Annotated in this window: 101 protein-coding genes and 1 tRNA gene (1 of these 102 cut by a window edge); 79 read left to right on the plus strand and 23 right to left on the minus strand. The window is 42.7% G+C overall.

The features are described from left to right. The 3 genes from I3249_RS05100 to queF form a co-directional block, all read left to right on the plus strand. On the plus strand, positions 1 to 394 hold the 3' portion of the coding sequence (locus I3249_RS05100; RefSeq protein WP_101204942.1) for an ABC transporter ATP-binding protein. Its footprint begins 569 nt before the window's first position; 394 of the gene's 963 nt are visible here — the last part of the coding sequence; its start codon lies beyond the left edge, outside the window; the stop codon is at positions 392 to 394. 29 nt (positions 395 to 423) lie between these two features. Then, entirely contained in the window at positions 424 to 1197 is a 774-nt protein-coding gene (locus tag I3249_RS05105; protein WP_057762348.1) for an ABC transporter permease, read from the plus strand. A 65-nt stretch (positions 1198 to 1262) separates the two neighbouring features. Then, entirely contained in the window at positions 1263 to 2150 is an 888-nt protein-coding gene (gene queF, locus I3249_RS05110; protein WP_238068965.1) for an NADPH-dependent 7-cyano-7-deazaguanine reductase QueF, read from the plus strand. Between the two features lie 123 nt (positions 2151 to 2273). Here the strand turns inward: queF and I3249_RS05115 are convergent, their stop codons facing one another. After that, complete coding sequence (locus tag I3249_RS05115; RefSeq protein ID WP_238068967.1) at positions 2274 to 3992, minus strand: proline--tRNA ligase; 1719 nt, start codon at positions 3990 to 3992, stop codon at positions 2274 to 2276. Between the two features lie 614 nt (positions 3993 to 4606). Here I3249_RS05115 and I3249_RS05120 point away from each other — a divergent pair. Then, complete coding sequence (locus I3249_RS05120) at positions 4607 to 5347, plus strand: DUF4230 domain-containing protein (protein ID WP_238068969.1); 741 nt, start codon at positions 4607 to 4609, stop codon at positions 5345 to 5347. A 21-nt stretch (positions 5348 to 5368) separates the two neighbouring features. Here I3249_RS05120 and I3249_RS05125 read toward each other — a convergent pair whose 3' ends face one another. Continuing rightward, positions 5369 to 6985: an FAD-binding domain-containing protein gene (locus tag I3249_RS05125; RefSeq protein WP_238068971.1), complete on the minus strand. Its 1617-nt coding sequence runs from the start codon at positions 6983 to 6985 to the stop codon at positions 5369 to 5371. Between the two features lie 171 nt (positions 6986 to 7156). Here I3249_RS05125 and I3249_RS05130 point away from each other — a divergent pair, with 171 nt between their 5' ends. From I3249_RS05130 to I3249_RS05160, 7 genes are all read left to right on the plus strand, one after another. Further along, complete coding sequence (locus I3249_RS05130; RefSeq protein ID WP_346268578.1) at positions 7157 to 7858, plus strand: phosphoribosylanthranilate isomerase; 702 nt, start codon at positions 7157 to 7159, stop codon at positions 7856 to 7858. Between the two features lie 160 nt (positions 7859 to 8018). Beyond that, positions 8019 to 9293: a tryptophan synthase subunit beta gene (trpB, locus tag I3249_RS05135; protein WP_238068973.1), complete on the plus strand. Its 1275-nt coding sequence runs from the start codon at positions 8019 to 8021 to the stop codon at positions 9291 to 9293. A 142-nt stretch (positions 9294 to 9435) separates the two neighbouring features. After that, positions 9436 to 10260 carry a tryptophan synthase subunit alpha gene (trpA, locus tag I3249_RS05140; protein WP_238068974.1) on the plus strand — a complete coding sequence of 275 codons (825 nt, stop codon included), beginning with the start codon at positions 9436 to 9438 and terminating at the stop codon, positions 10258 to 10260. Between the two features lie 397 nt (positions 10261 to 10657). Further along, complete coding sequence (gene accD, locus I3249_RS05145; RefSeq protein WP_201556172.1) at positions 10658 to 11605, plus strand: acetyl-CoA carboxylase, carboxyltransferase subunit beta; 948 nt, start codon at positions 10658 to 10660, stop codon at positions 11603 to 11605. 199 nt (positions 11606 to 11804) lie between these two features. Continuing rightward, positions 11805 to 13178 carry a bifunctional tetrahydrofolate synthase/dihydrofolate synthase gene (folC, locus tag I3249_RS05150; RefSeq protein WP_238068975.1) on the plus strand — a complete coding sequence of 458 codons (1374 nt, stop codon included), beginning with the start codon at positions 11805 to 11807 and terminating at the stop codon, positions 13176 to 13178. Positions 13179 to 13436: 258 nt separating this feature from the next. Beyond that, on the plus strand, positions 13437 to 14642 hold the full coding sequence (locus I3249_RS05155; RefSeq protein WP_238068976.1) for a LysM peptidoglycan-binding domain-containing protein: 1206 nt from the start codon (positions 13437 to 13439) through the stop codon (positions 14640 to 14642). 251 nt (positions 14643 to 14893) lie between these two features. Then, the gene (locus I3249_RS05160; protein ID WP_238068977.1) at positions 14894 to 15436 is read left to right on the plus strand and encodes a DUF2726 domain-containing protein; all 543 of its coding nucleotides are present in this window, start codon (positions 14894 to 14896) and stop codon (positions 15434 to 15436) included. Positions 15437 to 15517: 81 nt separating this feature from the next. On the opposite strand, the gene I3249_RS05165 is transcribed toward I3249_RS05160, so the two are convergent. The 7 genes from I3249_RS05165 to gatC all read right to left on the minus strand — a co-directional run bounded on the left by I3249_RS05165 (position 15518) and on the right by gatC (position 21498). Further along, positions 15518 to 16495 carry a DUF1853 family protein gene (locus tag I3249_RS05165; RefSeq protein WP_238068978.1) on the minus strand — a complete coding sequence of 326 codons (978 nt, stop codon included), beginning with the start codon at positions 16493 to 16495 and terminating at the stop codon, positions 15518 to 15520. A 101-nt stretch (positions 16496 to 16596) separates the two neighbouring features. Beyond that, the gene (locus I3249_RS05170) at positions 16597 to 16776 is read right to left on the minus strand and encodes a hypothetical protein (RefSeq protein ID WP_238068979.1); all 180 of its coding nucleotides are present in this window, start codon (positions 16774 to 16776) and stop codon (positions 16597 to 16599) included. 116 nt (positions 16777 to 16892) lie between these two features. Then, positions 16893 to 17858, minus strand: a complete 966-nt coding sequence (locus I3249_RS05175; protein WP_238068980.1) for a hypothetical protein — start codon at positions 17856 to 17858, stop codon at positions 16893 to 16895. 30 nt (positions 17859 to 17888) lie between these two features. Next, positions 17889 to 17965 (minus strand) — tRNA-Pro (locus I3249_RS05180). A 114-nt stretch (positions 17966 to 18079) separates the two neighbouring features. Further along, the gene (gene gatB / locus I3249_RS05185; RefSeq protein WP_238069012.1) at positions 18080 to 19609 is read right to left on the minus strand and encodes an Asp-tRNA(Asn)/Glu-tRNA(Gln) amidotransferase subunit GatB; all 1530 of its coding nucleotides are present in this window, start codon (positions 19607 to 19609) and stop codon (positions 18080 to 18082) included. Next, positions 19606 to 21102, minus strand: a complete 1497-nt coding sequence (gene gatA / locus I3249_RS05190; RefSeq protein ID WP_238068981.1) for an Asp-tRNA(Asn)/Glu-tRNA(Gln) amidotransferase subunit GatA — start codon at positions 21100 to 21102, stop codon at positions 19606 to 19608. Before gatA ends, gatB begins: the two co-directional genes overlap by 4 nt. Before the next feature lie 81 nt (positions 21103 to 21183). Then, positions 21184 to 21498 carry an Asp-tRNA(Asn)/Glu-tRNA(Gln) amidotransferase subunit GatC gene (gene gatC, locus I3249_RS05195; RefSeq protein ID WP_238068983.1) on the minus strand — a complete coding sequence of 105 codons (315 nt, stop codon included), beginning with the start codon at positions 21496 to 21498 and terminating at the stop codon, positions 21184 to 21186. A gap of 690 nt (positions 21499 to 22188) precedes the next feature. On the opposite strand from gatC, the gene I3249_RS05200 reads away from it, so the two are divergent. The 33 genes from I3249_RS05200 (at position 22189) to rplQ (ending at position 42044) form a co-directional block, all read left to right on the plus strand. Further along, a complete protein-coding gene (locus I3249_RS05200; RefSeq protein ID WP_082624553.1) occupies positions 22189 to 23217 on the plus strand; it encodes a rod shape-determining protein in 1029 nt (342 codons plus the stop codon). Between the two features lie 313 nt (positions 23218 to 23530). Continuing rightward, complete coding sequence (mreC, locus tag I3249_RS05205) at positions 23531 to 24391, plus strand: rod shape-determining protein MreC (protein ID WP_102077941.1); 861 nt, start codon at positions 23531 to 23533, stop codon at positions 24389 to 24391. Between the two features lie 143 nt (positions 24392 to 24534). Further along, positions 24535 to 25020, plus strand: a complete 486-nt coding sequence (mreD, locus tag I3249_RS05210; protein ID WP_057758689.1) for a rod shape-determining protein MreD — start codon at positions 24535 to 24537, stop codon at positions 25018 to 25020. Between the two features lie 105 nt (positions 25021 to 25125). Beyond that, positions 25126 to 25809: a Maf family protein gene (locus tag I3249_RS05215; protein ID WP_238068985.1), complete on the plus strand. Its 684-nt coding sequence runs from the start codon at positions 25126 to 25128 to the stop codon at positions 25807 to 25809. A 119-nt stretch (positions 25810 to 25928) separates the two neighbouring features. Then, on the plus strand, positions 25929 to 27530 hold the full coding sequence (locus I3249_RS05220) for an Rne/Rng family ribonuclease (RefSeq protein WP_238068986.1): 1602 nt from the start codon (positions 25929 to 25931) through the stop codon (positions 27528 to 27530). Positions 27531 to 27940: 410 nt separating this feature from the next. After that, on the plus strand, positions 27941 to 28252 hold the full coding sequence (gene rpsJ / locus I3249_RS05225; protein ID WP_010196670.1) for a 30S ribosomal protein S10: 312 nt from the start codon (positions 27941 to 27943) through the stop codon (positions 28250 to 28252). A 49-nt stretch (positions 28253 to 28301) separates the two neighbouring features. Continuing rightward, complete coding sequence (gene rplC, locus I3249_RS05230) at positions 28302 to 28940, plus strand: 50S ribosomal protein L3 (protein WP_057758696.1); 639 nt, start codon at positions 28302 to 28304, stop codon at positions 28938 to 28940. Between the two features lie 14 nt (positions 28941 to 28954). After that, the gene (gene rplD, locus I3249_RS05235; RefSeq protein ID WP_057758698.1) at positions 28955 to 29557 is read left to right on the plus strand and encodes a 50S ribosomal protein L4; all 603 of its coding nucleotides are present in this window, start codon (positions 28955 to 28957) and stop codon (positions 29555 to 29557) included. Further along, positions 29554 to 29904 (plus strand): 50S ribosomal protein L23, encoded by a 351-nt coding sequence (rplW, locus tag I3249_RS05240; RefSeq protein WP_057758700.1) that lies wholly within the window; start codon positions 29554 to 29556, stop codon positions 29902 to 29904. Before rplD ends, rplW begins: the two co-directional genes overlap by 4 nt. A gap of 11 nt (positions 29905 to 29915) precedes the next feature. Further along, positions 29916 to 30743 (plus strand): 50S ribosomal protein L2, encoded by an 828-nt coding sequence (gene rplB, locus I3249_RS05245; protein ID WP_057758702.1) that lies wholly within the window; start codon positions 29916 to 29918, stop codon positions 30741 to 30743. Between the two features lie 12 nt (positions 30744 to 30755). After that, on the plus strand, positions 30756 to 31031 hold the full coding sequence (rpsS, locus tag I3249_RS05250; RefSeq protein ID WP_010196682.1) for a 30S ribosomal protein S19: 276 nt from the start codon (positions 30756 to 30758) through the stop codon (positions 31029 to 31031). Between the two features lie 10 nt (positions 31032 to 31041). Continuing rightward, complete coding sequence (rplV, locus tag I3249_RS05255) at positions 31042 to 31371, plus strand: 50S ribosomal protein L22 (RefSeq protein WP_021813373.1); 330 nt, start codon at positions 31042 to 31044, stop codon at positions 31369 to 31371. A 3-nt stretch (positions 31372 to 31374) separates the two neighbouring features. After that, a complete protein-coding gene (gene rpsC / locus I3249_RS05260; protein WP_057758704.1) occupies positions 31375 to 32097 on the plus strand; it encodes a 30S ribosomal protein S3 in 723 nt (240 codons plus the stop codon). Between the two features lie 3 nt (positions 32098 to 32100). Next, on the plus strand, positions 32101 to 32514 hold the full coding sequence (gene rplP / locus I3249_RS05265; protein WP_010196693.1) for a 50S ribosomal protein L16: 414 nt from the start codon (positions 32101 to 32103) through the stop codon (positions 32512 to 32514). After that, positions 32514 to 32711 (plus strand): 50S ribosomal protein L29, encoded by a 198-nt coding sequence (gene rpmC, locus I3249_RS05270; protein ID WP_110923946.1) that lies wholly within the window; start codon positions 32514 to 32516, stop codon positions 32709 to 32711. The genes rplP and rpmC overlap by 1 nt, the downstream gene beginning before the upstream one ends. Beyond that, entirely contained in the window at positions 32708 to 32980 is a 273-nt protein-coding gene (rpsQ, locus tag I3249_RS05275; protein WP_010196699.1) for a 30S ribosomal protein S17, read from the plus strand. The genes rpmC and rpsQ overlap by 4 nt, the downstream gene beginning before the upstream one ends. 183 nt (positions 32981 to 33163) lie before the next feature. Then, on the plus strand, positions 33164 to 33532 hold the full coding sequence (rplN, locus tag I3249_RS05280) for a 50S ribosomal protein L14 (RefSeq protein ID WP_010196702.1): 369 nt from the start codon (positions 33164 to 33166) through the stop codon (positions 33530 to 33532). Between the two features lie 8 nt (positions 33533 to 33540). Further along, entirely contained in the window at positions 33541 to 33858 is a 318-nt protein-coding gene (gene rplX / locus I3249_RS05285; protein WP_101204866.1) for a 50S ribosomal protein L24, read from the plus strand. Positions 33859 to 33879: 21 nt separating this feature from the next. Continuing rightward, a complete protein-coding gene (rplE, locus tag I3249_RS05290; RefSeq protein WP_101204865.1) occupies positions 33880 to 34416 on the plus strand; it encodes a 50S ribosomal protein L5 in 537 nt (178 codons plus the stop codon). Between the two features lie 12 nt (positions 34417 to 34428). After that, positions 34429 to 34734, plus strand: a complete 306-nt coding sequence (gene rpsN / locus I3249_RS05295; protein ID WP_010196705.1) for a 30S ribosomal protein S14 — start codon at positions 34429 to 34431, stop codon at positions 34732 to 34734. Between the two features lie 11 nt (positions 34735 to 34745). Continuing rightward, the gene (gene rpsH / locus I3249_RS05300; protein ID WP_101204864.1) at positions 34746 to 35144 is read left to right on the plus strand and encodes a 30S ribosomal protein S8; all 399 of its coding nucleotides are present in this window, start codon (positions 34746 to 34748) and stop codon (positions 35142 to 35144) included. Between the two features lie 176 nt (positions 35145 to 35320). After that, complete coding sequence (gene rplF / locus I3249_RS05305) at positions 35321 to 35854, plus strand: 50S ribosomal protein L6 (RefSeq protein WP_057758710.1); 534 nt, start codon at positions 35321 to 35323, stop codon at positions 35852 to 35854. An 11-nt stretch (positions 35855 to 35865) separates the two neighbouring features. Beyond that, positions 35866 to 36216, plus strand: a complete 351-nt coding sequence (rplR, locus tag I3249_RS05310) for a 50S ribosomal protein L18 (protein WP_057758713.1) — start codon at positions 35866 to 35868, stop codon at positions 36214 to 36216. 2 nt (positions 36217 to 36218) lie between these two features. Then, positions 36219 to 36734: a 30S ribosomal protein S5 gene (rpsE, locus tag I3249_RS05315; protein ID WP_057758716.1), complete on the plus strand. Its 516-nt coding sequence runs from the start codon at positions 36219 to 36221 to the stop codon at positions 36732 to 36734. A gap of 20 nt (positions 36735 to 36754) precedes the next feature. Beyond that, complete coding sequence (gene rpmD / locus I3249_RS05320) at positions 36755 to 36934, plus strand: 50S ribosomal protein L30 (RefSeq protein ID WP_057758718.1); 180 nt, start codon at positions 36755 to 36757, stop codon at positions 36932 to 36934. Further along, on the plus strand, positions 36934 to 37374 hold the full coding sequence (gene rplO / locus I3249_RS05325) for a 50S ribosomal protein L15 (RefSeq protein WP_057758719.1): 441 nt from the start codon (positions 36934 to 36936) through the stop codon (positions 37372 to 37374). The genes rpmD and rplO overlap by 1 nt, the downstream gene beginning before the upstream one ends. Before the next feature lie 19 nt (positions 37375 to 37393). Then, positions 37394 to 38725, plus strand: coding sequence for a preprotein translocase subunit SecY (gene secY, locus I3249_RS05330; protein ID WP_166739245.1), 1332 nt, complete (start codon positions 37394 to 37396; stop codon positions 38723 to 38725). 31 nt (positions 38726 to 38756) lie between these two features. Then, positions 38757 to 38873 carry a 50S ribosomal protein L36 gene (gene rpmJ, locus I3249_RS05335; RefSeq protein WP_010196721.1) on the plus strand — a complete coding sequence of 39 codons (117 nt, stop codon included), beginning with the start codon at positions 38757 to 38759 and terminating at the stop codon, positions 38871 to 38873. Positions 38874 to 39120: 247 nt separating this feature from the next. Beyond that, positions 39121 to 39477, plus strand: a complete 357-nt coding sequence (rpsM, locus tag I3249_RS05340) for a 30S ribosomal protein S13 (RefSeq protein ID WP_238068987.1) — start codon at positions 39121 to 39123, stop codon at positions 39475 to 39477. Between the two features lie 20 nt (positions 39478 to 39497). Continuing rightward, entirely contained in the window at positions 39498 to 39887 is a 390-nt protein-coding gene (gene rpsK / locus I3249_RS05345) for a 30S ribosomal protein S11 (RefSeq protein WP_010196728.1), read from the plus strand. 48 nt (positions 39888 to 39935) lie between these two features. Continuing rightward, complete coding sequence (gene rpsD, locus I3249_RS05350) at positions 39936 to 40577, plus strand: 30S ribosomal protein S4 (RefSeq protein WP_057758723.1); 642 nt, start codon at positions 39936 to 39938, stop codon at positions 40575 to 40577. A gap of 80 nt (positions 40578 to 40657) precedes the next feature. Next, on the plus strand, positions 40658 to 41665 hold the full coding sequence (gene rpoA, locus I3249_RS05355) for a DNA-directed RNA polymerase subunit alpha (RefSeq protein WP_021813386.1): 1008 nt from the start codon (positions 40658 to 40660) through the stop codon (positions 41663 to 41665). Positions 41666 to 41684: 19 nt separating this feature from the next. Then, entirely contained in the window at positions 41685 to 42044 is a 360-nt protein-coding gene (gene rplQ / locus I3249_RS05360) for a 50S ribosomal protein L17 (RefSeq protein WP_021813387.1), read from the plus strand. A gap of 110 nt (positions 42045 to 42154) precedes the next feature. Here rplQ and I3249_RS05365 read toward each other — a convergent pair whose 3' ends face one another. Continuing rightward, positions 42155 to 42775 (minus strand): L-threonylcarbamoyladenylate synthase, encoded by a 621-nt coding sequence (locus I3249_RS05365; RefSeq protein ID WP_179799533.1) that lies wholly within the window; start codon positions 42773 to 42775, stop codon positions 42155 to 42157. 232 nt (positions 42776 to 43007) lie between these two features. Further along, positions 43008 to 43730, minus strand: coding sequence for an elongation factor P hydroxylase (locus I3249_RS05370; RefSeq protein ID WP_238068988.1), 723 nt, complete (start codon positions 43728 to 43730; stop codon positions 43008 to 43010). A 203-nt stretch (positions 43731 to 43933) separates the two neighbouring features. On the opposite strand from I3249_RS05370, the gene I3249_RS05375 reads away from it, so the two are divergent. From I3249_RS05375 to lysM, 6 genes are all read left to right on the plus strand, one after another. Continuing rightward, the gene (locus tag I3249_RS05375) at positions 43934 to 44527 is read left to right on the plus strand and encodes a YceD family protein (RefSeq protein WP_238068989.1); all 594 of its coding nucleotides are present in this window, start codon (positions 43934 to 43936) and stop codon (positions 44525 to 44527) included. 318 nt (positions 44528 to 44845) lie between these two features. Beyond that, the gene (rpmF, locus tag I3249_RS05380) at positions 44846 to 45028 is read left to right on the plus strand and encodes a 50S ribosomal protein L32 (RefSeq protein ID WP_057758809.1); all 183 of its coding nucleotides are present in this window, start codon (positions 44846 to 44848) and stop codon (positions 45026 to 45028) included. A gap of 425 nt (positions 45029 to 45453) precedes the next feature. Then, the gene (fabD, locus tag I3249_RS05385; RefSeq protein WP_201572270.1) at positions 45454 to 46422 is read left to right on the plus strand and encodes an ACP S-malonyltransferase; all 969 of its coding nucleotides are present in this window, start codon (positions 45454 to 45456) and stop codon (positions 46420 to 46422) included. Further along, positions 46419 to 47147: a 3-oxoacyl-ACP reductase FabG gene (gene fabG, locus I3249_RS05390; RefSeq protein WP_057758813.1), complete on the plus strand. Its 729-nt coding sequence runs from the start codon at positions 46419 to 46421 to the stop codon at positions 47145 to 47147. Before fabD ends, fabG begins: the two co-directional genes overlap by 4 nt. Before the next feature lie 271 nt (positions 47148 to 47418). Further along, complete coding sequence (gene acpP, locus I3249_RS05395) at positions 47419 to 47655, plus strand: acyl carrier protein (protein WP_057758815.1); 237 nt, start codon at positions 47419 to 47421, stop codon at positions 47653 to 47655. A gap of 282 nt (positions 47656 to 47937) precedes the next feature. After that, positions 47938 to 48447, plus strand: a complete 510-nt coding sequence (gene lysM / locus I3249_RS05400; protein ID WP_057758817.1) for a peptidoglycan-binding protein LysM — start codon at positions 47938 to 47940, stop codon at positions 48445 to 48447. 146 nt (positions 48448 to 48593) lie between these two features. On the opposite strand, the gene queG is transcribed toward lysM, so the two are convergent. Further along, positions 48594 to 49751 carry a tRNA epoxyqueuosine(34) reductase QueG gene (gene queG / locus I3249_RS05405; protein WP_238068990.1) on the minus strand — a complete coding sequence of 386 codons (1158 nt, stop codon included), beginning with the start codon at positions 49749 to 49751 and terminating at the stop codon, positions 48594 to 48596. Positions 49752 to 49996: 245 nt separating this feature from the next. On the opposite strand from queG, the gene I3249_RS05410 reads away from it, so the two are divergent. Next, on the plus strand, positions 49997 to 51820 hold the full coding sequence (locus I3249_RS05410; RefSeq protein WP_238068991.1) for an NAD(P)H-hydrate dehydratase: 1824 nt from the start codon (positions 49997 to 49999) through the stop codon (positions 51818 to 51820). A 22-nt stretch (positions 51821 to 51842) separates the two neighbouring features. Here the strand turns inward: I3249_RS05410 and I3249_RS05415 are convergent, their stop codons facing one another. Continuing rightward, positions 51843 to 52340, minus strand: a complete 498-nt coding sequence (locus I3249_RS05415) for a DUF4124 domain-containing protein (RefSeq protein WP_101204858.1) — start codon at positions 52338 to 52340, stop codon at positions 51843 to 51845. Between the two features lie 988 nt (positions 52341 to 53328). On the opposite strand from I3249_RS05415, the gene I3249_RS05420 reads away from it, so the two are divergent. The 8 genes from I3249_RS05420 (at position 53329) to I3249_RS05455 (ending at position 61115) form a co-directional block, all read left to right on the plus strand. After that, positions 53329 to 55041 carry an acetolactate synthase 3 large subunit gene (locus I3249_RS05420; RefSeq protein ID WP_197411831.1) on the plus strand — a complete coding sequence of 571 codons (1713 nt, stop codon included), beginning with the start codon at positions 53329 to 53331 and terminating at the stop codon, positions 55039 to 55041. Next, a complete protein-coding gene (ilvN, locus tag I3249_RS05425; protein WP_057758828.1) occupies positions 55041 to 55538 on the plus strand; it encodes an acetolactate synthase small subunit in 498 nt (165 codons plus the stop codon). The genes I3249_RS05420 and ilvN overlap by 1 nt, the downstream gene beginning before the upstream one ends. Positions 55539 to 55672: 134 nt before the next feature. Continuing rightward, the gene (gene ilvC / locus I3249_RS05430) at positions 55673 to 56689 is read left to right on the plus strand and encodes a ketol-acid reductoisomerase (RefSeq protein ID WP_101204856.1); all 1017 of its coding nucleotides are present in this window, start codon (positions 55673 to 55675) and stop codon (positions 56687 to 56689) included. A 297-nt stretch (positions 56690 to 56986) separates the two neighbouring features. Then, complete coding sequence (locus tag I3249_RS05435) at positions 56987 to 57418, plus strand: hypothetical protein (RefSeq protein ID WP_160022586.1); 432 nt, start codon at positions 56987 to 56989, stop codon at positions 57416 to 57418. 363 nt (positions 57419 to 57781) lie between these two features. Then, complete coding sequence (locus tag I3249_RS05440) at positions 57782 to 57994, plus strand: cold-shock protein (RefSeq protein WP_057758834.1); 213 nt, start codon at positions 57782 to 57784, stop codon at positions 57992 to 57994. 267 nt (positions 57995 to 58261) lie between these two features. After that, positions 58262 to 58831 (plus strand): YetF domain-containing protein, encoded by a 570-nt coding sequence (locus I3249_RS05445; RefSeq protein ID WP_238068992.1) that lies wholly within the window; start codon positions 58262 to 58264, stop codon positions 58829 to 58831. Positions 58832 to 59280: 449 nt separating this feature from the next. Next, the gene (locus I3249_RS05450; protein ID WP_057758837.1) at positions 59281 to 60030 is read left to right on the plus strand and encodes an electron transfer flavoprotein subunit beta/FixA family protein; all 750 of its coding nucleotides are present in this window, start codon (positions 59281 to 59283) and stop codon (positions 60028 to 60030) included. Between the two features lie 152 nt (positions 60031 to 60182). Continuing rightward, a complete protein-coding gene (locus tag I3249_RS05455) occupies positions 60183 to 61115 on the plus strand; it encodes an FAD-binding protein (protein ID WP_057758839.1) in 933 nt (310 codons plus the stop codon). Positions 61116 to 61321: 206 nt separating this feature from the next. On the opposite strand, the gene I3249_RS05460 is transcribed toward I3249_RS05455, so the two are convergent. Together I3249_RS05460 and I3249_RS05465 are read right to left on the minus strand one after the other, a co-directional pair. Further along, entirely contained in the window at positions 61322 to 62116 is a 795-nt protein-coding gene (locus I3249_RS05460) for an RNA methyltransferase (protein ID WP_238068993.1), read from the minus strand. 105 nt (positions 62117 to 62221) lie between these two features. Continuing rightward, positions 62222 to 63205, minus strand: coding sequence for a class 1 fructose-bisphosphatase (locus I3249_RS05465; RefSeq protein WP_238068995.1), 984 nt, complete (start codon positions 63203 to 63205; stop codon positions 62222 to 62224). 389 nt (positions 63206 to 63594) lie between these two features. On the opposite strand from I3249_RS05465, the gene I3249_RS05470 reads away from it, so the two are divergent. From I3249_RS05470 to I3249_RS05480, 3 genes are all read left to right on the plus strand, one after another. Next, entirely contained in the window at positions 63595 to 64668 is a 1074-nt protein-coding gene (locus I3249_RS05470; protein ID WP_102093277.1) for an aspartate carbamoyltransferase catalytic subunit, read from the plus strand. 175 nt (positions 64669 to 64843) lie between these two features. Next, entirely contained in the window at positions 64844 to 65938 is a 1095-nt protein-coding gene (locus I3249_RS05475) for a dihydroorotase (RefSeq protein ID WP_227679411.1), read from the plus strand. Beyond that, the gene (locus tag I3249_RS05480; protein ID WP_238068996.1) at positions 65931 to 66479 is read left to right on the plus strand and encodes a DUF2127 domain-containing protein; all 549 of its coding nucleotides are present in this window, start codon (positions 65931 to 65933) and stop codon (positions 66477 to 66479) included. The genes I3249_RS05475 and I3249_RS05480 overlap by 8 nt, the downstream gene beginning before the upstream one ends. Positions 66480 to 66557: 78 nt before the next feature. On the opposite strand, the gene I3249_RS05485 is transcribed toward I3249_RS05480, so the two are convergent. The 3 genes from I3249_RS05485 to I3249_RS05495 all read right to left on the minus strand — a co-directional run bounded on the left by I3249_RS05485 (position 66558) and on the right by I3249_RS05495 (position 71179). Then, positions 66558 to 67832 (minus strand): sodium:proton antiporter, encoded by a 1275-nt coding sequence (locus I3249_RS05485; protein ID WP_238068997.1) that lies wholly within the window; start codon positions 67830 to 67832, stop codon positions 66558 to 66560. 154 nt (positions 67833 to 67986) lie between these two features. Further along, positions 67987 to 69603, minus strand: a complete 1617-nt coding sequence (locus tag I3249_RS05490; protein ID WP_238068998.1) for a DUF2254 domain-containing protein — start codon at positions 69601 to 69603, stop codon at positions 67987 to 67989. Beyond that, positions 69596 to 71179: a YhjD/YihY/BrkB family envelope integrity protein gene (locus I3249_RS05495; protein ID WP_238068999.1), complete on the minus strand. Its 1584-nt coding sequence runs from the start codon at positions 71177 to 71179 to the stop codon at positions 69596 to 69598. The genes I3249_RS05490 and I3249_RS05495 overlap by 8 nt, the downstream gene beginning before the upstream one ends. 256 nt (positions 71180 to 71435) lie before the next feature. Here I3249_RS05495 and wrbA point away from each other — a divergent pair, with 256 nt between their 5' ends. Next, entirely contained in the window at positions 71436 to 72053 is a 618-nt protein-coding gene (wrbA, locus tag I3249_RS05500) for an NAD(P)H:quinone oxidoreductase (protein ID WP_101204845.1), read from the plus strand. Positions 72054 to 72207: 154 nt separating this feature from the next. Beyond that, positions 72208 to 72657 carry a hypothetical protein gene (locus I3249_RS05505; protein WP_238069000.1) on the plus strand — a complete coding sequence of 150 codons (450 nt, stop codon included), beginning with the start codon at positions 72208 to 72210 and terminating at the stop codon, positions 72655 to 72657. A 110-nt stretch (positions 72658 to 72767) separates the two neighbouring features. On the opposite strand, the gene I3249_RS05510 is transcribed toward I3249_RS05505, so the two are convergent. Beyond that, positions 72768 to 73547 (minus strand): DUF3108 domain-containing protein, encoded by a 780-nt coding sequence (locus I3249_RS05510; protein WP_238069001.1) that lies wholly within the window; start codon positions 73545 to 73547, stop codon positions 72768 to 72770. Positions 73548 to 74025: 478 nt separating this feature from the next. Here I3249_RS05510 and groES point away from each other — a divergent pair, with 478 nt between their 5' ends. From groES to I3249_RS05525, 3 genes are all read left to right on the plus strand, one after another. Continuing rightward, positions 74026 to 74316 (plus strand): co-chaperone GroES, encoded by a 291-nt coding sequence (gene groES / locus I3249_RS05515; protein WP_057758860.1) that lies wholly within the window; start codon positions 74026 to 74028, stop codon positions 74314 to 74316. 123 nt (positions 74317 to 74439) lie between these two features. Then, positions 74440 to 76089, plus strand: a complete 1650-nt coding sequence (gene groL / locus I3249_RS05520) for a chaperonin GroEL (protein WP_101204842.1) — start codon at positions 74440 to 74442, stop codon at positions 76087 to 76089. A gap of 387 nt (positions 76090 to 76476) precedes the next feature. After that, positions 76477 to 76989 carry a hypothetical protein gene (locus I3249_RS05525; RefSeq protein ID WP_238069002.1) on the plus strand — a complete coding sequence of 171 codons (513 nt, stop codon included), beginning with the start codon at positions 76477 to 76479 and terminating at the stop codon, positions 76987 to 76989. Between the two features lie 295 nt (positions 76990 to 77284). On the opposite strand, the gene I3249_RS05530 is transcribed toward I3249_RS05525, so the two are convergent. Further along, positions 77285 to 77740 (minus strand): Lrp/AsnC family transcriptional regulator, encoded by a 456-nt coding sequence (locus I3249_RS05530; RefSeq protein WP_165598234.1) that lies wholly within the window; start codon positions 77738 to 77740, stop codon positions 77285 to 77287. A gap of 147 nt (positions 77741 to 77887) precedes the next feature. On the opposite strand from I3249_RS05530, the gene I3249_RS05535 reads away from it, so the two are divergent. From I3249_RS05535 to I3249_RS05550, 4 genes are all read left to right on the plus strand, one after another. Then, a complete protein-coding gene (locus I3249_RS05535) occupies positions 77888 to 78805 on the plus strand; it encodes a DMT family transporter (RefSeq protein ID WP_238069003.1) in 918 nt (305 codons plus the stop codon). A gap of 18 nt (positions 78806 to 78823) precedes the next feature. Then, positions 78824 to 80002, plus strand: a complete 1179-nt coding sequence (locus I3249_RS05540; protein ID WP_238069005.1) for an aromatic amino acid transaminase — start codon at positions 78824 to 78826, stop codon at positions 80000 to 80002. Positions 80003 to 80027: 25 nt separating this feature from the next. Beyond that, complete coding sequence (locus tag I3249_RS05545; protein ID WP_269137217.1) at positions 80028 to 80696, plus strand: glutathione S-transferase family protein; 669 nt, start codon at positions 80028 to 80030, stop codon at positions 80694 to 80696. A 490-nt stretch (positions 80697 to 81186) separates the two neighbouring features. Next, on the plus strand, positions 81187 to 82791 hold the full coding sequence (locus I3249_RS05550; RefSeq protein ID WP_238069007.1) for a glycoside hydrolase family 68 protein: 1605 nt from the start codon (positions 81187 to 81189) through the stop codon (positions 82789 to 82791). A gap of 94 nt (positions 82792 to 82885) precedes the next feature. On the opposite strand, the gene yaaA is transcribed toward I3249_RS05550, so the two are convergent. Continuing rightward, on the minus strand, positions 82886 to 83698 hold the full coding sequence (gene yaaA, locus I3249_RS05555) for a peroxide stress protein YaaA (RefSeq protein WP_238069008.1): 813 nt from the start codon (positions 83696 to 83698) through the stop codon (positions 82886 to 82888). 497 nt (positions 83699 to 84195) lie between these two features. Between yaaA and I3249_RS05560 the strand changes: the two genes are divergently transcribed. From I3249_RS05560 to I3249_RS05585, 6 genes are all read left to right on the plus strand, one after another. Then, entirely contained in the window at positions 84196 to 85347 is a 1152-nt protein-coding gene (locus tag I3249_RS05560) for a Re/Si-specific NAD(P)(+) transhydrogenase subunit alpha (protein WP_201580463.1), read from the plus strand. Between the two features lie 115 nt (positions 85348 to 85462). Further along, positions 85463 to 85801: a proton-translocating transhydrogenase family protein gene (locus I3249_RS05565; RefSeq protein ID WP_197707696.1), complete on the plus strand. Its 339-nt coding sequence runs from the start codon at positions 85463 to 85465 to the stop codon at positions 85799 to 85801. 14 nt (positions 85802 to 85815) lie between these two features. Next, positions 85816 to 87198 (plus strand): NAD(P)(+) transhydrogenase (Re/Si-specific) subunit beta, encoded by a 1383-nt coding sequence (locus I3249_RS05570; RefSeq protein ID WP_179799564.1) that lies wholly within the window; start codon positions 85816 to 85818, stop codon positions 87196 to 87198. A 278-nt stretch (positions 87199 to 87476) separates the two neighbouring features. Beyond that, a complete protein-coding gene (locus I3249_RS05575) occupies positions 87477 to 88013 on the plus strand; it encodes an acyl-CoA thioesterase (RefSeq protein WP_165596761.1) in 537 nt (178 codons plus the stop codon). Positions 88014 to 88189: 176 nt separating this feature from the next. Further along, the gene (gene iscX, locus I3249_RS05580; protein ID WP_021812734.1) at positions 88190 to 88399 is read left to right on the plus strand and encodes a Fe-S cluster assembly protein IscX; all 210 of its coding nucleotides are present in this window, start codon (positions 88190 to 88192) and stop codon (positions 88397 to 88399) included. Positions 88400 to 88464: 65 nt separating this feature from the next. After that, on the plus strand, positions 88465 to 88968 hold the full coding sequence (locus tag I3249_RS05585; RefSeq protein WP_238069009.1) for a GyrI-like domain-containing protein: 504 nt from the start codon (positions 88465 to 88467) through the stop codon (positions 88966 to 88968). 142 nt (positions 88969 to 89110) lie between these two features. Here the strand turns inward: I3249_RS05585 and dapE are convergent, their stop codons facing one another. Together dapE and I3249_RS05595 are read right to left on the minus strand one after the other, a co-directional pair. Then, complete coding sequence (gene dapE, locus I3249_RS05590; RefSeq protein WP_238069010.1) at positions 89111 to 90328, minus strand: succinyl-diaminopimelate desuccinylase; 1218 nt, start codon at positions 90326 to 90328, stop codon at positions 89111 to 89113. Positions 90329 to 90390: 62 nt separating this feature from the next. After that, on the minus strand, positions 90391 to 91146 hold the full coding sequence (locus tag I3249_RS05595) for a 2OG-Fe(II) oxygenase (protein ID WP_238069011.1): 756 nt from the start codon (positions 91144 to 91146) through the stop codon (positions 90391 to 90393). A 141-nt stretch (positions 91147 to 91287) separates the two neighbouring features. On the opposite strand from I3249_RS05595, the gene rlmJ reads away from it, so the two are divergent. Both rlmJ and pssA read left to right on the plus strand, forming a co-directional pair. Then, on the plus strand, positions 91288 to 92175 hold the full coding sequence (rlmJ, locus tag I3249_RS05600; protein ID WP_057758888.1) for a 23S rRNA (adenine(2030)-N(6))-methyltransferase RlmJ: 888 nt from the start codon (positions 91288 to 91290) through the stop codon (positions 92173 to 92175). A gap of 26 nt (positions 92176 to 92201) precedes the next feature. Continuing rightward, positions 92202 to 93116 (plus strand): CDP-diacylglycerol--serine O-phosphatidyltransferase, encoded by a 915-nt coding sequence (pssA, locus tag I3249_RS05605; RefSeq protein ID WP_227511196.1) that lies wholly within the window; start codon positions 92202 to 92204, stop codon positions 93114 to 93116. The last annotated feature ends 409 nt before the right edge of the window (positions 93117 to 93525 follow it).

Here is a 93525-nt window from a genome sequence, read left to right on the forward strand (position 1 = left end):
CACTATTATTCTGACGACTCATTATCTCGAAGAAGCTGAACAATTATGTAAACGCATTGCGATCTTGGATCATGGTGAGATTCGAATCAATACAGAAATGAAGGAGCTACTGGCGCAGTTGTCGGTAGAGACGTTTGTATTTGATTTGGATACGCCGCTCACTGAGCAGTTGGCTTTGACGGGAGTGACAGGGGTCTCGCAGCCAGATGAGCAAACGCTAGAAGTTACCTTGACAGAAGGTGAGTCACTAAACGGTGTCTTTGATCAGTTGTCTGATAAAGGTATCAGTGTGGCGAGTATGCGCAATAAAGCTAACCGACTAGAAGAGTTGTTTATGCGCTTAGTAGACAAAAATATTCAGAGTGCAGATAGCATGAAGGAGGCGGGATTATGAGTCAGGAACTAATCGATCATAATAAAACAATGTCATTAAGTAAGAAGTGGATTGCGTTTCGTACTATTTGGTTCAAAGAAGTGCGCCGTATTTTACGTATCTGGCCGCAGACATTACTACCACCAGTTATCACAATGAGTCTGTATTTTGTCATCTTCGGTAAAATGATTGGCTCGCGCGTGGGTGAGATGGGCGGCGTACCTTATATGCAGTTTATCGTGCCTGGTTTGATCATGATGTCGATCATTACCAACAGTTACTCTAACGTCGTCTCAAGCTTCTTTAGTGCCAAGTTCACGTCTAGTATCGAAGAGCTTTTGGTCTCGCCAGTATCCAAGCATGCTATTTTGATGGGTTATATCAGTGGTGGTATCTTCCGTGGACTGGCTATCGGTGTGATTGTCTCGATAGTGGCGCTGTTCTTTACCGATCTTGGTATCGAGCATTTATTTGTGACTGTATTTACGGTACTTGGCACGTCTATCTTGTTTTCATTAGGCGGCTTTATCAATGCGGTATTTGCACGCTCATTTGATGATATCTCTATCATCCCAAGCTTTGTATTGACGCCATTGACCTATCTTGGCGGTGTGTTTTATTCGATGGAGAATTTATCGCCATTTTGGCAGAATATCTCACTACTGAACCCTATCGTCTATATGGTCAACTCATTCCGTTACGGTATTCTTGGATATTCTGATGTCAACGTTTGGTATTCGATGGCGGCGATTTTTGTATTTTGTGCAATATTTTATACCATTGCTTATCGCTTGCTCAGTAACGGTTCACGTGTACGTTTGTAGTGTGTATTATTCGCTAAGCATATTATTTAGAGTAAATTTTAAACGGTTTAATATTAGGAAGACAGATGAGTATTCACGGTATCTTGGGTGAGCAAACCACAGACTATCCAACTGAGTATAGCCCAGAGACGCTATATCCGATTGCGCGTAGCATGGGACGTGATGCGATTGGTTGGCAAGACGATAAACTAACCGTTGGTGTCGATTGGTGGCAAGCTTTTGAAATATCTTGGTTAAATCCGCAAGGTATTTCGCAAGTAGCGATTGCACGCTTTAGTATCCCTGCTAGCTCACCGTTTATCGTAGAATCAAAATCGCTTAAGCTATATTTGAATAGCATTAATTTTACCGAGTTTGCCAGTTGGAATGACGTACAATCATTGATTGCGAAAGACCTGTCAGCTTGCTTGCAAGCAGATGTACAGGTAGCGTTATTTGGTCTAAACGATGATCTAAATGGTGATGAAACAGCGTTATTGATTGCTCAGCCTGAGGGTGTTTGTATTGATGAAGCATTAGCAGATAGCACGGATAAAGTTGCGTTAACGGAACATCCTGATGCATCATTGTTAAGTGCTAGCGAAGAAGTAGAGGCGAGTAGTAAAAGCATGGCAAGTGATGGTACGCAGCCGTATACCTTTTATTCCAATCTACTGCGTAGTAATTGCCCAGTGACTAATCAACCAGATTGGGGTACGTTGGCCGTATCGATTAAGACTGATAAGCCTTTTGATAATGCAAATATGCTGCGCTATATATTGAGCTTCCGTCAGCATAATGGTTTTCATGAGCAGTGTGTTGAGCAGATATTTGCTGATTTAAGCCAATACTATCAGCCAAGCGAGCTAATGGTACGGGCATGGTATACGCGCCGCGGTGGTATCGATATCAATCCATGCCGTGTTAGTGATATACGTTTATTGCCTAAGCCAAGCCGTTTGATCCGCCAGTAAGTTCTTGCTAAAAATACGATGTTCATAAAAATACAATGTTAAATAGTTTTTAAGCCAATAAAAAAGCGCCTATCTCACGTGATGAGATAGGCGCTTTTTGTTATATAGTCTTTACTCGTAAAGCTATTTACCGCTTACTTTTGCCATGACTTCTTCACGGCTCAGCATTTGCTTTTCAGCTTCACGGCGATTGACGTACTCGTACTTGTCTTCAGCTAAGTTACGATCAGAGACGACGATACGATGCGGTATACCAATCAATTCAAGATCAGCAAACTTAACGCCTGGGCGCTCGTTACGATCGTCCAGTAGCACGTTGATGCCTTGAGCTTTTAACTCTTCATACAGGGCGGTTGCCGTCTGCATGACCGTCTCTTCTTTAGATTTCATCGGGATGATGGCGACTTCAAAAGGAGCGATTGAATCATCAACCGTTGGCGTTTTTGGCCACATGATGCCGTTTTCATCATTGTTCTGCTCGATAGCAGCGGCAATGATACGGCTAACGCCAATACCATAACAGCCCATCATCAAGGTAACAGGTTTGCCATCTTCACCAGAAACCGTACAGTTCATCGCTTGTGAGTATTTATCACCCAACTGAAAGATATGACCGACTTCGATACCACGTTTGATTTTCAGGCTGCCTTTACCATCAGGAGACGGGTCGCCTTCTTGTACATTGCGCACATCAACGATGCGAGTAATGCGAGTATCACGTGCCCAGTTCATACCGATAGTATGTTTGTTCACTTCATTGGCACCGCAAACAAAATCTGACAACGCAGCTGCTGAACGATCAACGAATACAGGCATATCTAAATTAACACCGATATAACCTTTATGTAGGCCTGCCGCTTTTAGCTCTTCGTCAGACGCTAACGTCAATGGTACGTTGGCTTCTTCGATTTTCTCAGCCTTGATAGTATTGAGCTGATGATCGCCGCGCAAGACTATAGCAATCAGTTGTGGTTCATCATTCTCAGTATGACCATGAACGATCAAAGTTTTAACCGTCGTTTCTAACGGGATATCCAAGTGTTCAGCAACCATTTTACAGCTGGTCATACCTTCGGTTAGAACGTCTTCACGCTCCATTTTTGGTGGTTGACGCTCAGCGGTGCTGACAGACTCTGCTAGCTCTACGTTGGCTGCATAGTCAGATGAGTCCGAAAACGCAATATCGTCTTCGCCGCTATCTGCCAATACATGGAACTCATGTGAAGCAAAACCACCGATAGAGCCTGTATCTGCTTGTACCGCACGGAAATCTAAGCCCAAGCGGGTAAAGATGCGTGAATAAGCGTCATACATATCATGGTAAGTTTTGGCCAATGAGGCTTGATCCACATGGAAAGAGTAAGCATCTTTCATGGTGAATTCACGGGCGCGCATCACACCGAAGCGTGGACGAATCTCGTCACGGAATTTACCTTGAATCTGAAAGAAGGTAATCGGTAGTTGTTTATAACTACGCAGCTCACCTTGTGCTAGATTGGTGATGACTTCTTCGTGTGTTGGACCAAGTACAAAGTCGCGATCATGACGGTCTTTGAAGCGCAATAGCTCAGGACCATAATCATCAAAACGTCCGGTCGTCTGCCAAAGTTCAGCAGGCTGAGTCATCGGCATTAGCACTTCTTGTGCACCAACGTTTTGCATCTCTTCACGAACAATGCGTTCGACCTTTTGCAAGACACGCAGACCCATAGGCAACCAAATATACAATCCAGAAGCAATCTTGCGGATAAGACCAGCACGCACCATCAATTGGCTTGAGGCGATGTCGGCGTCACTTGGGGTTTCTTTTAGTGTGGCAAATAAAAATTGACTGGCTTTCATAAATAAAGCGTAACCTTATCAACGATAAAAAAATAAGAAATAGTAGGATGTTGAGCGTATGGCTAATCGTTTCATTGCCGCCGCAAGCTTACCTTTATCACTTAGCAATAATCTAGGGTATTTCCTAGTTACCAACCTGCTTATATACAAAGCACATCAGTAAAAACCACTCTCATAAAAGAGAGGCAAATTTGATTTGATGTATCAATATGCCAAAAATGCAATATATTCAGGTCAAAACCCTGATAAATGCTTTAAGACTGACATTTTATTCATACAATCTGACTATGTTAGGTAAAGTTCGCCTAAGACGCAATGACTTTTTGTCTTTTCAGACCGAACGTGACACAAAGGCTTCAATAAGGGATAAATAATTGAGCTATTCATATGATTTTATAGCGAAAGCACTGCTTATTTTAGAGACAGTTTATTAAGATGATTGCGTAGAGGTTTATGCATAAAGTTATGTAGAGGAATGGTAGCTATTACTTGAAGTCGCTGCACAATAGTCGTATTTATAGTTTAAGCATCTGTTTTGGTTTCACAGTAATATTTTTACAATGCTATTAGTCTTATAAAGATGATGCAACATTATAATTATAAAGGTAGCCTCTATGGATAATCCTAATATGAATAACGCTAATGCCACTCAAAAGCCTGCGAAACGTCCTATTGCTAAAATGTCGTGGGTGATATTACTGATCGGTCTAGCAGCGATTGCCTTTGCTATTTATAATGCGCAAAGCAAACCAGAAGAAGCGCCAATAGAAACGATTACTCGCGAAGGGGTGGTTACGCAAATTCAGCAGTTAAATCGCTTACATACCGTCGCATTTAGTGTTGATACGGTGATTACGAGTGAGCGTCCGGGGAGTTGGATGAAGCTGTGGCAAGATGAGCAAAAGGCCTTGTTCATCGCTCATGGTCGCGTAGAGGCAGGCGTTGATCTGAGTGCGTTGACGCCTGAGATGGTACAAGTAGTGCAACCTGCTCAAGCTAATGCAGACGAAGAGCAAGTAGCTAATGCCAACTCACCAGCTGCCACTATGCCGCAAATCAATATTACTTTGCCGCCTACAGAGATATTTTCAGTATATCTAGATGATATCGAGATTTATGACTGGCAGACAGGGGCTTTTGGTATGATGCAAGTCGATCCTGAGATACTGGCACAAGCACAGACTATGGCAAAAAAAGAAGTACTTGAGCGTGCCTGCCGAGGTGATGTCATGAATATGGCACTGCAAAATGCACAAACCCAATTGCAGCAGCTGTTTGCACTCACGGGAGCGGTAGTGACGGTTACCACTCAGGGCGCAGGCGCGTGCCAGTTGCCAGTCACTACCAATGGCTAGTCTGCTAGTTACTTTCTAAAACTAAGCCTCTTTTTTAAACTCAGCAATAGCTAGCTTGCGTGCCGATTTATGCTCAACCATCGGCGCAGGGTAGTCGACATCGGCAAACTTACCACCTTTTGCCAGCTCTTTACGCATCTTGTCTTCGTTGTGCAAGATACTGTTAGGAATATCTTTTAACTCTGGTAGCCAAGTTTTAATAAACAGAGCTTTAGGATCGTGCGTATTGGCTTGGCTAAAGGGGTTCATAATACGGAAGTAGGGCGCTGAGTCAGTACCTGTCGACGCGCTCCATTGCCAGCCACCGTTATTGGAGGCAAAATCCCCATCTATCAGTTGCTGCATAAAGTAGCGCTCACCCAAGCGCCAATCAATCAGCAAGTCTTTGGTCAAAAACATTGCTGTGACCATTCGTAGGCGATTATGCATAAACCCTGTCGCATTTAGGCAACGCATTGCGGCATCGACCAATGGCACGCCTGTTTTTCCAGCGCACCATGTCTCAAAATCATCGTTGTCATATGACCAATTGATCTTAGTGTCAGTCTCTTCTTTATAGGCTTTATGACGGATCAGGTTTGGTTTTTCGACCAGTACATGACGATAAAAGTCTCGCCACGCAAGCTCGCTTATCCAGCGATTGATGTCTTCATTATCACCATCATTGCCGTGTAGCTTCTCTTGTGCTTTGATCGCCTGTAGATAGCAGAATCTAGGACTGATAGAGCCTATGGTGAGGTAAGCCGATAGCTGACTGGTTGCGTGCAAGTGGGGGACATCACGGCTTACATCGTAATCATTGATATCATCATCGACGAATGCTTCTAGACGCTGGCAAGCGGCAGACTCACCTGCAGGATAAGCATCTCTTGCTTGGTCAAGCTGAGCTGTCATATCGATATGTTGCAAGGAGTCGTTCTTCTCTAATGTCTGCTGATAGTCACTGAGCATTTTTTCACTTAGTGCTTCGATATCGTCGATTGTATTGGCAAACGTTTGCGATGATGGTAGTTTGATTTTATAATCGCTATCCACTGCGGGTGCTTCATGCATTTGAATGCTGCTGACGTCCAACGTATGTCGCCATTTTTTATAAAATGGGGTGAAGACCTTATACATACTATCGCCATCATTGGTCGTGATGCTTTGCGGTGGCAAAATGCATTGGTCATGCCAGCGGACAAACTCGATATCGTCTTTTGCAAGTTGTTTACTTAATTGTTCATCACGATCAATCTCATTGCCCTCGTACTCGTGATTGGTCATGACGCAGCTTACTTCATTATCATTGCATAAAGTCGTGAGCGCCTCTATACAGTCAGCAAAGCCTGAGCAGAGCTGTACTGTTAAAGTGATGTTCAGTTGCGATTGCAAATCCTTTGCTAAAATAGGTAGCGTGCGAGCAATGTGATCAACTTGTACAAGAGACGTATCGTGCGCTTGCCACTGCTCAGGGGTTAAAAAGTATACGGCAGACACTGAAGCGTTGTCTTCCTTTGCACGTTCACAAAGCGCTGCTAAAGCAGTATTGTCATGAATGCGTAGGTCACGACGAAACCACATCAAGTAATGCGGTGGATTTTTGCTAGTAACATTGTCGTCAGTATCAGTAGCGGCTGTCTGTGCAGTCTTAGACATCAAAGTATCCCTATATTAATCAATCGCAATCATAAACAAAACTAAGGATAAAAGTATGCTAGGATAAGTTTTTGGATGCAATGGCTTTGCCGTTTGGTTAACAAAACCTCATCACATCTAACGATTTATCTTTAGCTTGAAACTATCTGATGCCGCTATAATCGGTTTCATATTCAGTACCATGAAACGCAAGGTCACAAAATGCACGTTAAGTTTTGCGGGTTTACTCAGCTTAGTGATATACAGACTGCAGCACAGTTAGGTGCAGATGCAGTGGGTTTGGTGTTTTATCCACCAAGTCCACGTGCGGTCACGATAGAGCAGGCGCAAACCCTGAGCGCTGCCGTACCTGCTTTTGTCAGTGTGGTGGCATTGGTAGTTAATATGCCTGAAGATGAGCTGATTAAGTTAGCAAACAACGTCTCTTTTGATATTATTCAGTTCCATGGTGATGAAACGCCTGAGCAATGCCAACAGCTGGCAGGTATGGTCAATAAACGCTGGATCAAAGCATTACGTATCAATACAGAGCAAGACACCCTCGATAGCGTTCGTGCCCAAATTAATAGATTTGCGACTGCAGGTGCCAGTAGTATTTTGCTGGATGCTTATCATCAAGATGCATACGGCGGTACAGGGCAGCGTTTTGACTGGAGTCTCATTCCACATGACAGCGCACTACCGATCGTTTTGGCTGGTGGACTCGATGCCGATAATGTTGCCGCTACATTAGATTTGCCGATTTATGGCGCCGATGTGAGTGGTGGTATTGAGGTTGATAAAGGTAAAAAAGACGCTGCCAAAATGCGTGCCTTTATGAAAGCGGTCAAGCGCGATCGATGGCAAAACGCTACGGTCACTGGCGCCATCTAAATGGGTTTGTATCAAGCTATTTGCGATACGTAATCTGCTTAGTTGATCGTTATTCCGATTTTTCTGCTTAAATCTGATTAGATTATTATCCTTTTTATTATTTTCTCTCTATTTATCTAAAGTTATCTAAAAAATACCACTTATTACAGTAGGAATTATCATGAGTCATGTCGCGAACAAAGATTTATCTGCTACCGCACAATCGGTTAATACTTTTACCAATCCTGAAAATGTACAGGACTTTAACCAGTATCCTGATGCGCGCGGTCATTTTGGTGTGCATGGGGGGCGTTTCGTCTCTGAGACGCTAATGGCTGCTCTAGAAGAGCTAGAAACGCTTTATACCAAAGTAAAAGCAGACCCAGCATTCTGGGAAGAGTATCACAATGATTTGGTCAATTATGTCGGTCGTCCAACGCCACTGTATCATGCTAAGCGTTTGAGCGATGAGATTGGCGGTGCGCAAATTTACTTCAAACGTGAAGATCTAAACCATACAGGCGCGCATAAAGTAAATAACACCATTGGTCAGGCATTGCTTGCCAAGATGTGCGGCAAAAAACGTATCATCGCTGAGACTGGTGCAGGACAGCATGGCGTAGCGACGGCAACAATTGCGGCACGCTTAGGTCTAGAATGTATCGTCTATATGGGTGCTGACGATGTCGAGCGTCAAAAAATGAACGTCTATCGTATGCGCTTGCTTGGTGCGACAGTTGTGCCTGTCACTTCTGGCTCACGCACGCTCAAAGACGCAATGAACGAAGCCATGCGTGACTGGGTGACCAATGTCGATAGCACCTATTACATTATCGGTACTGTGGCAGGCCCGCATCCTTACCCGCTATTGGTTCGTGATTTCCAAGCGATTATCGGTAAAGAAGCACGCATTCAGCATCTAGAAAAAACAGGCAAAATGCCTGATGCATTGGTTGCCTGTGTCGGTGGCGGCTCAAACGCTATTGGTTTGTTCTTTGACTTCTTGAACGATACTGAAGTTAAGATGTATGGCGTCGAGGCAACAGGCGATGGTATCGAGTCAGGTCGTCACTCAGCACCGTTGGCGGCTGGTCGTATCGGCGTGCTACATGGTAACCGTACTTACCTAATGGCAGATGATGATGGCCAGATTCAAGAGACGCATTCTATCTCAGCGGGTCTTGACTATCCTGGTGTCGGTCCAGAGCATAGCTTCCTAAAAGACATGAAGCGTGTTGAGTATGTTGGTTGTACGGACAAAGAAGCGTTAGAAGGCTTCCATGAAGCAACGCGCAAAGAAGGCATCATTCCTGCGCTTGAAACTGCTCATGCTGTCGCTTATGCATTGAAACTGGCTAAAACCATGACGCCTGATCAGACGATTATCGTTAATATGTCAGGACGCGGTGACAAGGATCTGCATTCAGTGATGAAAGCAGAAGGGATTGAGTTGTAGTAACGAATATCTTTATAAGTTATCAAATTTATAAGTTACTAGATTCTTCTTTATAAGAAAAATTGTTTGACCTTTTATTGTTCAATATACATGATTAGACAAAAGGTCAAACAAGCCAGTTTATAACAATTAAGAGACCACTATGACCAGAATTGAAAGTACCTTTGAAACCTTAAAATCACAAAATAAAAAAGCCTTGATTCCTTATGTAATGGCAGGCGATCCTAATCCGACCACCACCGTAGGCCTATTGCATGACTTAGTGAAACACGGCGCCGATATGATCGAAGTCGGTTTACCATTCTCTGATCCAATGGCAGATGGTCCAACTGTAGCGTTGGCTGGCGAGCGTGCATTAGCAGCAGGTACGAGTACTCGTGATGCACTAAAAATGGTCGCAGAATTCCGTCAAACAGATACGCAAACGCCAATTATCCTAATGGGCTATCTTAATCCTGTTGAAATCATCGGCTATGACAACTTTGTCGCGCTATGTGAGCAGTCAGGCGTTGATGGTTTATTGATGGTAGATTTGCCACCAGCAGAAGCGGGTAGCTTCACTCAGCATTTGACAGATCATTCGATGAATGAGATTTTCTTGCTATCGCCCACGACGTTGCCTGAGCGCCGTGAGCAAGTATTGACTCATTGTGGCGGCTATATTTATTATGTATCACTAAAAGGTGTGACTGGTTCAGCCACGCTAGATACTGACGATGTAGCAACTCAAGTTCAAGCAATCAAAGCAGAAACAGACCTACCAGTATGCGTCGGCTTCGGTATCCGTGATGGAGCTTCTGCAAAAGCGATCGGTATTCATGCAGATGGCGTTATCGTCGGTAGTGCCTTGGTACAGAACTTTGCCGATATTGATGCCAACGATACTGCTGCGGTTGTAAATGCACAGCAAAACATCATGGCAAAAATGGATGAGCTACGTGAAGCGTTAGATAGCTTAAGCGCTTAATAGCTATTGCTTTCATATTGTTGTTACTTGAAGAGATAGTTATTTGAAGAAGTAGTTATTTGAAATGGCAAAGTCAAATCGAAGCTATTGTTTACCTAAGACTTTACTTAAAAGCTTTACGTGAAGACAATACTAAATGACTTTGCTAAAATTAGTTTACGAGTGTAAACTAACATCACTATTATATGGTGTCTGATAGTGGTAGTTTGTGAGTCATTTTGATTGGCAAATACATTATCTATCAACAAGCGCATAATCAAATGACCGACATACGAGATTTATTTATCAGTATGTCGCATGACTGCTCATGTTATGACTGTATTAGACGCTTTGTTTAGACAACCATTAAACTCTCAATGACAAGCGAATGAGCAAACTTGTCAATAAGCCTTTTATGATGGCAAATAATATGACTGATACAATAACAAAACCCGATAACAATACTGCTAAAGCCGCGCCAAACAGCAATACGGATAGGCAGTCATGGTTTAACCGTCCTATACCAGGTATCAAGCAGCATTTGACTGCACCACTGTCTGCGGTAGAGACTGAACCGTCAACTAAGTGTAGTAATTGTCATTCGATGATTACCAACACGGCGCTAATTTTTAACTGTTATGTTTGCCCGCATTGTGATCATCATTTACCGATGAGTGCTCGTGAACGCTTGAACTGGTTACTTGATCAAGTAGACGGTGAGACAGGACAGGAGTTTACGGCAAAAGATCCATTGAGCTTTGTGGATAGTAAGCCATATCCTGCGCGTATGAGTGAAGCACAAGAAAAAACAGGTGAGACTGAGGCGTTGGTTGCTATGTATGGCAAACTGCGTAACCTTGATATCGTCGCCTGTGCTTTCGATTTCCGCTTTATGGGTGGGTCAATGGGTTCAGTCGTTGGTGATCGTTTCGTTCAAGCAGCTGAAAAAGCGCTAGAGCAAAAAGTACCTTTGGTTTGCTTTGCTGCTTCTGGCGGTGCACGTATGCAAGAAGGCTTATTGTCATTGATGCAAATGGCTCGCACGGCAGCAGCGATTGAGCGTCTAAGAATCGCTGGGATTCCTTACATTGTAGTATTGACCAATCCTGTGTACGGCGGCGTAACTGCATCACTGGCGATGCTGGGTGATATTCATCTAGCAGAACCAAAAGCGATGATTGGCTTTGCTGGTAAGCGCGTGATTGAGCAGACTGTACGCGAGACGTTAGAAGAGCCATTCCAACGCGCTGAGTTCTTATTAGAGCATGGCGTAGTGGATGAAGTGGTACATCGTCATCAGCTAATCGATACGATCTATCGTCTACTTGCAAAACTATGCCGCGTACCAAATGTAGATGCTCAGTAAAATGAGATGCTCGATAAGGTAAATGACTCAGTATAATGAATCATTTATTGAGTGCATAATGACTTAGCTGCGTGCTAACATCTACTACATATGCAAGACCCCTAATAGCATTTATCGTCATTGCACGGTAAGTGCTATTTTTGGTTTTAGCTAGCACATATATTTCTATCTCTTATTAAATTTTATATAGGTTCTATTCATGTCTGACCTTTTAGCCTCTGACCTTCGCAGCCCCAACACCCATAGTCCTAATGAAAGTGCTAGCTTAACTGAGTGGCTCGATTATATGCAGCAGATTCATGTGTCTGCAATCGATATGGGATTGTCACGTGTATTGCCTGTCGCAGAAGCGTTAGGCGTGGTGCAGTCAGCTAAAGATGACGCTTATGTATTTACTGTAGCAGGTACCAATGGCAAAGGTTCTACAACTGCTGTCATCGCCGAAATGTGTAAAGCCGCAGGGTACAAGACGGCGCTATACCAGTCGCCACATCTTAGTGCCTTCAACGAGCGTGTACGTATCAATGGCGAGATGGTCAGCGACCAGATGCTGATTGAGGCTTTTAGCAAAGTAGAGGCAGCGCGTTTACAGTGTGATTTGACGTTGTCTTTCTTTGAGATGACCACACTGGCAGCGCTATTGATATTCGCTGAGGCAGATTGTGACGTGTGGGTATTAGAAGTAGGATTGGGTGGACGCCTAGATGTGGTCAATATCATTGATCCTGACATGGCAGTTATTACCAATATCGGTATCGATCACATTGACTGGTTGGGTGATAATGTCGAGGATATTGGCCGCGAAAAAGCAGGTATTTTGCGCAAAGGCATTCCTCTGATTTACGGTGCTACTGAGATGCCAGATAGCGTGAAGCAATCCATCGATACCCAGCAGGCAACTTGCTATCAAATAGGACAAGATTTTAGCTACCGCGACATTGATTCAACGACTTGGCAATACAGTAATGCGGCGGTTACCTTGCAGTTACCACGTCCTGCGCTATCGTTAACTAACACGGCCAATGCACTATCAGCAGTATTAGCAAGTCCATTAGATGTGGATATCAATGCTATTGAGCAAGCACTACAAACTGTCAAATTAGCTGGTCGCTTCGATTATCGTGAGAGCCATAGCCGTCATTGGTTATTTGATGTGGCGCATAATGAGCAAGGCGTTGAGTTCTTATTAGCGCAGCTATTACCATTTTGGCAGCAGCATGTAGCCAAGCAAACTAATCAAGATAGCTTAGCGAATATCCCTACACCAAAGATAAAAATGCTATTTTCTATGTTAGGTGATAAAGATATTGATAAGGTGGTACAGCGCTTAACTCAAGCAGGCTTACCGATTAGTGACTGGTTTATCGCTGAGATTGATTACCCTCGTGCTGCGACTACTGAGCAGCTGCAAGGTGTGTTGGTTAAATATATCGATAGCACCAATATATATGAGTTTGATGGTTTGCATACAGCGACCCATGCAGTGATAGAGGCGAGCCAACCGCAAGACCTTATCGTCGTATGCGGTTCGTTTCATACGATTGGGGAAGCATTAATTGCCCTTAGCGTATGATAATTTAAGTTAAAGTAGTGCCTGTTTAATGTTAATCTTAGTCATAGCCTGATAGCAGACAGCATGAAAAATATGCTTTATAATCAAAATGATTTGCCAGACCAGTAGAAGATGGTCGGCACAAATTTTGAACCCTGATGGCATTAACTGACAGTAACTGGCGGTAAGAGATCATGATTAAAGCGATTGGATATACTGCTTTGAGATAGTCGCTGCGCCGCTCAATCAACCTTATTACCAACTAAGAGACGTAAACGGATGAACTTTTCGAGACAAGCCTTATTGGGCATTGGGATGATTATCGGCGGTAGCGTGATGCTATACGCCATGGTGCAACAGATTGGTGATAGCGATCAACCAGAGCCGATGTCAGCGATGGTCGATAAATCAAGCTCGGAGCAAGAGTCTCCGCAGCCGCTCACAACTGATATCGAAACAGAAAAACGTATCCTTGCGCAAAAGCAAAAAGAACGTGCAGCCCGCGTTGCAGAGCAAGAAAAACGTGCAAAAGAGTTTTTGACAGAGCAGGAAGTTGCTGAAGCAGAAGCATTGGCAAAGGCACGTGCTGAGAGCCAGCAATATGTTGACAATAGTGCGCCAGCTACTGATGAAATCAGCAGTACAGAGGCTACAAAAGACGTTACTACAGATCTGACCGTTCAGCCTCGTACGGAGAGTCAGTCTACTACTGATACTACAAAGTCTAGCGAAGCCGAGAAGCAAAAAGCGGCTCAAGAGCAACAAGAAGCCCAAAGGCAAGCGGCTATCAAAGAGCAAGCGGCTGCTAAAAAACTTGCCGAGAGCAAAAAAAAAGCGGAGGCAGAGAAACTAGCCGAAGCAAAAAAGCAGGCGGAAGCCCAAGCAGCGGCTGAGAGAAAAAGAGAAGCAGCTGAAGCGGCTAAAAACGAGCCACCAAAATCGCCTTCTGAATACCAAATTAAGAAAGGTGATGGACTCATCAAACTGGCAAGACAATATAATATGCCTGTAGAAGTATTGGCTCAAGCCAACAACTTATCACCATCGGCAGCGCTACAACTAGGTCAAAGTATCACCATCCCATCGAGCAAACAGGTACAACGTTTAGAACGTGAAGCGGCTGCCGCTGAACAAGCGCGTGAGAAGAAGCGCCAACAAGAAGAAGCGCTAGCGAAGAAATCTGCCGATGCAAAACGTGAAGCGCAGCAAAAATTGAGTGAAGCGCGTAAAGAAGTCAAAGAAACAGACGCTAAAGGTAGCTTTGGAGTGCAAGTAGCGCTAGCAAATGATCAAGCCAAAGCGGATGAATTAGCGAAAAAATTCCGAGCAGCAGGTTATCAAGTCAAGACCAGTGCGACCAGTCGCGGTGTCCGTGTCGTGGTTGGGCCTGAACGTGGTAAAGTCGCAGCATTGGCATTAAAAGATAAAATTAATAGTGACCCTAAAGTAAATACGACCAGCGCTTGGGTACTTTACTGGCGTTAAGCTAGAGTATTGCTAACGGTCTGGATTCGGCTTTTATCTACTTTATATAAAAACACGACAAATACTGTCGTGTTTTTTGTTTTATAGATTGCTGATTGGCGCCGCCTTAGTTAAGATGAGCGCCATTTTCATAATCCGTTGTTGTATAACCTGTCAGCCTATATAGGTTGCCTTGTCGTGATCGGCGCATTATTGATTGTTATTAATAATGACAAGTAGCCCATCACTCTCATATTGTATAAGGTAGAACCATGTCGTTTGGTGTTATATTTTTAATATTGGCCGTTGGGTTTTTGGGGCTGATTACGTTACCGAAGCTGCTACCAACACTACTGACGAAGCGCCCTGTCGTTGAGCCAGATCCAAAACCTGTGCGCGGGGATGAATTGGCTATTTGGCCATTTGCGCCGATGCCGATTATGACCGATACGGAAGTGATATTTTTTAATAAGTTAAAAAATGCGCTGCCGGAGTATCATATATTTGTCCAAGTACAGCTGTCACGGATCATTGAAGCCAATAGTAGTGAGACATCAGAGCGTAGCTTTTGGTTCAATCGTATCTGCCGTCAGAGCGTTGACTATGTGATTGTGGATATCGATGCTCAGACTACCTTGGTCGCTATCGAGCTTGATGACTGGACGCATAGTAGCAAAGCCCGCCAAAAAGCGGATGATAAAAAAGATAAGGCACTTGCTAGTGCAGGTATTGCGATGGTGCGCTTCCATGCTGAGCGTATGCCGAGTGCCGATATGCTTAGATATGAGCTAATGCAAGTGATTGAGAGCTATTAAGCATTCTATGAAAGCTGTTCGATTGTTAAGGCTAAAACATTATCCAAGCAGTTTCATCTTAAAAATTTAGGTTAGCTAAATTTATTCATCGAGCTGGTCTGATTGCCTTGGGTAAATAACGATTGGTCGTTTACCTTCAAAATACAGACCTGTTTTAGGTAGCTCGCTATCTGACCAAAATATCGGCTGCTGCCGACCATCATAAGCAGTTCGCCCATCATAAAAGTCGCGCTTGGTGAACCATTCAATATAATGCGCGGCTCGCAAATCTGTATTGTCAATCGTTGCAAGACCTGCCATGTCCCTTTTATCGCACCACTCATGTATTGGAAAACTCGGCGTTAGCCAATATGGCCAATCATAATCGCCGCAATTAGCTGTGTTAATCGGTAAAAAGAATCGGCCTTTGATCACACCATAACGCTTATCGATTTTTACCTGTCCGTGGTTTTCTGTATCTACCCACACCGCTCGAAACTGCTTGGTTTGCATGTGCGTCATTTTACGCTGTAGATTGTCATTGGAATTGATTCCAACCCAGTTCACGGGCTCAAAAGGTGCTGACCCCATAAAAAACTTAATGGCTAGCTCCCAATGTTCAACCAGCTGTTCTGCATGGTTATACAAAATCAAATCAAGCTCACCAGTCGTCTGCTTACCATTATAGAGCTGCACATTGCTAGCCAGTGTTTCATACGGATGCAGCTTGCGTGCAAATCCATCCTCTAACCAAAATGACAGTAAACCTTCAAAATGAAAACCCAGCCGATTGGGACTGGGGCGTTTGAGCAAATAGCGAGTCAGTTCTTGATAGGCGGCAGTGGTGTCTAGCTCTGTTAATCGCTTCTCATACGCCTCAAACTGCGTCTGCCAAAATTGTGCGCTATGCACGGCAACGGTATGTGTATTTTGATGCGGAGCAAAGTCTAGCCACTGTGTCAAAACATTGGGACACGACAGTACATAAGCCAAATCGCGCACATAAGGTCGGCGGTAACGTTCCCAAGGTGCATTATCTATGAGGTGATTAAATGTGGGCTGATTGACAGGCTCGGACATAGTATAAACCAGTGTGAAGGTGTAGCATTTACCCTAACGGCTCGCTCTATAAAAGTCTATAGATGACAAGTATCCGCTAGGGCAGTGCTCAGTTTTTTGGCTCAAAACAGGATATTAATGTGATGGATATGAATGCTGATATCAGGCGGTGATAGTAAGTAAGGCAATAGAATGCTAAGTACCGTTTTTAGTATTGGCAGTAGCCGTTTTGATAAGTTGCTAGTCACGTTATGCGGTGGCTGTTGTTCTAGATTAAGTGGGGTGTGATCTTTCTGGGTCATTGTCTAGCTCCATATTTACCGTAACTTGATTGATACGGCTGGTATGGATCAGACTAAGTTAAAGAATAGTATTTGTCGTTTCTATAGAACTTTTGATAATTTCTAATAGCTATTTATTAGGGCGTAAGCCTTTGTTGTAAATAGACTTTGGCTTCTGAATATTTCTTTTTTAAAGTGCTTTCTGATATGCCACTAATACCTTTGTACTTAGTTAAAATAGTTCGCGTCAGTAGTTCTTGAGTATAGTTCTTTTTAGCAGCATCTTTTATACAATGCATGACTGCTCCTAGTATCAACAAGCTATCGCCTTGCCCTTCTTTGTTGCTAATATTGATTGGAGTGCGCGCTTGTTCTAATTGATTTTTAAGAGAAACTATCTCTTGTTCTTGCTGTTCAATAGTAGCTCTAGCAGCGTCAAGCTTCTGGTAAGTCTCAGCATCTCTCTCAGGATTATCTTTTATTATGTTTGGAACACCCATTGAGTTAGTGTTGTTTGATATATTACTATTAGTTGATATAACTTCTTGAAATAAATTATCTAATTCTATTTTTGGAATTCGAATATCTCTTGAAGAAAGAAGAATACTACTATGTAAGTAATAATGTATTTCATGATTCTGAGGGTTAGATACAGTGTCACCATACTTTGAAATATAACGATCTATTTCAACTTGTTCTTCATTTATAAGTATTTTTTTCAAAAATTTTGTATTTACATGATAATGATCATTAGTATGAATATTATGAACTTCTCGGTATATTGGAACTCTCACTGGTTCATTAGTATAAAGGTCCTCATCGTACTCGACTTCCTCTATTTCTTCTTGCAACATCCCATAATAATGGAATAAAACTGCCACATTATTTTGAGTGTTCAAGTCATAGATTTTAGAATATAACCTTCTATATTCGTGCTGTTTTTCCAAATTGTATTTGTATCCGTATTCTTCCAAATATATAGCTACGTCTTCAATAGACAGAAAAACCTCAGCCAAAATATTCATCACTTCAATCTCAAAAATAGCTATATAGCTTTTTATTTTAACTGATATCAACAAAAAAAAGCCAACCATTGAAAACAATGATTGGCTTTTCTCTATTACTGCTATGTTTGGTCGGAACGGCAGGATTTGAACCTGCGACCACTACACCCCCAGTGTAGTGCGCTACCAGACTGCGCTACGCCCCGAGTGACTGACTATTTTACGCAAAATTATGTATATTGCAAGGGCTATTTCTAGCAGCCAAAATCTACAATATTATTCTGCCTAGCATAGTCAGTATAATCGCTTAGCAGTCAATGTTAACCCAATAATTCTTTTAGAATTTGGTTCACTTGCTGTGGGTTAGCACTACCGCGACTGGCTTTCATGACCTGACCGACTAGACCGTTAAAGGCTTTTTCCTTACCGCCGCGATACTCTTCTACCATCGCTTCATTTTTTGCGATGACTTCTTCGACCATCGCTTTGATAGCGCCAGTATCGGTTTCTTGCTTGAGGCCTTTGTCTTTGATGATTTTATCTGCTGCATCATCGCCATCGCCGCCTTCGCGCTCATATAGGGCACTAAAGACTTTTTTGGCCAATTTGCCAGATAGCGTGTCATCTTTGATACGCTTGAGCATGCCAGCCAATTGTTTGGCGCTGATAGGAGAGTCGATGATGTCAGTGTCATCTTTGTTCAGTGCGCCGAGTAAGTCGCCCATGACCCAGTTGCCAGCCATTTTGGCATCTTGCTGTCCGATTTCAGCCACTACATCTTCGAAATAGTCAGCAATTTGACGACTACCAGTTAAGATACGAGCGTCATATTCTGATAGACCCAGCGCTTCTTCAAAGCGTGCACGGCGAGCGACAGGTAGCTCTGGCATGGCTGCTTTGATCGCGTCAACGGTATGCTGCTCAATTCGGACAGGTAGCAAGTCAGGATCAGGGAAGTAGCGATAGTCGTTGGCGTCTTCTTTGGTACGCATGGTGCGTGTTTCATCACGCTCTGGATCATATAGCATGGTTGCTTGTACGACTTTGCCGCCATCTTCCAAGATATCGATTTGACGTTCGATTTCACGATTGATAGCACGTTCGATAAAGCGGAACGAGTTTAGGTTTTTTAGCTCAGTACGCGTACCGAGATCAGCGCCTGGCTTGCGCACAGAGACGTTACAGTCACAGCGGAATGAGCCTTCGGCCATCACTGCGTCTGAGATACCTAGCCAAGTAACTAGCTGATGGATGGCTTTGATGTAGGCAAGTGCTTCGTGAGCTGAGCGCATGTCTGGCTCAGAGACGATTTCGATTAGTGGCGTACCAGCACGGTTCAAATCCACACCAGTCATACCGTCGACTGCGTCATGGACAGATTTACCTGCATCTTCTTCTAGATGCGCGCGGGTGATACCCATACGTTTAGGGTATTCGTTCTTTTCGCCTTCATTGACCACGACATCGATATAGCCTTCACCCACGATAGGATTAGCCATCTGAGTGATTTGATAGCCTTTAGGCAGGTCAGGGTAGAAGTAGTTTTTACGGTCAAACGTATTAAACAGACCTAGCTCAGCATTGACACCGATACCGAATTTTAGCGCACGATCGACCACACCAGCATTTAACACTGGTAATACGCCAGGCAAACCTAGATCGACGATACTTGCTTGACTGTTTGGCTCATGACCAAAGTCAGTCGGCGCACTTGAGAAGATCTTACTTTCCGTATTTAGCTGGCAGTGAATCTCGATACCGATGACCACTTCATAGCCATCGACAAATAGCTCTTTACGCACGGAGTGTTCACGGACGGCATTGTTATCAGTAGTAACTGTACTCATTATACCGTCTCCTTTGCGATGGTAGAGTGTTGTAGGTGATGATCAGTATGCTGCTGGAACAGATGCGCAGTCGTGAGCAGTTGACTCTCTTGCCAGTGCTTACCGATTAATTGCAAGCCAATAGGTAGGCCTTCAGTCGTCAAACCAACTGGCTGACTGAGGGCAGGTAGACCTGCTAGGTTGACCGCGATGGTATAAACGTCACCTAAATACATCGTTGCAGGATCTAGGTTGTCAGTAAGCTTGTAAGCTGCCGTCGGTGCAGTTGGGCTAGCAATCACATCACAGCTAGCAAATGCTTCATCAAAGTCTTTGACGATTAAGCGGCGAATCTTCTGTGCTTTGGTATAGTAAGCATCGAAATAACCAGCTGATAGCGCATACGTTCCTGTCAAGATACGGCGTTGTACTTCAGGGCCAAAGCCTTCAGAACGTGAGCGCGTGTATAGGTCGATAAGGTCGGTTGGGTTCTCACAGCGATAGCCAAAACGTACGCCATCGAAGCGTGATAGGTTTGATGATGCTTCAGCAGGCGCTAGCATGTAGTAAGTGGCAAGCGTGATCTCAGGATCAGTGATGTTCACTTCTACAATCGTTGCGCCCAGCTCTTCGTACTTCTTTAAAGCGGCACGTGCTGCTTGCTCGACTTCGCTATCAAGTCCTGTGCCGAAGTATTCTTTGGCCACACCAATACGCAAGCCAGCAAATGGTTTGTCACCAGCAGCGGCTTCTGCATCGTTGATGTCTTGTACATAGTCAGGCATGTCATATTTGATAGAAGTCGCATCGCGTGGATCGTGACCAATCATTGGCTGGAGTAGGTAGGCGCAATCTTTAGCGCTGCGTCCCATGCTACCCGCTTGATCCAGACTTGAGGCGTAGGCAATCATACCAAAGCGTGACACACGGCCATAAGTAGGTTTGATACCTGTTAGGCCACAAAATGAAGCAGGCTGACGAATAGAGCCACCCGTATCACTACCGGTAGCAACAGGGACAAAACCAGCGGCAACGGCGGCAGCACTACCACCTGACGAGCCACCAGGGACGCGCTCTAGGTTCCAAGGGTTCTGTACGGTGCCGTAGTAAGAGCTACTGTTGTCTGAGCCCATCGCAAACTCGTCCATATTGAGCTTACCTAAGCTGATCATGCCAGCTTTATCGATGTTAGAAACGATAGTCGCGTCATATGGTGAGACAAAGTTATGTAGCATCTTTGAGCCACAAGTGGTCAGTACGCCTTGGGTACAAAAGATATCTTTGTGCGCCATTGGTACGCCAAGTAGTGGACGTTGGTCGCCCTGTGCACGCATCTCGTCTGCCGCTTTTGCTTGTGCGCGTGCTGTCTCAGAAGTATGGGTGATAAAGCTGTTAATCTTGCTGTCTAGCGCGTCGATACGCTTAATGTAGTGTTCGGTTAATTCTGCGCTGCTAAATTGTTTGTTTTGCAAGCCAGTAATGAGCTGCTCGGTACTTAATAAATGAAGTTCAGACATAAGGTGTCGTCCGTCAAAATGTTAATAGCATAAAATAAAATAGGATAATGGCAAATGCGTAATTGTGTTATTCAGCCACTATTATTCAATCACCTGAGGCACTAGATATAAGCCTTCTTCTACGGCAGGCGCAACTGACTGATTACGCTCACGATTGATATCGTGTTTTGCCACATCAGCACGCAGCTCTTGGCAAGCTTCATGGATATTAGCTAGTGGCTTGATGTCTGTCGTATCAACGTTAGATAGCGTATTCATCAGTTTTAATACTTTACTGATATCATCAGCATAGCTATCGGCTGTACTTTCATCGACACCTAAGCGGGCAAGGTTGGCAACTTCTAGGATTTCTTCACGGCTGACGTTGCTGTCAGACGTTGCTGGCTGATGAGACATAGTTTCTCCAGTTAAGGACAGTTTTTGTTAGAGTAGTTGATTACGAAAAGGAAAATACGTAAGCGTTAAAATAGAAACAATTAAAATATAAACAAATAGTAAGTGGGCTTATTATAAAGCATCTGACTCAAGTTTACAGAGCATGACGCTTGATTGATGCACAATCTCAACCAACAGGCTGAATTGATAAAGACGTAATATTAAATAAGATATGGTGTCAGACAAGCCATAATGCCAATTAAGACACAATGATTTACAGAGAATTGCAAAACTGACCCCCTAATTCATCATTGTTCCTCAATTGCTCTCCAATTAGCTTCTAAAATACGTTACAGTATGCATCTGCTATTAAGCAAAACATTCATCTGCCTGTAGAGCCTTGTTAGTTATCAGATTAAATGATGTTTCATTGAGTTGAATGATATTCACTACTATTTCAAACTTTGTAACAACTTTTGGCGTCTAAGACAAAAATCCTTACTTACTGATGCAAATATCTATGTTTTTTTGAGCTAAATCGGTATAATTTAGCTCAGTTTTTTCATTTCATCATTATTGTTTGAATTTTGACTTGTTGGGATGATTAACTGTTGCCACAAGTAATGTTTAACGACGACCTGCTCAACACTGACGAGTAACACCTCAGTCAATCTCATTCGCCTCATTCGTAAGACGCTGGATATATTAGTCATGAACCTGTTTGGATTTTTATCAAATAATATCGCTATCGACCTCGGTACTGCGAACACCCTAATCTTTATTCCTAATAAAGGCGTCGTGCTTGACGAGCCTACGGTGGTCGCGTTACGAAGCAATCGTACTCAGAACCCGACCGTCGCCGCTGTTGGTATCGATGCCAAGCAGATGCTAGGTCGTACGCCTGCGAACATCACAGCGATTCGCCCGTTAAAAGACGGTGTGATTGCTGATTTTGAAGTGACGCAAAAAATGCTTAAGCACTTTATCGCTAAAGTAAAAGCCAAGCGTTTTATGGCACAGCCTAACGTCGTGGTTTGTGTACCATGTAAGTCTACTCTAGTTGAGCGCAAGGCGATTCGTGAGGCAGTATCATCAGCAGGTGCAAGCAAAGTACTATTGCTAGAAGAGCCAATGGCTGCGGCTATCGGTGCTGGTATGCCAGTTCATGAAGCCAGTGGTTCTATGGTTGTGGATATCGGTGGTGGTACAACTGAGATTGCTGTTATCGCCCTGTCTGGTTGCGTATATGCTGAGTCGATTCGTATCGGTGGTGATATGTTTGATGAAGCGATCATCACTCATGTACGCCGTACGCATGGTTGTGTCATCGGTGAGACGACTGCTGAGCGTATCAAAAAAGAAGTCGGTTCTGCATTGAATGAAGACAGCCAACTAGAAGTAGAAGTTCGTGGTCGTAGCATGGCAGAAGGTGTGCCAAAGACCTTTACTGTCAATTCAGAAGAAGTGCAAAAAGCGTTGACTGATCCATTGAGCGGTATTGTTAGCGCTGTAAAAGTAGCACTTGAGCAGACTCCGCCAGAGCTATCATCAGATATCGCTGAGCGTGGCATTGTATTGACAGGTGGCGGCGCACTATTACGTGACTTAGACAAACTTATCTCACAAGAGACCGGTTTGCCAGTGACGGTAGCAGAAGATCCATTAACCTGCGTTAGCCGTGGTGGTGGTATCGCGCTTGATTTCATCAATAACAAAAGTTTAAACATGATTTTTGTTTAAGTCATCTTTATCCTTAATTGCTATATAGTCTTGGCAATATATGATGATGTATGTGAATGATGAAACTATAAGTATAGTCGGTTCAAGATAATTTGGATACAGAAAAGCCGAGCGAAAGTACTACAAGTATTAGGCTGAGCGTGACTGACACTGTATCCAATTTATAGAAAATTGACTATATATAAAATTAAAGGTAGCCGATTGTGCTACCTTTAATTGCATTCATTTGTGCTAGAACCCCATATCCTCGATAAACACTCATGCTGTAAATAAGTGCTATTGTTCATTTTAGAATCCTTAAATCAGACGACTTATGACTCCAAGTATTTTTGCGCGCCAGCCGTTATCACTTCGTAAGACTGTTATCGTATTGATAGCAGCCTTAATCTTGATGTGGTTTGATAGCAAAAACTCTGATTGGTTCAAGCCAGTACGTAGCACCAGTCATGCCGCCATGCAGCCAATCTATGAGCTGTCTCTATTACCAAGCTATGCCAAGCATTGGGCTGGTGGTAGTCTGCAATCAAAAGAAGCATTGCGTCGCGAAAACATGCAGCTAAAGTCGCAATTGATACACGCGCATGCCAAGCTACAACAGCAAGATTATATTTTGGCGCAGAACGCACGCCTGCAAGGTATCTTATCTACCACTAAGCCCGAGCAGTTCGATCTTAATTTGGCGCAAGTCATCGGCACAGATACCAACTTGCTCAGACAGATTGTCGTACTTAATAAAGGTGAGCAGGACGGTGTGCAAGTTGGGCAAACGGTCATCGATGAAGACGGTGTATTAGGACAGATTATCAATGTCTATCCGAATACTAGCCGTTTGTTGTTGATTACAGATGAGCAGCAGTCAGTTGCGGTTACTGTTAAGCGTACTGGTCAGCGCGCCATCGTTACAGGCCAAGGTATCCCATCTTCATTGAGTCTCAATTACGTCTTCAAAACATCGGATGTGCGGGTAGGTGATGAGCTAGTGTCGTCAGGATTGGGCGGACGTATTCCGGCAGGTTATCGAGTAGGGCGTATCGCGCATGTCAAAGACGAGCAAACCGATAACTTTAGAACGATCGAAGTTACTCCAGCAGCCAACTTTATCGACAATGCCTATGTTTTAATACTTCAAGACAAGCTGCTAAACGAGAACAATGCTGCTGCTATTGCTCCGTAGATAACGACGTAAGCCAAGGTATTGACGGCTAACTAGCTGGTTTATTAATGTTTTAAAGCTCTGTCCACTTATGGTATTCACCTTGCCAATATCCAATCGACAATATAACCGCAACCATCAAACACTCGCTAAGGTAAGTACCCATGTCGTATCCTGATTCTGAGAATGCCACGGTACTATTGATAGTTGTGATTGTTCTGAGTTTCATCGCTGCATCATCACTCAATGTCTATCCACTAAGCCCAAGCATGGCCACACTGCGTCCCATGGTCATGATCATGGTGCTGATCTATTGGTTATTGTTTCAGCCGCGCTATGTCGGTATTTTTACCGCATTTACAGTTGGGCTAATTGCTGATTTATTGATGGATACCCATTTAGGGCAGCAAGCGTTCGCCGCTGTTGTGGTTGCACTGGTTATCAAAATTACCAGTATCTATGTCAGACAGCTGAATACCGTTAGTGCGTGGCTGATTGCTAGTCTAGGGCTGATTGTCTTTCAGTTAAATCTATGGATACTACAGATGTTTATTCAAAACGTCTTTGTTGCTCAGTCTGCTTTGTCATTGTTTATGAGTATCATTAGCTGGCCACTCGTACTGTTTGCTTTACGCAAGTTTTCACGTTGATAAATTATCAGTTATCAAGATTACTTTGTTTAACAGCTTAGCTTGCTCTGTATACAATACTGTACAACCACACACATCATAAATTTATAAATGAAGAGAAGATTGATGGATATCGTTTTGGCGTCTGGCTCTCCGCGTCGTCGTGAGCTACTAGAAAGAGCGCAACTAGACTTTACTATCTTAAGTGTAGATATCGACGAGACGCCGTTAGATAATGAGTCGCCAACAGACTATATAGAACGCATGATTGCAACCAAAGCTGATGCCGCGATACAACAGTTAAGTGACACGTCTCAAGCAAATCACGAGAGCCCTACATCACCGTTTATTATTTTGACTTCTGATACCATCGGTGTACTGTCGGATGGTAAGACAGTATTGGTCAAACCCGTCGATCGCGAGCACGCATATAGTATGTGGCAGCGTATGTCTGATAACGTCCACGAAGTATGGACTGCCGTTCAAGCGACTCAAGTACAGCTATTGCCCAAAGTAGAACGAAGCCCCTCAGAACCTACACAGTGCTTGCAAATTATCAACCAACAGCGAATTACTGAGCGTACGGAAGTGACTTTTATACCTCTGACGACACAGATGATGAGCGACTATTGGGACAGTGGCGAACCCGCTGATAAAGCTGGTGGATATGGCATTCAAGGACTGGGTGCGGCGTGGGTCAGTCGTATCAACGGTAGCTACACCAATGTTGTTGGTCTGCCACTGGCACAAACACTGGCACTAATCAAAGACATGACAGAAGGCAGTATGGACACAGTCAACCCGTCATAATGGGATATGCACATAATGACACGGTAGGGTAATGGGCAAGAGCAAGTCGCATTTGTTACACTGTCAATCTAATAGGCGATGACCGTCTAATAAGAAAGCTGAGAGATAAGAGAAAAACTATGTCCGAAGAGCTGCTGATTAATATTAGTCCAATGGAATCCCGTGTTGCGGTTTTAGACAATGGTATTTTGGGCGAGATTTATATTGAACGACATCACAAACTGGGGTTGGTCGGCAATATCTATCTGGGGACGGTCGTACGCGTCCTTCCTGGTATGCAGGCAGCCTTCGTAGATATTGGTCAATCACGGACCGCATTTCTACATGTCAACGATATGCAGCGTGAACCACGACCCGTTGTAGAAAAAAACAAAGCGGCTAAGGCCACTAAGCACGAGATAAATGAGGACGATGCAACTACCAACGCTGCTGCTGATAGCTTGGCTGTGACACCGCCTGTTGTCAGTGCGCAAAGCACAGAAATAGTACCAGCGTCTAAAACATTGATTCAGCATCGCCTACATGAAAGTCAGCGTATTTTGGTACAGGTAACCAAAGATCAGTTAGGGAGCAAAGGTGCTCGTCTAACGACCAACATCTCACTACCATCACGTTATCTAGTATATTTACCATCGAGTGATCATATTGGTATATCGCAGCGTATCGATGGTGAAGAAGAGCGTAGCCGATTAAAGACCGAACTTAGTAGCCTAATGCAGACGGTCAATCTAAAAGGTGGACTGATTGCCCGTACCGCTGCTGAGCGTGTGCCTGTCGATAAGCTAGAAGAGGACATCTATTATCTATTGCAGCTATGGCGTACTATCTGTGCTCGTCGCCAAGAGATTAATCATCATCAGAGCTCAGAGCTGATCTATCAAGAACTGTCATTACCATTACGTTCTATCCGTGACTTGGTTCACGCTGATACCGAAAAAGTCATCATTGATAATACGCAGATTTATGAGCAAGTCAGATATTTTGCCAAAGAGTTTGTTCCATTCGTCTATGACCGAATCGTGCACTACACCGCTGAGCAGTCGCTATTTGATGTACACCGTGTTGAGGATGACTTACGTGATGCACTAAAGCGCCGTGTCGATCTCAAGTCTGGTGGTTATCTGATTATCGATCAGACCGAAGCTATGACCACGATCGATGTCAATACAGGTTCTTTTGTGGGTGGTCGCTCATTAGAGGATACGGTTTACAAGACTAATCTAGAAGCCACACATGCTATCGCTCGTCAACTGCGACTACGTAATCTAGGCGGCATTATCATTCTAGATTTTATCGATATGCTTGAGCAACAGCATAAAGATGACGTGCTTGAGAGCTTACAGGCGCAGCTTACCCAAGATTATGCAAAGACCAAGATTACGCAGGTTAGTGAGCTTGGCTTAGTAGAGATGACACGCAAACGCACTCGTGAATCACTGGGTCAGCAGCTTTGCGAGCCGTGCTCAACTTGTCAAGGACGCGGGTTTGTCAAAACCGCAGAGACCGTTTGCTTTGAGATTTTCCGTGAGATTATGCGCTGCGCCCGCACTTATAATTCTCCTAAAAAGTTCACAGTGGTGGCTCATGCGGCAGTCATTGACTTACTGCTTACAACAGAGTCAGACACAGTGGCCGATTTAGAGTATCTACTGGGTAGGGTGATTACTTTTGATGTAGAGAACCTATATACCCAAGAGCAGTATGATATTGTTTTAGATTAATATTATTCAAAACAAATGATAATTTTAGATGAAAATATTTGTTTGGTTAATGGCCAGTATAAGAAGGAGCATCTCTAATGATACTAGAGATTGCTCTTGCAATACCTAAAATACTATGTATAATATACACCACTGAATTATATATGCGCAGCTGAATAAAAAAAGCTGGCGCTATGACAGCTAGAGCATCGTTTCTAGCACTATTTCATTATGCCTTTGCTACTTTCCATTTAATAGGAGGGTTGGCGGGGCTTTAAACTATTTTGCTTTTGGCACGCTATAAGTTCGGATAAAGAACTCATTCTGGTTAAGAACAGAAGGCCGCTTTAAGTGAATATTTAACCAAACTGCTTTTGATCATGGTCTTGCGACGCAAGAATGACAAAGGCACATATTAGGAGCTTGCTGGCATGGCTAACCAGAGAATCCGTATCCGTCTTAAGTCTTTTGATCATCGTCTGATTGATCAATCTGCACAAGAGATTGTTGATACTGCAAAGCGCACCGGTGCGCAAGTTTGTGGTCCTGTACCGTTGCCGACTCGCATTGAGCGCTTCAACGTTCTAACCTCACCACACGTTAACAAAGACGCTCGTGACCAGTACGAAATCCGTACTCATAAGCGTATGGTTGATATCGTTCAGCCAACTGACAAAACTGTGGATGCGCTAATGAAATTAGATTTAGCGGCGGGTGTTGACGTTCAAATTGCTTTGGGTTAATGCACATTAAACACCCAACCCATTAATATAAGATATAAAGAGGTCTAAAATGGCGATCGGTTTAGTCGGTAAAAAGTGCGGCATGACCCGTGTCTTCACTGAAACAGGCGCATCTATCCCTGTAACAGTTGTTGAGGTCGATGCAAACCGCATTACTCAAGTAAAAAATACTGATGTAGATGGTTATCAAGCCATCCAAATTACCACAGGTACTCGTCGTGACAGCCGCGTAACAGCTGCACAAAAGGGTCACTTCGCTAAAGCTGGTGTTAAAGCTGGCCGTGGTGTTTGGGAATTCCGTGCCAACGAAAGCGATCTTGAAGGTCGTGAGATTGGCGGCGAGATTCTAGCTGACTTGTTCGAACAAGGTCAGATGGTTGATGTGACAGGACAGAGCAAAGGTAAAGGTTTCCAAGGCCCTGTTAAGCGTCACAACTTTAGTATGCAAGATGCTACTCATGGTAACTCAGTGTCTCATCGTGCGCATGGTTCAACTGGTCAAAACCAGTCACCAGGTAAAGTATTCAAAGGCAAGAAGATGGCGGGTCAGATGGGTAACAAACGTGTTACCGTTCAGGGCCTAGAAGTGATTTCGGTTGATGCCGAAAAAGGGTTACTTGTCATCAAGGGTGCTATCCCAGGTGCCACCGGTGGCGATGTTATCGTACGTCCGTCAGTCAAAGCCTAAGCAAGGGGATTAACGTGGATTTAAAAACAGTTACAGGTGCGGCGGTTGAGCTTTCTGATACGGCATTTGGTCGTGAATTCAACGAAGCACTAGTGCATCAAGTCGTCACCGCTTATTTAGCTGGTGCTCGCCAAGGTACACGCGCACAAAAAACACGTGCCGAAGTTTCTGGCGGTGGTATTAAGCCATGGCGCCAAAAAGGTACTGGTCGCGCTCGTGCGGGTTCTATTCGTAGCCCAATCTGGCGTTCAGGTGGTCGTGCATTCGCTGCAAAACCACAAGATTGGTCACAGAAAGTAAACCGTAAAATGTATCGCGGTGCGATGCAGTGCATCCTAGCAGAATTGATTCGTCAAGAGCGTCTGATTTTGGTAGAAGAGTTGAGCGTTTCTGGGCCGAAAACCAAAGAACTGATTGCTAAGTTAAACGATTTGAATGCACCTCGTGCACTAATCGTTACTAAAGAAGTTGATGAAAACTTATACTTAGCTGCTCGCAACATTCCACACGTCAATGTACTTGGTACAAATGAAGTGGACCCAGTGAGCTTGATCGCATTTGATAAAGTGATCATGTCAGTTGAAGCTGCGAAACAATTTGAGGAAGCACTAGCATGAATAACGCAAGACTTTATCAGGTCTTAAGAGGGCCTGTATTCTCAGAAAAATCTCAAATGCTTGGCGACTCACTTGGTGTGCAGGTATTTAAAATTGATTCTAATGCTACTAAGCTTGAAGTCAAGAAAGCAGTTGAGTTGATGTTTGAAGGTGTTGAAGTTACTAAAGTAAACACTTTGAATGTTAAAGGTAAGACAAAGCGTTTTGGTAAAAGCATTGGCCGTCGTAACGACTACAAAAAAGCCTATGTTACCTTAAAAGCTGGTCAAGATGTACAAATGGCTGATGCTGGTGAAGAAGTAGCGAATACTACTGATTCTACTAGTGAAACAGCGAATAACGAATAAGGATTACACTCATGCCTATCGTAAGAGCAAAGCCAACATCACCAGGCCGTCGTTTTGTTGAAAAAGTAGTGCATCCACACCTGTACAAAGGTCGTCCGTTTGCAGCACTTCTAGAATCAAAAAGCAAGTCAGGTGGTCGTAACAATAATGGCCGCATTACTACTCGTCACATTGGCGGTGGTCATAAGCAACATTATCGCATTATCGATTTCAAACGTACTAAAGACAATATCCCAGCAACGGTAGAGCGTATTGAATACGATCCTAACCGTACTGCTCATATTGCTCTACTTAAGTATGCTGATGGCGAACGTCGTTACATTATCGCTGCTAAGAAACAAGTAGTTGGTGATACAGTAATGTCAGGCGAGACTTCTCCAATTCGTCCAGGTAACTGCTTACCGCTAAAAAACATCCCATTGGGTACTGTGATTCACAATATCGAACTTAAAATCGGTAAAGGTGCACAGATGGCTCGTTCTGCGGGTGCTAGCGTTCAGTTACTAGGTCGTGACGGTGTTTATGCTATTCTACGTATGCGTTCTGGCGAAACTCGCCGTGTACACGTAAATTGCCGCGCTGTTATTGGTGAAGTTTCTAACACTGAAAACAACTTGAAATCACTTGGTAAAGCCGGTGCTTCACGTTGGCGTGGTGTTCGTCCTTCTGTTCGTGGTGTCGCTATGAACCCGGTTGATCACCCACACGGTGGTGGTGAAGGTCGTAACAAAGGTCGCCATCCAACCAGCCCTTGGGGTCAGAAGTCTAAAGGACTTAAAACGCGTCACAATAAGCGTACTGACAACATGATCATCCGCCGTCGCGCCAAGAAGAAATAAAGGAAGAATTTCATGCCTCGTTCATTGAAAAAAGGTCCATTCATAGACGCGCACTTGTTTGCTAAAGTTGAGAATGCATTAGACACCAACTCACGCAAGCCAATTAAGACTTGGTCGCGCCGCTCGATGATTCTGCCACAAATGGTTGGCCTAACTTTATCTGTTCACAACGGCCGTACTCATGTACCGGTTATCGTGAGCGAGCAGATGGTTGGTCATAAACTAGGTGAATTTGCCCCGACTCGTACGTATCGTGGTCACGGCATTGACAAAAAAGCTAAGAGATAAGGTGCTTACCATGGAAGTAACTGCAAAATTACGCGGTGCCGCCATATCGGCACAAAAAGTTAGACTCGTTGCTGATGAAGTTCGTGGCAAATCTATTGAGCGTGCTTTGGATATCCTAACGTATAGCAATAAAAAAGGCGCTGTGTTTGTTAAGAAATGCCTTAACTCAGCCATCGCCAATGCCGAACATAATCACGGCTTAGATATTGACGACCTAAAAGTCGCTACTATCTATGTTGATGAAGGCATTACGCTAAAACGTATCCTACCACGTGCCAAAGGCCGTGCTGATCGTATCAGCAAGCGTACTTGTCACATCACTATAAAGGTAGGAGAATAAGTTATGGGTCAAAAAGTACATCCAATCGGAATTCGTCTTGGTGTTGTAAAAAAGCATAACGCAAACTGGTATGCTAACCCTAAACAATACTCAGAATACCTAATCAACGACATTCAAGTTCGTGAATATCTACGCAAAAAGCTAGATAACGCTATGATCAGCAACATCATGATCGAGCGTCCTACTGGCGCTGCTAAGATTACCATCGCCACTGCGCGTCCTGGTATTGTTATCGGTAAGAAAGGCGAAGATATCGAAAGACTTCAAAAAGAATTGACCAAAATTATGGGCGTACCTGCTCAGGTCAACATTGAAGAAATCACGTCACCTGACCTTGATGCACGTTTGGTAGCAGACGGCATCGGTAGCCAGCTTGAGCGTCGTGTTATGTTCCGTCGTGCGATGAAACGCGCAGTACAGAACAGCATGCGTTCTGGTGCTAAAGGTATCAAGGTTGAGCTGTCTGGCCGTCTAGGCGGTGCTGAGATTGCTCGTAGTGAATGGTACCGTGAAGGTCGTGTGCCATTGCATACACTCCGTGCTGATATTGACTACTCGTCAATTCGTGCAGAGACAACTTACGGCACCATCGGTGTTAAAGTTTGGATTTTCCGTGGCGAAATCCTTGACGGTATGAACAGTGTATATAATCCCGTCAAAGAAGAGCAGACTCGTGCGCCAAAACGCCGTGGTCGTGGAAACCGTCGAAACTCAGACAGAGGTTAAACTATGTTACAGCCAAAACGTACCAAGTTTCGTAAAATGCACAAAGGTCGTAACACTGGGCTAGCTCATCGTGGAAGCACCGTTGCATTCGGACAAATTGGTCTAAAATCATTGACGCGTGGTCGTATGACAGCTCGTCAAATCGAAGCAGCACGTCGTACCATCACTCGTAAAATTAAGCGTGGCGGTAAGATTTGGATTCGTGTATTCCCAGACAAGCCTATTACCAACAAACCATTAGAAGTACGTATGGGTAAAGGTAAAGGTCCAGTCGAGTATTGGGTATGCGAAATCAAGCCTGGTAAAGTGCTATATGAAATTGAAGGGGTGCCAGAAGAGCTTGCACGTGAAGCTTTCACGCTTGCTGCAGCAAAACTGCCCTTTAAAACTACCATTGTTAAGCGGACGATAATGTAATGAAGATCAGTGAATTACGTGATAAATCATTAGAAGAACTGACCCAGTTACTTGATGAAAAGCAACTTGATGCTTTCCGTATTCGTATGGCTAAAGCAACTGGTCAGTTGGGTAATACCCATGAAGTCAGAGGCAATCGTCGCACGATTGCTCAGCTTCAGACTTTGATCAACGAGAAACAACGAGGCGACTCATGAGCGATAACAATCAAACAGCTAATGCTAGCGTATTGACAGGACGAGTTGTCAGCGACAAGATGGACAAGTCCATCACAGTTTTGATTGAGCGTCTGGTTCGTCATCCTTTGTATGGCAAACAGCTTCGTCGTTCTACTAAAATCAAAGCACATGATGAGAACAACGTTTGCCAACAAGGCGACCTTGTCCGTATCAAAGAAACGCGTCCAATCTCAAAAACTAAGTCTTGGACTTTAGTTGATGTGGTTGAAAAAGTAGAAAAAATCTAAGTAAATTGCATTAAAAGCCAGAAGCTGTTAAAATAGCCGCCTTTTTAAGGATGCTGATTGCGCCGAGCGTATATCACTCACATTAAGAGTAAGTCGCGGTTATTTATATTAAAATGCCGTCCTACTCATTCTGTGCTAGCGGCAGCAACTGGTTTTTATTGCTCATACGTGTGGAGTAACGCTATGATTCAGGTTGAGTCAATGCTGGAAGTTGCAGACAATAGCGGTGCAAGGCGAGTTCAGTGCATTAAAGTACTGGGTGGTTCTCATCGTCGTTATGCATCAGTTGGCGACATTATTAAAGTAACGGTTAAAGAAGCCATTCCTCGTGGTCGTGTTAAAAAAGGCGACGTGATGAATGCAGTAGTTGTACGTACCAAAAAAGGCGTTCGTCGTCCAGATGGTTCTGTGTTACGTTTTGATGACAATGCTGCGGTATTGTTGAACCAAAACAAAGCGCCGATTGCAACTCGTATTTTTGGACCGGTAACTCGTGAACTACGTGGTGATCAGTTTATGAAAATTGTATCACTAGCACCAGAAGTATTGTGAGGTAATCCATGTCAAAATTACGTAAAGGCGATACAGTTATCGTGATTGCTGGGAAAGACAAAGGCAAGCAAGGTACTGTACAAGCTGTAAAAAACGATCGTATTAAAGTTGAAGGCATTAATATTGTTACTAAACATCAGAAGCCAAATCAGGCAACTGGCGTTGAAGGTGGCATTCTTAAGCAAGAAGCTTTTCTGCATATCTCAAATGTCGCAATCTTAAATGCGCAAACCCAAAAAGCAGACCGTATTACTTATCAGTTTGGCGAAGACGGCAAGAAACAACGCGTCTATCGTTCAAGCGGTGAAGTAGTGGCGACTGCGTAAGACACTAAGGGTGTAATGGTAATGGCAAGATTAAAATCTTTATATAACGATGAACTAAAGCAGCAAATCAAAGAAGAGCTTGGTTTGGCAAATGTGATGCAAGTGCCTAAAATCACTAAAATCACACTTAACATGGGTGTAGGCGGCGCGTCTCAAGACAAGAAATTGTTGGAAGGTGCTGTAGCTGATATGACCGCGATTGCTGGTCAAAAACCTGTTGTCACCAAAGCGCGTAAATCAGTTGCTGGCTTTAAGATTCGTGAAGAATGGCCAATTGGCTGTAAAGTAACGCTACGCGGTGAGCAAATGTACGAATTTTTAGATCGTCTCGTTGCCATTGCAATTCCTCGTATTCGTGATTTCCGCGGTTTTTCACCTAAAGCCTTTGACGGACGTGGTAACTACTCATTGGGTATCAAAGAACAAATCGTATTCCCAGAAGTAGATTTTGACAAGATTGATCGTATCCGTGGTATGGATGTGACAATCACCACGTCAGCTCAATCTGATGAAGAAGGTCGTGCGTTGCTTAAAGCATTCGGCTTCCCATTTAAATAAGGTAAAGACGTTATGGCAAAGAAGAGCATGATTAACCGCGAATTAAAGCGCGAAAAAATGGTTGCTAAATATGCTGAAAAGCGTATCAAGCTAAAAGAAACTATCAGTGATATGACTGCAAGTGACGAAACTCGTATGGAAGCGATGTTAGAGCTACAAGCTCTTCCACGTAACTCATCACCAGTACGTCTGCGTAATCGTTGTGCTATCACCGGTCGTCCTCACGGTTACTTCCGCAAGTTTGGCTTGTCACGCAATATGCTGCGTGAGCGTGTCATGCAAGGCGATGTGCCTGGTGTTCGTAAAGCAAGCTGGTAAGGAGTAACTATATGAGTATGCAAGATACCGTTGGGGATATGCTAACCCGTATCCGTAACGCACAAATGGCTAACAAAGTATCGGTAGCAATGCCGAGCTCTAAATTACGTAAATCAATTGCTGATTTACTAGTTAGCGAAGGTTATGTGGCTAGCGCTGTTGTTGCTGAAGAAGAAAACAACAAAGCAACCCTTACTATTGAATTGAAATATTTCGAAGGCCGTGCTGTCATCGAGACTATCCAACGTTATAGCCGTCCTGGTTTACGCCAGTTCCGCGGTAAAGACGCTATCCCTACTGTTAAGCAAGGTATGGGTGTTGCTATCGTATCTACTAGCCAAGGTATCATGAGCGATCGTGCTGCACGCGCTGCTGGTATCGGTGGTGAAATCGTCGCATTTGTAGCGTAAGCTATACGACGATGAAGTCTATTTGATGGTTGTTAGGCTTCTATTGTTTGAGTAATATTAAATTATTTCGAATTGATAGATGTCTAACACAGTCAACTATGCTAAACTAACACGCTTTTTAGCCTGTTAGTTTTTTCGCTAATATAAAGAAGTTAAATTTTTTAAGGAATATTCCTATGTCTCGTGTGGCTAAAGCCCCAGTGACGCTGCCAAACGGCGTAAGCGTTACTTTGAACGATCGGCAGGTCGAAGTTAAAGGCAAGAACGGTTCTATGTCTTTACGCCTGCATGAATTGGTCGAGCTGAAACAGGAAGATGATGCTATCATTTTCTCACCTACAGTCGATTCAAAAGAAGCTATGATGCACACTGGCACCATGCGCGCTCTTGTTAACAACTATGTTACTGGCGTGAACGAAGGCTTTGAAAGACGTCTTCAGTTAATTGGTGTTGGTTATCGCGCGCAAGTTACTGGTAACAAGGTAACCTTGAACGTTGGTTATTCTCATCCAGTAGAGTATACGTTACCTGAAGGTGTATCAGCTGAAACGCCAACGCAAACTGAAATTGTTTTGAAATCAAACAATAAACAGCAGCTTGGTCAAGCAGCCGCCAACATCCGTGGTTTCCGCCCACCTGAGCCTTACAAAGGTAAAGGTATTCGTTATAGTGACGAGCATGTGATTCGCAAAGAAGCTAAGAAAAAATAAGGTGAGTTGAAATGTTTGATAAAAAAGCAGCTCGTCTGCGTCGAGCTAAGAAAACACGCGCGCATATCCGTTTCTTAGGCGTTCATCGCTTAACGGTTAACCGCACGTCAAAACATATTTATGCCCAGATTATCTCTCCAAATGGTGGTGAAGTGATTGCTCAGGCATCTACCTTAGACAGCAGCTTGCGTTCAGGCGCGACTGGTAATGCTGATTCAGCAACGTCTGTAGGCCAAATGATCGCAGAACGCGCAAAAGCAGCTGGCATTACTAAAGTTGCCTTTGACCGTAGTGGTTTCAAATATCATGGTCGAGTTAAAGCTTTAGCAGAAGCTGCTCGCGAAAACGGATTGGAGTTTTAATCATGGCTAGAAATGATAAAAATGATAAAAATGAACAGACTGACGGTCTAGTAGAACGCTTAGTTACCGTTGATCGCGTAGCGAAAGTTGTTAAAGGTGGTCGTATTTTCTCTTTCACTGCATTGACTGTAGTGGGCGATGGCAATGGTCGTGTAGGTTTTGGTCGCGGTAAAGCACGTGAAGTGCCAGCTGCTATCCAAAAAGCACTAGAAGCTGCCAAACGTAATATGATTACTGTTGAGCTAAATGATGCAACTTTGCATCATCCAATCAAAGCACGTCATGGTGCTAGTAAAGTCTATATGCAACCTGCATCTGAAGGTACTGGCGTAATCGCTGGTGGCGCAATGCGTGCTGTATTAGAAGTTGCTGGTGTCAAAGATGTTTTGACTAAATGTTATGGTTCTACCAATACTGCTAACGTTGTTCGCGCAACGTTTAACGGTTTACGTGATATGTCAACTCCAGAGAAGATGGCAGCTAAACGTGGTAAATCTGTAGACGAAATCTTGGGTTAACTTAGACTAGGTGAGTTACGATGAAAAAAATGAAAGTCACTCAATTTAAATCGGGTGCCCATCGCCTAAAGAGCCACAAAGCGAGCTTGAAAGGATTGGGTTTACGCCGTATTAATCATACTGTAGTAGTAGAAGATACTCCTTCGACTCGTGGTATGGTCAATCGCGTTAACTACATGGTAAAAGTGGAGGAAGCGTAATGGGTCTTAGATTAAATGAATTATCACCAGGTGTTGGCGCAAAGAAAACTGCCCAACGTCGTGGTCGTGGTATCGGTTCAGGTCTTGGTAAGACTGGTGGTCGTGGTGTAAAAGGTCAGAAATCTCGTTCAGGTTCTAGCATTCGCTCAGGATTTGAAGGTGGTCAGATGCCTTTATATCGTCGTCTACCAAAATTTGGTTTTACCAGTAAACTGGCTATGAAGACTGCTGAAGTACGTCTTTCTGAACTGAATAAAATTGAAGGCGATGTAGTTAGCCTTGAAACACTTAAAGCTGCTAACCTTATCCGTCACGATATGAAACGTGCTCGTGTAATGCTATCAGGCGAAGTCACTAAAGCTTATACTTTCAAAGGTATTAAAGTGACTAAAGGTGCTAAGCAAGCTATCGAAGCTGCTGGTGGTAGCATCGAGGAGTAGTAACGTGTCAAAACAATCAATGTCATCGGCTGGTATACCGCTTAATCCATTCGCATTTATACGTAAGTATGATGAGCTATGGACGCGTTTATTATTTTTAATCGGCGCATTGATTGTTTATCGTTTAGGGTCACATATTCCAGTTCCGGGTATCAACCCAGTTAACTTGGCTGATCTGTTTTCGCGCAACGAAAACACCATTCTGAGCATGTTTAATATGTTCTCAGGTGGTGCGCTAGAGCGTATGTCTATCATGGCACTTGGCATTATGCCATATATCTCAGCATCGATTATCGTACAGATGATGTCTGCAGTATTGCCATCGCTTGAAGCCCTCAAAAAAGAAGGTGAAGCGGGACGACGCAAGCTAAACAAGTATACCCGTCAGGGAACGCTTGCTTTAGCTCTAGTACAGTCATTAGGAATGTGTGCCGGCTTAATCAGCCAAAACCTTACTTTATCTACTGGTCTTACCTTTTATATTCCAGCTGTCACTTCTTTAGTAGCAGGCGCAATGTTCTTAATGTGGCTTGGTGAGCAGATTACAGAACGCGGCGTAGGTAATGGTATTTCAATGCTCATTTTCGCGAGTATTGTGGCTGGTACGCCAGGTATGATTTCGCAGTCTATTGAACAGGTCAATCAAGGTCAGATGAACTTGATTGTGCTATTTATTTTTGTACTGTTAGGTATCGCGGTTACTGCGGGTATCGTTTATATTGAACGTGCTCAACGCCGTGTTCCTGTGAACTATGCACAAAAACAGCAACAAGGTCGCAAAATTTATGCTCAGCAGCAATCACATTTGCCGCTTAAGCTAAATATGGCAGGGGTTATCCCAGCTATTTTTGCCAGTTCTTTGTTATTGTTTCCTGCAAGTTTAGGGCAGTGGGTTGGTCAATCGACTGATCCTACCTTTGTACAGAAAATACTTCAAAATATGGCATTGGTGTTGTCCCCAGGACAGCCGCTATACTTAGTACTGTTTGGCGCAATGATTATTTTCTTCTGTTATTTTTATACGGCATTGGTATTTAGTCCGCGTGAAGTAGCAGAGAACCTTAAACGTAGTGGTGCGTATATTCCAGGTATTCGCCCAGGACAACAAACTCAGCGTTACCTCGATCATGTATTAAACCGACTGACCTTTATTGGCGCGATGTATATGACGGTTATTTGTTTAATGCCAATGGTCGTCCAGTCATCGTTTGGTGTGCCGTTTCAACTCGGTGGTACGTCTTTACTGATTATGGTGGTTGTGGTAATGGACTTCATCTCGCAGATTCAAGCGCATTTGATGACCCATCAATATCATGATCAGACGTTAATTCAATCGCCCACTCAACCTTAAATGAGCGGTACGATATTTCAAGGAGCATGCTATGAAAGTTCAAGCATCAGTTAAAAAGATTTGTGGTAGCTGTAAAGTTGTGCGCCGTAAAGGCCGTGTACATATTATTTGTACAGCAGAACCTCGCCACAAGCAACGTCAAGGTTAATAATTAGTATCAGAAAACATCTAGTTTTCGCTGCTAATTAAATTAATACTTGAAAAATAACGGCGGATGCGATATCATCCGCCACTTGCCGTGTTTATACAAAATCTTTTATAATAGAATCGATGAGCAGACTTATAGTCAAAACATCGATAATGACTATAAAAGCTCTAGTATTAACAGCAACAAATCTGAAGAGTAAAGCCTTATCGCTAGATAACGCTTATTTTTCTTTAATGGAGAGAAATCAATGGCTCGTATTGCCGGCGTAAACATTCCGGATAATAAGCATGCTGTTATTTCACTAACTTACATCTTTGGTGTAGGTCGTACCACTGCTGAGAAAATCTTAGAAGCAGTTGGCATCGCCCCTACTACTAAAGTCAGTCAGTTAGATGATACACAGTTAGATGCTATCCGTGCACAAGTTGCAAACTACATGACTGAAGGTGACCTTCGTCGTGAAGTTTCAATGAACATCAAGCGTTTAGTTGATCTTGGTTGTTACCGTGGCATCCGTCATCGTCGTAACCTACCAGTTAGAGGTCAGAACACCAAGAACAACGCTCGTACTCGTAAGGGTCCGACACGCCCTCTCAAAAGATAATTAACTTAGGAAGCTAAAAGATGGCAAAAGACACTCGCAGTCGCAAAAAGGTGGCTCGTCGTTCAGTATCGGAGGGCATTGCCCATATCCATGCGTCTTTTAATAACACCATTGTTACGATTACCGATCGTCAAGGTAATGCATTGGCTTGGGCCACTTCAGGTGGACAAGGCTTCCGTGGTTCACGTAAATCTACACCATTTGCAGCTCAGGTTGCAGCTGAAGTCGCTGGTAAAGCGGCCCAAGAATATGGTGTTAAGAATATCGATGTTTTGGTCAAAGGACCAGGACCGGGTCGTGAGTCTGCGGTAAGAGCACTAGGTGCATTGGGTTATAAAGTTAACAGCATCTCTGATGTAACCCCAATCCCACACAATGGTTGCCGTGCGCCGAAAAAGCGCCGCGTCTAATATTAAAGACGAAGCTTTTTATACTAAAAGCTTATAGGAGACATAACAATGGCCCGCTATATTGGACCAAAACTGAAATTATCACGTCGTGAAGGTACGGATTTAGGCCTTAAGTCTGGCGTTAAACCGTATGACGTAAAAACGAAGAAAGCTGGTCGTCCACCAGGTCAGCATGGCGTAAGCCGTAACAAGACCTCAGAATATGCTCTACAGTTGCGTGAAAAGCAAAAAGTTAAGCGTATTTATGGTGTACTAGAGCGTCAATTCGCGAACTACTATAAAGAAGCTGCTCGTAAGCGTGGCGCTACTGGTGAAAACCTACTAGCAATGCTTGAGAGCCGTCTAGATAACGTTGTATATCGCATGGGCTTTGGCTCAACTCGCGCAGAAGCACGTCAGCTAGTCAGTCATCGTACTGTTATGGTAAAAAAAGCTGGCCGTGATGAGTTTGTTCGTGTGAACATTCCTTCAATTCAGCTTCAAGATGGTGATGTCATCGCTATCCAAGAGAAATCTCGCGAACAGCTACGTATTAAAAACGCTATCGAATTAGCGACACAACGTGGTATTCCAGAATGGCTTGATGTTGACCACAGCAAACTACAAGGCACGTTTAAACATGCGCCTGATCGTATTGATCTACCTGCTGAAATCAACGAAAGCTTGATCGTTGAGCTATACTCTAAGTAATGACGTAATGCTCAATGTTATGAAAATGGCATTGAGCAATTAACGTTAATTAAACCAGTTTAATAAATCGAGGTGACATCATGATGCTAAATGCAACTGAGTTTCTAACGCCGAATGCCATTAATGTGGATACGGTTAACGAAACGATTGCGAAAGTCACGCTCGAACCGTTAGAACGCGGCTTTGGGCATACCCTAGGTAATGCTCTGCGTCGCATCTTGTTATCTTCATTACCTGGTGCTGCAGTCATTGAAGCTGAGATTGATGGTGTTGACCATGAATACTCAACGCTTGAAGGCCTGCAAGAAGACGTACTTGATTTGCTTTTGAACTTAAAAGGCTTAGCAATTACGCTTCATGACCAAAATGAAGTATTTTTGACCTTGGATAAACAAGGTCCAGGCACTATTACTGCTGCAGACATCGCGTTGCCGCACAATGTTGACATCATCAATCCAGAATTGGTCTTGGGTACATTGAGCGACCGTGGTCATCTTAAGATGCGTTTGCGTGTAGTGATGGGTCGTGGATATGAGCCAGCAAACCAGCGCCGTGAAGATGGTGATACTAAAGCAATTGGACGCTTAAAGCTTGATGCAAGTTTTAGTCCTGTGCTTCGTGTTGCTTATCAGGTTGAGAACGCTCGTGTAGAGCAGCGTACTGATCTTGATCGTCTTATCATTGAGCTTGAAACTAATGGCACTATAGATCCAGAAGAAGCAATTCGTAAAGCAGCCACTATTTTACAACAACAGATTTCTATCTTTGTTGACCTAGAAGCTGAAGAAGCGCCTGAGCCTGTGAAAGAGAAAGAAGAGGTTGATCCGGTGCTATTACGCCCTGTGGACGATCTTGAACTAACGGTTCGCTCAGCCAACTGCTTGAAAGCTGAAAACATTTACTATATCGGTGATTTGGTACAGCGTTCAGAGACTGAACTTCTAAAAACCCCAAATCTTGGTAAGAAATCATTGACAGAAATCAAGGACGTATTAGCGTCTAAAGATTTAGAGCTCGGTATGCGCCTAGATAACTGGCCACCAGCTGATTTACGTGTTGATGATCGCTTTTCTTATCGTAGCCGTTAAACTTTAAGGATTTTTGACTATGCGCCATCGTAAGAGTGGAGTCAAGCTGGGTCGTACCGGCAGTCATCGTAAGGCAATGTTTCAGAACATGACTAACTCATTATTTGAGCATGAACTGATTAAAACAACTTTACCAAAAGCTAAAGAACTACGTCGCGTTGCCGAGCCATTGATCACTATGGCTAAAGAAGACAGCGTTGCTAACCGTCGTTTAGCATTCAGCCGTATGCGTAGCAAAGCTATGGTAGGCAAATTATTTGGCACGTTAGGTCCTCGTTACCAGACGCGTCCAGGTGGTTATTTGCGTATCGTAAAATGCGGTTACCGTGATGGTGACAATGCGCCAATGGCTTATGTAGAATTGGTTGATCGCGACTAGTTTTGCACCTAAGACATATTCCATAAAAAAGCTCCAATGCAATTGGAGCTTTTTTTTGTCTTAAATTTGACTAAATATACTATTAGTTGTTTAAAGCAATAATTAGCTGCTTAGAGTAATAACGAATCGACATTGGCCGCACCTTGCCTGATAACTTCAGGAACGCTGCTAGTCATATCTACGATAGTAGTAAGCTTGGTCGTCTTTATACCTGCATTGATCAGTCCATCGATTTGATTGCCTAGCAAATCTTCAATCTCAAATGGGTCATCCAAAATATCGTCTCGATTAGGCAAAATCAGTGAGCTGGTTAAAATAGGTTCATCCATCGCTTCTAATAATGCTTGAGCAATGGGGTTACTAGGTACACGGATACCAATGGTTTTTTTCTTTGCATGCGCCAGTTTTTTCGGTACGTCTTTGGTGGCAGTAAGAATAAAAGTAATTGGGGCAGGGGTATGGGCTTTCAGCTGTTTAAATTGTACATTATCAACTGTTGCATAGTTGGCAATTTCGCTCAAGTCGCGGCATAGCAAGGTAAATTGATGCTTATCATCGAGTTCACGGATTTGCTTAAGCTTCGTTAGAGCATCCTTTGCTCCTAAACGGCAACCAAAAGCATAACTGGTATCAGTTGGGTAAATAATTAATTGATCTCTGCGCAATAGGTCAGCGGCTTGCTCAATGAGACGTGGCTGCGGATTATCGGGATGAATATAGAAGACTTCCATAGTGGTTCCTTATTTTATAATTATTGGTTTTTAATTGAGACAAATTTTTCATTAGTTAGATATGGTTCAATCACTGGATATATTAGAAGAACTATTCTAGAACTAAAGCAGATCGATATCTTTAAAATACCACTTCAGTTATCAGTATAGCTCAAAGTAGATATAAGTTTAGTGGTAAGGCGTTACCAACCGTAGAAAATCGTTAATAAGTAGGGAAGCTTAGTAATTTAAACTAAGCGCTGGTTTCAGATGAAGAGGTGCAAGCGCTAAGTAACGCAGTCAGCAAAGTCTTAGCGTCACGCGGCAGAGTATGAGGTTTGGCTATGTAGCTTTGGACTTGCTGATAGACATCAATAGCAAAGGTGCTACTACTGGTGTCGAAGTCGGCAAACAAGTTATCTTGGGAGATTTGGAAATTTCGTCCACACGCCAAGGTGAATAAACACTCTAATGCTTGAGGTTTGATTTCTACACGCTCAAATGCCTGCTGCTGAGCCGCTGAGCGTCCATCTGGCGCATACCAGTAGCCAAAGTCAGATAGTTGTCTACGAGCGTCACCAGCTACGCACCAATGACTGATTTCATGCAGAGCACTAGCAAAAAAGCCATGAGCGAATTCAATTCTGGCAGGCTTATCATTTTGAGCTGGAAAATATTCGGGTTCATCATTGCTACGAACCAATATAACTTGCTGATCAGCGAATAAAGTATTAAATAACTGTATGAGCCAATCGGTAGCTAATCGTTCGCTATCAACTATCGATTCTGCTGAGTAGGTATTGTCAGATTGAGTACTATACAGCCTTTGCCACTGACTTCTGCATTCGTTTAAATACTCATCTTTATCAAGATTCAGTTTGTTGTTGGCTGAATTTTCAGTATGACTCCCTAACTGAGTAAGCTGTTGCAGCAACGAACTTGCTTCAGTAGGAGAAAGTAAATCAGAAAAATTCATTTTATTATCGGATAGATTCATAGAGAAGACATTGACTTAATAAATACTAAAGACAAAAAACTTTAGGTAAAAAGGTAAGTAATAAAAGAGCTTAAACAAATTTACTATCAAAAAATCTTAACATACTAGCGCTAGCAGAATATGGCACTTTCCGTTAGTATGGCAGGCAATATTATACACCGTTTTTATGAATGAGGCCGCGCATGTCAAGCACTCCAGAAACTAAACCGTCAGCATCTCACGCTGACAACAAAAAAGTGCCTGTATCTACTGGCATGCCTGAGCACATCTCCTTAGATAAATGGGCAGATACTGGTTATGAATGGTCAGGAGAGGTCAAACCAAGCTCGTTTGATCGTCTTGCTACTACTTTGAGTACTGAACATGAGCAGTCAGATATACAGCTCAACGCTAACTTATATCGTCGTAACAACGTCTTGCATCTAGCATTTACTTTGACAGGTGATGTTTGGCTAACTTGTCAGCGCTGTTTACAACCAATCGCGATAGACTTGTCTGATGATTATGACATCGCGCTACTCGAAAACGACAGTCAGGTTCGTTTAGTTAAAGATGAACAAGATTATTTATTACTGGATGAAATCGTTACCGAGCAATCTCCAGAGCGTCTGTTACCATTTAAGAAATTGGTAGAAGACGAAATCTTGCTCAAAACACCAATGGCACCAAAGCATGACGATTGTGAAATGTCTGTTGAGCAGTTTGGTGAAATACCAGAAGAAGAGGAAGGTGAAAATCCTTTCGCTGCTTTAGCCTCGCTAAAAGGCAAACTATAAGCGTCAAAATTATCTACTCAATGCATTTAAAAAGCCTTTTATCAGCTTTGTACAGAAGAGTGCAAGGCAGGGCTTTATTAATTTAATAAACATGCGTATAATGTCCGGTTTATTGCATTCGAGCAACCTGTTGCTTGCTGATAGAAACTGACTGGGTAAATTTTTTATAAAATTCAGCCTTGGTCAGTGCTTTATGTGAGTGGCAATCTATTTAACTAATGATGCTTAAGACTTAGGTTGTTGTGATTATATAGCCTCTGTCAGTATCGACTTAAGCTGAATTTCAAGCTTATCCCTTTTAAGTATAGGAGCTATATCATGGCTGTTCAAAAAAGTCGTAAAAGCCGTTCTCGTCGTGACATGCGCCGTTCACATCACCGTATGGAAATTGCTGAACTAAGCGTAGATGCTACTACTGGTGAAAAACATCGTCGTCATCACATGACTAAAGATGGTTTCTACCGTGGTCGTCAACTGTTCAAAGTCAGCCAAGACGCCTAAGACATTGGCTCTACGATAGCTTAGGCGAAGATAGTAATAGTACTGGTGACTATTATTGTTTTTGCCTAGTTATTATTAGTCAATAAGCTTTGAGCTAAAAAAAGCCAAGTTATTTCGCTATCATATATTATGTGGCTGGATAACTTGGCTTTTTGTTATTTATAGCTAGACTCATTGCTTAATTCGCTTGTTATTTTTAGTAGATTTAAAAATGTGCTGATATAATCTGCTCCTTTAGTTTGAGCAGCGTTACTCTTGCTGTTTGGTTTGCATCCGCTATGATAATCGTGTCTGTCAGTGTATAGTTTACTGACAATCCGTTTTCTTGCATAAATACTTGAAGTAGCGGCTTTGTATAACATCTAATAATATAATACACCCCATTGTTTTTAGGGATATTTCTAATCAGATAAGGAATATTGGTTATGGCTTCTGTACCCGATATGGTAAAAAAGCAACCCGCTCGTATCGCGGTCATTTTTCCTGGACAAGGATCTCAAGCAGTCGCAATGACGAGCGAGCTTGCTGAAATCTATCCAGAGATACGTGATACATTTACCGAAGCGAGTGATGCGCTTGGTGAGGATTTGTGGGCAATCTGTCAGGACGAAGAAAAACTCAATCAAACCCAATATACTCAGCCTGCGCTTTTGACAGCTAGTATTGCTATTTGGCGTGTTCTACAACAAAAAATAGAAGATACGCCTTGTTATTTAGCTGGTCACTCTTTGGGCGAGTACAGTGCCCTGTGTGCTGCCAATGTGATATCGCTGGGTGATGCAGTCACTTTAGTACATAAGCGCGGTCAGTTGATGCAAGAGGCCGTTGTAGGTGTTGATACTGCTATGGCTGCAGTATTAGGACTAGAAGATAACCGAGTCGAAAACTTGTGTGAGCAAGCAACCGAACATGTCGAAGATGCAGTAGTCGGTGCAGCCAACTTTAATAGTCCAGGACAAGTGGTTATCTCGGGTAACGCTGCTGGTGTCAATGCTGTTATTGATAAAGTCAAAAATACTGGCAAAAAATCTGTTCCTCTAAAAGTGAGTGTGCCGTCTCATTGCGCACTTATGGAACCTGCCAGCAATGCATTGGCTGAAATACTAGCGGGTATCAAGTTTGATCAGGCAACCATTCCTGTTATACAAAATCGTTATGCACGCGTTGAAACCAGTGCGGTCGGTATCAAGCAAGCATTGACCGAACAGCTGAGCGAGCCAGTACTGTGGTCAAAAACCATGCAAGAGTTAGCTGACAAGCAAATTAATATCTTAATCGAATGTGGCAGTGGTAATGTACTGAGCAATTTGGCGAAGCGTCAGGCGCAGCCAATCGCAAGCTATCCTACTGACAAGCCTGCCCGTCTAGAAAAATTATTAGAGGTGTTATCATGAGCCGTACGATTACATTAGTGACTGGCGCTAGCCGAGGTATTGGCAAAGCAGTGGCCAAACGTTTTGCTAAAGAAGGACATTTTGTCATTGGAACCGCGACCACTGAAAAGGGCGCTGAGCTTATCGATGACTACCTTCATGATACTGGTGGTATTGGTCGTGTTTTAGACGTACGTGATACTGCTCAAATTGACAAACTGTTTGAAGAGATTGAAAGCGTTTATGGCGCGGTACAAGTATTGGTTAACAATGCCGGTATTACCCAAGATGGTCTACTGATGCGCATGAAAGATGAAGATTGGGAAAATGTCATCGACACCAATTTGACATCGGTATATCGCATGAGCAAACGTGCTGTACGCGGTATGATGAAAGCACGCCGTGGCCGTATTATTAATATCACCTCTGTAGTCGCTCAAATGGGCAATGCAGGCCAATCTAACTATGCGGCGACCAAAGCTGGCGTAGAAGGGTTTAGCCGTACGCTTGCACGTGAGATTGGTTCACGCCAAGTGACCATCAACTGTGTGGCACCAGGCTTGATCGAAACGGATATGACAGATGAGCTTGATGAGCGCCTATTGAACTCTATGTTAGATGCTGTACCTATCAGCCGTCTTGGTCAGCCAGAAGACATCGCTGCAGCGGTACATTTCTTGGCTAGCGACGAAGCCAGCTATATTACAGGTGCTGTTATTCCTGTCAATGGCGGTATGTATATGTAGTCAATATATGAGCGTTACATAGTTATAATAAAAAACTGTGTGAACGAGTGTAAACTATAATAAAGGGTGCTATAATGACGGATACTTTTGAGTCAAAGCCCTGTATGATAACAGGGCTTTATTAGACATCAGACAAACTGTATAACATGTCATAGAGTACTCAGACAGCATTGCTAGTCTGGCAAACGCATTTTATATACCATGCTATAGCGTTTAAATAAGGCGATATAGCAGTTTATTAAAAATAATAGATGATAACGGAGTGATCTACATGAGTAATGATATCGAGCTAAGAGTAAAAGCAGCAGTAGCTGAGCAACTAGGTATGAATGTTGAAGACATCAACAACGATGCTTCATTCATGGAAGACCTAGGTGCAGATTCTTTAGACCTAGTTGAATTGGTTATGTCATTTGAAAGTGATTTTGGTATCACTATTCCTGATGAAGATTCTGCAGAATTGACTACTGTTCAAAAAGCAATCGATTACGTACAAGCCCAACTATAATTTGCTACTTACTTAGCAGATTTACAATGCCGCTTATCTGATTAGATAGGCGGTTTTTTTATGGGTGTATGACTGATATTTTTAAACGTAGCAATCGAATTTAACATTGACTACGTCAATTCAACATTATTCAACATACTATTACTATCTACATCGACTCTTTTTATCTATACTCCTAATAGTAAGTTGTACAAAAAGATGCCAGTTAGACATTTAAAATATTGTTTGATTGCGCATTTCATTAAAAGAATGACAAATAATAATATTTCAAGGAGTAGATATATGGGTATGTTTAGCTTTGCAAAAGATATCGGTGACAAGATTTTTAACCGTGATGACGAAAAGCATGATGCTAAGACAGAAACGAAAGCAGATGCCAATACACCAGTACAAAGTAGTGAGCCAAGTGCACAATCAGTGGCTAACATCTTGTTGCGCCGTATTCAGCAGCAGAACCTCAATATCAGTAATCTAAAAATTAAATATAATGGTTCTACAGATACGGCAGAAATAAGTGGTAATGCTAAAACTCAAGCTGATCGTGAAAAAGCAATTATCGCTATCGGTAATGTGCAAAACGTTGCAAAAGTTATTGATAACATCGATATCGAAGAAGATGCACCTGAATCTACAATGTATACGGTAAAATCTGGTGACAGTTTGTCTAAGATTGCTAAAGAAGTTTATGGTTCATCTGGCGATTACATGAAGATATTCGAAGCAAACAAACCAATGTTATCTGATCCAGATAAAATCTATCCAGGTCAAGTACTACGCATTCCTAAGCCATAATTCTAGAAGAAGCGTCTAGAAAAATAGTATTTTAAATATGACATTCTAATAAAAAAAGCCTCTTATCATTAAGAGGCTTTTTTTATTTTGTACACTTCAAATAAACACTTTATCTCAGGGATATTTGATAATCATAAAATAATTGGTTAATTAGTCGAGTCTAGCTTGTTGTGCTGCTCAGCTAGAGCCCATTGGATATGCTCATCTAGCATGTCATTATGTATGGTTAATTTAGATTTTAACTGTTCGACTACTTCTAAGCTGGCATTAGCGTTGCCAAGTCCGATAGCGATATTACGTAAAAAATTCACATAGCCGGTACGTCTAAGCGGGCTACCTTGAGTGTTCTTCATAAAGTCGGCTTCTTGCCACTGCCATAGTTCAAGCAAGCTACTATTGTCTAATCCATGCCTTGGTGCGAAGTCATCAACAGTCGTAAGGTTGGCATAACGATTCCATGGACAGATTAACTGGCAATCATCACAGCCAAAGACCCGGTTACCAATTGCGCGTCGATATTTGGTATCGATGACGCCATCATGTTCGATAGTCAAATAAGAGATACAAGCAGAAGCGTTGAGCTCATGGGGCGCTACAATTGCTTGAGTAGGGCATATGTCAATACAAGCGCTACAACTACCGCAATGCTCCTTGACTGGTTTATCGTCGGGTAGCTCAAGGCTCAAAAATAGCTCACCGAGTACAAAAAATGAGCCAGCTTGCTTATTTATAAGTAGTGTATGTTTACCTGTCCAACCGAGACCTGCAGCATCTGCAATCGGCCGCTCAAAGATAGGCGCCGAATCACTAAAAGGTCTAAACACAAATTCTTTTTCTGAACCGATATCCAAATGTTGCCATTCAGGAAGCATTGCTTCTATCTTCAAAGCCAATTGCTTTAAACGGCTACGCATCGTTTTATGGTAGTCACGCCCTCTTGCATAACGCGCGATGATGCCTTTATTGGGATGATCGTTATCAGTGACAGCACGCGGTGTGGGTGCTTGAGTTAGATAGTCCATACGTACGCTGATGATGGTCTTTGCGCCTTCGACTAGCTGATCAGGATGAGCGCGCAGATCATGGTTGTTGTGCATAAACTGCAGCTGGCCCTCATAGCCTTTATCTAGCCACTTCTGTAGTTGTTCAATCTGCTGAGTAAACAAAGGATGATGCACAGATAAAAAACCACAATCAGCAAATCCTAATGCCTGTGCTTGTGCTGTAATCCACTGCTTAACATCAGCTGTGGTTGTAAATACAGTTGGATTGGTAATGGCGATTTTGTTTTTATCAGTAGGCATAGAGAGTAGGTGCTTATTAGATGGTTTTCTCGTTTGTTTTAATCAGATTATTCATATCTGACAATCAGAGATAATGTAAATACGGCTATGATAAGCCAGTGAGCAATGAGTGCAAGTATAAAAGAAAATAAACTCACATTCATATTGATACATAAGTCGAGGTAAGCTTTTGCTAAGCTGATATGAGAAATGAGCAACCAAATTTAAATAGAATAAAAAATGAGTAGAAACACCAAGGATAAGTTATGAGAAATAATACCAATTTGTCACCTATAAAAAATACAAAACCTATCGCGCTATATAGTAGTGAGCAGGTTTATGCGATGGAACAGGCTTGGTTTTCACAAGGATACGACAGTTTTGGTTTGATGAAACAAGCGGCTTGGCAAATGACACAGCAAATAGAGCAGATTTATGAGCAAAGAAACGTCAGTACTAGCCATTCTGCCAATACTAACGTTTATCACCGTAGTGCTCATCCGCGTCGAGCAAGTATTTGGGTAGGGAAAGGTAACAATGGTGGTGATGGTTGGCTTATCGCTCATTATTTACAGCAATCTGGCTGGCAAGTAGAAGTAATAACGGTTGGCTTTAGCGAAAATGATTTTGATATCCATGATCAATCAGTAACTTCTAAAAATTCTAACAATGGAGACAGCGATAGTAGCAATATTACTGACGCGACAAGGGCATTACAAGTAGCTTTAGCTAGCAGCTGTCACTATAAATGCTTTGAAGACATTATTAGTCACCATGATGCGGATAAAGGAAACTTGCCAGCTGATGTTTATATTGATGCATTATTTGGTATTGGCTTAGATCGTGCACCAGAAGGTATTTATGAATTAGCTATCAATACCTTCAATAGTCTTACTCAGCAAAATAACACACTAGCAATAGCAGTTGATATTCCAAGTGGTTTAGTGGCTTCTACTGGTGAAGTGTTCGAGCGCATAGCAATACAAGCTGACGTGACTCTATGTTTGATTGCGCGTAAGTTTGGTCTGCATACTAAAGATGGTACAGATTATAGCGGAGACGTAATCGATATACCGTTGGTACCTTATCAAAAAGCATGCCAGCAAACAGCTAGCCATCATACGATAGCTGAGAAAAATGCCAGTCAAGCATTTGAGCCAGTTGCTATGCTGCTGACGGCTGCACATAGTATGAATCTGCGTCGCCAAAACAGCTACAAAGGCAGCTATGGTCATGTATTAGTCATTGGCGGAAATCGCGTCGATGGCTCTCAGGGTATGGGTGGTGCTGCCATACTGTCTGCAGCCAGTACGATGGCGACAGGTGCTGGTAAAATAACAGTTGCCTGTCATGAGGCTTTTCATGGGTCGTTACTGACTTCATTGCCAGATGCGATGACTATTAATCTACATGACGCAAGCGGCGTAAAAGGTCTGATTAAGCAGGCTAGTGTCGTTGCTATTGGGATGGGGCTTGGCCGTGACGAAAAAGCCAAATCATTATTTATTGATTATGTACAGGCTGCTATAGATAATGAAAAATCAATTGTTATCGATGCTGATGGACTTTACCACTTGGCATCACTGCACATGGGTAATCATGAGCTAATAACAGAGCTACGAGAATATAGTACTAATCATCGGGTTTGCTTAACGCCACATAGTGGGGAAGCAGCTAGATTACTTGATCAAAAGATAAGTAAGATTGAGTCCAATAGACTACAAGCTATAAAACAGTGCGCTGCAACATATGGTGGTGACTGGGTATTAAAAGGGGCAGGATCGCTAGTGCTAGAACAAGAAGAGAGAAAAGAGCAAGTATACGTCTGTGATGTAGGGAATGCTGGCATGGCAACCGCTGGCATGGGTGATGTGTTATCTGGGGTGACCGCTGGACTATTAGCACAGCAAGACTTATCAGCAGGGGCACGGAGCTTACATCAAGCGGTTCTTATACATGGGTTTGCAGGAGATGTATTAGTCAATCAAGCGAATAGCAACACCAATACATTGCTAGTAGGGCAACGAGGGCTACAAGCTCAAGATATGCCAGCAGCCATTCGTCACGTAATGCAGCTTATGATAATTTGATATTTGCTTTCAGTAGGTCTGACTAGGTAGAAGGGTTGGAGCAATACTGAGTAATCGCTTGCTGAACGCGCTCGCGCTTAAGCTCAATCTCACGACCATCTAGATACTGACGTTTACCGTTAGCATCCATCTCATAGATACGGCCGCCTACATTTAGGTTGGTCAAGTTATTACGTAATGATTGGCAGCGCTGAGCATTAGCCTGAGCTTCTTGTTCTTTAATACGTGCTTCAAGTGCTGCTACTCGTTGTTCTTCTGCCGTTTGAGCATTGCTGCTTTGGTTAGGATCTGTTTTCCCTGCCATTTGTCCTGCGTTGTTCTGTCTACCGTCACTACGAAACTCAATCAGTTCAATATTTTTACCGACTTGGGGCGCATGTTGGCTATATTTTACTTCACCATGTGCACCAATAGATTTATAAACTTGAATGGCCTGACTGGCATTCATGGACAGCATTAGCATACACGCGGTACTCATCAACAGTTTGGCAGCAGTATATATCTTAGACGCATATGCCATAGTAGCAATCCTCTTATTTAATAAAAATCAAATGTATATGGGTGTAAATATAACACTTGAACGTTTTATTGGTAGTAATAATGTATCGACTATCGATTCTAGCAAATAATACTTATCAATGTGTATTATTTAATAACTATTAGTTTGGGATAGGCTTTAGAAGTTTTTCTTGACAATAACTCGTAAACCATCGAATATAATAGCAGTTGATTGGTCAGTGAGCGGCTTTTACGATGTTGCCGTGGCACTTGAGAAAGAAAACGACGAGTTACTTATCGGTAGCTTATGCAGTTTTATTTCCTTTGTGATAATGATATAGCAAGCATAGTGGCATAACGACCACTATTGGTAGCGATACATTGTCTCCGGACTTATCTGTCTACAATGACTAAGATAAACTTATTATTTGAAATGTGCTAAAGGTGTTTTTAGCAGTTGTATCAAACGCGATATAGTACGCGGTTAAGAGATTTCCCCGAAGCCTATTGTAAGTTCTAAAGATCTTATAATTTGGCATTGGTTATGAAGTTTTTTCTTGTGTATATCGATGCATCTGTACAAATAAAGTCACACGAATAAAGTCACAATAGGTACTTGTTAGTATCGAACCTCAATAATAAGCGCCTTCTTTCATAGATGCACTCGCATCTTGTCACTGTATATCGATAAACATCCATCACAAAGCTGACCTAAAATACACTGCTGCGTTTGATTAGTATTGTCCTATGAGACAGTTTTGATTAAACCTATTAGGCAGATATTCTTGATATGGACAAGAATTAGCGATCATTCAGTAAGTAAAAATAATGACGGTAAGTAATTATTTTTACTCATAGAATCCCGCAAATTCTCGCCGCAAAAAAAGGTGATGACAGTGACGCAAACCACGCAAAGTCCGAACATGACGGGACATACCCAAACGGGTAATGCCGCCAAAAATTTTGAACAAAAGCAACAACGTCTTGCAGAAGGTAGTGCACAGCCTGTGATGCTATCGGGTGCTGAAATGCTGGTGCAAGCACTGACTGACGAAGGTGTCGAATACATCTTTGGCTATCCAGGTGGCGCGGTCTTACACATTTATGATGCGCTGTTTCAGCAAGAAAATATTGAGCACATCTTAGTACGTCATGAGCAAGCAGCGGGCCACATGGCCGATGCTTATTCGCGAGTGACTGGTAATACTGGTGTCGTGTTGGCCACATCAGGCCCTGGTGCGACCAATACCGTGACAGCTATTGCTACTGCCTTTATGGATTCTGTACCAATGGTTGTAATCGCAGGTCAGGTACCAAGCAGCCTAATCGGTGAAGATGCTTTCCAAGAAACAGATATGGTAGGTGTATCACGTCCTATCGTTAAGCATAGCTTTCAAGTACGCCATGCTAGCGAAATTCCAATGATTGTGAAAAAGGCATTTTATATTGCCCAGACTGGTCGCCCAGGCCCTGTCGTCATTGATGTGCCAAAAGACATGACTGCGCCTAGCGAAAAGTTTGCTTATGAATATCCAGAAGAAGTATTTATACGCTCGTATCAGCCTTCACTCAAAGGTCATAGTGGTCAAATCAAAAAAGCCATTGAAACGCTATTAGCAGCGCAGCGTCCAGTTGTATATGCAGGCGGCGGTGTGATTTGGAGCAATGCGCACGAAGAATTAACAGATCTTGCACATCGTCTGAATTTACCAGTGACCAATACCTTGATGGGTCTTGGTACGTTCCCTGGCTCTGATCGTCAGTTCTTAGGTATGCTTGGCATGCACGGTACTTACGAAGCCAATATGAGTATGCACCATGCTGATGTGATTTTGGCCGTCGGCGCGCGTTTCGATGATCGTGTGACCAACAACGTTAAAAAATTCTGCCCTAACGCAACCATCATTCATATCGATATCGATCCTGCTTCGATCTCAAAAACGATTCTTGCGCACATTCCTATCGTAGGCGATGTGAAGTCAGTCTTAACGGACATGCTAGAGATTGTTGGTCAAGACAAGCAGTTAGAGCAGCACGCATTGCTCGATTGGTGGTCACAAATTAATGAGTGGCGTAAGCGTCATGGCTTACGTTATGACACCAGCACAGATAATGGTATTAAGCCACAAAGTGTCGTACAAGCTCTAGATAAAGTGACTAACAGCAACGCTATTATCACAAGTGACGTTGGTCAGCATCAGATGTTTGCGGCACTTTACTATACTTACAATGAGCCACGTCAATGGCTGAATTCAGGTGGTCTTGGTACCATGGGGGTTGGTCTGCCGTATGCAATGGCTGCCAAACTTGCCAATCCTGAGCGTGATGTGGTTTGTATCACGGGTGAAGGCTCTATTCAGATGAATATCCAAGAGCTATCGACCTGCTTACAGTATAACTTACCAGTTAAAATTCTGAACATTAACAATGCGCAGCTTGGTATGGTGAAGCAGTGGCAAGATATGCTGTATGAAGGTCGTCATGCCCAGTCTTATATGAACTCCTTACCAGATTTTGTCAAATTGGCTGAAAGCTATGGTCATGTTGGTATCAAAATTACTGACCCTGCGACTATGGAAGCACAATTGGCTGAAGCAATGGCTATGAAAGACAAACTGGTATTTATCGATGTTTACGTCGATCGTAATGAGCATGTATATCCAATGCAAATCGCTGGACAGGCCATGCGTGATATGTGGTTAACAAAAGGGGAGCGTACCTAATGCAACAACAACATCTGATTTCGGTATTGATGGAAAACGAAGCGGGTTCGTTGTCGCGGTTAGTCGGCTTGTTCTCACAACGTGGCTACAATATCGAAACTTTGAACGTCGCACCTACTGATGACCCAAGTATCTCACGTCTAACGGTTACGACCATTACTTCACCAGAAAGAATTGAGCAAATCACCAAACAATTGCATAAATTGATTGAAGTGGTTAAAGTGCTTAATCTGACAGAGAACGTACACGTTGAGCGTGAATTGATGCTCATTAAAGTCCGTGCAACAGGCGGTGTTCGTGAAGAGATTAAACGTAGCGCAGATATTTTCCGCGCACAAATCGTCGATGTAAATTCGAATTTATATACGATTCAAATCGTGGGTGACAAAGCCAAACTTGATGGTTTTATCGATGTGATTGGCCGTGAGCGCATTATGGAAGTGGTTCGCTCAGGTGTGATTGGTATTGCCCGCGGTGAAAAAACCCTAAGCATTTAATTGTTTATCAAAACCAGTTTAAACCAATATTTATTTATCTAATCAACAAAGCGCTTATCTTAGTTATTATATTGACTACAGCATAAGCGCTTACTATCCATGGCAAGCCATGATTGAGAACAAGGACTCTATTTATGAACGTTTATTATGACAAAGATTGTGACCTATCTATTATCCAAGGTAAAAAAGTTGCCATTATCGGTTACGGTTCACAAGGCCATGCACACGCGCTCAACCTACAAGATTCAGACGTCGATGTAACTGTTGGTCTACGTGCAAACTCAAGCTCATGGAAAAAAGCTGAAAATGCTGGCCTAAAAGTTGCTGAAGTAGAAGAAGCGGTAAAAGCTGCTGACGTTATCATGATTTTGACGCCTGATGAGTTCCAAAAAGAGCTTTATAATGATGTAATCGAGCCAAACATCAAAGAAGGCGCTACACTAGCCTTTGCTCACGGTTTTGCAATCCATTACAACCAAGTGGTACCACGTGGTGATCTTGATGTCATCATGGTTGCACCAAAAGCACCAGGTCATACTGTACGTTCAGAGTTCGCTAAAGGCGGCGGTATCCCTGATCTTATCGCTATCTATCAAGACGCTTCTGGTCAAGCCAAACAGTTAGCATTATCGTATGCTGCAGGCGTTGGTGGTGGTCGTTCAGGCATCATCGAAACAACGTTCAAAGATGAGACTGAAACGGATCTATTCGGTGAGCAAGCGGTTCTTTGTGGTGGCGCAGTAGAGCTAGTTAAAATGGGCTTTGAGACACTAACAGAAGCGGGCTATGCACCAGAAATGGCTTATTTCGAATGTCTACATGAGCTAAAGCTTATCGTTGACTTGATGTATGAAGGCGGCATCGCTGACATGAACTACTCAATCAGTAACAACGCTGAATACGGCGAATATGTTACTGGCCCTGAAGTTATCAATGAGCAGTCACGTGAAGCTATGCGTAATGCACTAAAACGCATCCAGTCTGGTGAATACGCGAAGATGTTCATCTCTGAAGGCGCAACCAACTATCCATCAATGACTGCGCGTCGTCGTAACAACGCTGATCATCAAATCGAAATCACTGGTGCTAAGCTACGTGGCATGATGCCGTGGATTGGTGGTAACAAAATCATCGATAAAGACAAAAACTAAGTTTTATACAAATGAAAATCTTATTCAGATAAAAATCTGATTTAGATGAAGTAGCCCGTGTTATCACTTGATAGCATGGGTTTTTTTATGCAAAGTATTTGATAGATACTTTTCGCTTTGATTTGAATCTGGGTTATCAGTTGAAAACCATTAATTGCTGCCCAATATAAGCAGGCACCTTAACATTGGCCAAAGCGCCTTTGCGATTAACATTCATCATTGTTCTTACCCGTTTCTAAGTATTCGAAGCGGGCGGATGCTTCATTCTCACTTTCTATAGATAATAGGTTGTATGCTGTGCAAATATCTTATGCAGACTGGCTAACGCCGCAATTCGTATATATTACTCTTAGCGCTGTGGTAGCAGTTTTAATTTGGATAGAAGGGGAGATGCTCAAACAGACCGATGGTAAACTGCCTCAATCTAAATTCTTCAAAGTCAGTTCATTGTTAGATACTCTATGGTTCTTCATATCAGTGGTGATTTTATACGTTATTGATTTGACCCCATTAGCTATCGCAGTGCCTGCTGCATATGGCATATACACGACCTTTGGCTGGATATATGGTACCAAGCTACTGAAGCGTAAAGGTATCCCTGACTCTCCTAAAGACTTGGTCATTCCAGCCAAGTATATTGCCTATAGTCAGTCATTTTCATTGGTGTTTTTTGCGTTATGTTTGCTTGTATTGAGTTCAGCATGGCTACCAACATCACCATTGCAGTGATTGATATTCCAACCTACTATCATCTATGTCGACTTATTTAATTAGTGGTTTACTAATGAAGTTGTAGTACATCTATAAATAAAAACTATTTTATATCAATAAGATATAGAGCTGATTGCTATCGATGTTCGCTTGCAACAATGGTTAGTATTTATTTACAAAAATCAGCAATTTAGACTGTTCCTACCATAGAAAACTGTTATAATCAGACTGTACTCAAAATATTTGAGGCAAAAAATGCAAATTTTCTTTAAGAACATTTAGCATTTTTGGCCGCCGCATTTAGCAGAAAATATTAGGGTATATATCAATTAATCGGTGATGACACAAGTCTCGCCAACAGTTAAAGAGTCAGGAAAATTTATGTCAGATAAAGTTGAAGGCACTGTAAAGTGGTTTAATGAAGCTAAAGGTTTTGGTTTTATCGCTCAAGACAACGGCGGACAAGACGTATTCGCTCACTACAGCGCTATCCAAGGTAACGGTTTCAAAACTCTAGCCGAAGGCCAAAAAGTGTCTTTCATCTTAGGTGATGGCAAAAAAGGCCCACAAGCTGAGCAAATCGAAGCTATCTAATCTCATTTATTATTAGGTTAACTGCTTGTCAGTAAACTTAATGACAATAAGATTATCAATATGCATTGATTACTTTGTTTGTTAAAACAATAAAAATACTGTATCGACTTTAAAAAGAAGCAACCTCTTATCAGGTTGCTTTTTTTATGGGACTTTTTTGGTATGACAAAGTGTTGTCAATGTAAATTGCTATTGATTTTGATAGTCAACATCATCAGGTAATAACGAACAATAATTTAATAAAGATGTAATAGATAAGGTTATATTATGAAGTGGGAAAACTGGCTTTCAATTGACTGGCAACAGGTGCTCGGGATTTCTTTATCCGCTATAGGCTTTTATGTAGGGCTGATGTTGTTTACTCGATTGATGGGTTTACGCAGTTTTTCTAAGTTATCAAGCCATGATTTTGCGATGACGGTTGGTATTGGTAGTATATTGGCGTCGACGGTATTGTCAGATAAGCCCTCTCTATTTCAAGGATTGTTTGCTGTTGCGGTATTATTCTTAATTCAGGGCGTTATTTCAGTTATCAGACGCAAAATAAAACCGCTAAAAGCTTTGATAGATAATCAAGCTATTATCCTAATGGCTCATGGCGAGTATTTAGATGATAATTTAAAAGAGGCCAATCTTAGTACCAGCGATGTGCAGGAAGTGCTACGCAAAAATGGTATCAAAGCGAAAACAGAAGTGTTTGCAGTGATTATGGAGACGACAGGTGATATGAGTGTTATCAAGAATAATGATGTTGAACCTGACTGGTCTTTATTTGACGATATACGTGATAGTGAATTATTGCTTGGTGCTAGTAAGAATAGTAATTCGCAGATCTGACTCGATTAACTATTCTTATCCGTTAACTTTAAAGAGATAAATAATAACAAAATATTAAGTAAAGCTAAGGCTTAGAATGCTATAAAGGTACAAGCATTTTGAGCTGTTGAACAATGAAAATCTTGAAACGATGTGCTTATAGACTATTTATTATAGAGTGTTGACAAATTTATGACGCATTATTCACGGCGTTGTCTTGACCTTATCTGCCTGCTGACGCAAGATACATAGGTCTGATAATAACGGTTGGCTTAGCTTTAGCAGATTTCATTAGTAAGAGATACAATGCTAATATGCTCTTAGATATTGGCTCATCTTTCTTAGTTAACTATATTCTGTTGATGTAGTAATAACCTTGAGCAGTATTTTGAACGACAATTTGAACCACAACGAACCTTTGGTTCTTAACTGACAATTTTTAACTCATAACATTAATAAACGAGGAACGTATGAAAGCATTAGTAGCGGTCAAGCGTGTCATTGATTATAACGTAAAAGTTCGTGTAAAAGCCGACAACTCTGGCGTTGACTTATCAAACACTAAAATGTCAATCAACCCTTTTGATGAAATCGCAGTAGAAGAAGCGGTGCGTTTAAAAGAAGCTGGCGTCATTGATGAGATCATTGTTGCTTCAATCGGACCAAAAGAGTCACAAGAGCAGATTCGTGCAGCCCTAGCGCTAGGTGCTGACCGTGGTGTGTTAGTAGTAAGTGACGAAAAACCATATCCACTACAAGTTGCTAAGATTCTAAAAAGTATCGCCGAAGCTGAAAGCACTGATATTATTTTATTAGGTAAGCAAGCGATTGATGATGACAACAACCAAACTGGTCAGATGCTAGCAGCATTGATGGGTATCGGTCAGGGTACGTTTGCATCAGAAGTGAAAGTTGAAGGCGACAAAGTAAACGTAACGCGCGAAATCGATGGTGGCCTACAAACTGTTGCACTTGATTTGCCAGCGGTCATCACGACTGATCTACGTTTGAATGAGCCACGTTATGCTAAATTGCCTAACATCATGAAAGCGAAGAAAAAGCCACTTGATGAGAAAACGCCAGCAGATTTCGGTGTTGATATGACATCTAAGCAAGAAATTATTAAAGTCGTGCCACCTGCTGACCGTAAAGCTGGTATTACAGTAGGGTCAGTTGATGAGTTGGTCGATAAGCTAAGAAACGAAGCAAAAGTCATTTAATGTTTTAATGATTGGATACTTCGCTACGGCATATCCTGTACAAGGCTATGAATTTGACTGCTTTATCTTAGATTAAATGATAGTTGCTCAAATAGCTTTGTACACAAACAACCGCATGAATAGATAATACGAATATATAAAGGACTAAAACCATGGCAATTTTGGTATATGCAGAACATGACAATGCCAGTCTAAAAAAGGCAACTTTAAACACGATCGCTGCTGCTAAACAAATGGGTGATGATATCCATGTATTGGTTGCTGGTAGTGGTAGCCAAGCTGTAGCTGATGAAGCGGCAAAAGCAGAAGGCGTGACTAAAGTACTATTGGCTGACAATGCTGCTTATGAGCATCAATTGGCAGGTAACGTGGCACTATTGGTTGCTGATATCGCTGGTGATTACAGCCATATCCTAGCGGCTGCGACCACGACTGGTAAAAACTTTATGCCACGCGTTGCTGCGTTACTTGACGTCAGCATGTTGTCTGAAATCTCAGGTGTAGTAGATGCGCAAACGTTTGAGCGTCCTATCTACGCAGGTAATGCAACGGCAACAGTAAAAACAACAGAAGACAAAGTGGTACTAACAGTACGTACTACTGCGTTTGACCCAGTGGCAAGCGAAGGTGGTTCAGCTACTGTTGAAACTATCGACAACGTACAAGAAACTGGTAAAGCTAGCTTCGTTAACGAAGAAATGGCCAAATCTGATCGTCCAGAATTGACCTCAGCTGGTATTGTTGTTTCTGGTGGTCGTGCATTGGCAAACGGTGAAAACTTCACCAAGTACATTGAGCCATTGGCTGACAAGCTAGGCGCTGCTGTTGGTGCATCACGTGCCGCTGTTGACGCAGGCTATGTACCAAATGATATGCAGGTCGGTCAAACGGGTAAAATCGTTGCACCGCAGCTATATATCGCAGCTGGTATCTCAGGCGCGATTCAGCATTTGGCTGGTATGAAAGATTCTAAAGTCATCGTTGCTATCAACAATGACCCAGAAGCACCTATTGCTAGCGTTGCTGATTACTTCTTAGAAGCTGATCTATTCGAAGCACTACCTGAGCTTACTAGCAAGGTTTAATATATAGTCACAGAACTACTAAACGGCTACGGCGTTACTCTCCTTAGATGTACTACTTGTACAATCTGCAGTTCGCTGCCTTGTATTCGTTTTAGACTTCTTTGACTATATCAGTAGTAGACAGATGATAAAAAACCCACTATCAATTGGTAGTGGGTTTTTTTATGCTTAATAAATTAGGCTTTAATAACAGTTATAAATGCATGCTAAGAGTATTGTCTTTGGCGTAAGGTCTCATACAGACATAAAGACCCTGCAATCGCTACATTTAAGCTCTCTTGACCATTTGGCTGCGGTAAAGCGATAGGCGTGGCACATTGCATCAAATCGTCGCTAACGCCTTGGCCTTCGTGACCCATAATCCATGCCACAGGCGCAGATAAATCGTGCTCGTAAATGATAGTATCTGTATGTGAGCTAGTCGCCAAAAGCGGCATTTGTACGTGATCTAAAATATCTTGCGTACTCAAGCCCTCATAGATAGTCAGGGCAAACTGTGCACCCATACCTGCTCGTAGCGTTTTGGGAGACCACGCTTGAGCAGTCGCAATGGTACATAAGATATTGCGGATACCAACGGCTGCAGCTGTGCGTAGTAGCGTACCAACATTCCCACTATCCTGCACGTCGTTCAAGATTAAGCAGTCCTCATCGATCATCGATAGGCTAGGCGTTGGTACTTTGATTATCGCCATGATATCGATGCCAGTACCCAAGCTACGAATACTCTCATAAAGTGCGTCTGACAAAGTAAGAATAGGCGTATAAGTGGGCAGGCGAGTCAATACCTGCTGAACTTCAGGGTGACTACGCGCTGACTCAGACAGTAGTATCTGGACGAAAGGATAGTCACTACGCAGCGCAGCATCTATCAAATGGACGCCTTCTATGACTGTCTGACCGTTCTTTTTACGCTGGCGTGCTTGGGACAACAGTGCTTTTACAAGTTTCACTGTTGTATTTTTATCTGAAGTAATCAGCTCGGTGGGATTTAATACCATAGTGGATCGCTTAGAGAAGGGTAAAGGAGTCGTTTAGATAACCAGTAAAATGTCTATTATTGATTTAGCATTCTGCTGGCTGTTCTTAACAGGCGTGCAAATCAATTATTTTTCAGAATAATTGACGTGTAAATCTTTCACGTAATTGACTTCGTTTTTGCTACCGAGCACCACAGGAACACGCTGATGGATATCAGTCGGTTCGATATCTAGGATACGATTGACGGCGTCTGTCGCACCGCCACCCGCGCGTTCAATCAATAAGCTCATTGGATTGGCTTCATACATCAAGCGTAGTTTACCCGCTTTATGAGCGTATTTGGTATCAAACGGATAAGTGAAGAGACCACCGCGGCATAAGATACGATGGACGTCACCAACCATAGCGGCGACCCAACGCGTATTAAAATCGCGTCCACGTACCCCAGTCTCGCCAGCGATTAACTCATCGATGTACTGTTGCATCGGTGCACGCCAGTAGCGATAATTTGAGCTATTGATCGCATATTCGCTCGTATCGGCATCGATTTGCACGTTGTCTTCTATTAGCACATAGTCTTCAGTTTCTGGATCTAGGCTAAACATCACGACCTTATCTGCGATGGTCAACGCCAGTACCGTAGAGGTGCCATATAACAAGTACCCTGCTGCTAGCTGTTTGTTACCTACCTGTAGATAGTCGCTGTTTTCACTGGTTTGACCTTGACGCTCGTACGGTAAAACAGAAAAAATCGTACCTACTGCCATATTGATATCGATATTTGATGAGCCATCTAGTGGGTCAAATAAAACCAATAAACTACCGTCATCATTAGCAGGGGTGGCATCATCGAGCTCTTCTGAAGCAACGCCTGCACAGTGCGTGTTTTTTGCCAATGCATCTAGCAATAAGTCATTGGCCAGTACGTCTAGTTTTTTCTGATCTTCGCCTTGGACGTTTTGATTACCCGCTTCGCCCAAAATGTCTGCTAAAGCGCCTTTTCTGAGCAACTGTGAAATCGTCTTACCGACATCAGTGACAGTGGTAATCACGTCGTTAAGTGCAGGGCTAGTGGCATGTTGGTTTAGATAGTCTGCTAAGGTCGTCATAAGGCTTCCTAATAAATGGTATGGAAAGTAAAAGAACGGATAGGTGTCAAAGTAAAGAAATGGGTGGCGTTTCGCACACCTGAAATAGGTAAATTCTTAAATAGCTAATACGGCATCTTTGTCCCGACCACAAAATCGGCTACACTATATCTATTGTTATTCATTTATAGTTTTGTCAGAATTATTCTCTATGAGAATACAGCATGTCTACTCACGCTTTCTGATTGTCTGCTGAGGCTATTTTTCGGTCGAATTTGATTACGGTAAATTGTAGCAAATAAGCGTCAAAATGTCCTTTGTATCTATGCCTATCAGTGATAAATGATCGAACAAAGATGAATAAGTGATTACTATAGACTCATATAAACCCACAATAAAGACTCGCCATTATGTCAAATCCTATCGATAGTAGCGCTACACAACCAGTCTCACCGACTGATTATGCAAAATTTGATCCCAGTACGATTCATCAAAGGCTCAATACCTCATTGAGTCGTCCGCAGCTCAACACCGATGGCAGTATTAGGCATTTCTTAGGTGTTGAAGGGCTTAATAAAGCACAGCTCAAAGCTATTATCGCAAAAGCAGAGACTTTTTTTGATGAAAACGGACAGCTAATCAATCGTCCTGAGTTAGACGGCTATACGGTCATGAATTTGTTTTTTGAACCATCGACACGTACGCGGACGACTTTCGAGGTCGCAGAAAAACGCTTGGGTGCCAATGTACTCAATATCGATATCGAACGTTCTAGTACCAAAAAAGGCGAGAGTCTGCGCGATACATTGTGGAATTTACAGGCAATGACCGCGGATATCTTTGTAGTACGCCATTCAGCATCAGGTGCCGCGCATTTTATGGCGACAGAAGTGACGCCTGATATCGCTATCATTAATGGTGGTGATGGCTGGCATGCGCATCCTACTCAGGGAATGCTCGACATGTTGACTATTCACCGTGAAGCGCCGCGCCCATTTGAAGAGCTGTCTATCGCAATCGTTGGTGATATTAAGCACTCACGCGTGGCACGCTCTGATATCAGTGCACTGCAAACGCTAGGTGTGACAGACATTCGTGTTTGTGCGCCGCGCACTCTACTGCCAAAAGGTATTGAGCGTTTCGGTGTACAAGTATATGAAAACATGGACGAGTGTGTCACCGACTGTGATGTGATCATGGGATTAAGAATACAAAATGAGCGTATTGGTTCGCCGCTATTGGCATCCTCAAGTGAATATTATAAGCATTATGGGATCACGCCAGAGCGCGTAGCTCTTGCCAAGCCAGATGCATTAGTGATGCATCCGGGGCCGATGAACCGCGGTGTTGAAATTGCCTCTAGTGTGGCTGATGGCGCGCAATCCGTTATCTTAAAGCAGGTAAATAACGGTATTGCCATTCGTATGGCGGTCTTATCACTTGCGATGGAAGGTCAGCGTGCTCATCAAGCGGCTGGCAAGTAACAGGCTGCCGCGCGATCTATTCTCATTTATTTAATTTTATTGATACGGTAATAACGTTATGTCTACCATGCTTAATACTGATGCACCCATTCTTGACCATTTACCAAAAGCATTTAAAGATGCATTGCCACAAGCTGCAATAGAAAAACTGTCTACACTCGATTCTAACCGTGAGATGTGGTTATTACCACCACTAGTAGATCTATGCGCGCGCTTGCGTGAGCCAGGCCAGCAGCAACACGGTACGCTAAAATCAGAAGGCAGCGCTGCTCGTGGTAATGGGTTCTTGCATGTGGTGACGCCGCCTGATACCAATCCTATTTTAGAAAATGGCTCACTCTTAAAAGGTTTACGTGAGCGTGCCTTGAGTGATGGCGGGATTTACTTGCATATTTTGGGTGCATTGACCACAGGGTTAGAGGGCGAACGACCGTCTAACATTGCAGGGCTTAAAAAGGGCGGCTGTATCGCAGTATCTAATGCGCGTAGACCTTTTCGCAATGATTTAGTATTGCTACGTACACTAGAGTACGCGGCGACTTTTGGTATGAAAGTATTCTTTTATCCTGATGAGCCAAGTCTGTCTGGAGACGGTGTGGCACATGAGGGCTATATTGCTTCTTATCATGGTCTGCAAGGGATTCCTTGGATTGCAGAAACTGTTGCATTGTCTACGCAGCTATTGATGGTGGAAGAGACCGGAATCGCTGCTCATTTTAGCCAGTTATCATGTAAATCCTCTATTGAGCTTATGCGCTGGGCAAAAGATAAAGGTCTGCCGGTTACGTGTGATGTTGCGATGCATCAGCTGTATTTAACTGATGACAATCTTGAAGGCTTTAATGCTCAGGCATATGTGTTGCCACCGCTACGTAGCAATACTGACCAACAGGCAATCCGCCGCGGACTAAAAGATGGCACTATTGATGCTATCTGTAGTCATCACGAGCCACTGAATAGTACCGCCAAAAAAGCACCATTTGCTGAAAGTACGCCAGGTATCTCAAACTTCGATACGTTTATGGCGTTGGCTTGTCAGCTGGTAAATGACGATGTCTTAACACTCTCGCAACTGGTAGATAAAATCTGCCTGAATCCTGCAAAAATCGCAGGTATTAGTGAGCAGTATGAAGCTATCGGCGGTGCAGTATTGGTCGATCCTAACCTTGAGTGGCAAGTAACCGCGCAATCGATGCTATCAAGTGGTAAAAACACGCCGTTTTTCAATCAGCAGTTGCAAGGACGTGTTGTGGAGACATTCTTTGGCTAATTTGCCCCGACAGGATGACCGTCTGCCGCCATCCTCGAAGGATAAAGGGGTTGCTATGAATGGTCAGCAAGAAAAATCGCGCAGTACGGCGAGTGAGTCTATTAAAGCGGTGGCCATTTATGAGGTAGTCAAAGGTGTTGGTGCGTTACTAGGAGCAGGGGCATTATGGTGGTGGCATACTAATCTTGAGCATTGGCTAACGACCGCAACGGTTACTTGGCAGCGCAGTTTCGGCCATATGCTTGCCCCGCAAATCGATAGTGCCGTACGTATTGCTCAGCAAGCAAGTAAAAACTGGCCGATGTTTTTATTATTGATATTTGCTTACGCCAGTTTGCGCTTCCTCGAAGCCTATGGCTTATGGCATGACAAAACATGGGCGTATTGGTTTGGGGTATTAGGCTACGGGGTATTTATTCCTATAGAAATCTACTATCTGATCGTTAGCCCATTTGACTGGTTTAAGCTTGGAATATTGGTTTCTAATCTGCTCATTATTATTGTGGTTTATCGTAATATGAAACGAAAGGGCTTGATATAACGTTTAAATTTAAGTCAAAAAATCCAGCATAAGACAAGTATCTGATGCTGGATTTTTTGTGCCTGCTATATTTTTAGTCTATACGTCTACTGTGTTTTCATCCGTACGAATGCTTTTAGCGACTTTACCGACGCTTAGACCTTGTACCAAGATAGAAAAGATCACGACCGCATAAGTGAGTGCCAATAAAATCTCTCGCTCAGCCCCAATTGGTAGCTGCAATACTAGCGCGACTGAGATACCACCGCGTAAGCCGCCCCACGTCAGAACTTTCCACGCGCCCGTAGGCAAATCAAGCTGACGATGAAAGGTTTTTGTCGTCATACCTACCACGATAAATCGAGCAATCAGCGCAATCAAAATCGTCAAACCGCTCGCGATAAATAAATTGCCTGAATAAGCAATCATCACCACTTCTAGACCGATGAGTACAAACAAAATGGCGTTTAAAATCTCATCAATCAATTCCCAGAACAAATCAATATAGTGCCGTGTCTTATCACTCATGGCTAGCTCGCGACCACGATTACCGACCATCAGACCCATCATCACCATGGCGAGTGGCCCTGATAAGTGCCAATGACTGGCCAGCGCATAGCCACCGATGACGCCTGCTAATGTTAATAGCACTTCTTCTTGATAGCTATCAATGCTTTTGAGTAAGTAATACAAAATCGCACCAAGTACCAGTCCGAATACAACGCCGCCACCAGCTTCAACCGCTAATGTATGTGCGACATAGTTGGCAGTAGGAATATCACCGCTAGATAAAATCCCTAGTAATAAGACAAAAATAACCACGCCGATACCATCGTTGAATAATGACTCGCCAGCGATCACAGTCTCAATGCTCTTTGGAGCGCCTGCTGACGACAGGATACCCATGACGGCAATAGGATCGGTAGGGGAGATAAGCGCACCAAACAACAGACACCAGAGAAACGGTAGGCCAAAACCGAAGAGCGGCAACATAAAGTAAATCGCGGTCGCAATGAGCATCGCAGATATGATCGTACCAAGTCCGGCAAGGATGCCTATAGGTAGCTTGTAGCGTCTTAAATCACCAATATTGACGTGTAATGCGCCTGCGAATAGCAACATTGATAGCATACCGTCTAAGAGTACTTCAGTAAAATCAAGTTGCTCCAATAAACTGACTTCGTAATCAATCAGCTGATCAAACCCTAAGAAGCCTAAAAATATCGCACCGATTGACAGTAAGATAGAGATGACCATGACACCGATAGTGGTCGGCAGACCAATAAAACGGTGATTAATATAAGTTAATGAAGCGGTAATCGACAAAAATATGGCGCTGATTTCTAGGATGGTGAGGCTGGTTGCAGATGCCATAAAAAGTAGGTCTCATATAAATATAAAAAGTATCCAAAGCGCAGGGCTTATAGGGACGTTATAAGTGTTTTTAGCTATCGGTTTTGTGATTATAAGTAAAGTGCTTATAAGGGCTGATACCGCCATCTATCTAAACAGTTCATTGGTTATATCATTAACTAGACTGTGTCTGTAACGCTTGACGAATATCCGCTTCAAACTCACTAACATAATTAAAATGCTTGTGCTGCGCATCGTTATCAAGGATAAATTGCTTGGCTTGTTCGCACATAGCGACCAAGTCATCGACCAGTTCTTGATAATTTAAATTCTCTTCACCAGCTCGCTGAATTAGATGCAATTCATGTAATAGCGTTTGCTGCTGTGCGCTGTTTACCCGTGCATAGTTCAAATTGACCATTGCCTGACACAATGCTTTTAAGACCATTAGGTCAGCAGCTGCATAACGACGTATCTCACCGAGTGATACATTGATAAAATCAGAAATCTTTGGGATATGAGTGACTAGTGCCAATATGGCCACTCGATTCTGTTTGATAGTAGTTTTAGAGCTATCGTTAGTGTCTGATTGTGGTATGTGAAAATGATAAGGGCTCGGTGGCTGACGACGCATCATGATACTCAGGCAGCTGGTTAGAGACTGGACGCAATTGACCGCAGTCTTTGGATCGTTGATACCAGGGGATAATGCGCGTACAGCAATTTCCGTCATTTGACCTAAGCTATAGGCGATGTCGTTAGAGTGCGCCAATCGTTGCTCAAGCCGCAGGCAACCTGCAAGACGTTGCCAAAACAGTCCATCAGGCGCTCTCGGTATTACTGCCAGATGCGGTGTTGCTGTCCTTTGGCGATTATTTGGATGAGATGCAGGTCGCTGATAAAAGTAACCAATGACGTTTTTGTCAGTGACGTAATTACCGAGGTTGACATGCATCTGTACCACTCCACCATAATCTTGTGACAGCGCAATCAATGACTCAAGATAAATCTGCTGTAGATAACCTGAATTTGGTGAATAAATCGGCATAGCAGGCCAGTTTTGGAACTGCTCGATATCATGGTGCTCAGCATCGCGTTGATGTTGGATATCACAACGATCGTTATACCAATAGTAAATGTTTGCAATCGCATCGTTGCTAGCATTTTGAATGACGTGTGACGCTTGAATGGCATGCACCATATGCTGTACAAAATAAACCAAGAGCAGCGCACAGATAATTGCCATGATAATGGCAAAAGTTACTGCCAATTGCGGCACACCAAAAGCCACGTCAGACTTATGGATAGACTTTAGTACCAGTAAGCTATAGCTAAATGTGCCGATAAAAGCGCCAAGGACAAACTGATTTGGAGTGTCGGTCAAAAAGTTACGTAGCAGTCTTGGACCAAACTGTGAGGATGCCATCGACAGGACGGCGATTGTAATCGAAAACGTCGTACCGGCTACGCCCAATACCGCCCCAGCAATGGCGGTCATAATCGCGCGCGCCGCCTCGTCATCACCAGTAAAGGCAAAAGAGATCTCTTTTACCGTTTCACGATCAAAGTTTTGGTCAATCGCGACTAGCAAAGGAGCAAGCAAAATACCCACGATGACACAAGCGGTTGGGATAAACCAATAAGAGCCAATCAGCCACTGCCACAAATTATTTAAGCGATCAGGCAAGTCGGTCAGCGTTTGTATCGACCACAACTTAGTGAACTGCTTAAGCCTGTTTTGACCTGCGTTGATCGTACGTGTCCAGACACTGTCTCCATCATTTTTATTCACTGTAATGAGCCTTAGGGTTATCTGCTTCTGTAATAATAGCGTTTTTATGCGCACGTTTGGTCATATCTGTTTCAGCATGACTATCACTGGTCCCTAGAGGTATGATGGCTTCATTGTCGTGATCGTCATATTCAATAGGGCTGTCTTTGTCGTAAGCCATCGGTTCTAGATGCGGTGAGGCTTCTAGATGTGGACCATTACCGTTGTAAGCACTCTCATTATGTCTATCTAGATTATCATGTCGTTGTACGTTTTCAGTGGCGGCAGAGGTTTTTCTAAATAATTTACGGTCATCGCCATGCTTACTATTAGATTGTTTACGAGGCTCACTATTGGCAAAGATAGCATTTAGCGGCAGATGCAGTTGCTGTTTGGCGTACGCTTCAGTATTCTCAAAACGTTTGACCAATAAACTTAGCCAAGGTTTTTGACCTTCCAATTTCATCTCATCCAACTCGTCCTTGATAGGAAGTGGATAGGGCAAGGTACGATAAAAGTCCCATAACGTCATCCTACTCAGGTCTCTTTTGAGCACATAGTCATCATCATCTGTCATGGTAATCAGATTGCTGTCTTGTAGGTAGTTGATATAGGTATACCATTTCGGCAGCTCTTTGCGACCTAAGACATTGCGCAGCGCTTGTTCGCTAACGGCTTCACCTTTTAAGTGGTGGGTATAAACCAAGTTCAACATATCTAACAAGCTGAGTAACGGGTGACGAGGGTAAACTTCTTCTGTCTCAAAAATGGTCAAGGTATAGCTGATTTCAACGCCTAATAAAATCAAATTCCACGACAGATAAATCCATAGTAGAAAGATAGGCAATGCGGCAAAAGCGCCATAAATCGCTTCGTAGCTGGTAAAGTTAGCCATCACTGTACCAAACAGATGCTTCATTAATTCAAAGACAATAGCCACAAACACGCCAGCGATGGCTGCGTTCTTTGTTGGTACGCGCGCCTTTGGAATAAACCAGTACATACCGATAAAGCCCGCCATCGTAATACCAATCGATGCCATTTGTACCCAAAAGCTCCAGTCGATACCGTAGCCTGCAATTTGACGATTAAGAAAGCTCAGACTCTGTACAGTACTTGAAGCGATAAAAGCGGTGCCCAATACTAACGGTCCCAACGTAACTATAGTCCAATAACGCAGCATGCTTTTGATGCCACCAGAGCGATCTTCTACTCGCCAAATCTGGTTAAACGCGCGCTCGATAGTGGTCAATGTCATAATAGTCGTAAAGAATAAAATCATGGCACCGATAATGGTTAGGTTAGATGACTTTTCGGCAAAGCTATTAATGTACTCACTAACTTGCATGCTCGATTGCGGCAACAAATTGCTATAAATGACATCATAAATCTGCGCTCTAACCGATGCGAGTGCTGGTACGGATGACAAAATCATCAGTAATACCGTCAATACAGGCACAATCGACAGCATAGTGGTGTACGTCAGTGAAGCCGCCTTTTGCTGGCAATTATCTTCAAAAAAATGCCGAGTCAAAAACCGTAAAAACTGAAACCAGCGCTGCTGTAAAAACGGGAGTTTTTGAGATAATTTTTCCATGTCGACCATTAAGCAAAAGTAAGAGTGACAATAGTGTAACAAAGATGAACGGTTATCATCTGCGGTTTAATTGTGTCAAAATGCACTGCGTAGCACATCAGATACAATATAAATCAGGTTATCAATCATGGTTATTTGCATGACAGTGAATGACTCGGGCATAATGTGCACATATTCTACAATGCCAGTTAGTCATATATTTCGCCGCATTTTTGGTGGCCAGTATGGCTAACGATTTTATAAGGAAGCTTTGCTAATGAGTCAGACCGACCCTTATGTTTTGGTGCTTTATTATTCTAATTACGGTACGACTAAGACATTAGCATATGCTATCGCTCAAGGTATTGAGGATGCTGGAATGACCGCGCGTATCCGTACGGTACCGACAGTGGCACCTGAAACCACGTCAAGTAAGCCTGCGATACCTGATGAGGGTGACTTGTACTGTACGATGGATGATCTAAAAGACTGTAGTGGTCTTGCGCTTGGTAGCCCAACCCACTTTGGTAATATGGCCGCACCTATGAAGTATTTTTGGGATAATACCGTGACCTTATGGCTGGCAGGGAACCTACAAAACAAACCAGCCTCAGTATTTACGGCGACAGGTTCCATGCATGGTGGCCAAGAAACGACACTGTTGACGATGATGTTGCCGCTGATGCATCACGGTATGGTCATCGTAGGTGTGCCCTATGCAGAGCCAGCGTTGAACCGTACTCATCGCGGCGGTACGCCTTATGGTGCCAGCCATGTCAGCGGTGCATCGCATGATCAGCCAATATCTGCTGACGAGCGAGATTTGGGTATTGCGCAGGGTCGCCGTTTAGCGATTACGGCAGCTGCATTAGCACAGGCTAATTGGAACCGATAAGCAACTTTTATAAACCTGCTGTCTAGAATCGTCTAAGTCTCAAAATCTATGATTGAATGTCTATAATCACTTGATTATAAGCAAGTGGTTATAATCAAGCTCTACTTATTCACATTCAGCAGTATATTATTCATTTAGGAAATCAAAATATCTAATGGCCACAACCCGCTCTAATACAAAGCCTCTTAAAACGGTTAAGCCTATCGCACCTATTGCACAGCGCTTAAAGGTTACGTGGTTAATTTGGCTCGTTTATAGACTGCTCGGATTGCCTATCTTTATTAGTATCTTCAACCCTAGTAGCCCTGATATCGTTGGCGGTATTGCTTGGCAGGCGTTATGGCTAGTGCCAGCATTGATTCTGACGCCATGGATATTGCGCGGTCGCTCCCCTTATGCATTGTTGATAAGTAGTATGTTTACCTTGGTATATTTGGGTGCGAGTGGCGTGGTGCTGTTTACTCGTATATATGGTAGTAGTTGGGCAGAAATCGCTGTGTATTTAGCGGATTTCTTACTATTGCTTGCTATCAATGTTTGGCTATTTATTTTACTCAAACGCCTGCCTTCGATGAACAATGTTGTGAAGAAACCTCGTCAATAATTGAAGTTATCTAAAGCCTAATAAATTATATCCATTAATCTAAAGCCATAAAAAAGCGGCACTCCATCTGGGGCGCCGCTTTTTTGTTTATAACGTTAAAAATAAGTAGATTAGTTAATCTTGGTCAATTCTAAATCCATCTTCTTACCATCGTTAATTTGGCTAACTTTAACTGGCATATAGTCCAAGCTTGGGGCTAACCAAAAACTGGTAGAGCGGCTATCGTCATCGTGAATGCGATCAACACGTACCGTATCAAAGGTACCCGCTGGTACGGTAATTTTAGTGCTGCCTGATTTTTTAAATGGCGTCTTCTCGATTTTGTCTTTTTTTGCCATGTAGTAATTACCAGAGAACTTACCGTTTAATAAATCCTGACGAATCTGTACCTCAAGGCTCAAATCATCAAAGGCTTGTTGCGACATGTTCATTGTCGTCGACTTGCCTTTATAGTTACTCGTGACTTTTTTGCTGCTTGGGTTGAAGTCTAGTTTATGCGTGCGACCCATGCCAAGTAGTTTGTACGTAGTGCTTGCCTGCGTGGGACTGACATTGTTGCCATTAAGCGTAAAAGTGCTGTTTTGCGAGGCACTAGCCACACCAGCGACGCGAGCCTTAACGTTATATTTCCACGTATTACCAGATCTGCTTAGCGTACGAGTTGCTGTGCCTTTGTATTTGTCCTCAACAGTAAAACTATAATCGGCAGTTGATGGTTGGACAGTTTTTGCGCTGGCAAGGGTAGGTGCGGTCATACTCAAAGCTCCAACGGTAGAGATACTGATGCCTGTCACTAAGGCAGATAAAAATTTAGATGGACTGCGTTTTGCGTTATTAGCATTATCAACAGTGCCGCTTGATGACTTTTTGTGCATTGATGAAAAACTCATAGATACCCCTTCATTAATTTATTGCCGATATAGCAACTTTTTTCGTTCGTTCTTATTATGTTTACCAGACCTATAATGGTCATACGCTGTTACATTTTCAAGCGTGATGTCATACCGCTTCGTGTAGTGCTTGTAGCAAATGTTTCTATAGCTAATTTGGCATTGGTCAAAATATAAATTCAGCTCGCTAATATTTCTAAATATTCCTACTTCTTGTCCTTTATCTAACTAGCATAGCGGCTTTATTAAACGTAAAGCATCGGTATGAAATGTTGATTGATCAATTTTTGCAAAATAATCTTGTAAATTTTTGGGCTTTACACTTGAACCGAACTCACCTTGCCCCCACTTTTTGTTACAAGCTCAAGGCTTATCTATAAAGCGTTGTTTTTGACAGTGTTCCCTATAGATACTGGTATTGAGACCATTAATTCAAATAAACCCTTAATTTTATTAACCAACTTTTGGAGTCATATCGATGAACATTCGTCCTTTACATGACCGTATTGTCGTCCGCCGCATAGAAGAAGAAACAAAGACAGCTGGTGGTATCTTGCTTCCTGGTTCAGCACAAGAGAAACCTTCACAAGGTGAAGTGCTTGCAGTTGGTAATGGTCAAGTTCGTGATAACGGTGAAACTCGTGCGTTAGATGTAAAAGCTGGCGACAAAGTTTTGTTCGGTCAATATGCCGGTCAAACCGTAAAGGTTGACGGTGAAGAACTATTGATTATGAAAGAGTCTGATGTATTGGGTGTGCTAGAAGGCTAGTCCTTTTGAGTATTATTTTATACTCAGCACATTTCGATAGCAGTTTCTGATAATCGCTTTTGATAAGCAATTATCAAATCAATCAATTGTATTCTCATACTTATAATAGTGGAGTAATTTAACATGGCAAAAGACGTAAAATTCGGCATTGATGCCCGTAAACAAATGATGGACGGCGTAAACGTTCTAGCAAACGCAGTACGTGTAACATTAGGCCCTAAAGGTCGTAACGTTGTTATCGACAAATCATTTGGCGCACCTACCATCACTAAAGATGGTGTATCGGTTGCCAAAGAAATCGAGCTTGAAAACAAATTTGAAAACATGGGTGCACAGTTGGTACGTGAAGTGGCTAGTCGCACTAATGATGTCGCTGGTGATGGTACAACAACTGCGACTGTATTGGCTCAGTCAATCCTACAAGAAGGCATGAAGTCAGTTGCTGCAGGCATGAACCCAATGGATCTTAAGCGCGGTATCGACAAAGCGGTACGTGAAGCAGTTAAAGAAATCCATAAACTATCAACGCCAGCTGACGATCACAAAGCAATCGCTCAAGTTGGTTCTATCTCTGCAAACTCAGACACCAAAATCGGTGAGCTGATCTCGCAAGCGATGGAAAAAGTAGGCAAGCAAGGCGTTATCACTGTTGAAGAAGGTTCAAGCTTCGAAGATACCCTAGAAGTTGTAGAAGGTATGCAGTTTGACCGTGGTTATATCAGCCCATACTTCGCTAACAAGCAAGACAGCCTAACTGCTGAATTTGAAAACCCATATATCTTGCTAGTTGACAAAAAAATCAGCAACATCCGTGAGATCGTGCCATTACTTGAGCAAGTAATGCAGCAGAGCAAGCCGTTGCTAATCATCGCTGAAGATGTAGAAAACGAAGCACTAGCAACACTAGTTGTGAACAACATGCGTGGCGGCTTGAAAACTTGTGCCGTTAAAGCACCAGGTTTTGGCGATCGTCGTAAAGCAATGCTAGAAGACATCGCAACGCTAACTGGCGGTACTGTAATCTCTGAAGAGATTGGCCTAAGCTTAGAGACTGCTACCCTAGAGCAACTTGGTACTGCTAAGAAAGTGACTGTCGGTAAAGAAAACACCGTTATCGTTGATGGCGCTGGCAACAAAGCTGACATCGAAAACCGTGTTGAGTCTATCAACCGTCAAATCGAAGAGTCTACTTCTGACTATGATAAAGAAAAGCTACAAGAGCGTGTTGCTAAATTAGCAGGTGGCGTAGCAGTAATCAAAGTCGGCGCAGCAACTGAAACTGAAATGAAAGAGAAGAAAGACCGTGTTGACGATGCGCTACATGCAACTCGTGCAGCGGTTGAAGAAGGCGTTGTACCTGGCGGCGGTGTTGCCTTAGTTCGTGCGATGAATGCATTGTCTGAACTACGCGGTGACAACGATGATCAAAACGCTGGTATGAACATCCTACGTCGCGCGATGGAAGCACCACTACGTCAAATCGTAACCAACGCTGGCGAAGAAGCTTCAGTTGTGGTCAACGAAGTGAAGAGTGGCAGTGGTAACTACGGTTACAACGCAGCGACTGGCGAATATGGTGATATGCTAGAGATGGGTATCCTTGATCCAGCTAAGGTTGCTCGTTCAGCACTAGAAAACGCTGCATCTGTTGCAGGCCTAATGCTAACGACTGAAGTTATGATCACTGATTTACCGCAAGGTGATGACGGTATGGCTGCTATGGGCGGCGGTGCTGGAATGGGCGGTATGGGTGGAATGGGCGGCATGATGTAATTTATGCCTCGACTAAATTTGTACGACGTTGTTAACCTCGCTCGATGTACTATCAGTACAATCTTCACTTGGTTGCCTAGTCGTACGGCTTTAGTCAACTCATAAATCGCTTTTCGCTAGAAGTATGATTTTGTCATAAAATCTATTTGACTATTAAAAGCTCTGTTATCGAAAGATAGCAGGGCTTTTTTGTGTCTAGTCTAATAGGGTAGTGGATTCATATAGAAAAACCCTTATAGGCTGAGCTTATCGTGATTTTTTAGGGTTGAAAGATAAATATTGATCATTGGTTTGAAACTCTTAAAATTAACAGCCATAATGTAGAAACAAAACAGTTGTTAAACTTACACATAAGATTGTAATCTTATTTATATTTTTGGAAAGTTAATGAAGAAAGTATTATTCACCGCTCTTGTTTCGCTTAGTGTCATGTTCGTTCCATACAGTTCTAGTATTGCTCAAAATAGTAAAATGAACGATCTCGCGAGTATTGATCAGATGTATAGCTCTAAGTTAGTTGGTACTTGGAACTGCAATCCTGTCGAAATGGAAGTTGAAGATGCAACTGTTACTATGAAAGGAAAAGCTTCGTATTTCACTAATAAACGAAGTAATACATTTGGTACGATGATAATAGATTATCCTAAAGAAAAAATTACGCTTGAATACGATTATTTCGGTACAGGCACTTGGGAGATAAACAATAAAAAATTAGTTGAAATATTAGAAGATATTAAGTTGACTAATATAAGTCATCCATACATGGACCAGTCATTCAATATGACTGATATGTTCCCGAAAAATATAAGTGCATCTTCCTCAATTATATCTTTGTCACAATCAAGTATGATTTTGAAAGAGGATACTGAGGGCGTAATATTTACTTGTTCAAAAAAATAATTAGATAAAGAACCTCTCTCATGAGCACAAATTATCTATACAAATAAACCTCTAGTTTTAACCCATATAACAAAACCCTAGCGAGCTGAGCTTACTAGGGTTTTGTTATAAAATTTTAGTCTATTTTAGCTAATGATTACGCATCTGTCGCATTCCTTCTAAAAATCCACGTCTGATCAAAAGATGTTTCTTTGTAATAGCAATATTCTGTCAAATCCAAATAAACTTATTATAGGTCTTGCTACTCACGAATGATCGAGCGAGACATTGTACTGCTAGTCGGTATAAAAAAATCTCAAACAAAAATAGGTAAAGTTGTCTTATTGATTACCTTTCTCACCGATAAATGAGTGTGTATATCTTTTACGCTAGCAAGCTTATGTAGCTTACGTGTGAACCGCTCATAACCATCGAGATTGGGGCTCACCACTTCTAATAAATAATCATAAGAACCCGATACCACATGTCCATTAATCACTTCGTCCATGTTGGACAGAGCGCGTTCGAAGGCTGCGATAGATTTTTCTTGGTGGCTGTTGAGACTGACCTCCACAAAGAAACTCATCGCAATACCTGCTTTGGCTTTGTTTACGTTCGCTTGATAGTTCTCTATATAGCCTTCGTCTTCCAAACGCTTTAGGCGTCGCGCGCAAGGAGACGGTGACAGCCCTATACGTTCGGACAATTCCGCCGTAGATAAGCGCGCTTCTTTTTGGAGCACTTCCAAGATATGGCGATCGATTTTGTCCATAATTTACCTTTTGGCTTTTTAAGCCAATAATTTTTATTTAGTTAGCATTATCCACCAAATATTTGCAAAATTGCAATGAATAAATAGAGATAAAAGCGCGTATTTTAATCGATAATTGGTCTTTATATAGCAGCATAAGACACGACTATGAATACGATATTCCATTCCTCATCGCGCAAAAATCCTTTTTTTGTAATGTCGCCACTAACCAAAGGCTATGTAGCAATGAGCGTCGTATTGTTGATTTGGTCAGGATTTGCGTTGACTGTACGAGCGGTTGGAGCATCGTCGCTAAGTATTGCGGATGTCATGCTCATTCGCTTCAGTGTACCGCTGGTCTTATTGACTCCTTGGGTACTCTCTAGTTGGCATGAAGTCAAAAATATCAGACTGCCAGACATCATGTTCGTTTTACTTGGCGGCGTGCCTTTTCTTTTATTGGCCGCTTTTGGTGCAAGTACGGTACCAGCAGCTTATGTTGGTACTATTTTGACAGGTACGCCAGTCTTCTTTGCCGCAATATTGTCTTTTATTTTTTATCGTCAACGAATATCATTGAAGAAATTTGCCGCATTGATCCTTATTCTCTTTGGTATCGCTACTATGATTGGCGGGCGTGCACAGTCAATACCCAATAGTCTTCTGTATGGCGTGGGGTTACTGTTGATGGCAAGCCTGATTTGGGCAGGTTATACCTTAGGGTTAAAAAGCACCAAGTTGAGTCCAATAGCGATCGCTATCGTGCTCTCTTATACCTCGTTTTTTCTGACATTAGTGATGGTTCTGTCTGGTATCGTAGAGACAAATATAGGTTCTGTATCTTTTGATGAAGCGCTTCCGTTTATCCTAGTACAAGGACTTGGTGTAGGGGTGGTATCAACCATTGCGTTTTCTTATGCTGTCAAACAGCTAGGCTCCATTCGTACTTTATTACTTGGCTCTTTGTCACCAGGATTAACCGCTATACTGGCTACGCTGATACTCAATGAGTCTCTATCAGTCATTATGATATGTGGCATCGTACTCAGTACCATTGGCGTCATCTTGTCCAATCGAGCGCAATAAATTAATTAAGGAAGTATCATGATGTTAAACAATATGCCTATCATCAATGGTGATCTACTGTGGGCATTGTTAGGTAGGTTTCGTGCTGACCAACGCAAACATAAAAGAGATCTATTGGTTGGTGTCTATCGAGACAAGCATGGCAATACGCCTGTGATGAAAACCGTGCAAGACGCAGAGATACATCTTGCTCATGAAGCTCATTCAAAAGCTTATGGCATGTTATCGGGTAACGCTAATTTTAACCAGCAAATGGCAAAATTTGTACTGGGTGACAGTCCAAGTCTAAAAGACCAGTGCACGATTCAGACGGTTGGGGCATCAGGTGCATTACGACTCATTGCTGATTTGATCGCCACGCTCTCTCCAGATTCAACCGTTTGGATCAGTAATCCTGGCTATATCAATCATCGTCCGCTGATGGAAGGTGCTGGGTTAACGGTTAATACATATCCATGGCAAAATAAAAATGGACAGTTAGATATTGATGCGTGTTTTGCTGCGTTAGAAAAAGCAAAAGAAGGAGACGTGTTGTTATTACATGCGTGCTGCCACAACCCTACCGGTATAGACCCTTCTCTAGAGCAGTGGCAACTGTTTTCTGATAAATGTAAACAGAAAAATATTGTCCCGTTTATTGATATGGCGTATCAAGGTTTTGGAGATGATCCTGATACCGATGCTGCAGGGCTTCGTCTAATCATTGAAGACGCTGACTTTGCATTTATTGCCGCCAGCTGTTCAAAAAATATGGGTCTATACAACGAGCGTACGGGTATTGCCACGGTAATGACGACGAACCATGAGCGCCATGCAGATATACAGACACTTTTAGAAACCATCACACGCGCCAATTACTCCATGCCGCCCAATCACGGTGCTGCAGTGGCTTCTTATTTGCTAGACAAACCAAACGCATGGCTAGACGAACTAGCAGGCTACCGTGATAGGGTGGATACTATTCGACAAGCATTAGGCGCAGCATTAAAAGATAGGGGTGCACCTGCAGAGTTTTTGGACATTTCGCAACAAAAAGGTATGTTTTCTCTATTATCGCTAACAGAAAATCAAATGCTCATATTGCAAGATGAGTTCGCTATCTACGGTATGCCAAATGGTAGAATCAATATTGCCGGTTTGAAAATGACGGAAATCCCTCAACTGGCTGACGCTATCATGTCGATTATTTCACGTTAGAGAATAATTTCTATCGCTCAGTACAATGGTTTTATCCATCAATTGCTACAGCAAGAAGGACACGAATATTTATACTTTATATTGGGATAAGGGTGGCGCTAATATGGCTACCCATGCTGTCTTTGAGGAGTTAGACGCGTCTTATGAAATGATAGAAATAGACCTGTCTAAAAACATGCAAAAATCAGCTGAGTATCTAGCCATTAATCCAAATGGCAAAGTACCTACGTTGGTGCATCAGGGACAGGTTATTTATGAGTCTGCGGCAATTTTAATGTATGTGTTAGATCAGCACCCAGAGTCTGGGCTAGCACCTGACACAGGATCTCCTAGGCGCGGTGTCTATTACCAGTATTTGTTTTGGATGTCTTCTACACTACAAGAAGCCGCTAATCGCTGGGCACATCCCGAGCAGTACATCAGCGGCGAGCACAATTTGCAGCAAGTGGAAGATAAAGCGAATGATGTGTTAACCCACTGTTGGGATATTGTTGAAAAGGGATTGGCGAGTAATGGTCCATGGTTGTTGGGCAATAAATTAAGTGGGGCTGATTTTCATTTATTTATGATCGCTCACTGGAGTCAGCGATATGCGAGTCGAGCACAGGATTGGACACACCTAAACGCACACTATCAAGCCATGCTAAACCGTGCCTCGATACAAGAAATGATGACACAAGAAGGGTTGTTATAATCTGTTCATATGTTCAACTAAAAGATATTAAATGACTGGACTAGAAGCACTGAATACAATGCTTCTAGTGACTTCTAGCGATTGTAGTAAATATAGTTTTTATATCAAGCTACTGATCCGCCGCATCTCTTCTAAACGTCTATGTCTTGTCATCAGAGGCTGCTTTATAATAATATCCCGCCAAATTAAACTGCTTTAGCTGTTCAGCCTTTCACTTTATATTGACCATTTTCTCACCTTTCTCGATGAATCGCGTTTCGCTAAAAGTATGATTTTTTCATAAAACCTATTTGACTACTAAAAGCTCTTTATCGAAAGATAGCAGGGCTTTTTTTGCGTCTAATTTTAATGGTGAGTTTCTTTTAACATGTATTACTATATATGTTATTATTTGAATATACAATGGAATGACACTTTACTTAAAAGGAGTTTGGACACGTGTTGCGGGTCAGAATGCGCAAAATATCGTGTGCCATTAAATGTGATCACAATGAAGAAGATTAGGCTTGGAATCCTTGTAGAAGATAAGACCTTGGCGTGGCACAACTTTGAACCACTTAAGTCATTGGTGGATGAAGGAGTTGTCGAGGTTTGTATCGCTATTCAACGAAATATAAAACAAAAACGCAGTGTACTAAAGTCTATTCCCCTAATTAATCAAAAAATATTCTCTTCTCTTTCTCGAACTAAGAGTAATGCTAAGCATTATTCTATCCACGACTTATCAAAAAATGGCTCAATGCCTACTATCATGTCTATACCGAAGCAGGGTGAGTACACTGAAGAAATTGAAGATTCAGTGATTGAGAAAATCGAAGCTGCGGATTTAGATTACCTGCTTAATATTGGTTTCAGAGCGCTGACAGGAAAAATTTTAAGTATTACAAAAAACGGTGTGCTTTTTTTTCATTATGGCAATAATGCGATACAACATGATAAGCCTACGTTATATTGGCAGTTTGCTGAACAATGGGAAAGTAGTGTCGTTACTTTGCAATTATTAAATGAACATCTTAATGTAGATAAAGTAGTAGGGGAAGGTTATGGCACGCTATTTTACTGGGATTATAACTTAACTAAGCGTAAGTCAAATGGGATAGCAGCATCGATATTATATTGGTACTTCCACAGGAATAGAGTTGGAGTTAATACCGGAAAGTCTATTAAGACAACTGACGAACACACGGTTCATCACAAACCTGACTTATCAATGACCATCAAACACTTACCTAGATTCTTAAAATATTATACTGTCAAAACTTTTTATAAGAGTTTTTATCTCAATCAGTGGAGCCTCTTTATTGGATCTGTTGATCAACCAATACATACATATACAGAAATACCGCCTGCGAAAGGCTGCTTTTGGGCTGATCCTTTTTATATTGAACACGACTCAAGACGTTACATATTTTTTGAGAGTCTGAACTATAAAGAGAATATTGGTCGAATAGAGTGGATAGAACTAAATAAAAACCGTCAAATTATTGACACTGGCCCCGCAGATTTAGGTATTAGCACGCACTTAAGCTTTCCCAATGTGTTTGAGCATAAGGGTGCGGTATATATGATTCCAGAAGCTGCAGATACTCATTGTATCAACTTATTGAAGGCAGTAGATTTTCCCCGAAAGTGGAAAAAAGTTAATGAGTTAGTTTCGGGCATTCAGGCAGCAGATAGTGCAGTCATAGAGCACAATGGATTGTGGTATCTTTTTACAACGCATGGTTCAGTGTCAAATATGACAATAGATTTAGAGCTGCATATCTATACTTCTGACAGCTTAGAATCAGATAACTGGGTCATTCATCCTTGTGCACCATTCAAGATTGATGTGCGTGGCTCACGACTAGCGGGCGCACTATTTCGAAAAAATGGTCAGTTATTTCGTACTGCTCAAGATGGAACTATTAGATACGGGCGTAGGATTGCTTTATACCTAGTAGAAGAGCTAACACCGACGTCTTATAGGGAAACCTTTGTACGTTATATTGAACCTGATTGGGAGACTGATATTGATCGTCTCCATACGTATAATGTTTACACTGAAACAGTAGTACTTGATGTTTCAAGGGATAAGTTGCGTTTTAGAGTATAGGACCTAAAAAATTTAGTGGTTGGAGAATAAAAAACCCATGATAAGTTTCGGCTTATGATGGGTTTTTTATAATTTTGACTCGTATTATCTCAAGCTACTGATCCGCCGCATCTCGTCTAAACGTCCACGTCTTATTATCAGACGCGTCTTCACAATAGTAATATCCTGCCAAGTCAAACTGCTTTAGCTGCTCAGAATTGGTCAGCTTATTATCAGCAGCATATTTCACCATCAGTCCACGGGCTTTTTTGGCATAAAAGCTAATTACTTTATATTGACCATTTTTCTCGTCTTCAAATCTTGGCGTGATAATCTCTGCCTTTAGTGCTTTTTTCTTTACCGCCTTAAAGTATTCATTGGAAGCTAAATTAACCAATGTTTTGTCATCGCTGTCAGCCATACGCGCATTGATAACGTTAGTAACTTCCTCACCCCAAAATTCATAAAGATTGTCACCGCGCTCATTTTCCAGCTTGGTACCCATCTCTAAGCGATATGGTTGGATCAGATCGAGCGGCTTGAGTATTCCATACAGCCCAGACAAAATGCCTAAGTTCTCATTGATATAAGTAGCGGTATCTTTGTCCATATGATACATATCAAGTCCAGTATAGACATCACCATCGAACAAATAACCTGCAGGCTTAGCGGCATTATCAGAAGCATCGTTAGTAAATGGCTGCTCTTCGCTCCAATGCCATTGTTGATTGCGCGTGGCATTAAGCTGAGCCAAATCGTCAGATATACTCATCAATTCTTGTAGGTCAACAGGCTCTTTTAACTTCAGTACTTTCATCAATTCTTGTGAGCGTTCGATTAGCTCGGGCTGACTATAATAATTGCCTAAATTTAGTGGTATAGCGTCTGTTTCGTTCAGGGATTTTGCAGGGGAGAGCAAAAAATACATAGTTATTCCTTATTATAATGAATCGATGACGAGTTTTTTCGAGTGTCAAGTATTCTTATTATACGGTATGCATGGGTGGAACTTGACTTAACCTTGCTTATTTTATGTTTATTGACGTTATTTGTTTAATAAAAGAACGGATTTAACATTAGGAAATAAATAGAGTTAGGCCTGTATCTATAAGGGCTAAGCGTTTTTCGGAAAAATAAAAGGCTTTAATATACCAACAAAAAGTATGCCAATGGTGTAAATACCTAAATTTTTATTTTACTTGTGGGTCATCATTAGACAATGAAACTTGACGAACGATATCTCTATAATAAAAAGGCATGATGGTAAAGTAGCTATCATTTATTAAATTGATAACCTTTGGTTGCTGTAATGGATTAATCATGATCAAAGGGTTTTGTCCCCTGTGCTTTTTAGATGTGCGTTGAGGGTATTAAAGGTAGTCGTGAGACGTAAATATAGTCATTGGACGTAAGTAAGGAGACGGTATGAAAATCGGTGTAATCAGTGCAGATATCACGAGCGAGAGCCGTGTAGCCATAACCCCAGACGCAGTCAAAAAATTGCGTAAACTTGGGTTTGAAGTCGTCATTCAGTCAGGTGCAGGCCAAGCAGCATACTATGCTGATGAGTTGTATCAGGCTGCGGGTGCCGACATTGCCAGTAGTCGCACCGAGGTGATTACCCAGTCCAAGATTATTACCACCGTCAATGACCTACCAGCGGAAGCCACTGAAAGCTTATCATCTGGTCAGATCGTCATTGGCATGCTTGACCCGTATCGCAACACTCAGCTTGACACTTATGCAGCCAAAGGCGCGACAGTCTTTGCGATGGAATTATTGCCTCGTACACTGTCACGCGCACAGAATATGGACGTATTGTCGTCACAAGCCAACCTTGCTGGTTATAAAGCCGTATTGCTCGCGGCCAATGAGTATTCACGTCCTTTCCCAATGTTTATGACTTCAGCAGGTACGGTTAAGCCAGCTAAGGTCGTTATCCTAGGTGTTGGTGTTGCAGGTCTACAAGCGATTGCGACAGCCAAGCGTTTGGGTGCAGTGGTAGAAGCCAGTGACTTACGTCCGACCGCTCGCGAGCAAGTGGAATCACTCGGTGGTAAATGGCTTGATGTGCCGATGAGTGCAGAGGAGGCTGAAACAGCTAAGTCTACCGGTGGTTATGCATGGACGCCATCAGAGCAATATGTCAAAGATCAAGCAGCTGTCGTAGATAAAGCGCTCAGTAATGCTGACATCGTTATTACCACGGCGCAGATTCCTGGTCGTAACGCACCGCGTTTGGTACATGGCGCAACGCTTGCCAAAATGAAGGCAGGTTCTGTACTGATCGATATGGCGGCTGGTACCGGTGGTAATGTCGAAGGCAGCGTGCCTAACGAAACCATCACCACAGACAACGGCGTACGTATCGTTGGTGCCGCCAATATCCCATCTATGCTCGCCGCACAGTCGTCAGATTTGTATGCCAATAACCTTGTTAACTTTATTACGACATTGATTGCACCTACTGGCGATGATGCATCGGCTAGCTTGGCACTTAACTTAGACATGGAAGACGAGATTCAGGGCGCACTGGCAGTGACACATGACAGTCAGGTACGACTGGCCAAACGCTAGTTTGAACAGTCTATTACCACATATTTCGTCACTACACATTTGCCAGTAATGAATAAATTTTTAGGAGGATTAGATGATTGCCACTATTTTAGCTGCAGCGCCAGCCGGTGCGGCCATGAGTAGCACACCATTTGTAGCGATTTTCACTGTATTTGTGCTCGCTATTTTTGTCGGATACTACGTGGTTTGGGGCGTTACGCCTGCATTACATACGCCATTGATGGCGGTAACCAATGCCTTATCAAGTATCGTCATCGTGGGTGCGATGCTACAGACCGTCACGATTGATGGTTCAATGTTTACACCGACCAGTTTGCTTGGTGCCTTTGCGGTATTTTTAGCCAGTATCAATATTTTCGGTGGCTTTGCTGTGACTGAGCGTATGCTTGCGATGTTTAAACCGAAAGTAAAAAAAGCACCAGTAGCAACCACTGATGCCGGAGGTGACGCATGAACGATTTCTCAGCAATGATTGCGGCAAATGCAGATTGGTTCTATCTGGTCGGCGCTATCCTCTTTGTTTTAACTTTGCGTGGTTTGTCTAGCCCAAAGACAGCGATTCGCGGTAACCGTTTTGGTATGGCAGCGATGGCAATTGCCGTTGTGACTACCTTCTTTTTAGCAGAAGGCCCTGTGCTTTGGTTGATTATCGGTGCGATGGTGTTGGGTGCCCTCGTTGGTATGTGGAAAGCGAAAACAGTCGCGATGACTCAAATGCCAGAAACGGTTGCTTTAATGCATTCATTCGTCGGTTTGGCAGCGGTTGCGATTGCACTTGCGACGGTATTACACACTGAACAGCAGCATGGTGCCGTTGCTCGCATAGAGCTATTTATCGGTTGCTTCATCGGTGCGATTACGTTCTCAGCCTCGGTCTTTGCCTTTGGTAAATTAGCAGCGAAAAGCTGGGCGAAGACACTGGTCGGCGGCTGGGTAAAACCGGTTCAAGCGCTACTATTTATTGCGATGATTGGGTTCGGTGGCGTCTATTTCGTCACTGATTCATTACCAGCATTTTATGCGATGGCAGTGATTGCCGTTATCTTTGGCTGGATGTGGATTGCGCCAATCGGTGGCGGTGATATGCCGGTGGTTGTATCGCTACTGAACTCATTCTCAGGTTGGGCAGCAGCAGGTATTGGTTTTACCCTTGGCAACTCGATGCTGATTATCGCAGGTTCGCTGGTCGGTTCATCAGGTGCGATCTTGTCTTACATCATGTGTAAAGCCATGAACCGCTCACTACTTAATGTCTTGTTTGGTGGCATGGGCACATCAGCGGTGGCAGCAGGCGGCGATGATGGAGCACCGAAGAACTACAAAGCAGGCTCAGCAGAAGACGCAGGATTTCTCATGTCTAATGCTAGCAGTGTGGTCATTGTACCAGGTTATGGTATGGCACAAGGCCGCGCACAGAATGCAGTAAAAGAGCTATATGAGTTGTTAAAAGAAGAAGGTGTTAACGTTCGCTTTGCTATCCATCCCGTTGCTGGTCGTATGCCAGGTCACATGAACGTCCTATTGGCTGAAGCTGATGTACCTTATGATGATATTTTAGAAATGGACGAGATTAACTCAGATTTCGCAAGTACAGATGTGGTCTTGGTTATCGGTGCAAACGACGTTGTGAACCCATCTGCGAAAGATGATCCTACCTCGCCAATCTTTGGCATGCCGATTCTAGAAGTCAGTAAAGCCCAGACGGTCATGGTCATCAAGCGTTCAATGAGTACTGGTTATGCAGGTCTGGATAACAGCTTGTTCTACATGGACAAAACGATGATGATCTTTGGCGATGCCAAGAAAATGGTAGAAGAGATGGTACGTACTATCAATGGCGGCGGTCATTAATCTCTAAGCTATGTTTTTAACCATCATCATGCACAGATAAGTTTTAGATAAAGAAAGTCACTGAGGTGGCTTTTTTTGCGTTAAAGTGGGCGGCATTTATGAGCCGACTATAGACTGAGGTTTTTCCAGTTACGGTCAGTTTTTAATGATAACAATATCAATTGAGCCTTATGTACTCAGTATACGGTTTGCGCTTAATTAACTTTTTAGCCAATTTGAACTGCTTTAACGATATACGATTACCAATTATAAATACGATGAAATAAGAGAAAAATATTATGAATATGCTACTGCGTTTTTTTATTATGGTTAGCTTGCTTAAACAACAGCTCAAGCATCAATCGACGAGCGAAACTATCAATCTAGAGACATTGACTGCACCGACTGTACGTCATTATCGAATTTTGCCACACGATATGGGGTTTCGCGATCATTTACCCAATTACCGTTATTTATCATTTATTGAGCTCAACGTCACGCGCTGGGTAAAGGCGTGCTGTCACCAAAAAGGCATTAAGCCGCTCAATTGGGTGATTGCCATGCAAGAGATGATTTATCTTAAGCAAATTAAATTTTTGGATAAAATGACGCTTAGCAGTGCAGTTGCAGGATGGGATCATAAGTATGTGTATTTTGAGCATCGGTTCTTTGTTAAAAATCAGCTGATGGGCGTTGGGATGACCAAGTTTGTTTTTACAGATAGTAAAGGTATGCGCACACCAGAAGTATTAGACATGATGGGCGAGCAATTGACAGATACGATTAACACATGGAATGAGCACCAAGTCGCGGTAAAATCGACTAAATCAGTCTAAGCCATATCGCAAACCATTATTGAAACCCAGTATTGAAAAACAGCATCGTAAAATAACTTGGCTATAATCATTTGCTGAATTTTGGTAGGATAGAGCCCATCAAGTCGTCAGTATTAGGACGATGGCATTACTTTTAAGACGATGATTCTCAAAACGACTAAAAATAAGGTACCGTTATGACCCCACAAAAATTAAAATGGACAGACAGCTTAGATATCGCGATTGAGCTTTACGAGAAGTTTCCAGAAACAGATCCACAGTACATTCGCTTTACTGATTTGCATCGCTGGGTAACTGAGCTTGAAGGCTTTGATGATGATCCACAAAAATCAAATGAAGGCATCTTAGAAGCCATTCAAATGAATTGGATTGATGAAGCAGATTAATCGATTCGGTCTGCCAGCATTGCTACAAACAGAAAACTAAATAAACAGATAGAAAAGGCCGCATCATGACATCACAAATTAAAGAGCTACCAGAAGCGATAGCTTGTCGTGGTATCAGTGTTCGTACCACTAATAACGCTGAGATAAGCCATGACACTGCCAAACTTGGTAGATTATGGCAGAAGTTTTATCAAAATTACGCGGGTGAACTCCCTGAGGGTGAAGACATTTATGGTGTCTATCACAACTACGAAAGCGATGATCTGGCAGGGGCGTTTGACGTTGTGGCCAGTTGGAAAGTAGCCAGCGAGCAAGATGCTCAGTCAGAAAGCGACAATGTGGCCAATGCTAGTAATGTAGTGACGGTTGATATTCCTGCAGGAAAGTACTTGGTGTTTTCTGAAGAAGGTTACATGCCTAACACTGTGATGAATGCATGGGAAAGTGCTTGGGAATATTTCAATGCGCCCGATTGTGAGCATACTCGAACGTTCAACGTAGACTTCGAGCATTATATCGGTGGCAATTTAGAGTACGGTCAAGTTGATGTTTATATTGGTATTGAGTAAAGCTAGTAATTGGTTTAAATAATTTGAGCCGCTCAAGCCGTTATCGACAAAAACAATGACAAAAAAAGCGCTAACCTAAACTAGGTAGCGCTTTTTCTTTGAGCATATGTAATCAGTTAGACAGATGCAATTAATACTACATTCAATCTAGCAACAAATTTTCCAAAATGCCTTCGTAAATCTGGGCAAGCTTTCCTAGGTCATCGACTTCTACTTTTTCATCAACTTGATGAATCGTTGCATTACGCACACCCAGTTCGACCACTTGGGCACCAGTTGGCGCGATAAAGCGTCCATCGGAGGTACCACCAGAAGTCGATAGGGTGGTATCGACATCGGTCACTTTTTTGATGGCATTTTGACATGCCGAGACCAGTTTTCCTTCAGGGGTCAAAAACGGCTGACCAGATAACTTCCAATGAATATCGTAGCTTGCTTTACTGTTGGCAAAGTGCTTATCAAAGATAGCATGCGTCTTTGCCTTTAGTTCATCTTCAGTAGTTTCTGTCGAAAAACGGAAGTTAAAGACCACGTTTAGCGTTTCAGGAATGACATTGGTTGCGCCAGTGCCGCCGTTGATGTTTGATATTTGCAATGAGGTGGCTGGGAAGTAGTCATTGCCGTTGTCCCATGCGGTAGACGTCAGTTCAGCAAGGGCAGACATCGCCGCATGAATTGGATTAGATGCTAGATGTGGATAGGCGACATGGCCTTGTTTACCTGTAACGGTAAGCTCTGCACCTAGCGAGCCACGACGACCGTTTTTGATAATATCACCTAACGTATCGGTACTTGATGGCTCACCAACGAGACAGTAAGTGATCTTTTCTTGGCGAGCTTCTAAAGTCTCGATTACTTTGACCGTACCATTTATTGACGGGCCTTCTTCATCTGAGGTGATTAAAAAAGCAATCGATCCGTTGTGCTCAGGATGATTGGCGACGAAACGTTCGGCTGCAACAGTAAAAGCTGCGATACCCGTTTTCATATCGGCGGCACCGCGTGCCCATAAATACCCATCAGCGATAGTTGGAGTAAACGGAGGGTAGGTCCAGTTTTTTTCGTCACCTGTTGGTACGACATCAGTATGTCCAGCAAAACAAATCACTGGATCGCTAGTACCGCGGCGTGCCCACAAGTTTTTGACTTCGGCATGTTCACCGCTTTGTTTTCTATCACCAAAATACATAAATTCGCAATCAAAGCCTGCTTGTTCTAACCGTGCTGACAACATATCTTGGCAACCATCGTCATCGGGCGTCACTGAAGGGCGCTCTAACAGTGCAATACTTAAATCTAAGGTTTCTTGCTGATGAGTCGTTTGTTGCGAAGCGCTTGATCGGTTATGGGAGTCAGACATGAATAAGCCTTTTGTATAATAAATTGAAATGGTAAATATAAATAAACAGTAGAGGTTAAATGCTAAACGGCTACTTCGACAAAGGGTACAAGACCGTCACGGCGCATCCAAGTAGCGATAGAGTAGCGTTGGCGATGCGCAGTTTGTACTTGATGACGTAAATCGCTATCGAAAATAATCAGTCTATTGGCAACTGGCATCACTTCATGATGGACACCATGTTTATCCACGACCTCTAGTGCTCCGCCATCGGTTGCTTCCCAATTATCATTGAGATAAAACACTGCCGAAATAACACGTTCATCACGTTCAGCAGGATTGTCACTGTGCCATTGATAGCCAAAACCAGTCGGATAGCACGCATAATGCGCTTCACTATGGCGAATACCAGCGAATAAACTACGATTGAATAGCGAGGCCAGCGCATTAATACTTTGCAGATAATAGTAGCCTGCAAAAAAGTCTTCAGTAATCCAGCGTATTCTATCACCGCGTATATCACTGATGCGAACACCCGCGGTCAGCTCTGCATCACGATAGTCAATAAAACCGCTTTCTGATTGTAGTGCTAATAAGGCAGTACTATTGAATACGTTATCAATAATGAGCCAGCCATCAGTGACAAAGGTATCAAGCTGTTTATCCGTCAGCTTATCTTCCCAGTCCACCGCAAAGTCAGACATTTGCAATACATGCTGAGTAGGAATTTCTTGGCTATCATTACGAGTATCTGGCAGCAGTAATGGTGGATTATCCTGACCTATCGGATGATCAACGACCAACGCTGTCTTGTTAAGGTTGCTAATAATCTGCGTCATTTCATCTCATTATTATCAATCAGCTGTCAATATACCGTCATTCAATACGTTTTTATTGAAAGCACTTACTAAAACCACATTATCTTTTACTCTGCCTATGCTACCATAGATGCAATTTTTCTTATTTAAACTTTTGAGATTATGAACTATAAACACGCCTACCACGCTGGTAACTTTGCTGATGTGGTTAAACACATTTTATTGGTACAACTGCTTAATCAACTGGGGCAGAAAAACAAACCTTTTTATGTGCTTGACGCTTATGGCGGTCGTGGACTGTATTCACTAAGCAGTGAAGAAGCGCGTAAAACAGGTGAGGCCAAAGGCGGTATTCAAGCTTTTCTAAAAGCAGATACCGAAAAAGCCCCAGCTGCTGTCAAAGATTATATGGAAGGCATTAAGCAAGCCAAATTCACTTACGACAATAAAGTCTATCCTGGTTCGCCATGGTGGGTGGCCCATCACGTTGAAAAAACCGCCGCTAAAAAGCCTGATGCTGGCGTGCGTGCTGAGGCTTTTGAAGCCAAAGCGACTGAATACGATGCGTTGAACTATCAGCTACATAAGTTGCCAATTGGTATCCAGCATCGTGATGCTTTTGAAGGTATTACCGCTGTTATTCCACCAAAAGAAAAGCGCGGTTTGATTTTCCTTGATCCTCCTTATGAGCAAGAGCACAAAGATTTTACGCGCCTGATCGACTTATTAGTCGCGGCTTATAACAAATGGCCACAGGGCACTTATGCGCTTTGGTTCCCAATCAAAAACATCGAAGCTGTAGAGCTCTTCTATAAAAAGCTCAAACGTACTGAAATGAGACGTCAGCTGGTTTGTGAGCTAAACATTTATCCTAATGATGTTGCGGTTGGTCTGAACGGTACAGGTCTACTGGTTATCAATCCGCCATGGCAGTTTGATAACCATGCACGTGAGATATTACGTTTCTTACAGCCAGTACTGAAAGTAGAAGACGCGCCAAACTTGACGCCTGATAGTGCGACCAATGTGCGCTGGCTCGTCGGCGAATAGCAATAACGGCCAATAAGGATATTAAGATGACGACTCAGCCACCTATAGGCCAGCCGAATAATGCACCTTTGAATAATTCGTCCTTAAATGACGGCTCGTTGCAAGATAATGCAGCGACTCAGCCACCGTTTATTGATGAGCACGAGTTTAATATCCGCCTAGCGGATAACGACAGCTATGATGGTTTGACATTTGAGGTGATTGAAGCTGAAGTAGCCGAAGGTAAGCGAGTGGTTAGTCGCGGTGTTTATTTGGCACCCAATCTGATCACTACCTTATCGCTACTGTCAGGCTTTTACTCGATTTTGGCGAGTACCCAAGGCGAGTTCTATAAAGCGGCTTTGGCTATCTTTTTATCCGCTATTCTTGATGGCGCAGATGGCCGTGTCGCACGTATGCTCAATGCGCAAAGTCCATTTGGTGAGCAATACGACTCTTTAGCAGATATGCTAGCGTTTGGTGTTGCCCCTGCTATATTGATTTATAGCTTTGCTTTAGAGCCTTTGGGTCGTATCGGCATTGGCTGTGCGTTTGTCTTTACCGCTTGTGCTGCTTTTCGCCTTGCACGTTTTAACGTTCAGGTTGGTATTGTAGATAAAAAGTATTTTGTTGGTTTGGCAAGTCCGCTTGCTGCTATATTGGTAACGTCCGCTGTAATGGTCGCAGTCGATCATAATGAGTGGATTGGTCAATACGATACAGCTGTCATGCTATTGTTTGCAGCTTGGGTAGTGACTTGTGGTCTACTGATGGTCAGCAATGTTAAATACTATAGCTTTAAAGAGTTCGATAAAAAGAAAGTGCCTTTTGTAGTGCTTATCATTGGGGTGTTAGTCATGAGCATCGTGCTCTATGATATTCCCGTTGGTATCTTAGCGATCGGTATTATCTATGCGTTATCAGGTATCGTGACTACGATTAAAACGAAAGTAAAAAGCTAGATACTGTATTTAGATTTTATATAAGGGAACTTACCGTCAGGTAAGTTCCTTTTTTTACGTACTCTATATACTGCTGAAGTATGTCGGCCACTATAAAAAAGCTAAATCTATAGATATAAAAGACAGTATTTGAAGTTTGATAGCGATAACAATGGGTTAGGTTGATACTATATTAGTTATAGAAAATAATTGAGATTATTTATAGAGTTTCCTTGTTTTCTATTTAAAATTCCGTATAATGCCACCCAGTCGAAAGGGAAGTGGGTTACTGATTTGAACAATGCAAATTGTTTAAATTAAATAGCAAATACTTCTTGACTAAATAAATATAGCGTCTATAATACGCACCTCATCAAGACGAGCTGGAAGTAGCTAGTGTGTGATTACACACTGATAACCCAGTTAACTT

This window comes from Psychrobacter sp. Ps1 (assembly GCF_022129425.1).
GTDB lineage: Bacteria > Pseudomonadota > Gammaproteobacteria > Pseudomonadales > Moraxellaceae > Psychrobacter.

Excerpts from the sequence above, each read along its gene's own strand:
- I3249_RS05525 (WP_238069002.1), top strand. The coding sequence starts at position 76,477 with ATGAAGAAAGTATTATTCACCGCTCTTGTTTCGCTTAGTGTCATGTTC.
- groL (WP_101204842.1), top strand. The coding sequence starts at position 74,440 with ATGGCAAAAGACGTAAAATTCGGCATTGATGCCCGTAAACAAATGATG.
- I3249_RS05105 (WP_057762348.1), top strand. The coding sequence starts at position 424 with ATGTCATTAAGTAAGAAGTGGATTGCGTTTCGTACTATTTGGTTCAAA.
- I3249_RS05170 (WP_238068979.1), bottom strand. The coding sequence starts at position 16,776 with ATGACCCAGAAAGATCACACCCCACTTAATCTAGAACAACAGCCACCG.
- rplE (WP_101204865.1), top strand. The coding sequence starts at position 33,880 with ATGGCAAGATTAAAATCTTTATATAACGATGAACTAAAGCAGCAAATC.
- accD (WP_201556172.1), top strand. The coding sequence starts at position 10,658 with ATGGCAAATAATATGACTGATACAATAACAAAACCCGATAACAATACT.
- I3249_RS05560 (WP_201580463.1), top strand. The coding sequence starts at position 84,196 with ATGAAAATCGGTGTAATCAGTGCAGATATCACGAGCGAGAGCCGTGTA.
- rpmC (WP_110923946.1), top strand. The coding sequence starts at position 32,514 with ATGAAGATCAGTGAATTACGTGATAAATCATTAGAAGAACTGACCCAG.
- rpsH (WP_101204864.1), top strand. The coding sequence starts at position 34,746 with ATGAGTATGCAAGATACCGTTGGGGATATGCTAACCCGTATCCGTAAC.
- ilvC (WP_101204856.1), top strand. The coding sequence starts at position 55,673 with ATGAACGTTTATTATGACAAAGATTGTGACCTATCTATTATCCAAGGT.
- rpmF (WP_057758809.1), top strand. The coding sequence starts at position 44,846 with ATGGCTGTTCAAAAAAGTCGTAAAAGCCGTTCTCGTCGTGACATGCGC.
- rpsQ (WP_010196699.1), top strand. The coding sequence starts at position 32,708 with ATGAGCGATAACAATCAAACAGCTAATGCTAGCGTATTGACAGGACGA.
- I3249_RS05505 (WP_238069000.1), top strand. The coding sequence starts at position 72,208 with ATGGCCACAACCCGCTCTAATACAAAGCCTCTTAAAACGGTTAAGCCT.
- dapE (WP_238069010.1), bottom strand. The coding sequence starts at position 90,328 with ATGTCTGACTCCCATAACCGATCAAGCGCTTCGCAACAAACGACTCAT.
- I3249_RS05575 (WP_165596761.1), top strand. The coding sequence starts at position 87,477 with ATGAATATGCTACTGCGTTTTTTTATTATGGTTAGCTTGCTTAAACAA.
- mreC (WP_102077941.1), top strand. The coding sequence starts at position 23,531 with ATGACTCCAAGTATTTTTGCGCGCCAGCCGTTATCACTTCGTAAGACT.
- rpsD (WP_057758723.1), top strand. The coding sequence starts at position 39,936 with ATGGCCCGCTATATTGGACCAAAACTGAAATTATCACGTCGTGAAGGT.
- I3249_RS05510 (WP_238069001.1), bottom strand. The coding sequence starts at position 73,547 with ATGAGTTTTTCATCAATGCACAAAAAGTCATCAAGCGGCACTGTTGAT.
- I3249_RS05375 (WP_238068989.1), top strand. The coding sequence starts at position 43,934 with ATGTCAAGCACTCCAGAAACTAAACCGTCAGCATCTCACGCTGACAAC.
- wrbA (WP_101204845.1), top strand. The coding sequence starts at position 71,436 with ATGAGTCAGACCGACCCTTATGTTTTGGTGCTTTATTATTCTAATTAC.
- I3249_RS05200 (WP_082624553.1), top strand. The coding sequence starts at position 22,189 with ATGAACCTGTTTGGATTTTTATCAAATAATATCGCTATCGACCTCGGT.
- fabD (WP_201572270.1), top strand. The coding sequence starts at position 45,454 with ATGGCTTCTGTACCCGATATGGTAAAAAAGCAACCCGCTCGTATCGCG.
- rplQ (WP_021813387.1), top strand. The coding sequence starts at position 41,685 with ATGCGCCATCGTAAGAGTGGAGTCAAGCTGGGTCGTACCGGCAGTCAT.
- rplF (WP_057758710.1), top strand. The coding sequence starts at position 35,321 with ATGTCTCGTGTGGCTAAAGCCCCAGTGACGCTGCCAAACGGCGTAAGC.
- I3249_RS05450 (WP_057758837.1), top strand. The coding sequence starts at position 59,281 with ATGAAAGCATTAGTAGCGGTCAAGCGTGTCATTGATTATAACGTAAAA.
- pssA (WP_227511196.1), top strand. The coding sequence starts at position 92,202 with ATGACGACTCAGCCACCTATAGGCCAGCCGAATAATGCACCTTTGAAT.
- I3249_RS05445 (WP_238068992.1), top strand. The coding sequence starts at position 58,262 with ATGAAGTGGGAAAACTGGCTTTCAATTGACTGGCAACAGGTGCTCGGG.
- rplB (WP_057758702.1), top strand. The coding sequence starts at position 29,916 with ATGCCTATCGTAAGAGCAAAGCCAACATCACCAGGCCGTCGTTTTGTT.
- rplW (WP_057758700.1), top strand. The coding sequence starts at position 29,554 with ATGAATAACGCAAGACTTTATCAGGTCTTAAGAGGGCCTGTATTCTCA.
- rlmJ (WP_057758888.1), top strand. The coding sequence starts at position 91,288 with ATGAACTATAAACACGCCTACCACGCTGGTAACTTTGCTGATGTGGTT.
- I3249_RS05565 (WP_197707696.1), top strand. The coding sequence starts at position 85,463 with ATGAGTAGCACACCATTTGTAGCGATTTTCACTGTATTTGTGCTCGCT.
- I3249_RS05470 (WP_102093277.1), top strand. The coding sequence starts at position 63,595 with ATGTCAAATCCTATCGATAGTAGCGCTACACAACCAGTCTCACCGACT.
- queF (WP_238068965.1), top strand. The coding sequence starts at position 1,263 with ATGAGTATTCACGGTATCTTGGGTGAGCAAACCACAGACTATCCAACT.
- I3249_RS05475 (WP_227679411.1), top strand. The coding sequence starts at position 64,844 with ATGTGGTTATTACCACCACTAGTAGATCTATGCGCGCGCTTGCGTGAG.
- rpmJ (WP_010196721.1), top strand. The coding sequence starts at position 38,757 with ATGAAAGTTCAAGCATCAGTTAAAAAGATTTGTGGTAGCTGTAAAGTT.
- rplO (WP_057758719.1), top strand. The coding sequence starts at position 36,934 with ATGGGTCTTAGATTAAATGAATTATCACCAGGTGTTGGCGCAAAGAAA.
- I3249_RS05420 (WP_197411831.1), top strand. The coding sequence starts at position 53,329 with ATGCTATCGGGTGCTGAAATGCTGGTGCAAGCACTGACTGACGAAGGT.
- fabG (WP_057758813.1), top strand. The coding sequence starts at position 46,419 with ATGAGCCGTACGATTACATTAGTGACTGGCGCTAGCCGAGGTATTGGC.
- trpA (WP_238068974.1), top strand. The coding sequence starts at position 9,436 with ATGACCAGAATTGAAAGTACCTTTGAAACCTTAAAATCACAAAATAAA.
- rpsK (WP_010196728.1), top strand. The coding sequence starts at position 39,498 with ATGGCAAAAGACACTCGCAGTCGCAAAAAGGTGGCTCGTCGTTCAGTA.
- groES (WP_057758860.1), top strand. The coding sequence starts at position 74,026 with ATGAACATTCGTCCTTTACATGACCGTATTGTCGTCCGCCGCATAGAA.
- I3249_RS05155 (WP_238068976.1), top strand. The coding sequence starts at position 13,437 with ATGAACTTTTCGAGACAAGCCTTATTGGGCATTGGGATGATTATCGGC.
- I3249_RS05540 (WP_238069005.1), top strand. The coding sequence starts at position 78,824 with ATGATGTTAAACAATATGCCTATCATCAATGGTGATCTACTGTGGGCA.
- I3249_RS05595 (WP_238069011.1), bottom strand. The coding sequence starts at position 91,146 with ATGACGCAGATTATTAGCAACCTTAACAAGACAGCGTTGGTCGTTGAT.
- I3249_RS05530 (WP_165598234.1), bottom strand. The coding sequence starts at position 77,740 with ATGGACAAAATCGATCGCCATATCTTGGAAGTGCTCCAAAAAGAAGCG.
- rplP (WP_010196693.1), top strand. The coding sequence starts at position 32,101 with ATGTTACAGCCAAAACGTACCAAGTTTCGTAAAATGCACAAAGGTCGT.
- I3249_RS05570 (WP_179799564.1), top strand. The coding sequence starts at position 85,816 with ATGATTGCGGCAAATGCAGATTGGTTCTATCTGGTCGGCGCTATCCTC.
- I3249_RS05220 (WP_238068986.1), top strand. The coding sequence starts at position 25,929 with ATGTCCGAAGAGCTGCTGATTAATATTAGTCCAATGGAATCCCGTGTT.
- mreD (WP_057758689.1), top strand. The coding sequence starts at position 24,535 with ATGTCGTATCCTGATTCTGAGAATGCCACGGTACTATTGATAGTTGTG.
- rpoA (WP_021813386.1), top strand. The coding sequence starts at position 40,658 with ATGATGCTAAATGCAACTGAGTTTCTAACGCCGAATGCCATTAATGTG.
- I3249_RS05120 (WP_238068969.1), top strand. The coding sequence starts at position 4,607 with ATGGATAATCCTAATATGAATAACGCTAATGCCACTCAAAAGCCTGCG.
- I3249_RS05465 (WP_238068995.1), bottom strand. The coding sequence starts at position 63,205 with ATGACGACCTTAGCAGACTATCTAAACCAACATGCCACTAGCCCTGCA.
- rpsE (WP_057758716.1), top strand. The coding sequence starts at position 36,219 with ATGGCTAGAAATGATAAAAATGATAAAAATGAACAGACTGACGGTCTA.
- iscX (WP_021812734.1), top strand. The coding sequence starts at position 88,190 with ATGACCCCACAAAAATTAAAATGGACAGACAGCTTAGATATCGCGATT.
- I3249_RS05585 (WP_238069009.1), top strand. The coding sequence starts at position 88,465 with ATGACATCACAAATTAAAGAGCTACCAGAAGCGATAGCTTGTCGTGGT.
- I3249_RS05115 (WP_238068967.1), bottom strand. The coding sequence starts at position 3,992 with ATGAAAGCCAGTCAATTTTTATTTGCCACACTAAAAGAAACCCCAAGT.
- ilvN (WP_057758828.1), top strand. The coding sequence starts at position 55,041 with ATGCAACAACAACATCTGATTTCGGTATTGATGGAAAACGAAGCGGGT.
- gatA (WP_238068981.1), bottom strand. The coding sequence starts at position 21,102 with ATGTCTGAACTTCATTTATTAAGTACCGAGCAGCTCATTACTGGCTTG.
- rpsJ (WP_010196670.1), top strand. The coding sequence starts at position 27,941 with ATGGCTAACCAGAGAATCCGTATCCGTCTTAAGTCTTTTGATCATCGT.
- secY (WP_166739245.1), top strand. The coding sequence starts at position 37,394 with ATGTCATCGGCTGGTATACCGCTTAATCCATTCGCATTTATACGTAAG.
- rpsM (WP_238068987.1), top strand. The coding sequence starts at position 39,121 with ATGGCTCGTATTGCCGGCGTAAACATTCCGGATAATAAGCATGCTGTT.
- I3249_RS05215 (WP_238068985.1), top strand. The coding sequence starts at position 25,126 with ATGGATATCGTTTTGGCGTCTGGCTCTCCGCGTCGTCGTGAGCTACTA.
- I3249_RS05415 (WP_101204858.1), bottom strand. The coding sequence starts at position 52,340 with ATGGCATATGCGTCTAAGATATATACTGCTGCCAAACTGTTGATGAGT.
- rpsN (WP_010196705.1), top strand. The coding sequence starts at position 34,429 with ATGGCAAAGAAGAGCATGATTAACCGCGAATTAAAGCGCGAAAAAATG.
- trpB (WP_238068973.1), top strand. The coding sequence starts at position 8,019 with ATGAGTCATGTCGCGAACAAAGATTTATCTGCTACCGCACAATCGGTT.
- I3249_RS05455 (WP_057758839.1), top strand. The coding sequence starts at position 60,183 with ATGGCAATTTTGGTATATGCAGAACATGACAATGCCAGTCTAAAAAAG.
- I3249_RS05550 (WP_238069007.1), top strand. The coding sequence starts at position 81,187 with ATGAAGAAGATTAGGCTTGGAATCCTTGTAGAAGATAAGACCTTGGCG.
- rplC (WP_057758696.1), top strand. The coding sequence starts at position 28,302 with ATGGCGATCGGTTTAGTCGGTAAAAAGTGCGGCATGACCCGTGTCTTC.
- gatC (WP_238068983.1), bottom strand. The coding sequence starts at position 21,498 with ATGTCTCATCAGCCAGCAACGTCTGACAGCAACGTCAGCCGTGAAGAA.
- I3249_RS05535 (WP_238069003.1), top strand. The coding sequence starts at position 77,888 with ATGAATACGATATTCCATTCCTCATCGCGCAAAAATCCTTTTTTTGTA.
- I3249_RS05440 (WP_057758834.1), top strand. The coding sequence starts at position 57,782 with ATGTCAGATAAAGTTGAAGGCACTGTAAAGTGGTTTAATGAAGCTAAA.
- I3249_RS05485 (WP_238068997.1), bottom strand. The coding sequence starts at position 67,832 with ATGGCATCTGCAACCAGCCTCACCATCCTAGAAATCAGCGCCATATTT.
- yaaA (WP_238069008.1), bottom strand. The coding sequence starts at position 83,698 with ATGTATTTTTTGCTCTCCCCTGCAAAATCCCTGAACGAAACAGACGCT.
- I3249_RS05460 (WP_238068993.1), bottom strand. The coding sequence starts at position 62,116 with ATGGTATTAAATCCCACCGAGCTGATTACTTCAGATAAAAATACAACA.
- I3249_RS05410 (WP_238068991.1), top strand. The coding sequence starts at position 49,997 with ATGAGAAATAATACCAATTTGTCACCTATAAAAAATACAAAACCTATC.
- rpsS (WP_010196682.1), top strand. The coding sequence starts at position 30,756 with ATGCCTCGTTCATTGAAAAAAGGTCCATTCATAGACGCGCACTTGTTT.
- I3249_RS05370 (WP_238068988.1), bottom strand. The coding sequence starts at position 43,730 with ATGAATTTTTCTGATTTACTTTCTCCTACTGAAGCAAGTTCGTTGCTG.
- I3249_RS05165 (WP_238068978.1), bottom strand. The coding sequence starts at position 16,495 with ATGTCCGAGCCTGTCAATCAGCCCACATTTAATCACCTCATAGATAAT.
- I3249_RS05495 (WP_238068999.1), bottom strand. The coding sequence starts at position 71,179 with ATGGAAAAATTATCTCAAAAACTCCCGTTTTTACAGCAGCGCTGGTTT.
- rpmD (WP_057758718.1), top strand. The coding sequence starts at position 36,755 with ATGAAAAAAATGAAAGTCACTCAATTTAAATCGGGTGCCCATCGCCTA.
- lysM (WP_057758817.1), top strand. The coding sequence starts at position 47,938 with ATGGGTATGTTTAGCTTTGCAAAAGATATCGGTGACAAGATTTTTAAC.
- rplN (WP_010196702.1), top strand. The coding sequence starts at position 33,164 with ATGATTCAGGTTGAGTCAATGCTGGAAGTTGCAGACAATAGCGGTGCA.
- rplV (WP_021813373.1), top strand. The coding sequence starts at position 31,042 with ATGGAAGTAACTGCAAAATTACGCGGTGCCGCCATATCGGCACAAAAA.
- I3249_RS05125 (WP_238068971.1), bottom strand. The coding sequence starts at position 6,985 with ATGTCTAAGACTGCACAGACAGCCGCTACTGATACTGACGACAATGTT.
- I3249_RS05365 (WP_179799533.1), bottom strand. The coding sequence starts at position 42,775 with ATGGAAGTCTTCTATATTCATCCCGATAATCCGCAGCCACGTCTCATT.
- folC (WP_238068975.1), top strand. The coding sequence starts at position 11,805 with ATGTCTGACCTTTTAGCCTCTGACCTTCGCAGCCCCAACACCCATAGT.
- queG (WP_238068990.1), bottom strand. The coding sequence starts at position 49,751 with ATGCCTACTGATAAAAACAAAATCGCCATTACCAATCCAACTGTATTT.
- I3249_RS05160 (WP_238068977.1), top strand. The coding sequence starts at position 14,894 with ATGTCGTTTGGTGTTATATTTTTAATATTGGCCGTTGGGTTTTTGGGG.
- rpsC (WP_057758704.1), top strand. The coding sequence starts at position 31,375 with ATGGGTCAAAAAGTACATCCAATCGGAATTCGTCTTGGTGTTGTAAAA.
- I3249_RS05545 (WP_269137217.1), top strand. The coding sequence starts at position 80,028 with ATGGTTTTATCCATCAATTGCTACAGCAAGAAGGACACGAATATTTAT.
- acpP (WP_057758815.1), top strand. The coding sequence starts at position 47,419 with ATGAGTAATGATATCGAGCTAAGAGTAAAAGCAGCAGTAGCTGAGCAA.
- rplX (WP_101204866.1), top strand. The coding sequence starts at position 33,541 with ATGTCAAAATTACGTAAAGGCGATACAGTTATCGTGATTGCTGGGAAA.
- rplR (WP_057758713.1), top strand. The coding sequence starts at position 35,866 with ATGTTTGATAAAAAAGCAGCTCGTCTGCGTCGAGCTAAGAAAACACGC.